The sequence below is a fragment of the Comamonas sp. FG99 genome, from assembly GCF_057808605.1.
Genome location: NZ_JBMDII010000014.1, coordinates 1 through 112753 on the forward strand (window position 1 = coordinate 1; position 112753 = coordinate 112753).

At 67.5% G+C, this 112753-nt stretch carries 98 protein-coding genes; 56 read left to right on the forward strand and 42 right to left on the reverse strand.

From position 1 onward, the window contains the following. Positions 1 to 165: 165 nt before the first annotated feature. On the reverse strand, positions 166 to 366 hold the full coding sequence (thiS, locus tag ACODRX_RS11250) for a sulfur carrier protein ThiS (RefSeq protein ID WP_488871585.1): 201 nt from the start codon (positions 364 to 366) through the stop codon (positions 166 to 168). A 10-nt stretch (positions 367 to 376) separates the two neighbouring features. Continuing rightward, the gene (gene thiO / locus ACODRX_RS11255) at positions 377 to 1498 is read right to left on the reverse strand and encodes a glycine oxidase ThiO (protein ID WP_488871586.1); all 1122 of its coding nucleotides are present in this window, start codon (positions 1496 to 1498) and stop codon (positions 377 to 379) included. A 264-nt stretch (positions 1499 to 1762) separates the two neighbouring features. Between thiO and thiD the strand changes: the two genes are divergently transcribed. Beyond that, entirely contained in the window at positions 1763 to 2620 is an 858-nt protein-coding gene (gene thiD / locus ACODRX_RS11260) for a bifunctional hydroxymethylpyrimidine kinase/phosphomethylpyrimidine kinase (RefSeq protein WP_488871587.1), read from the forward strand. Further along, on the forward strand, positions 2610 to 3389 hold the full coding sequence (locus ACODRX_RS11265; RefSeq protein WP_488871588.1) for an ankyrin repeat domain-containing protein: 780 nt from the start codon (positions 2610 to 2612) through the stop codon (positions 3387 to 3389). The genes thiD and ACODRX_RS11265 overlap by 11 nt, the downstream gene beginning before the upstream one ends. Before the next feature lie 411 nt (positions 3390 to 3800). Here ACODRX_RS11265 and ACODRX_RS11270 read toward each other — a convergent pair whose 3' ends face one another. Next, on the reverse strand, positions 3801 to 4406 hold the full coding sequence (locus ACODRX_RS11270; protein ID WP_488871589.1) for a gamma-glutamylcyclotransferase: 606 nt from the start codon (positions 4404 to 4406) through the stop codon (positions 3801 to 3803). A 301-nt stretch (positions 4407 to 4707) separates the two neighbouring features. On the opposite strand from ACODRX_RS11270, the gene ACODRX_RS11275 reads away from it, so the two are divergent. Then, entirely contained in the window at positions 4708 to 5715 is a 1008-nt protein-coding gene (locus ACODRX_RS11275; protein WP_488871590.1) for a D-2-hydroxyacid dehydrogenase family protein, read from the forward strand. On the opposite strand, the gene ACODRX_RS11280 is transcribed toward ACODRX_RS11275, so the two are convergent. Both ACODRX_RS11280 and ACODRX_RS11285 read right to left on the reverse strand, forming a co-directional pair. After that, positions 5684 to 6355 (reverse strand): DsbA family protein, encoded by a 672-nt coding sequence (locus ACODRX_RS11280; RefSeq protein WP_488871591.1) that lies wholly within the window; start codon positions 6353 to 6355, stop codon positions 5684 to 5686. The genes ACODRX_RS11275 and ACODRX_RS11280 overlap by 32 nt on opposite strands. Continuing rightward, positions 6343 to 7236 (reverse strand): MBL fold metallo-hydrolase, encoded by an 894-nt coding sequence (locus ACODRX_RS11285; RefSeq protein ID WP_488871592.1) that lies wholly within the window; start codon positions 7234 to 7236, stop codon positions 6343 to 6345. The genes ACODRX_RS11280 and ACODRX_RS11285 overlap by 13 nt, the downstream gene beginning before the upstream one ends. Before the next feature lie 115 nt (positions 7237 to 7351). On the opposite strand from ACODRX_RS11285, the gene ACODRX_RS11290 reads away from it, so the two are divergent. Beyond that, the gene (locus ACODRX_RS11290; RefSeq protein WP_488871593.1) at positions 7352 to 8287 is read left to right on the forward strand and encodes a LysR family transcriptional regulator; all 936 of its coding nucleotides are present in this window, start codon (positions 7352 to 7354) and stop codon (positions 8285 to 8287) included. On the opposite strand, the gene ACODRX_RS11295 is transcribed toward ACODRX_RS11290, so the two are convergent. The 4 genes from ACODRX_RS11295 to ACODRX_RS11310 form a co-directional block, all read right to left on the reverse strand. After that, positions 8288 to 8707, reverse strand: a complete 420-nt coding sequence (locus tag ACODRX_RS11295; protein WP_488871594.1) for a hypothetical protein — start codon at positions 8705 to 8707, stop codon at positions 8288 to 8290. A 61-nt stretch (positions 8708 to 8768) separates the two neighbouring features. Then, the gene (gene upp / locus ACODRX_RS11300; RefSeq protein WP_488871595.1) at positions 8769 to 9398 is read right to left on the reverse strand and encodes a uracil phosphoribosyltransferase; all 630 of its coding nucleotides are present in this window, start codon (positions 9396 to 9398) and stop codon (positions 8769 to 8771) included. Between the two features lie 78 nt (positions 9399 to 9476). Then, complete coding sequence (locus tag ACODRX_RS11305; protein WP_488871596.1) at positions 9477 to 10451, reverse strand: threo-3-hydroxy-L-aspartate ammonia-lyase; 975 nt, start codon at positions 10449 to 10451, stop codon at positions 9477 to 9479. 121 nt (positions 10452 to 10572) lie between these two features. Next, positions 10573 to 12078 (reverse strand): helicase HerA-like domain-containing protein, encoded by a 1506-nt coding sequence (locus ACODRX_RS11310; RefSeq protein WP_488871597.1) that lies wholly within the window; start codon positions 12076 to 12078, stop codon positions 10573 to 10575. 78 nt (positions 12079 to 12156) lie between these two features. Between ACODRX_RS11310 and ACODRX_RS11315 the strand changes: the two genes are divergently transcribed. The 9 genes from ACODRX_RS11315 to ACODRX_RS11355 all read left to right on the forward strand — a co-directional run bounded on the left by ACODRX_RS11315 (position 12157) and on the right by ACODRX_RS11355 (position 23205). Then, entirely contained in the window at positions 12157 to 12876 is a 720-nt protein-coding gene (locus ACODRX_RS11315) for a YebC/PmpR family DNA-binding transcriptional regulator (RefSeq protein ID WP_488871598.1), read from the forward strand. Next, positions 12873 to 14156 carry a phosphoribosylamine--glycine ligase gene (purD, locus tag ACODRX_RS11320; RefSeq protein WP_488871599.1) on the forward strand — a complete coding sequence of 428 codons (1284 nt, stop codon included), beginning with the start codon at positions 12873 to 12875 and terminating at the stop codon, positions 14154 to 14156. Before ACODRX_RS11315 ends, purD begins: the two co-directional genes overlap by 4 nt. Continuing rightward, complete coding sequence (gene hemF / locus ACODRX_RS11325) at positions 14156 to 15115, forward strand: oxygen-dependent coproporphyrinogen oxidase (protein ID WP_488871600.1); 960 nt, start codon at positions 14156 to 14158, stop codon at positions 15113 to 15115. Before purD ends, hemF begins: the two co-directional genes overlap by 1 nt. A gap of 66 nt (positions 15116 to 15181) precedes the next feature. Further along, positions 15182 to 15853, forward strand: coding sequence for a ribosome silencing factor (rsfS, locus tag ACODRX_RS11330; protein ID WP_488871601.1), 672 nt, complete (start codon positions 15182 to 15184; stop codon positions 15851 to 15853). A 12-nt stretch (positions 15854 to 15865) separates the two neighbouring features. After that, positions 15866 to 16333, forward strand: coding sequence for a 23S rRNA (pseudouridine(1915)-N(3))-methyltransferase RlmH (gene rlmH / locus ACODRX_RS11335; protein WP_488871602.1), 468 nt, complete (start codon positions 15866 to 15868; stop codon positions 16331 to 16333). A 12-nt stretch (positions 16334 to 16345) separates the two neighbouring features. Next, positions 16346 to 16960: a Maf family protein gene (locus ACODRX_RS11340; RefSeq protein WP_488871603.1), complete on the forward strand. Its 615-nt coding sequence runs from the start codon at positions 16346 to 16348 to the stop codon at positions 16958 to 16960. A 60-nt stretch (positions 16961 to 17020) separates the two neighbouring features. After that, the gene (gene rng / locus ACODRX_RS11345; RefSeq protein WP_488871604.1) at positions 17021 to 18511 is read left to right on the forward strand and encodes a ribonuclease G; all 1491 of its coding nucleotides are present in this window, start codon (positions 17021 to 17023) and stop codon (positions 18509 to 18511) included. A gap of 377 nt (positions 18512 to 18888) precedes the next feature. Continuing rightward, complete coding sequence (locus tag ACODRX_RS11350) at positions 18889 to 22809, forward strand: IPTL-CTERM sorting domain-containing protein (protein WP_488871605.1); 3921 nt, start codon at positions 18889 to 18891, stop codon at positions 22807 to 22809. A gap of 138 nt (positions 22810 to 22947) precedes the next feature. Next, positions 22948 to 23205, forward strand: coding sequence for a hypothetical protein (locus ACODRX_RS11355; protein WP_488871606.1), 258 nt, complete (start codon positions 22948 to 22950; stop codon positions 23203 to 23205). 3 nt (positions 23206 to 23208) lie between these two features. Here ACODRX_RS11355 and ACODRX_RS11360 read toward each other — a convergent pair whose 3' ends face one another. From ACODRX_RS11360 to ACODRX_RS11390, 7 genes are all read right to left on the reverse strand, one after another. Next, positions 23209 to 23460: a hypothetical protein gene (locus ACODRX_RS11360; RefSeq protein ID WP_488871607.1), complete on the reverse strand. Its 252-nt coding sequence runs from the start codon at positions 23458 to 23460 to the stop codon at positions 23209 to 23211. A 175-nt stretch (positions 23461 to 23635) separates the two neighbouring features. Further along, the gene (locus tag ACODRX_RS11365) at positions 23636 to 24166 is read right to left on the reverse strand and encodes a hypothetical protein (protein ID WP_488871608.1); all 531 of its coding nucleotides are present in this window, start codon (positions 24164 to 24166) and stop codon (positions 23636 to 23638) included. Positions 24167 to 24346: 180 nt separating this feature from the next. Further along, positions 24347 to 25168: a LytR/AlgR family response regulator transcription factor gene (locus tag ACODRX_RS11370; protein WP_488871609.1), complete on the reverse strand. Its 822-nt coding sequence runs from the start codon at positions 25166 to 25168 to the stop codon at positions 24347 to 24349. Next, on the reverse strand, positions 25137 to 26210 hold the full coding sequence (locus tag ACODRX_RS11375; RefSeq protein ID WP_488871610.1) for a sensor histidine kinase: 1074 nt from the start codon (positions 26208 to 26210) through the stop codon (positions 25137 to 25139). The genes ACODRX_RS11370 and ACODRX_RS11375 overlap by 32 nt, the downstream gene beginning before the upstream one ends. 4 nt (positions 26211 to 26214) lie before the next feature. Further along, complete coding sequence (locus ACODRX_RS11380; RefSeq protein ID WP_488871611.1) at positions 26215 to 26538, reverse strand: 2TM domain-containing protein; 324 nt, start codon at positions 26536 to 26538, stop codon at positions 26215 to 26217. A gap of 6 nt (positions 26539 to 26544) precedes the next feature. Continuing rightward, a complete protein-coding gene (locus ACODRX_RS11385) occupies positions 26545 to 26832 on the reverse strand; it encodes a 2TM domain-containing protein (RefSeq protein ID WP_488871612.1) in 288 nt (95 codons plus the stop codon). A 23-nt stretch (positions 26833 to 26855) separates the two neighbouring features. After that, positions 26856 to 27425 carry a DUF6622 family protein gene (locus tag ACODRX_RS11390; RefSeq protein WP_488871613.1) on the reverse strand — a complete coding sequence of 190 codons (570 nt, stop codon included), beginning with the start codon at positions 27423 to 27425 and terminating at the stop codon, positions 26856 to 26858. A 211-nt stretch (positions 27426 to 27636) separates the two neighbouring features. On the opposite strand from ACODRX_RS11390, the gene ACODRX_RS11395 reads away from it, so the two are divergent. Beyond that, entirely contained in the window at positions 27637 to 28626 is a 990-nt protein-coding gene (locus ACODRX_RS11395) for a patatin-like phospholipase family protein (RefSeq protein WP_488871614.1), read from the forward strand. Between the two features lie 432 nt (positions 28627 to 29058). On the opposite strand, the gene ACODRX_RS11400 is transcribed toward ACODRX_RS11395, so the two are convergent. Beyond that, positions 29059 to 29526 carry a transposase gene (locus ACODRX_RS11400; protein WP_488871615.1) on the reverse strand — a complete coding sequence of 156 codons (468 nt, stop codon included), beginning with the start codon at positions 29524 to 29526 and terminating at the stop codon, positions 29059 to 29061. 303 nt (positions 29527 to 29829) lie between these two features. On the opposite strand from ACODRX_RS11400, the gene ACODRX_RS11405 reads away from it, so the two are divergent. From ACODRX_RS11405 to ACODRX_RS11490, 18 genes are all read left to right on the forward strand, one after another. Further along, the gene (locus ACODRX_RS11405; RefSeq protein WP_488871616.1) at positions 29830 to 30354 is read left to right on the forward strand and encodes a transcriptional activator RfaH; all 525 of its coding nucleotides are present in this window, start codon (positions 29830 to 29832) and stop codon (positions 30352 to 30354) included. A 211-nt stretch (positions 30355 to 30565) separates the two neighbouring features. Then, a complete protein-coding gene (locus ACODRX_RS11410; RefSeq protein WP_488871617.1) occupies positions 30566 to 31744 on the forward strand; it encodes a polysaccharide biosynthesis/export family protein in 1179 nt (392 codons plus the stop codon). A gap of 11 nt (positions 31745 to 31755) precedes the next feature. Continuing rightward, positions 31756 to 32190 (forward strand): low molecular weight protein-tyrosine-phosphatase, encoded by a 435-nt coding sequence (locus ACODRX_RS11415; protein WP_488871618.1) that lies wholly within the window; start codon positions 31756 to 31758, stop codon positions 32188 to 32190. 78 nt (positions 32191 to 32268) lie between these two features. Continuing rightward, positions 32269 to 34524: a polysaccharide biosynthesis tyrosine autokinase gene (locus tag ACODRX_RS11420; protein WP_488871619.1), complete on the forward strand. Its 2256-nt coding sequence runs from the start codon at positions 32269 to 32271 to the stop codon at positions 34522 to 34524. 201 nt (positions 34525 to 34725) lie between these two features. Then, positions 34726 to 35877 (forward strand): non-hydrolyzing UDP-N-acetylglucosamine 2-epimerase, encoded by a 1152-nt coding sequence (wecB, locus tag ACODRX_RS11425; RefSeq protein ID WP_488871620.1) that lies wholly within the window; start codon positions 34726 to 34728, stop codon positions 35875 to 35877. Then, complete coding sequence (wecC, locus tag ACODRX_RS11430) at positions 35874 to 37166, forward strand: UDP-N-acetyl-D-mannosamine dehydrogenase (protein WP_488871621.1); 1293 nt, start codon at positions 35874 to 35876, stop codon at positions 37164 to 37166. The genes wecB and wecC overlap by 4 nt, the downstream gene beginning before the upstream one ends. Further along, positions 37163 to 38407, forward strand: coding sequence for a lipopolysaccharide biosynthesis protein (locus ACODRX_RS11435; RefSeq protein WP_488871622.1), 1245 nt, complete (start codon positions 37163 to 37165; stop codon positions 38405 to 38407). Before wecC ends, ACODRX_RS11435 begins: the two co-directional genes overlap by 4 nt. After that, positions 38388 to 39545, forward strand: coding sequence for a glycosyltransferase family protein (locus ACODRX_RS11440; RefSeq protein ID WP_488871623.1), 1158 nt, complete (start codon positions 38388 to 38390; stop codon positions 39543 to 39545). Before ACODRX_RS11435 ends, ACODRX_RS11440 begins: the two co-directional genes overlap by 20 nt. Next, entirely contained in the window at positions 39542 to 40825 is a 1284-nt protein-coding gene (locus ACODRX_RS11445; RefSeq protein WP_488871624.1) for a hypothetical protein, read from the forward strand. Before ACODRX_RS11440 ends, ACODRX_RS11445 begins: the two co-directional genes overlap by 4 nt. 156 nt (positions 40826 to 40981) lie before the next feature. Beyond that, on the forward strand, positions 40982 to 42370 hold the full coding sequence (locus ACODRX_RS11450) for a hypothetical protein (protein WP_488871625.1): 1389 nt from the start codon (positions 40982 to 40984) through the stop codon (positions 42368 to 42370). Positions 42371 to 42401: 31 nt separating this feature from the next. Continuing rightward, positions 42402 to 43679: a glycosyltransferase family 4 protein gene (locus ACODRX_RS11455; RefSeq protein WP_488871626.1), complete on the forward strand. Its 1278-nt coding sequence runs from the start codon at positions 42402 to 42404 to the stop codon at positions 43677 to 43679. Beyond that, positions 43676 to 44269, forward strand: coding sequence for a sugar transferase (locus ACODRX_RS11460; protein WP_488871627.1), 594 nt, complete (start codon positions 43676 to 43678; stop codon positions 44267 to 44269). Before ACODRX_RS11455 ends, ACODRX_RS11460 begins: the two co-directional genes overlap by 4 nt. A 103-nt stretch (positions 44270 to 44372) precedes the next feature. Continuing rightward, positions 44373 to 45035 carry an acetyltransferase gene (locus tag ACODRX_RS11465; RefSeq protein ID WP_488871628.1) on the forward strand — a complete coding sequence of 221 codons (663 nt, stop codon included), beginning with the start codon at positions 44373 to 44375 and terminating at the stop codon, positions 45033 to 45035. A gap of 33 nt (positions 45036 to 45068) precedes the next feature. Continuing rightward, positions 45069 to 46295, forward strand: coding sequence for a DegT/DnrJ/EryC1/StrS family aminotransferase (locus ACODRX_RS11470; protein ID WP_488871629.1), 1227 nt, complete (start codon positions 45069 to 45071; stop codon positions 46293 to 46295). A gap of 271 nt (positions 46296 to 46566) precedes the next feature. Then, positions 46567 to 48594, forward strand: a complete 2028-nt coding sequence (locus ACODRX_RS11475) for a polysaccharide biosynthesis protein (protein ID WP_488871630.1) — start codon at positions 46567 to 46569, stop codon at positions 48592 to 48594. A 122-nt stretch (positions 48595 to 48716) separates the two neighbouring features. Continuing rightward, the gene (locus ACODRX_RS11480) at positions 48717 to 49025 is read left to right on the forward strand and encodes a hypothetical protein (RefSeq protein WP_488871631.1); all 309 of its coding nucleotides are present in this window, start codon (positions 48717 to 48719) and stop codon (positions 49023 to 49025) included. 37 nt (positions 49026 to 49062) lie between these two features. Then, positions 49063 to 50751 (forward strand): VRR-NUC domain-containing protein, encoded by a 1689-nt coding sequence (locus tag ACODRX_RS11485; protein WP_488871632.1) that lies wholly within the window; start codon positions 49063 to 49065, stop codon positions 50749 to 50751. Then, positions 50748 to 53057: an ATP-dependent DNA helicase gene (locus tag ACODRX_RS11490; protein ID WP_488871633.1), complete on the forward strand. Its 2310-nt coding sequence runs from the start codon at positions 50748 to 50750 to the stop codon at positions 53055 to 53057. The genes ACODRX_RS11485 and ACODRX_RS11490 overlap by 4 nt, the downstream gene beginning before the upstream one ends. 118 nt (positions 53058 to 53175) lie before the next feature. Here ACODRX_RS11490 and ACODRX_RS11495 read toward each other — a convergent pair whose 3' ends face one another. From ACODRX_RS11495 to ACODRX_RS11505, 3 genes are all read right to left on the reverse strand, one after another. Beyond that, entirely contained in the window at positions 53176 to 54384 is a 1209-nt protein-coding gene (locus ACODRX_RS11495; protein WP_488871634.1) for a CaiB/BaiF CoA transferase family protein, read from the reverse strand. After that, complete coding sequence (locus ACODRX_RS11500) at positions 54384 to 55352, reverse strand: Bug family tripartite tricarboxylate transporter substrate binding protein (RefSeq protein ID WP_488871635.1); 969 nt, start codon at positions 55350 to 55352, stop codon at positions 54384 to 54386. The genes ACODRX_RS11495 and ACODRX_RS11500 overlap by 1 nt, the downstream gene beginning before the upstream one ends. A gap of 64 nt (positions 55353 to 55416) precedes the next feature. Further along, positions 55417 to 56574, reverse strand: a complete 1158-nt coding sequence (locus ACODRX_RS11505) for an acyl-CoA dehydrogenase family protein (RefSeq protein ID WP_488871636.1) — start codon at positions 56572 to 56574, stop codon at positions 55417 to 55419. A 99-nt stretch (positions 56575 to 56673) separates the two neighbouring features. Here ACODRX_RS11505 and ACODRX_RS11510 point away from each other — a divergent pair, with 99 nt between their 5' ends. The 4 genes from ACODRX_RS11510 to ACODRX_RS11525 all read left to right on the forward strand — a co-directional run bounded on the left by ACODRX_RS11510 (position 56674) and on the right by ACODRX_RS11525 (position 63990). Then, the gene (locus ACODRX_RS11510) at positions 56674 to 57498 is read left to right on the forward strand and encodes an IclR family transcriptional regulator (RefSeq protein WP_488871637.1); all 825 of its coding nucleotides are present in this window, start codon (positions 56674 to 56676) and stop codon (positions 57496 to 57498) included. Positions 57499 to 57541: 43 nt separating this feature from the next. Then, positions 57542 to 58105, forward strand: coding sequence for a nucleotidyltransferase family protein (locus ACODRX_RS11515; protein ID WP_488871638.1), 564 nt, complete (start codon positions 57542 to 57544; stop codon positions 58103 to 58105). 204 nt (positions 58106 to 58309) lie between these two features. Further along, on the forward strand, positions 58310 to 63082 hold the full coding sequence (locus tag ACODRX_RS11520; protein WP_488871639.1) for a PAS domain S-box protein: 4773 nt from the start codon (positions 58310 to 58312) through the stop codon (positions 63080 to 63082). After that, complete coding sequence (locus ACODRX_RS11525; RefSeq protein ID WP_488871640.1) at positions 63082 to 63990, forward strand: GGDEF domain-containing response regulator; 909 nt, start codon at positions 63082 to 63084, stop codon at positions 63988 to 63990. Before ACODRX_RS11520 ends, ACODRX_RS11525 begins: the two co-directional genes overlap by 1 nt. Here ACODRX_RS11525 and mltB read toward each other — a convergent pair. Genes mltB through ACODRX_RS11545 form a run of 4 tightly spaced genes read right to left on the reverse strand, consistent with a single transcriptional unit; the run spans position 63983 to position 69165 of the window. After that, positions 63983 to 65173, reverse strand: coding sequence for a lytic murein transglycosylase B (gene mltB / locus ACODRX_RS11530; protein ID WP_488871641.1), 1191 nt, complete (start codon positions 65171 to 65173; stop codon positions 63983 to 63985). The genes ACODRX_RS11525 and mltB overlap by 8 nt on opposite strands. 6 nt (positions 65174 to 65179) lie before the next feature. Continuing rightward, positions 65180 to 67249 carry a transglutaminase TgpA family protein gene (locus ACODRX_RS11535; protein WP_488871642.1) on the reverse strand — a complete coding sequence of 690 codons (2070 nt, stop codon included), beginning with the start codon at positions 67247 to 67249 and terminating at the stop codon, positions 65180 to 65182. Positions 67250 to 67252: 3 nt separating this feature from the next. Next, a complete protein-coding gene (locus ACODRX_RS11540) occupies positions 67253 to 68233 on the reverse strand; it encodes a DUF58 domain-containing protein (protein ID WP_488871643.1) in 981 nt (326 codons plus the stop codon). Between the two features lie 2 nt (positions 68234 to 68235). Continuing rightward, positions 68236 to 69165, reverse strand: coding sequence for an AAA family ATPase (locus ACODRX_RS11545; RefSeq protein ID WP_488871644.1), 930 nt, complete (start codon positions 69163 to 69165; stop codon positions 68236 to 68238). Positions 69166 to 69202: 37 nt separating this feature from the next. Here ACODRX_RS11545 and ACODRX_RS11550 point away from each other — a divergent pair, with 37 nt between their 5' ends. Both ACODRX_RS11550 and ACODRX_RS11555 read left to right on the forward strand, forming a co-directional pair. Next, positions 69203 to 70162, forward strand: coding sequence for a histone deacetylase family protein (locus ACODRX_RS11550; RefSeq protein WP_488871698.1), 960 nt, complete (start codon positions 69203 to 69205; stop codon positions 70160 to 70162). Between the two features lie 170 nt (positions 70163 to 70332). After that, complete coding sequence (locus tag ACODRX_RS11555; RefSeq protein ID WP_488871645.1) at positions 70333 to 71118, forward strand: enoyl-CoA hydratase; 786 nt, start codon at positions 70333 to 70335, stop codon at positions 71116 to 71118. On the opposite strand, the gene ACODRX_RS11560 is transcribed toward ACODRX_RS11555, so the two are convergent. Then, on the reverse strand, positions 71104 to 71997 hold the full coding sequence (locus ACODRX_RS11560; RefSeq protein ID WP_488871646.1) for a LysR family transcriptional regulator: 894 nt from the start codon (positions 71995 to 71997) through the stop codon (positions 71104 to 71106). The genes ACODRX_RS11555 and ACODRX_RS11560 overlap by 15 nt on opposite strands. Before the next feature lie 102 nt (positions 71998 to 72099). On the opposite strand from ACODRX_RS11560, the gene ACODRX_RS11565 reads away from it, so the two are divergent. From ACODRX_RS11565 to ACODRX_RS11605, 9 genes are all read left to right on the forward strand, one after another. Further along, positions 72100 to 73098 carry an NAD-dependent epimerase/dehydratase family protein gene (locus ACODRX_RS11565; RefSeq protein WP_488871647.1) on the forward strand — a complete coding sequence of 333 codons (999 nt, stop codon included), beginning with the start codon at positions 72100 to 72102 and terminating at the stop codon, positions 73096 to 73098. Between the two features lie 280 nt (positions 73099 to 73378). Beyond that, entirely contained in the window at positions 73379 to 77947 is a 4569-nt protein-coding gene (locus ACODRX_RS11570; RefSeq protein WP_488871648.1) for an IPTL-CTERM sorting domain-containing protein, read from the forward strand. A gap of 160 nt (positions 77948 to 78107) precedes the next feature. Next, complete coding sequence (locus ACODRX_RS11575; RefSeq protein WP_488871649.1) at positions 78108 to 79370, forward strand: mechanosensitive ion channel family protein; 1263 nt, start codon at positions 78108 to 78110, stop codon at positions 79368 to 79370. Positions 79371 to 79544: 174 nt separating this feature from the next. Next, positions 79545 to 80294, forward strand: coding sequence for an electron transfer flavoprotein subunit beta/FixA family protein (locus tag ACODRX_RS11580; RefSeq protein WP_488871650.1), 750 nt, complete (start codon positions 79545 to 79547; stop codon positions 80292 to 80294). A gap of 24 nt (positions 80295 to 80318) precedes the next feature. After that, a complete protein-coding gene (locus tag ACODRX_RS11585) occupies positions 80319 to 81251 on the forward strand; it encodes an electron transfer flavoprotein subunit alpha/FixB family protein (protein WP_488871651.1) in 933 nt (310 codons plus the stop codon). Between the two features lie 98 nt (positions 81252 to 81349). After that, on the forward strand, positions 81350 to 83134 hold the full coding sequence (locus tag ACODRX_RS11590) for an acyl-CoA dehydrogenase (RefSeq protein WP_488871652.1): 1785 nt from the start codon (positions 81350 to 81352) through the stop codon (positions 83132 to 83134). A gap of 68 nt (positions 83135 to 83202) precedes the next feature. Beyond that, positions 83203 to 84153, forward strand: a complete 951-nt coding sequence (locus ACODRX_RS11595) for an NAD(P)H-dependent flavin oxidoreductase (protein ID WP_488871653.1) — start codon at positions 83203 to 83205, stop codon at positions 84151 to 84153. Next, positions 84153 to 84722: a hypothetical protein gene (locus tag ACODRX_RS11600; RefSeq protein WP_488871654.1), complete on the forward strand. Its 570-nt coding sequence runs from the start codon at positions 84153 to 84155 to the stop codon at positions 84720 to 84722. Before ACODRX_RS11595 ends, ACODRX_RS11600 begins: the two co-directional genes overlap by 1 nt. 99 nt (positions 84723 to 84821) lie before the next feature. Beyond that, positions 84822 to 85988, forward strand: coding sequence for an acyltransferase family protein (locus ACODRX_RS11605; RefSeq protein ID WP_488871655.1), 1167 nt, complete (start codon positions 84822 to 84824; stop codon positions 85986 to 85988). Positions 85989 to 86010: 22 nt separating this feature from the next. Here ACODRX_RS11605 and ACODRX_RS11610 read toward each other — a convergent pair whose 3' ends face one another. Continuing rightward, positions 86011 to 86355 carry a zinc ribbon domain-containing protein YjdM gene (locus ACODRX_RS11610; protein ID WP_488871656.1) on the reverse strand — a complete coding sequence of 115 codons (345 nt, stop codon included), beginning with the start codon at positions 86353 to 86355 and terminating at the stop codon, positions 86011 to 86013. 56 nt (positions 86356 to 86411) lie between these two features. After that, on the reverse strand, positions 86412 to 86825 hold the full coding sequence (gene rnk, locus ACODRX_RS11615; protein ID WP_488871657.1) for a nucleoside diphosphate kinase regulator: 414 nt from the start codon (positions 86823 to 86825) through the stop codon (positions 86412 to 86414). 146 nt (positions 86826 to 86971) lie between these two features. Here rnk and ACODRX_RS11620 point away from each other — a divergent pair, with 146 nt between their 5' ends. The 3 genes from ACODRX_RS11620 to tsaD all read left to right on the forward strand — a co-directional run bounded on the left by ACODRX_RS11620 (position 86972) and on the right by tsaD (position 90061). Then, entirely contained in the window at positions 86972 to 88180 is a 1209-nt protein-coding gene (locus ACODRX_RS11620) for a PA0069 family radical SAM protein (protein WP_488871658.1), read from the forward strand. A gap of 118 nt (positions 88181 to 88298) precedes the next feature. Beyond that, entirely contained in the window at positions 88299 to 88946 is a 648-nt protein-coding gene (locus ACODRX_RS11625; protein WP_488871659.1) for a DUF937 domain-containing protein, read from the forward strand. Positions 88947 to 89008: 62 nt separating this feature from the next. After that, a complete protein-coding gene (gene tsaD / locus ACODRX_RS11630) occupies positions 89009 to 90061 on the forward strand; it encodes a tRNA (adenosine(37)-N6)-threonylcarbamoyltransferase complex transferase subunit TsaD (protein ID WP_488871660.1) in 1053 nt (350 codons plus the stop codon). 95 nt (positions 90062 to 90156) lie between these two features. Here tsaD and ACODRX_RS11635 read toward each other — a convergent pair whose 3' ends face one another. Then, on the reverse strand, positions 90157 to 90939 hold the full coding sequence (locus ACODRX_RS11635) for an enoyl-CoA hydratase/isomerase family protein (RefSeq protein ID WP_488871661.1): 783 nt from the start codon (positions 90937 to 90939) through the stop codon (positions 90157 to 90159). Between the two features lie 241 nt (positions 90940 to 91180). Here ACODRX_RS11635 and ACODRX_RS11640 point away from each other — a divergent pair, with 241 nt between their 5' ends. Further along, on the forward strand, positions 91181 to 91975 hold the full coding sequence (locus ACODRX_RS11640) for a crotonase/enoyl-CoA hydratase family protein (RefSeq protein ID WP_488871662.1): 795 nt from the start codon (positions 91181 to 91183) through the stop codon (positions 91973 to 91975). 7 nt (positions 91976 to 91982) lie between these two features. Here the strand turns inward: ACODRX_RS11640 and ACODRX_RS11645 are convergent, their stop codons facing one another. Together ACODRX_RS11645 and lexA are read right to left on the reverse strand one after the other, a co-directional pair. Then, positions 91983 to 92480 carry a hypothetical protein gene (locus ACODRX_RS11645; protein WP_488871663.1) on the reverse strand — a complete coding sequence of 166 codons (498 nt, stop codon included), beginning with the start codon at positions 92478 to 92480 and terminating at the stop codon, positions 91983 to 91985. 115 nt (positions 92481 to 92595) lie between these two features. Beyond that, the gene (gene lexA / locus ACODRX_RS11650) at positions 92596 to 93309 is read right to left on the reverse strand and encodes a transcriptional repressor LexA (protein WP_488871664.1); all 714 of its coding nucleotides are present in this window, start codon (positions 93307 to 93309) and stop codon (positions 92596 to 92598) included. Between the two features lie 126 nt (positions 93310 to 93435). Here lexA and ACODRX_RS11655 point away from each other — a divergent pair, with 126 nt between their 5' ends. Beyond that, a complete protein-coding gene (locus ACODRX_RS11655) occupies positions 93436 to 94473 on the forward strand; it encodes an asparaginase (protein ID WP_488871665.1) in 1038 nt (345 codons plus the stop codon). Between the two features lie 228 nt (positions 94474 to 94701). Next, positions 94702 to 96342, forward strand: coding sequence for an MFS transporter (locus ACODRX_RS11660; RefSeq protein WP_488871699.1), 1641 nt, complete (start codon positions 94702 to 94704; stop codon positions 96340 to 96342). On the opposite strand, the gene ACODRX_RS11665 is transcribed toward ACODRX_RS11660, so the two are convergent. The 4 genes from ACODRX_RS11665 to ACODRX_RS11680 are packed head-to-tail and all read right to left on the reverse strand — an operon-like array spanning position 96324 to position 101130. Beyond that, positions 96324 to 97412 (reverse strand): alpha/beta hydrolase family protein, encoded by a 1089-nt coding sequence (locus ACODRX_RS11665; RefSeq protein WP_488871666.1) that lies wholly within the window; start codon positions 97410 to 97412, stop codon positions 96324 to 96326. The genes ACODRX_RS11660 and ACODRX_RS11665 overlap by 19 nt on opposite strands. Beyond that, positions 97409 to 99064 (reverse strand): bifunctional 3-(3-hydroxy-phenyl)propionate/3-hydroxycinnamic acid hydroxylase MhpA, encoded by a 1656-nt coding sequence (gene mhpA, locus ACODRX_RS11670; RefSeq protein WP_488871667.1) that lies wholly within the window; start codon positions 99062 to 99064, stop codon positions 97409 to 97411. The genes ACODRX_RS11665 and mhpA overlap by 4 nt, the downstream gene beginning before the upstream one ends. Positions 99065 to 99119: 55 nt before the next feature. Then, positions 99120 to 100184, reverse strand: a complete 1065-nt coding sequence (locus tag ACODRX_RS11675) for a maleylacetate reductase (RefSeq protein WP_488871668.1) — start codon at positions 100182 to 100184, stop codon at positions 99120 to 99122. A gap of 13 nt (positions 100185 to 100197) precedes the next feature. Beyond that, positions 100198 to 101130 carry an intradiol ring-cleavage dioxygenase gene (locus tag ACODRX_RS11680; protein WP_488871669.1) on the reverse strand — a complete coding sequence of 311 codons (933 nt, stop codon included), beginning with the start codon at positions 101128 to 101130 and terminating at the stop codon, positions 100198 to 100200. 119 nt (positions 101131 to 101249) lie between these two features. Here ACODRX_RS11680 and ACODRX_RS11685 point away from each other — a divergent pair, with 119 nt between their 5' ends. Next, a complete protein-coding gene (locus ACODRX_RS11685) occupies positions 101250 to 102164 on the forward strand; it encodes a LysR family transcriptional regulator (protein WP_488871700.1) in 915 nt (304 codons plus the stop codon). 104 nt (positions 102165 to 102268) lie between these two features. Here the strand turns inward: ACODRX_RS11685 and ACODRX_RS11690 are convergent, their stop codons facing one another. The 5 genes from ACODRX_RS11690 to ACODRX_RS11710 form a co-directional block, all read right to left on the reverse strand. Further along, positions 102269 to 103249: a tripartite tricarboxylate transporter substrate binding protein gene (locus ACODRX_RS11690; protein WP_488871670.1), complete on the reverse strand. Its 981-nt coding sequence runs from the start codon at positions 103247 to 103249 to the stop codon at positions 102269 to 102271. A gap of 61 nt (positions 103250 to 103310) precedes the next feature. Then, entirely contained in the window at positions 103311 to 104093 is a 783-nt protein-coding gene (gene budC, locus ACODRX_RS11695) for a meso-2,3-butanediol dehydrogenase (RefSeq protein ID WP_488871671.1), read from the reverse strand. Between the two features lie 14 nt (positions 104094 to 104107). Next, the gene (locus tag ACODRX_RS11700) at positions 104108 to 105157 is read right to left on the reverse strand and encodes a zinc-dependent alcohol dehydrogenase (protein ID WP_488871672.1); all 1050 of its coding nucleotides are present in this window, start codon (positions 105155 to 105157) and stop codon (positions 104108 to 104110) included. A gap of 13 nt (positions 105158 to 105170) precedes the next feature. Further along, positions 105171 to 106904: a thiamine pyrophosphate-binding protein gene (locus ACODRX_RS11705; RefSeq protein ID WP_488871673.1), complete on the reverse strand. Its 1734-nt coding sequence runs from the start codon at positions 106902 to 106904 to the stop codon at positions 105171 to 105173. 2 nt (positions 106905 to 106906) lie between these two features. Then, positions 106907 to 108193, reverse strand: coding sequence for an MFS transporter (locus ACODRX_RS11710; protein WP_488871674.1), 1287 nt, complete (start codon positions 108191 to 108193; stop codon positions 106907 to 106909). Between the two features lie 143 nt (positions 108194 to 108336). Between ACODRX_RS11710 and ACODRX_RS11715 the strand changes: the two genes are divergently transcribed. Next, positions 108337 to 109143: an IclR family transcriptional regulator gene (locus ACODRX_RS11715; RefSeq protein ID WP_488871675.1), complete on the forward strand. Its 807-nt coding sequence runs from the start codon at positions 108337 to 108339 to the stop codon at positions 109141 to 109143. 120 nt (positions 109144 to 109263) lie between these two features. Here ACODRX_RS11715 and adk read toward each other — a convergent pair whose 3' ends face one another. Continuing rightward, positions 109264 to 109920: an adenylate kinase gene (gene adk, locus ACODRX_RS11720; RefSeq protein WP_488871676.1), complete on the reverse strand. Its 657-nt coding sequence runs from the start codon at positions 109918 to 109920 to the stop codon at positions 109264 to 109266. 260 nt (positions 109921 to 110180) lie between these two features. On the opposite strand from adk, the gene ACODRX_RS11725 reads away from it, so the two are divergent. Then, a complete protein-coding gene (locus ACODRX_RS11725; RefSeq protein ID WP_488871677.1) occupies positions 110181 to 110570 on the forward strand; it encodes an acyl-CoA thioesterase in 390 nt (129 codons plus the stop codon). 8 nt (positions 110571 to 110578) lie between these two features. Here ACODRX_RS11725 and ACODRX_RS11730 read toward each other — a convergent pair whose 3' ends face one another. Together ACODRX_RS11730 and ACODRX_RS11735 are read right to left on the reverse strand one after the other, a co-directional pair. Then, a complete protein-coding gene (locus ACODRX_RS11730) occupies positions 110579 to 111736 on the reverse strand; it encodes a pyridoxal phosphate-dependent aminotransferase (RefSeq protein ID WP_488871678.1) in 1158 nt (385 codons plus the stop codon). A gap of 73 nt (positions 111737 to 111809) precedes the next feature. Continuing rightward, positions 111810 to 112751 (reverse strand): CysB family HTH-type transcriptional regulator, encoded by a 942-nt coding sequence (locus ACODRX_RS11735; protein WP_488871679.1) that lies wholly within the window; start codon positions 112749 to 112751, stop codon positions 111810 to 111812. Positions 112752 to 112753: the final 2 nt, after the last annotated feature.

The following is a 112753-nucleotide window of genomic DNA, read 5'->3' on the forward strand; positions in this document are numbered from 1 at the left end:
CCCCCCCCCCCCCCCCCCACGGCCGCCTCGAGCACCGCCGGCGAGGGGTAGCGCGAGGTGCCCAGCAGCAGGCGGCTGGCGAAGCTCTGGCCATAGAGCGTCAGGCGGTCGGAGGTGGGGGGTGTGGTGCTCATGTCGGTAGGTTTTCGATAGTCCATGCAGGCCTCAGCCGCCGGTCACCGGCGCGATGATCTCCAGCTTGTCGCCAGGCTGCAGCACCTGGGCGGCGTAGCGGCCCTTGGGCACGAACAGGGTGTTCACCGCCACTGCGAACGGCGGGCGCGGCTGCCACTGCGCGATCGCCTCGGCCACGGTGGCGCCGGGTGGCAGCTCGGCGGGCTGATTGTTGATCAGGATCTGGATCATGCTTGTCTCTTTAGTTTTGCAGGGTGGCGGGTGCGCTCAGCCCCAGGCGGGCGGCCAGCGGCGAGCTGCCCTGGGCGAGCAGCTCCAGCGTCGCATCGAGCATGGCCGGCGCGATCATGAAGCCGTGGCGGTACAGGCCGTTGACCTCCAGCACCCGCGGCGCCGTCTGGCGCACCGCGGGCAGGTTGTCGGGCAGGGCGGGGCGGCACTGCACATTGATTTCGAGGATGCGCGCCTCGGCAAAGCCGCTGTGCACGGTGTAGGCGGCGCTCATCAGCTCCATGGCCGAGCGCAGGCTGGCGGGCGACATGTCGTCGCTTTCGATTTCGGTGGCGCCGATCACGAAATGGTGGTCCTGCTTGGGGGCGATGTAGATCGGGTAGCGCGGATGCATCAGCCGCGTGGGGCGGGTGAGCGGCACCTCGGGCGCATGCACGCGCAGCACCTCGCCGCGCACGCCGCGCAGCTCGCGCCATTGCGGGCGTGCGCCCAGGCCGCGGCAGTCGATCACCCAGTCGGGCTGGCCCGGGCTGCCGGGCTGGAAGTCGGCGATCTCGCGCTCGGCGCCCCAGTGCAGCTGCACGCCGCGCGCGGCCAGCGTGGCGGCCAGCGCCTGCAGCAGCTGGCGGTTGTCGAGCTGGCCTTCGCCCGGCAGGTAGTAGCCCTGGAAGAAACGCTCGGCCAGCGCCGGCTCGGTCTGCGCCAGGCCGCCGCGGTCCAGCGCCTGCAGCGGCGGCAGCTCGGGGATGGCCGCTTGCGTGCGCTCCAGCATGCCGCGAAAGCGCTGGGCCTCGGCGGCGTCCTGGCGGTGCCAGACCACCATCGTGCCCTCGCGCTGCAGGAAGACCGGTTGCTGCAACTGCGCCAGCAGCTGCGGCCAGCGGGTGAGGGCATAGTGGCCCATGCGCACCACGCCGGGCTCGGTCACGGCCGATTCGGCCAGCGGCGCCAGCATCGCGGCGGCCACGCGGGCGGCGGCATGTTCGGCGTCCGGCCCGCCGCGGTCGTACAGCGCCACGGCATGGCCGGCGCGCGAAAGCTCCAGCGCCAGCAGGCGGCCCATCAGGCCGCCGCCGACGATGGCTATCGAGGCATGTTCAGGTAGCAAGGCAAGCGATCCCATATTTGTCATCACGCCGCAAGGCAAAGCAAAGCCGGGACAAAACGGGTGCGGTCTGCGAAAACTCCCCACGCCAGCATGATCTGGATCGGGTAACGGAGCGGCCTTGTGGCTGGGCCATGCTCCAGGGTGTGATCTCAGTCGCACAGCGCCATGGCGGGCATGAATGCTGCGGACACCCCTGTTTCGTCCTCAGCCCGCATTACAGCATAGGCGGCGGGCCATCGGGGGGCGATCATGTCAAATCGCAGCAACATCATGGATAATTTTGCGCTTATGCCTATCGATTCCATCACCTTGGCCCCACGGGCGCGCTATGCACGCGTGCTGTCCATCGCCGGCTCCGACAGCGGCGGGGGCGCGGGCATCCAGGCCGATCTCAAGACCATGAGCGCCCTGGGCTGCTACGGGATGACGGCCATCACCGCGCTTACCGCGCAGAACACCCGGGGCGTGCGCGGCATCCACGGCGTGCCGCCGGCCTTCCTGCGCCAGCAGCTCGATGCGGTGCTGGAGGATATTGGCGCCGATGCGGTCAAGATCGGCATGCTGCATGCGCCCGAGATCGTGCAGGAGGTGGCCGGCGCGATCGACCGCCATGCGCTGCGCAACGTGGTGCTGGACCCGGTCATGGTCGCCACCAGCGGCGACCGCCTGATCGCCGAAGCCACCGTGGGCGAGCTGGTGCGCGAGCTGTTCCCGCGTGCCGCGCTGGTCACGCCGAACCTGGACGAAGCCGGCCTGCTGCTGGGCCGCGCGATTGGCGGCGCCGACGAACTCGAAGGCGCGGCCCGGGCGCTGCTGGCCATGGGTGCGCCGGCGGTGCTGATCAAGGGCGGGCACCTGCCGGGCAACGAGGTGGTCGACCTGCTGGCGCTGGCCGATGGCAGCTGCCTGCGCATGGCGGCTGCCCGCATCCAAACCCACAACGGCCATGGCACGGGCTGTACGCTGTCGTCGGCGATTGCCTCGCACCTGGCCCTGGGGCTGCCGCTGGCGCAGGCGGTGCAGCAGGCGCGCGCCTACATCCTTGGCGCCATCGCGGCCGGGGCCCGGGTGCATACCGGCCATGGCCACGGGCCGTTGAACCATGGTTATGCGCCAGTGCCGCAGGTCGTGATCGATGCGGCCTGAATCCCGGCAGCCGCCGCCAGCGCGGCGGCCGCGGCAGTGCTCGGGGCTGGCGCTCACGGTTGCGCTATCGCTGGGCTGCCTGGTCGCGGCGGCGCTGCTGGATGCGAATATCCAGCCGTCGCTGGCGCAGGACCCGCCACAGGCCAGGACGGTGCCCGTTGCAAAAGAAGCCTCCCAGGCGGAGCTGTCCTTGTGGACGGCGGCCGCTCAGGGCGATGTGGCCGGGGTGCAAAGGCAGCTCGATGCCGGCGTGCCGGTGGATGCGGCCGACGCGCGCGGCAACACCGCCTTGCTGCTGGCCACCGCCCACGACCGGGTGGATGTGGCGCGGCTGCTGGTGGCCCGCGGCGCCAATGTCAACCGCCAGAACGACATGCGCGACAGCGCTTACCTGCTGGCCGGCGCGCAGGGGCGGCTGCGGATTCTCCGGCTCGCGCTGGCGCACGGGGCCGACCTGCGCAGCACCAACCGCTATGGCGGCACCGCGCTGATTCCGGCCTGCGAGCGTGGCCATGTGGAGGTGGTGCGCGAGCTGATCGCCGCAGGCGTTCAGGTGGACCATGTCAACCGGCTGGGCTGGACCTGCCTGCTCGAAGCGGTCATCCTCGGCGACGGCGGCGTGCGCCACCAGGATATCGTGCGCCAGCTGCTGGCCGCGGGCGCCAGTCCCAACCTGGCCGACAAGGACGGGGTGACGCCGCTGGCCCATGCCCGCAGCAAGGGCCAGGCCGCGATTGCGCAGCTGCTGCAGGCCGCCGGAGGGCGCTGAGCGCCGCACTTTGTTTTAATCGGGGTAAATTTTAATTTCTTAAATTATCGAAAATATCGGGTTTTTGCGGGGCTGGTGTCAACGGCTGCGGGAGCGTCCACGTTGTAGGTACATCGTATGGAGGTTTTTGTTATGAACACCACTGCAATTTTTTCGATCTGGCCTGAAGACGAACGTGATCGCAAGCGCGCTCCCGCCGCTGTCTGATCGCTTTTTTCCCCATTCACCCCTCTGAGAGACCCATCTTCCGAATCGATGCAAGCCTAGGCTAGCCATCCATTCCCTGATGCCGCCGGACACCGCTTCTGGCCCGCCTTAGGTCTCAACCCTCCGAAACTCCGCCAGTACCGGCCCTTCCGCCAGGATGGATGCTGCGTGCGGCGGAGTTTTGCGTTCCGGCCGATTTCCGGCTCAGGCCGCGTCTGCCGTCGAATACTGCAGCAGCCGCTCCAGTGCTCGGTCGTGTATGCCTTGCTCCAGCAGTGCCGAGTAGGTGGTGCGCGCATAGTCCAGCGTGCTGCCGTAGATGCCGTGGGCGACTGCGAAGATGCGGCGGTAGTCGTCTTCCGAGAGCAGGCCGGTGTGGCGCGGGCTGTCTTTGGGTAGCGTGAAGGCCAGCGCCTTCACCGGCCCCTGCGTGGTCTGGCAGTCGAGCCAGCGCGGCTCGTACTCGGCGGTGGCCATCTCGCGCTGCCACAGCTGCGGCATCATCTCCGGCACATGGCTGCGGGCAATGCGAAAAGCCATGCCGCGGCAGCTGCCGCCCGAGAACATGCCGAACACCAGCCCCGGGCATTCGGGTGTGCCCCGGTTGATATGGCTCCACATCTTCAGTGCGCGGTGCCAGCCGTAGACCCGTGCGTGGCGCTGCTCCTGGTACTGGAATTCGGGCCGCCAGATCAGCGAGCCGTATGCGAAGACCCACATGTCCTGCTCCCCGCCCCATTCGTGCAGCGTGCGCTGCAGCAGCTGCTGGGGGTCCGGGGTGCGATGCGGGGCGGAAATCTTGTGTGCCATGACTGCAGATGCGTGCTTGTCTTGCCAGTGTCAATAGGTATAGCACTGCAGCGGCGGCAATGCTAGCGCTTTGCTTTTGTTTGCCAGGATTGTCCGGGGAAAGCAACACCGGCCTGCGGTGCCAGGCCCCGGTACCGGTCCGGGTACCGCATTCTTACAGATAGAGAGAAAATATCTCGTGCGAACGCTATGATGTTAGGAGTAAACGCATGCGGCCGGCGCCGCGGCGGCTTATCATCGGGAATGTTAGCCATTCCGGAGTGATGGATTCCATTGGCGTTCGAGGAAAGAGTCCCGCAGTATGAATATCGTGATCTTGGACGATTACCAGGATGCCGTGCGCAAGCTACGGTGCGCCGAGCGCTTGGACCCATACTCGGCCAAGGTATATACCAATACCATCAAGGGGCTGGGGCAGCTGTCGGTGCGCCTGCGCGATGCCGACATCATCGTGCTGATCCGCGAGCGCACCCATATCGGCAAGCTGCTGCTGGAGAAGCTGCCGCGCCTGAAGATGATTGCGCAGACCGGCCGCGTCGGCGCGCATGTCGACCTCACCGCCTGCACCGAGCGCGGCGTGGCCGTTGCCGAGGGCGTGGGCTCGCCGGTGGCGCCCGCCGAGCTGACCTGGGCGCTGATCATGGCGGCCGCGCGGCGCCTGCCGCAGTATGTGGCCAACCTCAAGCATGGCGCCTGGCAGCAGTCGGGTTTCAAGGCCGCTTCGATGCCGCCCAATTTCGGGCTGGGCACGGTGCTGCGCGGGCGCACGCTGGGCATCTGGGGCTACGGCAAGATCGGCCAACTGGTCGCGGGCTATGGCAAGGCCTTCGGCATGGAGGTGTGCGTCTGGGGCAGCGACGCCTCGCGCGCCAAGGCCTTGTCGGATGGCTTGCGGATTGCGCCCAGCAAGGATGCGTTCTTCTCGCAGTGCGATGTGCTGTCGGTGCATCTGCGGCTCACGCCGCAGACGCTGGGCATCATCTCGTTCGAGGACCTGTCGCTGATGAAGCCCACCGCGCTGTTCGTGAACACCTCGCGCGCCGAGCTGGTGCAGCCCGATGCGCTGCTCGCCGCGCTCAACCGCTGCCGCCCGGGGCTGGCTGCGGTCGATGTGTTCGAGAGCGAGCCCATCCTGCAAGGCCATGCGCTGCTGCGCCTGGAGAATTGCATCTGCACGCCGCATATCGGCTATGTGGAGCAGGACAGCTATGAGCTGTACTTCGGCGCCGCCTTCGACAACGTGGTGAACTTCATCAAGGGGCGGCCGAGCAATATCGTCAATCCGGGTGCGCTGCAGGTAAGGCGCTAGCCACCGCCTGGGCAAATGCCTCGGGCTGGCCCAGCCAGCTGCTCGGCTCGATGCGCTGCAGCGGCTGATCAGGCGCGGTTTGCAGCGCCAGCGTGGGAAAGCCCTGGCCGCCAGCCGTGGCCAGCAGGCGGCGGCTGTGCGCGAAATGGGCCTCGGTGGCCGTGCCCTCCAGTGCCGCATAGGCCTGGGCAAACTCCTCGCGCGGCAGTCCCAGCTCCAGCGCCAGCGCTTGCAGCACCGCCGGCTCGGCGATGCGCAGGCCTTGCGCATAGTGCGCCTGCTGCAGGCGCTGCAGCATGGCCAGGCCCTTGCCCGCCAGCTGCTCGGCAGCGAGGATGGCGGTGGTGGGCGGGGCGGAATCCAGCAGCGCGCCGGTGTCGTTCAGCAGGCCGTCGGTATAGCCCGGGCCGAAGACCTGGCCGCTCATCTGCGCGATGCGCCGGTCGTGCGGCAGCACGTAGTCGCGCCAGTCGGGCGTGATGTGGCGGCGGCGCTCGCCGCTCAGCATGCCGCCGCCGTGCAGTGCGATTTCGAGGCCGGGCAGATGCTGGGCGGCGGCGATCAGCGGCGCGGCCGCATAGCACCAGCCGCACAGCGGATCGAAGATGTAGTGCAGCGTGCTGCCTGTCATTGCGGCCATTTCATTTCACCCTTGATGACTTTCGCGCCCAGCTCCAGCCCGCCCTCGCCGGGCAGGCCAGGATAGCGCTGTTTCATGGCCGCAACCAGCTCCTGCGAGTTCCTGGCCTGGGCGGCGGCCCGCTCGAACTGCGACAGGTAGTCGGCGGTGAAGCGCACCGACTCCAGGCCTTGCGGCGCCTTGCCGTCCTTGAGCCGGTAGTGGCCGGGCACCACGGTGCGGGGCCGCAGCGCGACGATGTCGGCCAGCGTCTGCTGCCACTGCGCGCGCGACTCGGGGGTCTGCGAATCGGCCATCCAGACATGGGAGTTGGCATTCACGACCACGCCGCCCACCACCGCGCGCAGGCTGGGAATCCAGACATAGCTGCGCTCGGGTTGCGGGCCCTGGAGGCCCTTGATCTCCAGGCGCCGGCCTTCGAGCAGCAGGTGATCGGTGTGCAGCGCCTGCGGCACCACGACTTTGCGCGGCGCGTTGTCCTTGAGCTGGGGGCCCCAGAAGGCGAGCTTGCCGTCCTTGGAGGCCTCGATCGCAGCCACGGTCTGCGAGGTGGCCACGATGCGGGCCTGCGGGAAGGCGGCCTGCAGCGTGTCCAGGCCGAAGTAGTAGTCGGGGTCGCTGTGGCTGATGTAGATCGTGGTGAGCTTCTTGCCGCTGGCCTTGACCATGTCCACCAGCTTTTGCGCATCGTTCTTCTGGAACTGGGCGTCGATCAGCACGGCTTCGCGCGCGCCGGTGACCAGCTCGGACGAGACCGCGAACATCGAACGGCTGTCGGGGTTGTAGACCTGCAGGTGCAGCGGCGTCGCGGCATGGGCGGAGCCCCAGGCGGCGAGCAGGCCCAGCAGGGCACAGGCGTGGGTGAAGCTACGGCGTTGCATGGATTTCTTCCTTGTCTGAATGGATCAAGGCGCTATCTTAGGTTGCATGATCTAAATAAAATAGCCAAGATAACGCAATGGATTGTTGCGTGTATCGATCATATAAGGAGGCCGGATGGACCGGATACGGGCTGCCGAGGTGTTCGTTACCGTGGTGGAGCGGGGCTCCATGGCGGCGGCGGCCGAGGCGCTGGACATGTCGCGCGCCATGGTCACCCGCTATCTGGCGGAGATGGAGGCCTGGGCCGGCGCCCGGCTGCTGCATCGCACCACGCGGCGCCTGAGCCTGACCGCCGCGGGCGAGGCGACGCTGGCGCGCAGCCAGCAGCTGTTGATGGTGTCGGCGCAGATGCGCGGCGCGGCCGAGCTGGAGAGCGCCGAGCCGCGCGGCAGCCTGCGCATGGCCTGTGCGCCGTCGCTGGCCCAGGCCAGCGTGGCGGCGGCCGCGGCGCAGTACCTGCAGCGCTATCCGCACACCACGGTGGACTTGCAGCTGAGCTACCGCTCGGTCAACCTGGTGGAGGAGCGGATCGACCTGGCGCTGCGCATCACCGGCGAGCTGGAGACTTCGCTGATCGCGCGGCCGCTGGCCAGCTGCCAGTCGGTGGTCTGCGCGGCGCCGGCCTATCTGCAGCGCCATGGCACGCCGCGCAGCGTGGCCGAGCTGTCGCGGCACAACTGCCTGGCGTATTCCTACCACGGGCGCAACTGGTGGCGCTTCGAGGCCGGGGCCGGCGGCGGGCAGCCGCCGCAGGCGGTGGCGGTTTCGGGCAATCTGGTGGCGGACGATTCCGTGGCACTGCTGCAGGCGGCGCTGCATGGCGCGGGCATCAGCCTGCAGCCGCGCTACAGCGCCGCGCCCCACCTGCGCAGCGGCGAGCTGGTGGAGCTGCTGGCGCAGCATGTGCCGCAGGACCTGGGGGTGTATGGCGTCTACCTGTCGCGCGACCGGCAGCCAGCCACCTTGCGCAGCATGCTGGACTTCCTGGTGCGCTGGTTCGAGACCGATGCCGCCTGGCTGGCCGCGCAGCGCCCGGCTGGCGGGCCTTGATCAGCCGCAGCGGAAGGCGGGTGCGAGGCCGTTGTCGCCGTCTGGCAGCCACACGGTGGGGGGCTGGGCGCCGAGGTCGAAAAAGCCCACGCAGTGCCGGGCCGCCAGCGCGAACATGTGCTGGCGCGCGCGCTCGGCCTGGCGGTTGGCGAAGGCGGCGTAGATCAGGTTGCGGCCGATGCTGTAGTCGGTGAGCACGCTGTCGTCATCGGGTTTTTCGTCCTCGGCGAACGGGCCGTTGAGCGCCGGGTACTGGCCGATCATGTCGAGGAACCAGGCCTTGAGCGAAGGGGAGGTGACGGCGGGGTCTTCGTAGTCGTGGTTTTCGGGCCATTCGGTCTGCGCGGCGAACCACTGCGCGAAGGCCTGCGGCTCCTTGGGCGCGGCGGTGGGCGAAAACACCATCAAGTCGTAGCTCATGCGCGTCAAACTCCCCGAAAACTGATGCTCGCGGGGCGCTCGCCGCGCTCCGCGCGAGGCTTTATTTGGTGCCGAAGATGCGGTCGCCAGCATCGCCCAGGCCCGGCAGGATGTAGCCGTGGTCGTTGAGCTCGCGGTCGATGGCGGCGGTGTAGATATCCACGTCGGGATGCGCCTTTTGCAGCGTGGCAATGCCTTCGGGCGCGGCCAGCAGGCACATGAACTTGATCGAGCGCGGCTGAAGCTGCTTGAGCCGGTCGATGGCGGCCGCGGCCGAGTTGCCGGTGGCCAGCATGGGGTCGACCACGATGATGTCGCGCTCGTTCATCGCGTCGGGCATCTTGAAGTAGTACTCCACCGGCTGCAGCGTCTCGGGGTCGCGGTACAGGCCGATGTGGCCGATGCGCGCGCCGGGCACCAGGCTGAGCATGCCGTCGAGAAAGCCGTTGCCCGCGCGCAGTATCGACACCAGCACCAGCTTCTTGCCGTCGATGACCTTGCCGGTCATGGTCTCCAGCGGGGTCTCGATCTCGATGTCCGACAGCGGCATGTCGCGGGTGATCTCGTAGGCCATCAGGCTGGCCAGCTCGCCCAGCAGGCGGCGGAAGCTGTTGGTGCTGGCTTCCTTGCGGCGCATCAGCGTCAGCTTGTGCTGTACCAGCGGGTGATCGATCAGGTGGACTTGGCTCATGGTGGGCGGAAAACTTGAAAAACGCCTGCATGGTAGCAGGCCGCAGGCGGGTTATGCGGACTGGTTGCGCGGTAGTTTTCAGCTGGCGCCGTGGGCCAGCAGCTGCGCGTAGCGCGCCAGGTCGACATTGCCGCCGCTGATGAGAATGCCGACCCGGGCGCCGCGCAGGTTAAGCCCGCTGTGGCGCGCGCCGGCCAGGCTGAGCGCGCCGGTGGGCTCGACCACCAGCTTCATGCGCTCGGCATAAAAGCGCATGCAGTCCACCAGCTCAGCGTCGCTGGCGGTGACGATGTCGGTGACATCGCTGCGGATGATGGCGAAGGTGAGCTCGCCCAGCGCCTGCGTCTGCGCGCCGTCGGCAATCGTGGCCGGCGTGGCGATCTTCACGATTTCGCCGCGGCGCAGCGATTGCTGGGCGTCGTTGCCGGCCTGCGGCTCCACGCCGTAGACCTGGCATTGCGGCGCCAGCGCCTTGGCCGCGAGCAGGCTGCCCGAGAGCAGGCCGCCGCCGCCCAGGCAGACGAAAAGGCAGTCCAGATCCGGCACGTCCTGCAGCAGCTCGAGCGCGGCCGTGCCCTGGCCGGCGATGACGTGCGGGTGGTTGTAGGGCGGGATCAGCGTCATGCCGCGTTCGGCGGCGATGCGCTGGCTGATGGCCTCGCGGTCTTCGCTGAAGCGGTCGTAGGTGATGACCTCGGCGCCATAGCCGCGCGTGGCGGCGATCTTGGCCGCCGGCGCATCGCTGGGCATCACGATGGCCGCCGGTATGCCCAGCAGCTGGGCCGACAGCGCGATGGCCTGCGCGTGGTTGCCCGATGAAAAAGCCAGCACGCCGCGCCGGCGCTGCTCGGGCGTGAACTGCGCCAGGCTGTTGTAGCCGCCGCGGAACTTGAAGGCGCCCATGCGCTGCAGGTTCTCGCATTTGAAGAACCATTGCGTGCCGGTGGCGGCATCGAGCTGGCGCGAACGCATCACGGGCGTGCGGTGGGCCACGCCTTGCAGGCGGGTGGCGGCGGCCTCGACGTCCTGGAAGCCGGGAAGTGCCTGGGTCATGGATGGACTTTCAAAAAGATGAGCTGCTGGCGCTTGAGTTCACTTGATTTCAGATGGTTTTTACATTGAAAATAAGTAAATTCATACGCTGATAGCTATTGTTTTTAATTGATGCCGGTTTTCAGCGCTTGCCGCCGAAGATGCCGCCCAGCACGCCGCGCAGGATCTGCTTGCCCAGGTTGGTGCCAATGGTGCGGGCCGAGGACTTGACCACCGTCTGCACGATGCCGTCGCGCTTGCCGCCGCGCGGGCCGGTGCTGCCGAACAGCACTTCGTTCACCGTGTTCATCAGGTCGCTGCCGTGGCCGCCGTCCTGCGTGCCGGCGCCGGCGGGCGCGCCCTGCGCCGTGGCGGCCGCGCGGCCCTTGAGGATCTCGTAGGCCGATTCGCGGTCCACCGCCTGCTCGTACACGCCGGCCACCAGCGATTTGCGCAGCAGCTGCTGGCGCTGCTCGGGCGTGATCGGGCCGATCTGGCTGCCAGGCGGCACCACGAACACCCGCTCGGTAATGCCGGGGCGGCCCTTGTCGTCCAGCAGGCTCACCAGCGCCTCGCCCACCGCCAGTTCGGTGATCGCGGCCTCCACGTTGAGGCCGGGATTGGCGCGCATGGTGGTGGCGGTGGCCTTCACCGCCTTCTGGTCGCGCGGCGTGAAGGCGCGCAGCGCGTGCTGCACCCGGTTGCCGAGCTGGGCCAGCACGGTGTCGGGCACGTCCAGCGGGTTCTGCGTGGCGAAGTACACGCCCACGCCCTTGGAGCGCACCAGGCGCACCACCAGCTCGATGCGCTCCAGCAGGACCTTGGGCGCGTCGTTGAACAGCAGGTGCGCCTCGTCGAAGAAGAACACCAGCTTGGGCTTGTCGGGATCGCCGATCTCGGGCAGCTTCTCGTACAGGTCCGACAGCATCCACAGCAGGAAGGTGGAGTACAGGCGCGGCGACTGCATCAGCTTGTCGGCCGCGAGGATGTTGACCACGCCCCGGTTGCCGACGGTCTGCATCAAATCGTCGATGTTGAGCATGGGCTCGCCGAAGAACTTGTCGCCGCCCTGTTGCTCGATCTGCATCAGCCCGCGCTGGATCGCGCCGATGCTGGCCGCGCTGACGTTGCCGTACTCGGTGGTGAACTGCTTGGCGTTGTCGCCCACATGCTGCAGCATGGCGCGCAAATCCTTCAGGTCGAGCAGCAGCAGGCCGTTGTCGTCGGCGATCTTGAAGACCAGGTTCAACACGCCGGCCTGGGTGTCGTTCAGATCCAGCATGCGCGCCAGCAGCAGCGGCCCCATGTCGGAGACGGTGGCGCGCACCGGGTGGCCCTGCTCGCCGAACACGTCCCACAGCGTGGTGGGGCAGGCCATCGGGGCCGGGGGCTCGATGCCGCGCTCGGCCAGAATGGCGGCCATCTTGGGGCTGATGCTGCCGGCCTGGCTGATGCCGGTGAGGTCGCCCTTGATGTCGGCCATGAACACCGGCACGCCGATGCGCGAGAAGCCTTCGGCCAGGGTCTGCAGCGTTACCGTCTTGCCGGTGCCGGTGGCGCCGGTGATCAGGCCGTGCCGGTTGGCCAGCGCGGGCAGCAGCAGGCATTCGGTGGCGCCATGTTTCGCAACCAGTATTGGGTCAGCCATTTGGGGTTTCCTCGCAAGCGTGGAGAAGTCAAAAGTAAAATCTTCGTCTGATCGACAAACGATACCAAAGGAATTCCTGTGGCAGGACACAGCAAGTGGGCCAACATCCAGCACCGCAAGGGGCGCCAGGATGAAAAACGTGGCCGTATCTGGACCCGTATTATTCGGGAAATCATGGTGGCCGCGCGCCAGGGCGGCGGCGACCTGAGCGCCAACCCCCGCCTGCGCCTGGCGGTGGACAAGGCCAAGGCCGCCAACATGCCGGCCGACAACATCAAGCGCAACATCGACAAGGCCACCGGTAACCTCGAAGGCGTATCGTACGAGGAAATCCGCTACGAGGGCTACGGCCTCGCCGGGGCCGCCATCATTGTTGACACCATGACCGACAACCGCGTGCGCACCGTGGCCGAGGTGCGCCACGCCTTCAGCAAGCACGGTGGCAACATGGGCACCGAAGGCTCGGTGGCCTTCCAGTTCAAGCACTGCGGCCAGCTGGTGTTCGCGCCCGGCGCCGACGAGGACAAGGTGATGGATGTGGCGCTGGAGGCCGGCGCCGAGGACGTGATCGCCGACGACGACGGCGCGATCGAGGTGCTGACCGCGCCGGGCGACTTCGAGGCGGTGAAGAACGCGCTCGAGGCCGCCGGCTTCAAGGCCGAGATCGCCGAGGTCACCATGCGTGCCGAGAACACCATCGAGCTGGATGAGGAGAGCGCCGCCAAGATGCAGAAGCTGCTGGACGTGCTCGAAGATCTGGATGATGTGCAAGAGGTTTACCACAACGCAGCGCTATGAAGGTTCTTGTGATTGGCGGCGGCGGCCGGGAACACGCAATGGCATGGCGGCTCGCGCAGTCGCCCAAGGTGCACAAGGTCTACGTGGCGCCCGGCAATGCCGGCACCGCGCTCGACAAGCGCCTGGAAAACCTGCCCATCACCGATGTGCAGGAGCTGCGCGCCTGGGCGCAGCAAGAAGGCATACAGCTGACCGTGGTCGGCCCCGAGGCGCCGCTGGCGGCGGGCGTGGTCGATGAGTTCCGCAACCACGGCCTGCGCATCTTCGGCCCGACCCGTGCCGCCGCGCAGCTCGAAAGCTCCAAGGCCTTCTCCAAGGACTTCATGGCGCGCCACGGCATTCCCACCGCGCGCTACCAGACCTTCACCGACCCGGTGGCGGCCCATGCCTATGTGGAGCGGCTCGGCGCGCCCATCGTCATCAAGGCCGACGGCCTGGCCGCCGGCAAGGGCGTGGTGGTGGCCGCCAGCCTGCAGGAGGCCCACGAGGCGGTGGACTTCATGCTGGTCGACAACAAGTACGGCGTGGCGCACAACGAAGGCGGCGCGCGCGTGGTGATCGAGGAATTCCTCGAGGGCGAGGAGGCCAGCTTCATCGTGCTGTGCGACGGGCAGAACGTGCTGGCCCTGGCCACCAGCCAGGACCACAAGCGCCTGAAGGACGGCGACACCGGCCCCAACACCGGCGGCATGGGCGCGTACTCGCCCGCGCCGGTGGTCACCGCCGATGTGCACGCCCGCGCGATGCGCGAGGTGATCATGCCCACGGTGCGCGGCATGGAAAAGGACGGCATCCCCTACACCGGCTTCCTCTACGCCGGGCTGATGATCGACAAGAGCGGCCATCCGAAGACGCTGGAGTTCAACTGCCGCATGGGCGACCCCGAGACGCAGCCGATCCTGATGCGCCTCAAGAGCGACCTGGTGGACGTGCTCGGCGCCGCGGTCGACGGCAAGCTCGACCAGGTCGAGCTGCAGTGGGACCGCCGCACCGCGCTGGGCGTGGTGATGGCTGCCCACGGCTATCCCGAGAACCCGCGCAAGGGCGATGCGATCACCGGCCTGCCGGCCGATGCCGAGGACGCGGTGGTCTTCCATGCCGGCACCGCCATGCAGGACGGCGCGCCGGTGACCAGCGGCGGCCGCGTGCTGTGCGTGACCGCGCTGGCCGACAACGTCAAGCAGGCGCAGCAGCGTGCCTATGCCGTGGCCGGGCGCATCCATTTCGATGGTGCGCAGTACCGCCACGACATCGGCTTTCGCGCGGTGAAGCACAGCTGATGGGCGCGACAGGCAGCCAGGCCGGCGTGGTGCTTGACGGCGACCGCGTGCAGGCCGCATCCCGCTACCTGCAGGGCCTGCAGCAGCGCATTGCCGATGCCGTCGAGGCCGTTGAAGGCCAGGAGGGCGCGCGCTTTCTGAGCGACGCCTGGCGCAAGCCGCCCGGCGAGAAGCTGCAGGGCGAGGGCATCACCAAGATCCTGGAGGGCGGCCGCGTGTTCGAGCGCGCGGGCTGCGGCTTCTCGCATGTGCGCGGGCCGCAGCTGCCGCCATCGGCCACGCAGCACCGGCCCGAGCTTTCGGGCGCGCCGTTCGAGGCCATGGGCGTGTCGCTGGTGTTCCACCCGCGCAACCCGCATGTGCCCACGGTGCACATGAATGTGCGCATGATTGCCGCAGGCCACGCCGGGCAGCTGCCCACCTGCTGGTTCGGCGGCGGCATGGACCTGACGCCGTTCTACCCGGTGCAAGAGGACGCGCAGCATTTCCACCGCAGCTGCCGCGATGCGCTCAATCCGTTCGGCGCCGGGCTGTACCCGCGTTTCAAGCGCTGGTGCGACGAATACTTCTACCTGAAGCACCGCGACGAGCAGCGCGGCATCGGCGGCATCTTCTTCGACGACTTTGCCGAGCTGGGCTTCGAGCGCAGCTTGGCGATGCTGCAGTCGGTGGGCGATGCCTTCCTGCCCGCCTACCTGCCGATCGTGGAGCGCCGCCAGGCCACGGCCTACGGCGAGCGCGAGCGCGCGTTCCAGCTCTACCGCCGTGGACGCTACGTGGAGTTCAACCTGGTGTGGGACCGCGGCACGCACTTCGGCCTGCAGTCGGGGGGGCGCACCGAATCCATCCTGCTGTCCATGCCGCCGCTGGCGAGCTGGAGCTACCAGCGCGAGGACCCCGAGGGCTCGCCCGAGGCCGAGTTGCTGCGCAGCTACCTGGTGCGCCGCGAGTGGCTATAGGCCCGCATAGGCTCGCATAGGCCCGTAAATCTATAATCCCCCGAATTCCCTAACTCTCCTTCACTGATGAGCACCACCAAGAAATCCGAATCCGCGGCCAAGAAGGACGTCACCAAGCTGCAGCGCGCCATTGTCGACGGGCTTGAGGATGTGAAGGCGCAAGACATCCAGGTCTTCAATACCGAGCATCTGTCGCCCCTGTTCGAGCGCGTGATCGTGGCCTCGGGCACGTCCAACCGCCAGACCAAGGCCCTGGCCGGCAGCGTGAAGGATGCGGTCAAGGAGGCCGGCTTCGACAAGCCCCGCGTCGAGGGCGAAGACAACGGCGAGTGGATCATCGTGGACTGCGGCCCGGTGGTGGCACACATCATGCAGCCGGTGATCCGCCAGTACTACCGCCTGGAGGAAATCTGGGGTGAGGTGCCGGTGCGCGTCAAGCTCGGCAGCGCCAAGCCCAAGCTGCGCGCCGCCGAAGATGGCGATGCCCCGGCCGCCAGGAAGCCCGCCGCGCGCAAGCGCCCCGCCGCCGAGCCGGCCGCGGCGCCTGCCGCCAAGGCGGCGCCGAAGAAGAGCGCTGCCAAGCCGGCCGCCAAGAAGACCGCGGCCAAGCCGGCTGCGAAACCCGTAGCCAAGAAGCCTGCGAGCAAGGCCGTGGTGAAGACCGTGGTCGTCAACAAGCCCGCGGCCAAGAAGGCTCCGGCCAAGAAGGCGCCCGCGCGCAAGACGGCTGCCAAGTAGGCCCGGCCAGCGGTGAAGATACTGATCGTTGCGGTCGGCCAGCGTGTGCCCGATTGGGCGCAGACCGCGTACGACGACTATGCCAAGCGCTTCCCGCACGAGATCAGGGTCGAGCTCAAGGCCGTCAAGACCGAGCCGCGCGGCTCCAAGACGCTGGAGACCCTGTACGCGGCCGAGCGCGAACGCATCGAGGCCGCGATACCCAAGGGCACGCGCATCGTGGTGCTCGACGAGCGCGGCACCAGCCTGAGCACCAAGGCGCTGGCGCAGCGACTCAAGGACTGGCAGCTCGGTGGCGACGACGTGGCGCTGGTGATCGGCGGGCCCGACGGCATCGAGCCGGCGTTCCGCCAGTCGGCCCATGAGCGCATCCGCCTGTCCGACCTGACGCTGCCGCATGCGATGGTGCGGGTGCTGCTGATCGAGCAGCTGTACCGTGCCTGGTCGGTCAACGCCGGCCATCCGTACCACCGCGAATAGGCGCTGCCTGCCATGCAAGCCTCCTACATCTACCTTGCCTCCCAATCGCCGCGCCGCAGCCAGTTGCTGGAGCAGATGGGCATCGCCCATCGCCTGCTGGTGGTGCAGGGCGACGATCCGGAGCCCGACCCCGAAGCGCTCGAGGCCGCATGGCCGCGCGAGGCGGCCACCGGCTACGTGCAGCGGGTGACCGGCCTCAAGCTCGACGCGGCCGTGGCCCGGCTGCGGCGGCGCGGGCTCGCTGCCGCGCCCATCCTGTGCTCCGACACCACGGTGGCACTGGGCGGCCGCATCCTCGGCAAGCCCGAATCGCCGGCGCAGGCCTGCGAGATGCTGGCCAGGCTCAGCGGCCGCACGCACCGGGTGCTGACGGCGGTGGCCGTCCAGGCGGGTGCCAGGCGCCTGTCGGCGCTGTCGGTGTCGCAGGTGCGGTTTGCGGCGATGAGCGAGGCGCAGATCGCGGCCTACGTGGCCAGCGGCGAACCCATGGGCAAGGCGGGTGCCTACGGCATCCAGGGCCGGGCCGCGGCCTATGTCGAGCGGCTGGCGGGCAGCTACTCGGGCATCATGGGCCTGCCCCTGTTCGAGACCGCGAACCTGCTGCGCGCGGCGGGCTGCGAAATTTGATCTAGGGAGAACCCGCGCCCGCTACACTCGACGGCAATCCATGGAAAAAACGGAATTGCCGTGCACAACGATATCTTGATCAACTGGTCGCCGCAGGAGACGCGGGTCGCCGTCATCGAAGCCGGGGCGGTGCAGGAGCTGCACCACGAGCGCACGCTGGAGCGCGGCCTGGTCGGCAACATCTACCTGGGCAAGGTGTCGCGCGTGCTGCCGGGCATGCAGTCGGCCTTCATCGACATCGGCCTGGAGCGCGCCGCCTTCCTGCATGTGGCCGACGTGTGGCAGCGCCAGGAAAACGGCGAGGCGCCGATGTTCGCGCGCAAGAACAACGAGCCGCCGGTGCCGATAGAGCGCCAGGTGTTCGAGGGCCAGTCGATCATGGTGCAGGTCATCAAGGATCCGATAGGCACCAAGGGCGCGCGGCTGTCCACGCAGATCAGCGTCGCGGGGCGGCTGCTGGTGTTCCTGCCGCAGGACGACCATGTCGGCGTGTCGCAGAAGATCCCGCAGCAAGAGCGCGACGCGCTGCGCGGCCGGCTGCAGGCGCTGGTGGGCACCAAGGAGAGCGGCGGTGGCGGCGGCTTCATCCTGCGCACCAATGGCGAGGACTCCAGCGACGCCGAGCTGTCCGACGACATCGCCTACCTGCGCAAGGTGTGGAAGCGTATCAAGGAGTCATCGCTCAAGCTGCCGCCGCGCACCCTGCTGCACCAGGACCTGAACCTGATGCAGCGCGTGCTGCGCGACATGGTGAGCGACGAGACCACCTCGATCCGCATCGATTCGCGCGAGCAGTACGAGCTGCTGCTGCACTTCGGGCAGGAGTTCATGCCCGCCGCCGTGCCCAAGCTGCAGCACTACAAGGGCGAGCGGCCCATCTTCGACCTGTACGCGGTGGACGAGGAGATCGCCCGCGCGCTGGGGCGGCGGGTCGACCTGAAGTCGGGCGGCTACCTGATCGTCGACCAGACCGAGGCGCTGACCACGGTGGACGTGAACACCGGCGGCTACGTGGGCGCGCGCAACTTCGACGAAACCATCTTCAAGACCAACCTCGAGGCCGCGCACGCGATCGCGCGCCAGCTGCGCCTGCGCAACCTGGGCGGCATCATCATCGTCGACTTCATCGACATGCTGCGCGACGACCACCAGGCCTCGGTGCTGCAGGAGCTGCGCAAGCAGCTCGAGCGCGACCGAGTCAAGACCATGTGCGGCGGCTTCTCGCAGCTGGGCCTGGTGGAGATGACGCGCAAGCGCACCCGCGAATCGCTGGCCCACATGCTGTGCACGCCGTGCCCACTGTGCCAGGGCGTGGGCCAGGTCAAGACGGTGCGCACCGTGTGCTACGACATCCTGCGCGAGATCCTGCGCGAGGCGCGCCAGTTCAATCCCAAGGAGTTCCGCGTGGTGGCCTGCGCCAAGGTGGTGGAGATGTTCCTCGACGAGGAAAGCCAGCACCTGGCCGGGCTGTCGGACTTCGTCGGCAAGCCGATCTCGCTGCAGGCGGACAACGCGCTGGGGCAGGACCAGTACGACATCGTGTTGCTGTGATGTTCGAGGCGCCTCGGGGGGGCTAGCCGTGTGCGTGGACAAGCGGCTGTGCGTTGTGCGGCTTTCACGCTCAAGGCCAAACGCTCAACTTTCACCAGCACCATGGGCGCTTGCAACCGGTGCAGTGCCTTGAAAGGGGTAGGCATAAGGCCCTCCCGGCATCTTCCTTCGGTTTGTTGAGGCAACTCAAGCAGCCGCCGATCCGCGGGCTGCATGCATCCTGTTTTGCGCATGGGGCCGCCATGTAGGACCTGTATTCATATTTTAAAAGTATGCAGAACAGGTGTTTCAGATATTTGATTTTATGAGGAAGCGCACCTAGGATCGCCGTCGGCCGTGCTCAACCGGCATGAATCCAATCCAACCAAGAGACAAACATGCGAGCAAAATTCTCATGGCGAGCGCTTCTTTCCCTGTCCCTGGCCGCCGTGCCCGGCCTGTGGAGCAGCCCGGCGGCCGCGGCGGCGTTCACGCCCGGCAATGTGGTGGTCTTTCGCGTGGGCGACGGCAGCAAGGCGCTGGTGTCCACCGGCAACCCGGTGTTTCTCGACGAGTTCCAGCCAAACGGCACGCTGGTGCAATCGATCGCCATGCCCACGGCCGCCCAGGGCTCCCAGCTGCCGTTCGCGGGTGGCGGCACCGCCGGCTCGGAAGGCTGGCTGACGCGCTCGCAGGACAAGCGCTGCCTGCTGGTGCCCGGCTATGGGCGCGATCCGGCGGTGACCAGCGGCAACCTCGTGAGCGCAGCCGGCATCGCGCGTGTGGTGGGCATCGTCTCGCGCGCCGGCGCGGTTGATACCTCCACCGCGCTCACCGATCTGAGCAGCGCCAGCGCCAACAATTTCCGCGGCGCCGCGAGCACCGATTGCACCAATCTCTGGGTGAGCAGCAGCCTGGATGGGATACGCGCCGCGCTTGCCGGCGCGGGCAGCTCGACCCCGGTGGCCGCGGCACCGGCGAGCGCCCGCGCGGTGATGCTGATCGATGGCCAGCTCTACAACAGCGCGAACACCGGCACCAACAGCTACAAGGGGGTGAATCGCATCGGCAGCGGCACGCCGACCACCGCCGCGACGGCTACGCGACTGCCCGGCCTGAGCGATGCGCTGACGCCAAGCCCCTATGGGTTCGCCTTGCTCGATCTCGACGGCGCCCCCGGCGTGGACACGCTCTACGTGGCCGATGACAGCAAGGGCATCACCAAGTTCTCGCTCGAATCCGGCAGCTGGGTGGCCAAGGGCACGGTGGGCGATGCGGCCAGTGCCTACCAGGGCCTGGCGGCTGCCGTATCGGGCGGCACCGTGACCCTGTACGCAACCCGGGGCGCCAGTACGCTGGAGTCCATTGTCGATGCGAGCGGTTTTGGCGGCGCCTTCACCGGCACGCCTGTCGTCATCGCCACCGCGGGCGCCTCGCAGGCGTTTCGCGGCGTGGCGCTGGCCCCCGAGGTGAGCGTGACCGCGACAGCCTCGGCCGGCGCGCACGGCAGCATCAGCCCGGCGAGCAAGACCGTGTTCCAGGGCGAGACGGCCAGCTTCGCGGTCGCTGCCGATTCCGGCTACGTGCCGGTGGTGGCCGGCAGCTGCGGCGGCAGCCTGAGCGCCGGGGTCTACACCACCCAGGCGCTTGCCGCGGATTGCACGGTCAGCGTCAGCTTCACGCAGCAGGCCACCTATACCGTGACCCCTTCGGCCAGCGCGGGCGGCACGATCCAGCCGGCGCTGCCGGCCACGGTGATCGGCGGCGATACGGCTGGTTTCACCGTCAGCCCGCAGCCAGGCTATGCCGCGCAGGTTGGCGGCAGCTGCGGCGGCACGCTGAACGGCACGAGCTACACCACCTTCGCCATCGGCAGCGACTGCACGGTCGAGGCCACATTCTCGCTGCAGCGCTTCACCGTCACACCCAGTGCCGGCGCCCATGGCTCCATCAGCCCGGCGAGCGCGCAGGCCTGGGACTATGGCAGCACGGCCGAGTTCACGGTCACGCCGCAAAGCGGCTATTCGGCCTCGGTGGGAGGCACCTGCGGGGGCACGCTTTCGGGCTCGACCTATACCACCAACCCGATCACCGCCAACTGCTCGGTCAGCGCAACGTTTGCGGCATTGCCGGTCTTCAGCGTCACGCCCACCAGCAAGGGCCACGGAAGCATTTCCAGCAGTGCGCCGCAGAACGTGGTGCAGGGTAGTTCGGCCAGCTTCAGCGTGGTGCCCGACGAAGGCTACGCTGTCGCGGTGCGCGGCAGCTGCGGCGGCCAGCTGCAGGGCACGACCTACACCACCAACCCGGTGACCGAGGCCTGCACCGTGGATGTGAGCTTCGCCAAGAAGGTGATCCTGTTTCTTGGCAACAGCTATACCTTCGGCCGCGTCGATCCGGTGATGAGCTACAACACCGGCCATGTGACCGACCTCACGCTGGCGATGTGGCAGCGCGACGCGACCGGCTCCAATGCCGACGAGCCACACCCCTGGGGCGGCATTCCCGGCGTGTTCAAGAAGCTCAGCGATCAGGCGGGGCTGGACTACGATGTGTCGATCTCCGCGCGCAACGCCGCCTCGCTGCGCGGGCATCTCCTGAACTCCAACCCGGCCGGCTGGGATCTGCGCGGCAATGCCGCGTCGCAGAAATGGACCACCGTCGTGCTGCAGGATCTGAGCGACGAGCCCCTGCCGGCGGGCCGCAGCCACAATGCCAACCTGCCATACTTCAACGCCTATGCCGACAAGTTCCAGCAGTGGATCCAGAACGGCGCGGGCGGCTCGTTCACCGAAACGCAGATCTTCGGCGCGAACTGCCCGGCGATCACCGGCGCGTCGCAGAACACCTGCGATGCGGTGCGCACCGTGCCCGGCTCCAATCCGAACGCCGACCCCAAGACCGACATCTATCTCTACCAGACCTGGGCGCGCCCGGACCTGGTCGGGCCGAACGGCTCGAACGCCAACGGCACCACCTATACCGCCGCCGAGGGGCTGGAGGCGATGACCGCCGACTTCCATGCGAGCTACTTCGGCCGGGCCGCTGCAAACCCGGGCTTCAAGGGCGTGTCTCCGGTGGGCGATGCCTTCCTGCGCGCGGTGACCTCCGGCGTGGCGATGCGCGACCCGTATGTGCCCGAGGCGGGCAAGATCAACCTGTGGCATACCGACTATTTCCATCCGAGCAAGTACGGCTCCTACCTGAGCGCGCTGGTGCATTTCGGCCGCATCTCGGGCATCGACCCGACGACGCTGGGCGCCGCAGAGCTGGCGGCGGCCGACCTCGGCATCGCGCCCGCGGATGCGGTGGCGCTGCAGCAGGTGGCCAAGGCGGCGCTGATCCCGGCGGCGCCGGCCGTCACCGGCGTGACCGCCGGCGATGGCCAGGTGCGGGTGGACTTCACGCCCGCAGACAATGGCGGCAATCTCGAGCTGCTCGGATTCACCGCGACCTGCGGCACGCAAAGCGCCAGCGCCACGGCAGCGCCGATCACGGTCCCGGGCCTGGCCAACGGCACTCCCGTCAGCTGCACCGTTGCTGCGCGCAACAGCATTGGCACGGGCGAGGCATCGGCCGCATCGGCGCAGGTCACGCCCGCCGGGGCGCCGTCCGCGCAGTGCGGCAGTGCGAATGGCATTGCCAGCGTGGTGGCGCCGCGCGCGAATCTCTGCGCCATCGGCAATGCTTCGGCCGTGGCGTCTGCGGACGGCTCGTACCAGTGGAGCTGCGAGGCTGCCGGCGCGCAGCCCGCCGCATGTTCGGCTCCATGGGCGCAGACGGCCACTTCCTCCGGCGCGGCGTCGGCCGATGTGGGCGCGGGCTGGACTTTCCGCTCCGCCGCCTTCATCGCCGCATCGGCCGTGGGCTCGTCGCCCGCCAACGTGGCTTTCCCGCACGGCCTGTTCGATTTCGTGCTCGAAGGCGGTACGCCGGGCAGCACCGCCGAGCTGCAGCTGAGCTATCCGGCGGCATTGCCGGCGGGCGCGGTCTACTGGAAGTACGGCCCGACCCCGCTGGGCCATGGATGCGGCGACGCGGCCGCCTGTGCCGCGCCGCACTGGTATGTGCTGCCCGGCGCGGTCATCAGCGGCCGCACGGTGCGGCTGAGCATCGTGGATGGCGGGCTGGGTGACGATGACCTCAGCGCCAACGGCGTGATCGCCGATGCAGGCGGCCCCGGCGTGGTGGCTACGGTGACCGGAGCCGGCGCGGTCGCGGTGCCCGCGCTGTCGCACTGGGCGCTGTCCATCATGGTGGCGCTGCTGGCATTGGCTGGCGCCGCGGTGATGCGCCAGCGGCGTTCGAGCCGGGGCTGACCGCGCTGCCGAACCAGGGCCTCGGGCTTGCGGGCGGCAGGCTGCTCCGGCATGGCAATGCAGTCTTCTCCGACAGGGCGCGGCGGCCAGGTGGCGCAGCATGGGGCATGTGATTGCAGCGCCGAAAGGAGTCCTGACATGCCATGTGGTGACCGATCTGCCGATATCGACAGCTATGCCGACAGCTATGCCGACAGCTACACCGACAAGCCAAGGCGCCAGGCGCAGGCTGAGGGCGTCGCGGTGAAGCCTGCAGCCCATACGCCGCAACCCATTGCGGATGATGGCGGCCCGCCCGCTGCGCCGCCTGGCGAGCCCGCCAGGCCGCAGCCCATCGATCCGCCGGGCGATGCGCCGCCGCTGGAGCTGCCGCCGGCGCAGCAAGCACCGGCCTGACGCTCAGGGCGCCGGCTTCTTCTGGCCGAGCGGCCGGCCATCCTTGCCACGGGCATCGGTGTCGGCCAGGCCCCGCTTCACATCCCGGTAGGCCTGTTGCATTTCCGGATGCTTGGCGCCATCGGTCATGGCGGTGGATTGGTCTCGCTCGTGCGGCAGCTTGGCGTTCTCGCCCGGATCGCCAGGGTGCTGCCTGGTGGTGGTGCTCACCCGTGTCTCGGGCGTATGGGATGGGGGTTGGCGGGTCTTGCTCATGAAGCCTCCTTGAGAGCGGTGGTATTGCGCCCCGTGGGGCAGGCGCTATTGCGGCCGGTTCAATGGAAGAACAGGGCAATCAGGATGATGATGGGAATGGGCACGCCCAGCAGCCACAGAAGTATCGATCGCATGTTGTTTCCTTGGGTTAATGGATGGGTAGGGGTAGGAGAGCTCAGAACTTGTCGCGCTGGCGGCCGCCAAAGGTGGCGCACAGGCTGCCCACGAAGGCGCCTACCAGCAGCACCACGACGCCGTGCCGGGCCACCAGCTGGGCAACATAGTCGGCGTCTTCATCGGACAGCTTGCCCGCCTGCAGCGAGTGGGCAAATATCACGCCGACCTCCTTGGCGTCGTCGGCGGCGGAGCGAGCCTTGCGGGCGGCCTGCTGCACATCGTTTTGGGCCTGCTGCTTTTGTTGTTCGCTGGGGCCGCCATTGCGCAGCAAGCCGCCGATCCAGTACTGCAGGTCGCCGCCTTCGCCCCTGGCATTGCTGGATACGGCCGCACCCACGGCGGCAGATGCCGCACCGGCGGCTACATTGCCTGCCGCACCCGCGGCGCTGCCAATGGCCTGGGCCCCGCCCGAGGCGACGGTGGCCGTATTGCGCGGCGGGTGACTTCCATATTCGCCGGCGCGGGCAGCGCCCAGATTTTGCATCGACGGCGTGCGGGTGGCGCACGGGTGCCGTGAGGCGGCCGGCACATCCTGTTTCCTGCACATTGGCGGCCACCACCATCCGGTATTTCGCGCGCGCTCCTGGCACAAGGCCTTGCCCGCGATAGTGCATGACGGGCAGCGGCTGGTATTGCCGGCGTTTGCCGAATTGGCGTTGGGCGCGCGGGCCTGGTGGTGCGGGTGCGGTAGGACGGTGCCGCTATAGGATCACATGGCCTTGAAGCGCTGCGCATAGACGCGGCTCACCGCCAGCCGCTCGGGGCGGCCGCGCAGCTGCAGGTGCAGCCGGCCGGCCTCGTCGCGCGTGGCGGTGGCGATGGCGCTGGCGCGCACCACGGTGCCGCGGTGCACCTGCCAGAACGCGGCGGGGTCGAGCTGGGCGATCAGCTCCTTGAGCGGCATGCGGATCAGGTATTCCTGCGCGGCGGTGAGCACGCGCAGGTACTTGTCGGCCGCTTCCACATAGATCACTTCGGCCACCGGCACCAGGTGGATCTGCGCGCCCTGGCTGGCCTGGATCACCTCGAGCCGCGGCGGGGCTGCGACTGCCGCTGCCGCGCCCAGGCCCGGCGCGGCGAGCAGCGCGCGCAGCTGCTCCAGCGTGGCATCGAGCTGGGCGCCAGGCCTGGCGGCTTCAGGCGCCTGCTGGGAGAGCGCCGCGCGCAGCTTCTGCACGGTCTTGTCCAGGCGGGCAGGCTGCACTGGCTTGAGCAGGTAGTCCACCGCCTGTGCTTCGAAGGCCTGCACGGCGTACTGGTCGTAGGCGGTGACGAAGACCAGGGCCGGAAACGGCTCCTGCGCCGGCCAGGCATCGGCCAGCTCGGCGGCTGCATCGAGGCCGCTTTGGCCCGGCATGCGGATGTCGAAGAACAGCACGTCGGGCCGCAGCGCCAGGGCCTGCCGCACCGCGCTGAGCCCGTCGCCAACCGTGGCGGCGATGGCCAGCTCGGGCCAGGCGCGGGCCAGCTCCTGCCGCAGTGCGGCGGCGAGCAGGGGTTCATCCTCGGCTATCAGGGCGCTTGCTTGCATATTGCAATGGAAAGGTAATGGTGGCGCAGGTTCCGCCTGCGTTGGCGGCGCTCAGCTCAAGCGTGCCGGCGCTGCCATACAGCGTGGCCAGGCGTTCGCGCACCTGCTGCAGGCCAAAGCCTGCGTCCACGCCCAGGTCCACAATGGCGGCCGCGCCGTCCAGTCCGGCGCCGCTGTCGTGCACGCTCAGCAACACCCTGGCACCGTGGTCCAGCAGCCGTGCCTGCACATCGATGCGCCCGCCGGCCAGCTGCGGCTCCAGCCCATGGCGGATCGCATTTTCCACCAGCGGCTGCAGCAGCAGCGGCGGCACGAGGGCGCCGTGCAGCGCCTCGGGCAGGTCGAAGGAATAGGCCAGGCGCGGGCCCATGCGCACCGCCATCAGCTCCAGGTAGTCGCCAAGCCGCGCGAACTCGTCGGCCAGCGGATGCTGGATGCTGCGCGATGCCGCAAGCGTGGCGCGCAGGTAGGAGATCAGGCGGTCCAGCATGTGCTGGGCGCGCGCCGGATCGGTGGCAATGAGCGCGCGCAGGTTGGCCAGGGTGTTGAACAGCATGTGCGGCTCAAGCTGGGTCTCCAGCAGCCGCAGCCGCGCCTCGGTGGCCTGGCCGTGCGCCTCGGCCATGCGAGCCTCCAGCCAGGCGCTCTTGCCGCGGGTATGGAACCAGTAGGTGGCGGCGGTGCCTGCCAGCAGCGTGATGGCGATGGAGATGCGCAGCTGGCCGCCGCCCGCATGCCAGGTGGAGTATCCGGTCCATAGGTCGCCCAGCAGCGTGCCCAGCAGGAAACCCAAGGCGATGCCGCATGCGCAAAGCGCAATGCCGCGCCAGCCCGAAGGCCAGCCGGTCTCAGCGGCAGAGGGCAGCAAGTCGCGGCCGAAGTCGATGAATGCCCAGCACAGCACGCCGATGCACAGCGAGTACTTGAGCGCCACCTCGTACGGCCGCTCGGGCTGAAAGGCGTACTGGATGGCCGGAATCACCAGGCAGAAAGCCAGGGTCTGCAGCAGGTAGCGCAGCTTGTCGAGCCAATCGATGCGCATGGCCTCAGCGCCTTTCGTTGCCGTGGCCGCGCTCGCGCCGCAGCTTCTCGCGCTCGCGCTGCACCATGCGCTCGCGCAGGCCGCTGCCGCTGCCCAGCACGAACACCGACACGCCATGCAGCGCCAGCCCCAGGCCCCAGCCCAGCAGTGGGAACACCGACCAGGGCCGCTGGCCCCAGCCATGGCGCGAGAAGGCCAGCAGCGCCAGGTTGACGAGCACATAGACCAGCGCATGCAGGTACCAGCCGAGCTTGGCGCCGGCGCGCTTGCGCGCCAGGCGGTCGATGTCGTCGTCGGAGATCATGGCGGTTATTGTAGGGATCGCCATTGGGTTTCAGGGGCGCTGCCTGGGCTCGATCCGTTCCCGCTCGGCGTTCACCATGCGCTCGAACCAGTCGCCGCCGCAGCGGGCATACACGACAAAGCCGTGCACCGCCAGCCCCAGGCCCCAGCCCAGGGCGGGGAAGATCGCCCAGTGGTGGCCGCTGGCGGCAGACAGCACGGCCAGCAGCAGGTTGACGCACAGGTATACGCAGGCATGGATATACCAGCCGAGCTTGGCGCCGGCGCGCCTGCGCGCGAGGCGGTCGAGGGTGTCTTCGGGCAACGGATGTGCATGCATGGCAATTTCTCCTGGTGGATGGATCAGAGCGGGGCGGCCATGGAGCGCGCCGGGCTGGCGCCGTGTGCCAGCCGCCACAGCCGGGCGGCGCGCGCCGCGAAGAGACCGTTGCACAGGCCGTAGAGCGCGGCGATCTCCAAAGCGAAGGCGGTGTCGCGTGCCAGCGCGGGCTGCAGCGCCAGTTCGACCCCGACCAGGTACTTGGTGAGGAAGATGCCGAGGATGAGCGCGAGCGGCACCATGCTGCCGGGCAGCTTGAAGCTGCGCGAGGCCGCGTCGTAGCTGGCGCCCGATGGCGGCCGGGGCCACAGCGCCAGGCTGGCCACGGCGAGCAGCGCCGCCGCGGCCAGCCAGATGGCGAAGACGCTGGCGGCCGAGCCCGCGGCGCCGAATGCGGACACCAGCCCGTAGGCCGACAGCCCGGCCATGGCCACGGGCATGAGCAGCACCCGCCCCGCGCTGGCTTGGCGCTGCGCGAGCTGGCTGAGGCCCAGCCACAGCAGGGCCGCCAGCAGGCACCAGACCCACAGAGGCGTCTTCTGGACGATGGCCGCCAGCATCTGGGGCTGGTGGAGGATGAGTGTGAGCAGCATGGCGGGTTCCTTGTGGTGAGGGGTTGCGCAGCTGAGGGCTTCTGGAGCTGGCCGGGCTTCGCTGCGGGCATGTAGGCACTGTGCCCGGGGCGCCGGGCACGGGCCAGTGCCTTGCGATGAACGGCGACTGGCGTGGCGTGAAATGCCGGCCGGGCGGGATGAATGGCACGCCGCTATACTGCTTGCCCCGATGACAGCAGGATCTCCCGGCATGCGCTTGACCGCCTTATTGCGCCCACTGGCCTATGTGGGCTGCCTTGGCCTGGCTGGCTGCGGCGGCAATCCTCCGGCCGCGCCCGTGGCGGTGGCCGGGCCCGCGGCCGCCGCGCCGGTGAAGATCGGCGTCGCGCTGGGTGGCGGGGCGGCCAAGGGCTTTGCGCACATCGGCGTGATCAAGATGCTGGAGGCCAATGGCTTCGCGCCCGCGGTGGTGGCGGGCACCAGTGCCGGCAGCGTGGTGGGGGCGCTGTATGCCAGCGGCATGAATGCCTTCGAGCTGCAGGAAAAGGCGGTTGCGCTGGACGAGGCCAAGATCCGCGACCTGCAGCTGTCCTCCGGCGGACTGGTGCTGGGCCAGAAGCTGGAAGACTATGTGAACGAGCAGGTCCACCGCAAGCCGCTGGAGCAGTTGGCCAAGCCCTTCGTCGCGGTGGCCACGCGGCTGGAGGACGGCGAGCGCACCGTGTTCGCCCGCGGCAACACGGGCCAGGCGGTGCGCGCGTCCAGCAGCGTTCCCGGCGTGTTCCAGCCGGTGGCCATCGGCAAATACCATTTCGTGGACGGCGGCATCGTCAGCCCGGTGCCGGTGGATGCGGCGCGCCAGCTGGGCGCCGATGTGGTGGTGGCGGTGGATATCTCCAACAAGGCGCAGGGCCAGACGCCGAGCAGCGCGCTGGGCACGCTCAGCCAGTCGATTGCCATCATGGGCCAGAAGCTGGGGCAGGCGGAGCTGGCGCGCGCGGACGTCATCGTGCGCCCCCAGGTGCTTGATATCGGCCCGGCCGACTTCGGCCAGCGCGCGAATGCCATCTTGCAGGGGGAAAAAGCGGCCCTGGCCGCCATGCCGCAGATCCGCGAACGGGTTGCGCAATGGCAGGCGCAGCGCGCGCAAGCCCGGCACCAGGCCTGCCTGGAGCAGCGCAGCCGCCTGCAAAGGCTGGCCGGCATGGCCGGCCTGGGCGACGCCTGCACGGCACCCTGAGCCTCCCTTTTGGGCACTGAGCACCATCCCTTTCATGGTGTTGTGCCGTTGCGAGTACCCATGGCGCTGGTGAAAGTTGTGCGTTGAGGGTTTGGCGTTGAGCGTGAAACCCGCAAAATCCAAAACGCAAAACGCAAAACGCAAAACGCAAAACGCAAAACGCACAACCTCTTCACTGCGTACAGGGCGCCTATTCAACTCAAGACCTTGAAAAGGGGGCATTGGGCATGCCTCGCCTCGTCGGGCGAGGTGCGTCTTGCGCAGTCTGGAACGTTGCGTAGAACGCACTGTGAGTAATAAGAATATTGAGAGTATTTTGTGTAAATTTGTGTGATTTTGTAGATTGTTGAATTTCCATTTCATAAAAAAATAATTACCTGCAGCCAAATCTGGTAGCAAGCGGCTGGGCAAGGCCGGGCTTGCGGCAGGCTTTCATGTCATGCCGCTGCTTGGGCAGCGGCGTTGGCCGCGGGCGGGCCGGCGCCAGCCGTGGCGGCGCAGCAGGCTGTACACCGTGGACAGCGCGATGGGCTTGCCCAGCATGGCTTGCAGTTCGGCCCTGAGTTCGGCGACGACCAGCGTGCCTCCCATGCGCTCGCGCTCCAGGTGTGGCGCCAGGGCCTGGCGTTCCTGCTCTTCGCTCATGTGCTGATTGCGGCGCCCGCCACGGGCGGCTGGTGCTCTGTCGGCGATGGACTGCCCGGCCAGGAAGCTGCTGCGCGCCCGGCAGGTCCAGGCCAGCGAGCGGCCTATGGCCTGTGCGGTTTCCCGCAGGCTCAGGCCATGGGCCAGCGGCAGTACCACCGCCTGGGCCTGGCGCAGTTCCTCCGCGGTTCGCGCCTGCGCCAGCGCTTCGCGGGCCCGGGCCAGGTGGTCCGCGCCTCTTGCGGTTCTTGCCATGTCAAGCTCTCCGGTGGATCGATATCGTAATTATTGATATTTTGATTTGAAAATCAGATGAATCACCCGTATTCAACCCTGGGAAATTCCACATAAATGTGTCGAAGCTATGTGGTTGCGGTTGCAATCATGGATACATATGGAAGCGTTGGCGCCTGCCTGCCCCGTGATTTCTCACTAATATGAAAAAAGACCGAAGGGATCGGTGTTTATTCATATTTTTCAACGTGTTATGTCTTTTCCGGTGTTTGCGCGCAGTTCGCAGTTGGCAGGCACTGGAGCGGGCATCGGTGAGGGAGGGCTGTGACCGATAGCGAAGCTGATGCAGAGTTGCCAGCCTGGTTCGTGGCCTACGCGCGCCCCAAGCAGGAGGCGGTCGCGGTCCACAACCTTGAAGCGCAGGGCTTTGCTGCCTACCTGCCGCTGTACAAGCGCCTGAAGCGGGCGGAGGGCGGCGCCAGGGTGGTTTTCGAGCCGATGTTTCCCCGGTATGTGTTTTTCCGCCCCGCGTGCGTGGAGCAATCCATTGCGCCGGTGAGCGCCACCCGGGGCGTGTCGCATGTGATCCGTTTCGGCACCCAGATCGCGACCGTCCGCCCGGAAATCCTGGCGGCGCTCCGGCGTTTCGAGGCCGAGCGCAATGCGATCGACGAGGCCGGGCTTGCTGCCTTGCGCCCCGGCAACCGGGTGCGCTTCAGCGACCCGGCGTTCCAGGGCCTTGAAGGCCTGGTCCAGTCGGCTTCCAGCCGCCGTGTGTCGGTGCTGCTGGAGCTCATGGGCCGCCCGCAGCTTGTCAGCGTCGAGCCGCACCGGTTGGAGGCGGTCTGACGGCTTCGTGAAAAGGCCCTGCCGGCGTTGCCGGTCAGGTTCGAACAACAGCAGAAAAGTCCCGTGCCTCACCGCCAAAACGGTGCAGACATTGCGGTAGCCTGCGCGCCCGTTTGCCGCGTGGGGCCGGCCGGGCCCCGGGGTTCCGTATTTCCCCGCCCATGGCGGCCTTGGCCAGGTGCCGCGGCCATGGCCTTATTGCTTAATTTCCATGCAGAAAAAGAAACTTGCCTTCGCATCCTGTTCGACATCCATCCGCTGGCCGCTGCTGGCGCTGGCGCTGGCTGGCCTGGGTGGCTGCGCCTACGCGCCCGGTGTGTCCATGCACAAAGGCCTGGAGGCCCGGCAGGCTGTATCCGAGCCGCAGCCCGGCGGCTCGGATGCAGCTGAGGCGGCGCCGGCCGGCGCGCTGCTCTCGATCACGCCGGATCTCATCCGCCAGCAGCGGGCGGCGCAGGCCACCGATGTGAGCGCCGAGGTGCGCCGCCTGTTCGGCGTGGCCAAGCCCTACCAGATCGGGCCCGGCGATGTGCTCAACATCGTGGTCTGGGACCATCCCGAGCTGGCGCTGGCGCCGGCCGGCTCCTCGCTGGCCACGGATGCGTCCAGCCTGTCGCCGGTGGGCAATGGCTACAACGTCAGCTCGGCCGGGTACATCCAGTTTCCCTATGTGGGCGGCGTCAAGCTTGGCGGGCTGACGGAGTTCGAGGCCCGCGACCAGCTGGCGCAGCAGCTGTCCAAGTACGTCAAGCAGCCGCGCATCACGCTGCGCATCCAGTCCTACCGCAGCGGCCGGGTCTATGTCGATGGCGAGGTGCGCAGCCCCGGGCTGCAGGCCATCAACGATATTCCGATGACCCTGCCCGAGGCCATCAACCGCGCCGGCGGCTTCACCGCGCTGGCCGACCGCTCCAGCGTGACGGTTTCGCGCAGCGGCAAGACCACGCGCATCGACCTGCAGCAGCTGAGCGAGCTGGGCATCAACCCCTCGCGCATTCTGCTGGGCAAGGGCGACATGGTGCGGGTGCTGAGCAAGGAGGATTCCAAGGTCTACGTGCTGGGCGAGGTCACCCGCCCGCTGGCGCAGCCGCTGCGCAATGGCCGCTTGAGCCTGAACGAGGCGCTGGGCGAGGCAGGCGGCATCAGCACCACCACGGGCGACCCCAAGCAGGTTTACGTGGTGCGCGCGGTGCCCGACGCGCAGGCGCAGATATTCCACCTCGATGCCAGCTCGCCCATGGCCTATGCGCTGTCCGAAGGCTTTGCGCTGCAGCCGCGCGACGTGGTGTACGTGGATCCGGTGCCCGTGGTGCAGTGGAACCGGGTGATCAGCCAGATCCTGCCGAGCGCGCTGGCGATCAACAACACCTCTGCCGCGGCGAGTCGATGAGCGGGCCCGCCATGCAGCACATCCTGGTTTTGTGCGTAGGCAATATCTGCCGCAGCCCCATGGCCGAGGCGCTGCTGCGCCGGCATTTGCCCGGCAGGGCCGTCTGGTCCGCCGGCCTGGATGCCCTGGTGGGCAAGCCCGCGGATGCCGAGTCGGTGGCGGTGGCGGCCCGGCATGGCTTGGACCTTTCCGCGCACCGCGCCCAGCAGCTGGCCTCGTGGATGTGCCAGAAGGCGGATCTGCTCCTGGTCATGGAGCAGGGCCAGAAGGCGGGGCTGGAGCAGCGCTATCCCTGGGTGCGCGGCAAGGTCTTTCGCCTGGGCGAGTGGGGGGCATTCGATATCGCCGACCCCTACCGCCATCCCCGCGAGGCCTTCGAGGCCGCCTATGCCGGCATCGCCCGGGGCGTTGCCGATTGGGTGCCCCGCATCCAGCAGCTGGGCTAGCGGGCTGCGGCCCTGAGTTGCGCGCCGCGGTCTTGAGCTGCGCGCCCATCCACACACGGATCAGAAGACATCGAACGTATGAATTTTCCTCCTTCCCGCCAGAACGCCACGCAGCCTGCGCAAGCCATGCCGTCCAACGCTCCATCGCCGGACGACGGCGACGACATCCACCTGCTGGACCTGCTTGACGTCGTGCTGGACAACCGCTGGCTGGTGCTCGGCATCACCGCACTGGTTCTCGCCGTCGGCGTGGGCTATGCGCTGCTGAGCACGCCGATATACCGGGCCGATACCTTGATCCAGGTCGAGGACACCAAGGTGGGCGGCGCCAACGGCCTGCTGAGCGACGTGAGCGGCATGTTCGACATCAAGTCGCCCGCCACCGCCGAAATCGAAATCCTGCGCTCGCGCCTGGTGGTCGGCCAGGCGGTGGCCAATCTGCAGCTCGATCTGGATATCGAGCCCAAGTACATCCCCGTGGTGGGCAGCTGGCTGGCGCGCCGCGCCAGCGGGCTGTCCAATCCGGGCTTCCTGGGCATGGACGGCTATGTCAGCGGCACCGAGGCACTGCGGCTCGCCCACTTCAACGTGCCCAAGGCGCTGGAGGGCGGCCGCTGCACGGTGGTGCTCGGCGCCGAGGGCTATGCCCTGATGTCGCCCGACGGCGAGGTGCTGGGCGAGGGCCGCATCGGCCAGCCCTTGACATTCAAGTACCAGGGAGCGGAGGGCGAGCTGCTGGTGTCCGGCGCGCAGGGCAAGCCGGGGGCGGCCTTCTATGTCACGCGCTACTCCAGGCTCGATGTCACCGGGCGGCTGCAAGACAAGCTGAGCATCGGCGAGCAGGGCAAGCAGTCGGGCATGATCCGCAGCACGCTGGAGGGCAGCGACCCCGCGTTGATCGCCCGCACGCTCAATGAAATCGGCACGCTGTATGTGCGCCAGAACATCCAGCGCAAGGCGGCCGAGGCCGAGAAGTCGCTGGCCTTCCTCGACACCCAGCTGCCCCAGCTGCGCAAGGAGCTGGAGGCGTCGGAGAAGAAGTTCAACCAGTTCCGTGGCCAGAACCATGTCTTCGACCTGGACGGCGAGGCCAAGGTGATGCTGGAGCAGGGCGTGAAGCTGCAGACCAGCCTGATCGAGCTGCAGCAAAAGCGCAAGGAGCTGGAAGCCCGCTTCACCAACGCCCACCCCAGCGTGCAGGCGGTCGATGCGCAGATCAAGACCATCAACGGCGAGCTGGCCAAGCTCAACACCCGCGCCAAGACCTTCCCCACGGTGGAGCAGGATCTGCTGCGCCTGACCCGCGACGTCAAGGTCAACAACGAGCTCTACACCACCTTGCTCAACAGCGTGCAGCAGCTGCGCCTGGTCAAGGAAGGCCGGGTCGGCAACGTGCGCATGGTCGACGAGGCCGCGGTGCCCGAGCTGCCCGTCAAGCCGCGCCGCGCGCTGGTGGTGGCGCTGGCCGGCGTGCTGGGCCTGCTGGCCGGGCTGGCGCTGGCCTTTGTGCGCAACAGCCTGCGCCCCGGCATCAAGGACCCGTCCGAGATCGAGCAGCACAGCGGCCTGCATGTGTTTGCCACCGTGCCGCACTCCGACGTGCAGGTGCAGCAGGCCAAGGCCATCAAGGACAAGGTGGGGGGCACCCATGTGCTGGCGGTGCTGGCGCCCGCCGATCCGGTGGTCGAAAGCCTGCGCAGCCTGCGCACCGCGCTGCAGTTCGCGATGCTCGATGCCGGCAGCAACCTGGTGTTGTTCACCGGCCCTACGCCGGGCATCGGCAAATCGTTCACCAGCGTCAACTTTGCCGCGGTCGTGGGCGCGGCCAACAAGAAGGTGCTGCTGATCGATGCCGACATGCGCAAGGGCCACCTCAACAACTACTTCGGCCAGGGCCGCGAATGCGGGCTGAGCGAGGTGGTCAGCGGCAGCGTGCCGCTGGCCAGGGCCTTGCGCCCGGATGTGGTGCCGAACGTGGATTTCCTGTCCACCGGCATCCTGCCGCCCAATCCGGCCGAGGTGCTCATGACCCCGGCCACCCAGGCCCTGCTGCAGCAGGTCTCCAGCCAGTACGACCTCGTCGTCATCGACGCGCCGCCGGTGCTGGCCGCCTCCGATGCCGGCATCCTGGCGCCGCTGGTTGGCGCGGTGTTCATGCTGGCGCGCGCCGAGGTCACCAGCCTGGGCGAGCTGCAGGAGGCCTCCAAGCGCCTGCTGCAGACCGGCGTGCAGGTGCGCGGCGTGGTCTTCAACGACCTCGACATGGCCAAGCGCCGCTATGGCTATGGCCTGGGCTACAAGTACAAGTACCGCTACACCCAGTACCAGTACTGAGCCTGCACCGGCGTCCGGACCGAGGCGATCCACACCGTTCTTTCTGCCATCGGCGGCTGGCATGCCAGCCCGCGTTTTCTTCAATATCAAAAAACATAGCTTGCTGCGCTTTCATATCAACGAATTCAGATTGTTTTATATCTGAATCTATTGATAGTTAAGTGCCAATAGCTATGGTTTTAATAACTTGCGAAACCTTCCATGAAGATACTCCTGGTATTCGGTACCCGGCCCGAGGCCATCAAGATGGCGCCGCTGGTCAAGCAGCTGCAGGCACTGCCGGGCTTCGACGCCCGGGTCTGCGTCACCGCGCAGCACCGGCAGATGCTCGACCAGGTGCTCGGCCTGTTCGGAATCGAGCCCGAGTTCGACCTCAACCTGATGAAGCCCGGGCAGGACCTGAGCGACATCACCACCGGCGTGCTCGCCGGCATGCGCACCATACTCGCGCAGTGGCGGCCCGACGCGGTGCTGGTGCACGGCGATACCTCCACCACGTTGGCGGCATCGCTGGCGGCTTTCTACCAGCGCATTGCGGTGGGCCATGTCGAGGCCGGCCTGCGCACCGGCAACCTGTATTCGCCCTGGCCCGAAGAGGCCAACCGCAAGCTCACCGGTGCCCTGGCGCGCTGGCATTTCGCACCTACCGCCGCGGCGCGCGGCAACTTGCTGGCCGAGGGCGTCGCGCCCGAGGCCATCCATGTCACCGGCAACACGGTGATCGATGCGCTGCTGCAGGTGCAGGGGCGCATCCGCGGCGACGCGCAGCTGCGCCAGGGCTTGGCTGAGCGCTTCGGCTTTCTCGACCCGGCCCGGCGCATGGTGCTGGTGACCGGGCACCGGCGCGAGAACTTCGGCGCCGGCTTCGAGCGCATCTGCGCCGCGCTGGCACGCATTGCCGGCCAGCATCCGGAGCTGGACGTGGTCTACCCGGTGCACCTGAATCCGCAGGTGCAGGAGCCGGTGCGCCGCCTGCTGGGCCAGGTCGGCAACGTCCACCTGATCGAGCCGCAGGACTACCTGCCTTTCGTCTACCTGATGGACCGCAGCAGCCTGATCCTGACCGATTCCGGCGGCATCCAGGAGGAGGCCCCCTCGCTGGGCAAGCCGGTGCTGGTGATGCGCGACACCACCGAGCGCCCCGAGGCGGTGGCCGCGGGCACGGTCAAGCTCGTCGGCACCGATGCCGACCGCATCGTGGCGCAGGCGCACGAGCTGCTGAGCGATGCCGGCGCCTACCGCGCCATGGCCCGCGCGCACAACCCCTACGGCGACGGCCAGGCGTGCCAGCGCATCGCCGCGGCACTGCAATCCGCTTCGTCCCTTTCTCCGCTCTCATCCGTCAACGCATGAACTTCAAGCACATCTCCGTCATCGGCCTCGGCTACATCGGCCTGCCCACTGCCACCGTATTTGCGTCGCACAAGATCAAGGTGATTGGCATCGACGTCAACCAGAAGGCGGTGGACACCATCAACCAAGGCCGGATCCACATCGTGGAGCCCGACCTGGATACCGCCGTGCGGGCCGCGGTCACCGAGGGCTACCTGCGCGCATCGACCCGGCCCGAGCCCGCCGATGCCTTCCTGATCGCGGTGCCCACGCCGTTCAAGAGCGGCGCCGGCGGCGACCATGAGCCGGACATGGGCTACATCGAGTCCGCCTGCCGCTCGATCGCGCCGGTGCTCAAGCGCGGCGACCTGGTCGTGCTGGAGTCCACTTCGCCGGTGGGCGCCACCGAGCAGATGGCCGCCTGGCTGGCCCAGCAGCGGCCCGAGCTGAGTTTCCCGCAGACGCATGGCGAGGAGTCCGACATCCGCGTGGCCTACTGCCCCGAGCGCGTGCTGCCCGGCCATGTGCTGCGCGAGCTGGTGCACAACGACCGCGTGATCGGCGGCATGACGCCGCGCTGCTCCGCCGCCGCCGCCGCGCTCTACCGCATCTTCGTGCAGGGCGAATGCGTCATCACCAATGCGCGCACCGCAGAGATGTGCAAGCTCACCGAGAACAGCTTCCGCGATGTGAACATCGCCTTCGCCAACGAGCTGTCGGTGATCTGCGACAAGCTCGGCGGCATCGATGTCTGGGAGCTGATCCGGCTGGCCAACCGGCACCCGCGGGTCAACATCCTGCAGCCCGGCCCCGGCGTGGGCGGCCACTGCATCGCGGTCGATCCGTGGTTCATCGTCAGCGCCGCGCCCGGGCAGGCCCGGCTCATCCGCAGCTCGCGCGAGGTCAACGACGGCAAGCCCGAATGGGTGATCGCCAAGGTCAGGCAGGCGGTGCAAGAGCACCTGCGCAGCCGCACCGGCCAGCGCGCCCAGGACGTCACCATCGCCTGCTACGGACTGGCCTTCAAGCCCGACATCGACGACCTGCGCGAAAGCCCGGCGCTGGAGATCGCGCGCCGGCTTGCCGCCCTGTACCCGGGGCAGGTGCTGGCGGTCGAGCCGCATGTCCAGAGCCTGCCCGAAAAGGCCGGCGCGCTGAAAAAGGCCACGGCCGAAGCCGCCTATGCGAAGGCCGACATCCATGTGCTGCTGGTGGACCATACCGCCTTCAAGGCCGCGCGCCCGGACGCGGGCCGCATCGTCGACACGCGCGGCGCCTGGACCAGGCCCCAACCCTGGGTGACCGCTTGAGCCTGCTCGCTGCCGCATCGAAGGTCGCCGGGGGCGTGGTTGGCGCGCAGCTGCTGAGCGCGCTTGCGGTACCGGTGCTGACGCGCCTGTATGCGCCCGAGGCCTTTTCCCTCTTTGCCTACTATTTCTCGCTGTCCTCCATCCTGTCCGCCGTCTGCTACCTGCGCCTGGACGTGCTGGTGTCGCGATACGGCGAAGAGGCGTGCACCCGCCGGATACTGCCGGCCCTGGCGCAGATGCTCAAGCTCACCGTGCCGCTGCTGCTGGCGCTGGCATGCCTGGCGCAACTGCTCTTTCCCCCGCCCGCGGGGGCGGCGGCGATGCCGCTGGGGGCGCTGCTGATCGGCATCGCGGCCACCAGCTTCGCCAGCTTCAACGTATATGCCATCCTGCTGTCGAAGCAGCGCAAATTCTCGGCCATGGCCGGCGCGCGCATGCTGCGGGCCAGCGTGGCGATCGCCGCGCAGCTGGCCCTGGTCTTTTGCGGCAAGGCGGTTTTGCTGTTCGTCGGTGAAGTTGTCGGCCGGGTGCTGGGCTGCCTGCGCATACGCCGCAGCACCGGTGGCTGGCGCAAGGGCAGCTGGCAAGGCTTCGTGCAGGTGTTCAAGGAGCACCTGGAGCTGGTCAAGTACGGCTTTCCGGCGCTGCTGCTGAACTCCGCGGCGCTGAACCTGTACCCCATCCTCCTGTCGGCCAGCTACCCCCCCAGGCTGGTCGGTGTGTACTTTCTGGTGCACAAGATGCTTGCCACGCCGATCACCCTGGTTGCGCAGTCGATCTCGGTGGCCCTGCTGGGCGATATCGGCCGGCACCTGCCGCACAACAAGCAGGCCCTGCGGGCCGAAGTGCTGCGGGTATTTTTGCTGCTGCTGCCGCTCGGGCTGCTGTTCTTCGGCCTGCTGTGGCTGGGCATGGACAGGTTCTCGCACTTGCTGTTCGGCCCGGGCTGGGATGGCGCCGGCGACATCGTGCTGCTGCTGGTTCCGCTGCTGGCGCTGCAGGTGTCGACGACGCCGTTTTCCCAGCTGCTGAACGTGCTGGCCCGCTCCGGCCGGCAGCTGGCCTGGGATGCGGCCCGCCTGGCGCTGGTGCTCGCCTCGGTCGCGGGCCCGCTGGCACTGCGGCCGGAGCAGGCACCGGAGCAGGCGTTCCGCCTCACGCTCGCCATTTACTCCTTCGGCTCGGCGGCCCTTTATCTCGTCCACATGCTTTTGATCAGAAATGCGCTCTCCGACAAATAGCCAGCCCAGGTACCAGAAAGTCGTTCTCTACCTGAAGACGATTTCCTTTGCCCGCGACAACCGGGCAAAAAAGGAAATCGAATCGCTGGTGAAGACCGGTGTCGAGGTCGAGGCCGTGATCTTTTGCGACGACGAGGCACCGGCGCATTACGCCGGCGCCCGCATCATCCAGTACCGGGGGCTGGAAAAATCCGCGCCTGCCAATCTCGCCTTGCGCGCCGCAGCCGCCTTGCGCTTCAGCCTGTTTGCGCTGCGGCATGCTCGGCGCGCAGCCGCCACTGCCGCAGGCACAACCCTGTACTGGGTGGCCGACCCGATTCTCTTTCCCCTGGTGATAGGGCTGAAGAAATGCGGCTGCGGCGATGTGCTGTGGGACCACCACGAGCTGCCGCCCAGCTGGATTCTGCGCGGCGGCGCGATGGCCAGCCTGTTCGTGAAGGCATACCAGGCCGCCGATATCGTGGTGCATGCCAACCAGAGCCGCTGGCATTACCTGGAAGAAAAGACCGGCGCCAAGGCAAGGCGCGTGGAAATCATCAACAACTACCCCAAGGCGAGCGATCTTTCGAGCGAGCGACAAATCGATGCGCTGGCCAGGCTGGCCGAAAGCGAAAGATTCGTTTTCCTGCAAAACAGCCTGACCGAGAATCGCTGTGGCCCATCGATTTTCGCGGCCATCAAAAAGGCTGGCCTGAAAATCATCCACGCAGGCAATGTCAGCGCACAGCAAAAGGCAGAGCTCGAAGCCAGGGTCGGAGATGTCGACCAATTCTGCGTTTTCGCCGGCTCGCTGAGCCTGCCGGAAATCAGCTGGCTGCTCAGGCGCGCATTCTGCACCGTCATCTGCTACAAGAAGACCTCGGCCAATCAAATCTATTGCGAGCCCAATCGTCTCTACCACGCCATGGGCATGGGGGCAAGGATTATTGCGGGAAATAACCCGACCATGGCGGAGGAAATGGCTGACTATCCACGAGGCATTGTCCTGGGAGACGATGGCGCGGCCGCCGATGGAATATTTTTCGCACTGCAGGCAATCGTGGATTGCCCGGTGTTTGACGATGCGTCGATCAATGCCATAAAAACCTGGATGGATTGTGAGCGGGTTGTGCTTTCCATCGTCTGCGAGGGTGAATGAATAAAGTAAAAACAATTGCCCTGTGTATTGTTTTCATGCTTCTTTTGAGTCTGGTTTTCAATAATTATGTGGCTGTTTACTATGATTATTGGTTCAGGTCGCATGAATCCAGTTTTTTTGCCTATATTCCAGCAGTGGTTGCGGTGTTTTTGCCGCTCTGGTTTAACTATTATTTAAATAATCCTTCGGATTTTTTGTGCTGGGTATATTACGTTCTGGTGGTGTTGCCTACTGCCGTGCTGACGCCTCAGTTGGGCCTTCCTCTTGATGCTGTTTACACTGCCGGATTGATTGTGATCGTGGCAAATATATTTGTTTTGTTGGCGGGGAAGATTAATATTGTATACGCTGAAAGAGGCATGCGGCTGTTGAGTTGGCGCTGGTTCTCAATCATTTTCATGGCTTTGGGCTTTGGGGCTGTGATTTTGATAATGGGCTCATACAAGCTGAATATCGATGAGTTGATGAGCCTGAAGATTTTTGTCGATACCTATGAGATTAGATCTGATTTCAGGGATGCAAAAGCCGATGGTTTGGTGGTTTATGCCGTTTTTTGGGCTGCAAAGATCATTTTTCCGGGAATTATTGCCTATGGTCTTTGCTATCGGAAGCGATGGTATGTCTGGATAGGAGTAACGTTCCAGTTGGTACTGTTTTCAGTGTCGGCGCATAAAAGTTTCTTGTTCAGCATAATTTTGATATTTTTTGTATATTTCTTGGTTGGTAAAAATATAACGTTCAAGGCGTGGATGGCATGCGCGGCATCGTTTGTGGGATTTTCATTGTTCGCATTCCATGTCTTTTCTTTGAATTTTTTTGTTGACGTGTTTGTGCGTCGGGCCTTTGCGGTTCCAGGGATTCTCTCTGGTTGGTGGGTGCAATTTTTTTCTGACAACCCGTATGCCTGGTTCGCGGGCGGGGCGCTTGGAGGATTGTTTGGCGGAAAAGATCAAGTGCCTGCAGCCTTCAGGATTGGCGACTTCTATCTGGATAACTCATGGACATCAGCGAATGTGAATTTCGCGATTGATGCATTCGGGAATGGTGGAATGGTTTTTGTGCTGCTGGCATGTGCAATTGTCTTTGTGTCGCTGACTATCATCAATAGCGCGGCCAGGCTGGGGAGACGTGAGCGTATTTTCTTTATCTGCATTTCCGTTCCGCTGTTCTGGACTCTTGTGGAAACCTCCTTGATAACTGCCATGATTACACATGGATTATTTATTCTGTTGGCATTGGCACTTGCCTGGAGAGCGCCGCGCCCGGAGCGTCTGGCCTAGTTTCTGCTTGGAATGATCTGATTTTTGGCTTATGGGTGTTGCTGTATGAAATTGAAAAAATCTCTTCTTCATATCGGTTTTCTTCTGCTCCCGCTTGGGGTGCTGGCCCAGGATAAGCCGGCTGATTTTTCCTGTGGCGGCGACCTGCATCAGCGTGTGAAAGCGCAGTGGGCCAATGCCGTAAAGAAGGAGATCAGCCAAAACCAGATCAAGCGATTGATGCTGGGCGAGGGGGATGTCTACCCCCTGTATGACATGCAGGCCTATCTGTACAACTTCGTGGCCATGAGCCAGCGCTGCAAGGATGGAAAAACCCTGTCCGACATCGCGCAGACGCTGCTGCCCGCATTTGATGCGCTGAGCAGCAGCCCCGACGGCCGTGGTCAACGATGGATTTGCAAGGGCGGCCCGCGTTGCAATGCCAAGAACAAGCTGCTTGGAAAAGAAGTGGATTTGAACAGCCTGCAGTTCCTGGGCATGTCGACCGCAATTGCCGCAGCCCTGGCCAGCGACACGGCCAGCCCGCCATCCGGCCCGGTGAAGGCTTTCATTGCCAAGAGCACGAAGACCGCTTTCGACAAGCTTGGCGACTACAGCAAAAACCAGGGCTACATGGCCCGGCTTGGAAAGAACATCCGGATCGACAGCCGCGATGCCGGCGCCAATCCCAACAGCCATATCCTGCGCGACCATGAGGTCTGGATGCTTGCGATGCTGGCCAATCTGGCCGGCACCCGCTCCAAAGAGGTGGATACCGCGCCGTATGTGGATTCGGACATGCAGCAGCTGGCACGCAATCTCAATGCCTTGTTCAAGAGCCGGACCTTCCTGGGCGAGGACGCGAAGACAGGCAGGAAGACCGCAGAAATCGACCGCGGCTTCTGGCGCTTGCGAGACGACACCCGCTACGCGGGCTATGAAGCAAGCGCACCGCCTTCGGGCCCATGCAGCGATTCGCGCCTGCCCAGCATCTCGCCGCAAAGCAAGCTGGCCCGCGCGGCTGCGGACCAGGACCAGGACGCCCCGCCGGTGAAGCCGAGCCCGGTGGACAGCGTGGGCTGGGACATCAGCCATGCCCGGCGCCTGGTGCCGCTGTTCGATGCGCTGCGCAACTACGGCGATCGCTTCGCGGCCGCCTACCGCGTGCCGGCGCCGGAAGTGGTTGGCGGCGAGATCGCCAAGGCCTATGCCCACCAGCTGACGGCGAAGCTGTGGAACCAGGACCGGCAAAAGCCCCTGTTCCGCAACTTCTGGAGTGGCGCGAACGGCTGGTACCGCGTCGGCTACCAGGACGGCGTGAAGTGCAACACCGGCTATCCGCCCTATGGCCTGTCGATTTCGGTGCCGGTGGGCGGCTATCTCACCTGGGCGGGCATGGAAGGCGAGCTCGCCGGCATCGGCCAGGCGCTGTACGCCCGGGTCAACAGCGCGGATGCGCAAAGCAAGGCCTTTGTCGAGCGGTACTACGAAGGGCTGTCGCCGGCCGCCACGCCGCGCACGCGCGACCTGAACCAGTTCATGTTCTACGCGAGCCTGGTTCGCTGAGCGGCCGTCCGCCACATTTTTGAAGGAGCGTATGAGGGTTCTTTATTTTCACCAGCATTTTTCGACGCCCAAGGGCGCGGCTGGAATTCGCTCGTACGAGATGGCCCGCCATCTGGTCGCGCGCGGGCATCGGGTCACCATGGTGTGCGGCAGCTACGGCGGGGGCGAGACCGGTTTGTCGAGGCCGTTCCGGCGCGGCCGGCGGCAAGGGCAGGTCGATGGCATCGATATCGTGGAATTCGATCTGGCCTATTCCAATCGCGCCGGCTTGGCCGCGCGCACGCTGCTGTTCGCCAGGTTCGCGCTGCGCAGCGTCGGCCTGGCCCTGAGCGCACCGTGCGATCTGGTGTTCGCCACCACGACGCCGTTGACCGCGGGCATTCCCGGCATCGTGGCGCGCTGGCTGCGGCGCAAGCCCTTCGTGTTCGAGGTGCGCGACCTGTGGCCCGAATTGCCCAGGGCCATGGGCGTGGTCCGCAATCCGCTGGTGCTGGGCGCCATGTCGCTGCTTGAATGGGCCAGCTACCGCTCTGCCCACAGGCTGGTAGGCTTGTCGCCCGGAATCGTGGAGGGGATTGCGCGGCGAGGCGTGCCGCGCAGCCGCATCGCGCTGGTGCCCAATGGCTGCGACCTGGGCATCTTCGGCCAGCAGTCTTCGCAGGCCTCCTTGCCATGGAGCCCCCCAGGCATCGGCGAGAGGGATCTGCTGGCGGTGTTCGCCGGCACGCATGGCATGGCCAACGGGCTGGATGCCGTGCTCGACGCGGCGCTGGAGCTCAAGCGCCGCGGGCGCAGCGACATCAAGCTGCTGCTGATCGGCCAGGGCAAGCTCAAGCCGGCGCTGCAGCGGCGCGCCGCGCGCGACGGTCTGGAGCAAGTGATCTTCCACGAACCCGTGGGCAAGGCGCGCCTGGCAGGCCTGATGGCGCGTGCCGACATCGGGCTGCAGGTGCTGGCGAATGTGCCCGCGTTCTACTACGGCACCTCGCCCAACAAGTTCTTCGACTACATTGCCGCCGGGCTGCCGGTGTTGAACAACTACCCGGGCTGGCTGGCCGACATGATTGCCGAGAACGGCTGCGGCTTTGCCGTGCCGCCCGAGGATCCCGGGGCTTTCGCCGATGCGCTGGAGCAGGCCGCGGCCGACCGCGCGGCGCTGAAAGCCATGGGCGAGCGCGGCCGCGCCCTGGCGCAAAGCGAGTTCGAGCGCAGCCGGCTGGCCGCGCAGTGGGCCGACTGGGTGCTGGCGGCAGCGCCGGTGCCGCCAGTGCTGGTGGAGCAGGGCAGCAAGAGGGCGGATGTGCAATGAAGCGGCTTGTCGACATGCTCGTATCCGCGGCGGCGCTGCTGGTGCTGGCCGTGCCGCTGCTGGTGCTGGCCCTGCTGGTGGGCGCGAAGCTGGGCCATCCGGTGCTTTTTCGGCAACGGCGCCCGGGCCTGCATGGCAGGCCCTTCGAGATGCTCAAGTTCCGCACCATGACCGATGCGCGCGGCCCCGATGGCCAGCTGCTGCCCGATGCCGAACGGCTCACGTCCTTTGGCCGGCTGCTGCGCGCCACCAGCCTGGATGAGCTGCCCGAGCTGTGGAATGTGCTCAAGGGCGACATGAGCCTGGTGGGCCCGCGCCCGCTGCTGATGGAGTACCTGCCGCTGTATTCGCCCGAGCAGGCGCGCCGCCACGAGGTGCGCCCCGGCATCACCGGCTGGGCGCAGGTCAATGGCCGCAATGCGCTGGGCTGGGATGCCAAGTTCCAGCTCGACGTGTGGTACGTGGAGCACCGCTCGCTGTGGCTGGACCTCAGGATCCTGTGGCTGACGCTGCGCAAGGTGCTGGTGCGCGAGGGCATCAGCGCCGCGGGCGAGGCGACCATGGCCCGTTTTACCGGCAGCAAACGATAGCAGCTTGCGCTGATGTGGCAATGATATCCATGCAAAAAGTATTTGAAACCATTGCGTATGCTGTGCTTGAAGCTATTGAAATTGATTCTCCAGGAGGTTGCCCATGCAACAGCATGAGCTGTATGGCGTCTATGGCGCCAGCGGCTGCGGCCGCGGCGTGATGCCGCTGGCGCGCGCGCAGCTTGCGCGCGCCGGCGTGCCTGGCGAGCGGCTGGTCTTCATCGACGACACGCCGGGGCCCGAGCGGGTCAACGGCCAGCGGCTGCTGAGCTATGCCAGCTTCCTGGCCGAGCCCGCCGCTGCGCGCCGCGCGGTGCTGGCGATCGCCAACGGAGCGGTGCGCGAGATGCTGGCGCGGCGCTGCGAGCAGGACGGCGTGCGCCCCTGGAGCGTGGCTGCTGCCAATGTGGTGCGGATGGACGACGTGCAGCTGGGCGAGGGCGCCGCGCTCAGCCCCTTCGTCACGCTGACCAGCAACATCCGCATTGGCCGGCACTTCCACGCCAACCTCTACAGCTATGTCGAGCACGACTGCGTGGTGGGCGATTTCGTTACCTTCGCGCCGGGCGTGCACTGCAACGGCAATGTGGTGATCGAAGACCACGCCTACATCGGCGCCGGCGCCATCCTCAGGCAGGGCCGGCCGGGCCAGCCCCTGGTGATCGGCCGGGGCGCGGTGGTGGGCATGGGCGCGGTGGTCACCAAGAGCGTCGCGCCGGGCGCCACCGTGGCCGGCAATCCGGCGCGGCTGCTGCGCAAAGTCTGAATGGTTCTTACCCGTTTTCATCGAGGCAATCCTATGCTGAACACTCCGCTTTCCCCCTGGCCCAGCTTCACCGCCGAAGAGGCCGATGCCGTGCAGCGCGTGCTGCTGTCCAACCGGGTGAACTACTGGACCGGCACCGAGTGCCGCGAGTTCGAAAAGGAGTTCGCCGCCTGGGTGGGCGTGCCGCATGCGGTGGCGCTGGCCAATGGCACGCTGGCGCTCGACGTGGCGCTCAAGGCGCTGGGCATCGGCCCGGGCGACGAGGTCATCGTGACGCCGCGCACCTTCATCGCCAGCATTTCCTGCGTGGTCAACGCCGGCGCCACGCCGGTGTTCGCCGATGTGGAGCCGGACAGCGGCAACCTGTCGGCGGCCACCATCGCGCGGGTCCTCACGCCGCGCACGCGGGCCGTGGTCTGTGTGCACCTGGCGGGCTGGCCCTGCGACATGGACCCGATCATGGCGCTGGCCCAGGCCCATGGCTTCAAGGTGATCGAGGACTGCGCCCAGGCGCACGGTGCCCGCTACAAGGGCCGCTCGGTCGGCGCCATCGGCCATGTGGGCGCCTGGTCGTTCTGCCAGGACAAGATCATGAGCACCGGCGGCGAGGGCGGCATGGTCACCACGCAGGACGAAGCCCTGTGGCGCGCGATGTGGGAGTACAAGGACCACGGCAAGAGCCACGAGGCGGTATACCAGCGCCAGCATCCGCCGGGCTTTCGCTGGCTGCATGAGAGCTTTGGCACCAACTGGCGCATGCTGGAGATGCAGGCCGCCATCGGCCGCATCCAGCTGCGCCGCATGCTCGAGTGGACGGTGCGGCGCACCAGCAACGCCAAGGCGCTGTGGGCAGTCTGCAGGCCGCATGCGGCGGTGCGCGTGCCCGATTTCTGCACCATGCCCGTGGGCAGCATGCATGCGCACTACAAGTGCTACCTCTATGTGCGGCCCGAGTGCCTTGCGCCAGGCTGGAGCCGCGACCGTATCGTCGAGGCCGTGCAGGCCGAGGGCGTGCCCTGCTACCAGGGCAGCTGCTCCGAGGTGTACCTGGAAAAGGCGTTCGACGGCACCGGCTGGCGCCCCGCCGAGCGCCTGCCCGTGGCGCGCGAGCTGGGCGACACCAGCCTGATGCTGCTGGTGCACCCCACGCTCGGCGCCGACGAGATCCACCACAGCTGCCGCGCGCTGGACAAGGTGCTCGCGCAGGCATCGGCCCCGGCGCAGGCGGCGCTGCTGGCGCCAGCCTGCGACTGCGTTTAAGCACTCACCGGTGCCTGCATAGGCCCCTGTAGGCCCTTGTAAGCCCTGTAGGCGCCGCTAGGCATCCCCGGTTTCTTTCTGCTGCCGCCCGTTCGCGCGCGGCAGGCGGTCTGGCGCGCGGTCGCAGCGCGCGGGCCGCAGGCACCCAAGTCTTGGCAGTCCCGAGCTCCGTGGCCGATGGCGGGCCAGGAGGGCTGCCGCATGGCGGGCACCACCCCTTGGAAGGTGGCGGCCGCCCGCAATCGCTTTGGCCATGGCGCAAGGAAAAGCAATGTTGGAAAACAACTCGGTAGTCAATTACCTGGTGCGCATGCCGCGCCCGATCAAACGGCTGTTGGCACTGGCCGTCGATTCGCTGACCTGCCTGGCCGCGGTGTGGCTGGCGCTGTGCCTGCGGCTCGAAGGCTGGGTTGCGCTGCAGCCCGCGCACTGGGAGGCGGTCATGGTCGCGATTGCGCTGTCGGTGCCCATCTTCCATTGGTACGGGCTGTATGCCAGCGTCTTTCGCTACGCCGGCTGGCAAGCCATGCTGGCGCTGATCCGCGCCATGGTGGCCTACAGCCTGCCCTACGTCATCATCTTCACCTGGCAGGGGGTGGCTGGCGTGCCGCGCGCCATCGGCATACTGCAGCCGCTGCTGCTGTTCGTGGGGGTGAGCATCAGCCGGGTGGTGGTGCGCTTCACCCTCGGCGGCCTGTACCGCAGCATCGTCAACAAGCGCAAGGCCTCGGGGGTCATGATCTTTGGCGCGGGCTCGGCCGGCCGGCAGCTGGCATCGGCCCTGCGCCACTCGCCCGAGCACCGGCTGCTGGGCTTCATCGACGACGACCCCGACCTGCAGGGGCGCCAGCTCGACATGGTGCCGGTGCATGCGCCGGCCGACCTGGCGGAGCTGCTGCAGGACGATGCGGTCTCGGACGTGCTGCTGGCCATTCCCTCGCTGGGCCGCAAGCGCCGGCGCGAGATCGTGGACTCGCTGCGTCCCTTCCCGGTGCATGTGCGCACGCTGCCGGGGTTGGCCGACCTGGCGAACGGCCGGGTGGACCTGAACGACCTGCACGAGATCGATGTCGAGGAACTGCTCGGGCGCGACGCGGTGGAGCCCGATGCGCAGCTGATGAACCGCCATGTATGGGGCAAGGTGGTCATGGTCACCGGCGCCGGCGGCTCGATCGGCCAGGAGCTGTGCCGCCAGATCGTGCAGTGCGCGCCCCGCTGCCTGCTGCTGGTGGAGCAAAGCGAATACTCGCTGTACCAGGTGCGCCAGGACCTGCAGGCACTGCTGCAGGCACAGGCCGGTGCGCCGGTGGAGCTGATACCCCTGCTGGCATCCGTCGCGGACGAAAGCCGCATGACCGAGATCGTCGCCACCTGGCGCCCGCACACGGTCTACCACGCGGCCGCCTACAAGCATGTGCCGCTGGTGGAGCACAACATGTTCGCGGGCGTGCGCAACAACGTCTGGGGCACCTGGATATGCGCCCGCGTGGCCGCGGCCCACGCGGTGGAGAATTTCGTGCTCGTCAGCACCGACAAGGCCGTGCGGCCCACCAATGTGATGGGCGCCAGCAAGCGCCTGGCGGAAATGGTGCTGCAGGCCATGGCGCACCGCGGCCGCAGCGGCAGCAACGGCGGGGCAGGCCGGGGCACCTGCTTTACGATGGTGCGCTTCGGCAACGTGCTGGGCTCGTCGGGCTCGGTGGTGCCGCTGTTCAGAAAGCAGATCGCCCACAACGGCCCCATCACCCTGACCCACACCGGCATCACCCGGTATTTCATGACCATCCCCGAAGCCTCGCAGCTGGTCATGCAGGCCGGGGCCATGGCCAATGGCGGGGACGTCTTCGTGCTCGACATGGGCGAGCCGGTGCGCATCTACGACCTGGCCTGCCGCATGGTCGAGCTGTCGGGCCTGCGGGTGCGCGACCACAGGCATCCGGAAGGGGACATCGAGATCCGCATCACGGGCCTGCGCCCCGGCGAAAAGCTCTACGAAGAGCTGCTGATCGGCGATGGCGCGCAGCCCACCAGCCATCCCCGCATCATGAAGGCGCATGAATCCTTCCTGCCGTGGCCGCAGCTCGAGCGCGAGCTGCAGGCGCTGGAGTCGGCCATGGCAAGATTCGACATGCAGGCCACCCGCGAGCTGCTGCTCAAGCTGGTGTCGGGCTACCAGCCGGCCAATGGCCTGGTCGACTGGGTCTACCTCGAAAGCCAACGCCAGCAGGGCAGGGGCCTCGCGGTCCATGGCGGCTACCCGCAGCGCTACGTGGCCCAGCCGGGCGGCGCGGGCCGGTAGCCGGGGCATAGTGGCGGCGTAGTGGCGGCGGCGCCACGCCGGCGGCAGGCTGATGTGGCGGGAATCGCGCGCAGTGCAGAAATACTGTATATTTCAACAGTATTCCCACTTCAGAGACCGCCATGGAAGTCATCGACACCCTGTTCACCGTCGTGCTGCACGACTACCCCGAAGACCTGCCGGCCAAGGAACGCGCCGCCGCCGAGGCGCGCTACACCCGCGAGCTCACGCGCCAGTTCGGCTCGCCCGAGCAGGTGGCCGCGGCCCTCGACACCCTGCACGGCCTGGAAGAAGCCGCGCCCGACGCGGTATCGCCCGGTGAGCTCGCCCTGGTCAAGCAATGGGGCAAGGCCACCAACGCGGCGCGCCAGGCCGGCTTTCGCGACCTGGGCGACGCACAGGAGGCGTACTTCGAGGTGCGGCTGGTCTGAAATCGGCAACACGTTCTGATATCTGGGCGGCAGGCCGATGCTCGCACCCCACCGCTTCTACTACCTGCACAACTTCCAGCGCGCGCTGGACTGGATCGCCGAGCGCTACGGCGACCTGCTCGACGCCGCCGAGCAATCGTTCCTGGCCGGCTTCGCGCAGCTGCCCCAGCCCTCGCAGGCGCTCATGGTGCGCCTGCTGATGCGGCGCGGCCCCTGGTTCCGCGCAGACAAGCTGGCCTACGACGAGATCGCCGCCAGCGCCAGCATCGACGCCGCGGCCGCGCGGCTGCTGGCGCTGGGCTGGCTCGATGCGGACCAGCCCATGGCGCTGCAGGAGCTGTTCGCGCTGTACACCAAGCCCGAGCTGCTGCAGCTGTTCGCCGGCGAGCCGGTGCATGCCGGCATGCGCAAGCCCGAAATGCTGCTCGCGCTGCAGGCCGCGCACGGCGCGGCGCAAACCCCGGCCGAGTGGTTTCAGCGCCGGCAAGCGCCGGCGCGCGGCGCCGCCTGGCGCGTGATGGTCGGCGAATGCTGCGAGCGCCTGCGGCTGATGTTCTTCGGCAACCTGCACCAGGGCTGGTCGGAGTTCGTGCTCGCCGATCTCGGTGTGTTCCGCTACGAGCATGTGGCTTTCGATGCCGCTTCGCGCGCCTTCCAGTCGCGCGCCGATGTGGACTGCTATCTCGCGCTGCATGCCTGCCGCACCGCGCTCGATGACGGCGCCGACCTTGCCGCGCTGCTGCAGGCCGCGCAGCGCTGTGCACCGGCCCAGGCCTGGCTGCAGCAGCGCCGCGCCAAGCTGCTGCTGCGCATCGGCCAGGCCGGCGAGCGCGCGCAAGACTGGGCGCTGGCGGCGCAGGCCTATGCGCAATGCAGCTATCCGGGCGCGCGCCACCGGCGCATGCGGGTCTACGAGCGCATGCAGCGCTTTGCCGATGCGATGGCGCTGGCCCGGCAGGCGCTGGCCCAGCCCGAGAGCGACGAGGAAAGCCAGCGCGTGGCGCGCATGCTGCCGCGGCTGCTGCGCGGCCTGGGGCAGGGCGGTGGCCCGCGGCCCGCGGGCCTGGCGCCTGATGTGGCGCAGATGCGCATCGACCTGGAGCTGGACTTGCCGGCAGAGGCAGCATCGGTCGAGCACGTGCTGCGCGACCACTGGCACAGCGCGGCCGCGCCCGTGTTCTATGTCGAGAACGCGCTGCTCAACTCGCTGTTCGGCCTGCTGTGCTGGCCGGCGATCTTCGCGCCGCTGCCCGGCGCGTTCTTCCACCCTTTCCAGAGTGGGCCCGCCGACCTTGGCGCGCCCGGCTTCGTGCAGCGCCGCGCCGCGCTGTTCGATGCCTGCCTGGCGCGGCTCGACGATGGCAGCTGGCGCGAAGCCATCCTGCAGTGCTTTGCCGACAAGCAGGGCCTGCAGTCGCCCTTCGTGTTCTGGGGCGTGCTCAGCGAGCCGCTGCTGGCGCTGGCGCTGCACTGCATTCCGGCGGCGCACCTGAAGCTGCTCTTTGCGCGCCTGCTGCGCGACGTGAAGGCCAACCGCAGCGGCTTTCCCGACCTGGTGCGCTTTTGGCCCGCCGAGCGCCGCTACGAACTCGTCGAAGCCAAGGCGCCCGGCGACAAGCTGCAGGACAACCAGATCCGCTGGCTGCAATACTGCGCCGCGCATGGCATACCGGTGCGCGTGTGCCATGTGCGCTGGCGCGCGCGGCCGGCCGGGGCCGCGGCATGAACTACACCGTGGCGGTGCGGGCGCTGTGCGAGTTCACCGCGCGCGCCGGCGATCTCGACCTGCGTTTCACGCCCGCGCCCAGCGCGCTCGAAGGCATGGCCGGCCACAGCCTCGTGCAGGCGCGCCGCGGCGCCGGCTACGAGGCCGAAGTCGCGCTCGCCGGGCAGTACCAGGAGCTGCGGGTGCGCGGCCGCGCCGACGGCTTCGACGCGCAGGCCGGCCAGCTCGAAGAGATCAAGACCTACCGCGGCGCGCTCGACGGCGTGCGTGCCCACCACCGCGCGCTGCACTGGGCCCAGGCCCGCATCTACGGCCACCTGCTGTGCGAGGCGCGCGGGCTCGCGCGCCTGAAGCTGGCGCTGGTGTACTTCAACCTGGGCACCGAGGAAGAGAGCGTGCTGGTCGAGCCGCACGAGGCCGATGCGCTGCGCGCCTTCTTCGAGCAGCAGTGCACCCGCTTTCTGGCGTGGGCGCGTGCCGAGGCCGCCCACCGCGCGGCGCGCGACGCGGCGCTGGCGGCCCTGGTGTTTCCGCTGGAGCGCTTTCGCGCCGGCCAGCGCGAGCTGGCCGTCGCCGTCTACCGCTGCGTGCGGTCGGAGCCGGGCGGCCAATGCCTGATGGCGCAGGCGCCGACCGGCATCGGCAAGACGCTGGGCACCATCTTCCCCATGCTCAAGGCCGCTGCGTCGCCCGGCCTCGACAAGCTCTTCTTCCTGACCGCCAAGGGCACCGGCCACGGCCTGGCGCTGCAGGCGCTGGCCAGCGTGAACAGCCGGCTCCAGCCCTTGCAGCTGCGCGTGCTCGACGTGCTGGCGCGCGACAAGGCCTGCGAGCACCCCGACAAGGCCTGCCACGGCGAGTCCTGCCCGTTGGCGCAGGGCTTCTACGACCGGCTGCCGGCCGCGCGCGCCGCTGCGCTGCGCCAGCCCCAGCCCTGGGACGCGCCGGCCGTGCGCAGCCTGGCGCTGGCGCACCGGGTCTGCCCGTACTACCTGGCGCAGGAGCTGGTGCGCTGGAGCGACGTGGTGGTGGCCGACTACCACTATTTCTACGATGGCGCGGCCATGCTCCATGCGCTGGCCCAGGCCCAGCAGTGGAAGGTCGGCGTGCTGGTGGACGAGGCCCACAACCTGCCCGAGCGCGCGCGCCGCATGTACAGCGCCGAGCTCTCGCAGTTCGCGCTCGCCGATGCCCGCCAGGCAGCCGCGGGCACCGCGGCGATGGGCGCGGTGGGCAAGGCGCTGGATCGGCTGCAGCGCAGCTGGAATGCCTTCAACAAGGCGCAGGCCGGCCAGGCCTACCAGGCCTACGAGGCCGTGCCCGCCGCGCTGCTTGGGGCGCTGCAGCGCGCGGTGGGCGCGATCGCCGACGCGCAGGCCGAGCGGCCCCTGCTGCCCGGCGATCCGGTGCTGGCCTTCTACTGGGCGGCGCTGCATTTCATGGCGCTGGCCGAGCAGTTCGGCAGCCATGCGCTGTTCGATGCCAGCCTGGCGCCGGCGCGGGCCGGCGCGCGCCGTGCGCCTTGCTCCACGCTGTGCATCCGCAACGTGGTGCCGGCGCCGCACCTGGCACAGCGCCATGCGGCGGCCCATGCCACGGTGCTGTTCTCGGGCACGCTGAGCCCGCCGCATTTCTACCGCGACATGCTGGGCCTGCCCGAAGGCACGGGCTGGATCGAGGCCGATTCGCCGTTCCTGGCCGAGCAGCTGTGCGTGCAGGTGGCCGGCCATGTCTCCACGCGCTTTCGCGACCGCGAGCGCTCGCTGCAGCCCATCGCCGATCTGGTGGCCGCGCAGTATGCGCGCCAGCCCGGCAACTACCTGTGCTTTTTCAGCAGCTTCGACTACCTGCAGCGCGCGGCCGAATGCCTGCAGCGCAGCCACCCGCAGCTGCCGCTGTGGCTGCAGGCGCCGGCCATGGACGACGCGGGCCGCGCCGCCTTTCTCGCGCGCTTCACCGAGCAGGGCCGGGGCATAGGCCTGGCCGTGCTCGGCGGCGCCTTCGCCGAGGGCGTGGACCTGCCGGGCCGGCGCCTGATCGGCGCCTTCGTGGCCACGCTGGGCCTGCCCCAGGTCAATCCCGTCAACGAACAGATGAGGCGCGCCATGGACGCGCATTTCGGTGCCGGCAAGGGCTATGACTACACCTACCTCTACCCCGGGCTGCGCAAGGTGGTGCAGGCCGCGGGCCGCGTGATCCGCGGCGAGCACGACCGGGGCGTGGTGGTGCTGATCGACGACCGCTACCGGCGCCGCGAGGTGCGCGCGCTGCTGCCGCGCTGGTGGCGGCTGGACGCGCGGGATTGAAGCCGCTTGGCATTCGCAGCCGGAACCAGGCACGAAGCCGCAGACCGTATTGGCATGCGGCAAGGCGAAGCAGCGCAGTTATCGCCTTGAAGGCGAATCGGCATGCAGCGCTGGCGCATCAAATCACCCGCGCCTGGCGCAGCTGTTCGAGCTGGGCCTCGTCCAGTCCCAGGGCCTGGTAGATGCGGGCATTGTCCTGGCCGGTCTCGGGGCCCACGCACGGCTGCGGAGGGGTGCGGCCGCTGAAGCGCGGCACCGTTGCCGGCGCCTTGATCGGGCCGAGCGCCGGGTCCTGCAGCGCGATGAAGCTGCCGCGCGCCGCGAAATGCGGGTCTTGCAGCGTGTCGGCGGCCGAATAGATCTTGCTGAACGGAATGGCGTGCAGCGACAGCGCCTGCTGCACCGCCTCGAAACCGCGGCTGCGGCACCATTGCGCCACGGTGCCGTCCAGGGCCTGCAGGTTGCGCATGCGCGCGGCATTGTCGGCAAAGCGCGGGTCGGCGGCCAGCTCGCCGCGGCCCATGGCCGCGCACAGGCGCGCGAACATCGCATCGCCGGTCGCCACCACGGTGATCCAGGCGCCGTCCCGGGTCTGGTAGACATTGGACGGCGCGGTGTAGGTGGCGCAGGAGCCGGCGCGCTGGCGCGCCTGGCCGCTGAACTGGAATTCCGCCGCCAGCGGGTCGAGCAGGCGCAGCAGGGCCTCGGTGGCGGACAGGTCGATTTCCACGCCGCGCTGCTCGCTGCGCGGCCGGGCATTGCGCTCGGCCAGCGCGGCCGCGATCGCGAATGCGCCGAAGAGCCCGGCCACCACGTCGCCCATGGGGTAGTTCATGTGCTGCGGCGGGCCGCCGGCCTCGCCGCTCAGGTGGGCAAAGCCGCTCATGGCCTCGAAGATGCGGGCGAAGCCGGGCCGCTGGGCATAGGGGCCGGTCTGGCCGAAACCGGTCACGCGCAGCACGATCAGGCGCGGGTTGTGCGCATGCAGCGTGGCCAGGTCCAGCCCCCAGCGGTCCATGGTGCCGGTGCGGAAGTTCTCCACCAGCACGTCGAAGCCGCCGATCAGCCGCAGCAGCAGCTCCCGGCCCCGCGGCTTGCGCACGTCCAGCGAGATGCCCTGCTTGCCGCGGTTCGCGGTTTTCCAGAACAGCGAATGGCCCTCGTGCACCGGCGCCAGGCTGCGCAGGGTGTCGCCGCCCTGCGGCAGCTCCAGCTTCACCACCTCGGCGCCCAGGTCGCCGCACAGCGTGGCCGAGAAGGGGCCGGCCAGCACCGTGGCCATGTCCAGGATGCGCACGCCTTGCAGCGGATAGCCTTGCGCGTCCATCAGTTGCCTTTCAGGTCGGCATGCTGGAGCACCGGCTCCCAGGCCTTGCGGTCATCCCGGATGCGCTGCTGGAATGCGGCCGGCGTGCTGGGCAGCGGCGTGGCGCCCAGCCGGGCCAGCTTGTCCCGGGTGTCGGCCTGGGCCATTACCTTGGCCAGGGCCTGGTTGACGGCTGCGACCACCTGGGCCGGCGTGCCCTTGGGCGCGACGATGCCCATCCACAGGCCGGCATCCAGGCCGGGCACACCCAGCTCGCCGAAGGTGGGGATGTCCGGCGCCGCGGCGGAGCGGGCCTTGCCCGTCTGCGCGAGGATGCGGATCTGCCCGCCTTGCATATAGGGCAGGGTGCCGCCCAGGTTGTTGCACATCACCGGTATATGGCCGGCCATCAGGTCGTTCACCGCCGGCGCATTGCCCTTGTAGGGCAGGTGCTGCATATGGAGCTTGAGCTGGTGGTTCACCATCTCGCACACCAGGTGCGAGGGTGTGGCCACGCCGGCCGAGCCGAAGGACAGCGAGCCCGGCCTGGCCTTCTCGGCCGCCGCCAGCTCGGCCAGCGTCTTGTACGGCGTCTGGGCATTGACCGCGATCACATTGGGCAGGTCCGCCACCAGGCCGATGTACTCGTAGTCGGTGAGCGGGTTCCACTTCAGCTGCTGGTGCACATAGGGCAGGAACACATTGCTCAGGCCGGCCATCAGCAGGGTGTAGCCGTCCGGCGCGGCCCGCGCCACCATCTCCGAGCCCACCAGGCTGCCGGCGCCCGGCTTGTTCTCCACCACCACGGGCTGGCCCAGGGCCTGGCCCAGCCCCACCGAAATGGCGCGGGTGACCAGGTCGGTGCTGCCCCCGGCGGGGAAGGGGACGATCAGGCGGATCGGCCGATCGGGGTAGCCGGCCTGGGCGGCCGCGCTGGCGGCGCACAGCAGGGCCAGCACGGCAAGGCGTGGGGCGGTCGGGTGTGGCATAGGGTTTGTCTCCTTCTGGGGGGTACGGGGAATCGGCGCCGCGGCATTCAGGCGGCACTGGTGCTCAGGCGGCGCCGTGCTCGCGCAGCGCCAGCTTGGCGATGTTCAGCTGGTGGATCTGGCTGGTGCCTTCGTACAGGCGGAACAGCCGCACATCGCGGAAATAGCGCTCGATGGGGCTGAAGTCGGCCACATAGCCCGCGCCGCCGAACATCTGCACCGCGCGGTCCGCCACGCGCCCGCACATCTCCGAGGCGAAGTACTTGCACATCGAGGCCGTGAGCGCCACTTCCTCGCCGCGGTCGCGGGCGCGGGCGGCCTCCAGGATCATCGATTGCGCGGCGAAGATCTCGGTGCGGCTGTCGGCGATCATGGCCTGCACCAGCTGAAAGCTGGCGACCGGCTGGCCGAACTGCTCGCGCCGGCCCACATGCTCCATCGCCAGCTCCAGCATGCGTATCGCCGGCCCGGTGCACAGCGCGGCCAGGTGCAGCCGCTGCTTGTTCAGCACCTTCATCACGGTCTTGAAGCCCTGGCCCTCGCGGCCGCCGATGATCTGCTCGGCATGGACGCGGCAGTTCTCGAAATGGATGTCCGACACCGGCGAGCCGGCCTGGCCCATCTTGCGGTAGGGCCGGCCGGTGGAGAGGCCCGCGCCGCGCTCCACCAGGAAGGCGGTGAGCCCGTCGCTGCCCGAGCTGCCGCCGGCGGTGCGGGCGATCACGGTGAAGACGTCGGCCAGCGGCGCGTTGGTGATGAAGCGCTTGGTGCCGTTCAGCACATAGTGATCGCCTTCGCGGCGCGCGCTGGTGTGGATGTTGGAGGCCTCCGAGCCCGCATCCGGCTCGGTCAGCGCCAGGCAGCCGGTCAGCTCGCCGCGCGCCATGCGCGGCAGCCAGCGCTGCTTTTGCTCCTCGGTGCCGTCGGCCACCAGGGCTTCGGAGCCGATGCCGGTGTTGGTGCCCACGCGGGCGCGCAGCGCCACCGAGGCCTGCGACAGCTCGAACGCGCAGCGCACCAGCTCCTCCGTGCTCAGGCCCAGGCCGCCGTAGGCCTCGGGAATGCTCCAGCCGAAATAGCCCTTGTCGCGCAGTTCCTGGACCACGGCGGCTGGAATATCGTCTTCGAGGTCGATCTGGTTTTCGAGCGGATGCCAGCGTTCGCGCACGAAGCTGCGGATGTCGGCTACCAGGGCTTGCAGGCGGTTGGGGTCTTTGATCATGTCCCGCACTGTAAAAAGCCCGGCGGGCAAAGCTGAAACATGGTTTCAAATATTGAAATACAGATTCAAATCCATCGTGCCCGCCGTCACAATCGCCGCATGAGCCCCGCCTTGCCCGCCTACCAGTTCAGGGACGAGCGCGACGTGCGCCGCGTGCGCGCCGACGATCCCTATTTTTCCGGCACCCTGGCCAAGGGGCTGATGATCCTGCAGTGCTTCGTCAGCGATCCGCGCCCCCATGCCAACAGCGAGCTGGCCCGGCGGCTGGGCCTGCCCCGGCCCACGGTGTCGCGGCTGTGCCGCAGCCTGCAGACCATGGGCTACCTGGACCACGACGAGCGCCTGGACCGCTATTTCGTCGGCCCCGCCGCGGTGGCGCTGGGCTACCCCTATGTCATCAACACGCCGCTGCTGGGGCAGCTGCGGCTGCCCATGCAGGCGCTGGCGGACCAGGTGCAGGGGGCGGTGTCGGTCGGCGTCGTCATGGACATGGACGTGGTCTATGTGGAAACCTGCACCTACCAGGACGGCACGCTCAAGCGCCCCGGCGTGGGCGCGGTGCGCAGCGTGCTGGAGACGGCCATGGGCCGCGCCGGCCTGGCGCAGCTCAAGGCTGCCGAGCAGGGCCAGTTCCTGCGCCGTGCGCGCCGCGACCGGCCGCAGGAATACGCGCGTTGCATCGATGCCGCCCGGGAGAGCCTGGAGCATTACGGCAGCCGCGGCTTTGCGGTCAATCTGGGCGACAGCGGCTTTGGCGTGCTGGCGGTGGGCGTGGCATCCCGGATCGCCTACGGGCCTCGGCGCCTGCTGTTCAACTGCGCCGTACCCGGCCTGCAGGTGCGCGGCAAGGATTTGCTGCAGAAGATCGGCCCCGGCCTGGTGCAGCTGGTGGGGCTGGCCGACAGGCTCTCCGTGAGCCGGTAGGCGGCGGCTACACTCGGAGACCCCAGCCACACCTGCGTTTTCCATGCCCTTCGAATCCATCGTGGTGATCGTTCTTGCCGCCGGCCGCGGCGAGCGTTTCCGTGCATCGGGCGGTAGCGTGCACAAGCTCGATGCCCTGCTGGGCGGTGCCACGGTGCTGCAGCATGTGCTGGGCGCGGTGCAGGCCGCCGGGCTGGCCGCCCATCTGGTGCGCCCGCGAGAGGGCAGCCCCGGCATGGGGGATTCGATCGCCATGGGCGTGCGGGCCAGCGCGCAGGCCGCGGGCTGGCTGGTGCTGCCTGGCGACCTGCCGCTGGTGCGGCCTGAAAGCCTGCGGCGGGTTGCCCAGGCGCTCGCCGCGCAGCCCGTGGTGGTGCCATGGTGGCAAGGGCGCCAGGGTCACCCGGTGGGGTTCGGCGCGCAATGCTTCGAGGCGCTGGCCGCACTGAGCGGGGATACCGGCGCATCCGCGATCGTGCGGGCCAGCCGGGCTGCGCACAAGGTCGCCGATATCGAGCTGGACGACCCAGGCATCCAGATGGATATCGACACCGTGGCCGATCTGGAGCGGGCCGAGGCGTGGCTTCGGCGCCGCATGGCGGGGTGATGCCCGTGCCGCCGCCATGGGTGGCCTGCAGGGGCGACGATGCAAAAACCAAATTTCTTTGCCTTCACGGAGAATTGATTAGCCAATAGCGTGCATGTATGAATCAGCTTAGGCTATAAATCCGTTTGTTCGATTTGCAGAGTTTTCGGGAGCCTTGCGCCGCAGCCTGTGCGCGGCTTCCATCGGTACCCAGGAGTTGGATGCATGCATGAAGATTTTCCGGAAATCCATTCCGGCTTGTTGGACCGCTGGCAGGGTTTGTTGCGCAACTATGCCGATCTGTTGCAGCTGTCGGCGGCGCGGGTGCTGCGGCTGCAGGACGGTGCCTGGAGCCTGATGGCGGCTGCCGGGCCGGCGGCCGACAGGCTGGAGGCCGGCCCGGTGGCCACGCAGCCGCCGCCATTCGCGCAAGAGCTGGTGGCGGCCCAGAAGCTGGTATGCAAGGATGCTTGTGGTGACGTTGGTTTCTTTTTGAAGCATAAAGATGCCAACTATGGCGTGCAGAGCTATATCGGCATTCCGGTGTACTGGCCCAGCGGCAGCCTGTTTGGCGTGCTGGACGCGCTGAACGACCGGCCCAGGGCGTTCAGCGATGCCGAGCAGCGCCTGCTGGTGCAGATCCGCGACGATATCGAGGACCACCTGGTGCTGCTGCATGGCAACCGGGCCGACCTGGTGACCAACCATGTGACCCGTGCGCGGCTGCAGGCCAGCGAAGAGCGCTTTCGCTTGCTGGTGGAGAACGCGGGCGACGACTATTTCCTGCACGACGATCAGGCGCGCTTCATCGATGTGAACGACCGCGCATGCCACAGCCTGGGCTATTCGCGGGCGGAACTGCTGGCCCTGCATGTGCACGATGTCTCCATCGGCATGACGGCGCAGCAGAAGCTGCAGTTGTTCAGGGATTTCCAGCCCGGCAGCTCGATGGTGGTGAAAAGCCGGCATCGCCGCAAGGACGGCAGCCTGTTTCCGGTCGAGGTGGTGGTCACCTGCGTGGAGGTGGGCGGGCGCAAGCTCTTCATGGGGCTGGCGCGCGACATCACCGAGCGCGAGCGGGCGGAGCAGGCGATACGCGAGCTCAACGCCGACCTGGAGCAGCGCGTGGCCGCGCGCACCGCGCAGCTGCAGGATCTGTCGAGCACGCTGCAAGGGGTGCTGAACAGCGCGGCGGACGTGATCTATGTGAAAGACCCCGAGGGCCGCTACCTGCTGTTCAACCGGGCCGGCGAGCGGTTTCTGGGGCGCGGCGCCGACGAGGTGATCGGGCGCAGCGATTTCGAGCTGTTCCCCGATGGGGTCGCGGCCGGCTTCGTCAGCGGCACCCTGCAGGTGCTGCAGTCCGGCGACAGCCTGACCGTCGAGGAAGTGGTGCCGTCCGTGCGCGGCATGCGCACCTTGCTGACCACCCGCAGTCCGCTGCGCGACGAGCAGGGGCGCGTGCATGCGGTGATGGGCGTGGCGCACGATATCACCGAGCGCAAGCAGGCCGAGCTGGAGCTGCAGCTGCAGCGCGAGCGCATGGCCCTGGCGATCGACGTGGGTGCGCTGGGCGTGCTGGACGTCAACCTGGACACGCAGGCCGTGCTCTGCAATGCCCAGGGCCTGGAGATCCTTGGCCTGCAGGCCGGCGCCGCCCTGGGCTGGGACGCGGTACTCGGGCAGGTGCACCCGCAGGACCGGGCGGCCTGGGATGCCCATGTGCGCGATATCCGCCGCGGCAGCGGCGCGCAGCGGGTGCAGCTGCGCATCGTGCGGCCGGATGGTGGCATGCGTTGGGTGTCGGCCGCGGCCCGCTATGTGGCCGGGCTGGGGCAGGCGCCGGACCGGCTGATCTGCGTCATGGTGGACGAAACCGAGAGCCACCGCGCCGAGCGGCAGCTGCAAAGCAGCTTCGACAGCCTGCAGCAGGCCGAGCGCCTGGCGCGCATGGGCTCGTGGACGCTGGATATCCAGCGCCAGGTTTTCTCCGTATCCGACATGCTGCGCGAGATCGTGGGCTTCGCGCCGGATGAGGAGGTAACGCTTGCTCGCCTGACCTCGGTGATGTCGGAGGACAGCTACCGCAAGGTCAAGGCCGGGCTGGAGGACTGCGCCACCCAGGGCGGCGAGTTCGCGATAGCGTTCGAGCACTACCGCACCGACGCCAGCACCTTCGCCGCCGAAGTGCGGGCCAAGGGCATCCGCGACGACAGCGGCCAGGTGACGAGCGTGACCGGCACGGTGCAGGACGTGAGCGAGCGCGAGGAGGCCCGTGCGCAGCTGGCTTCGCTGGCCGACCGCCTGCCCAGCGGCGCGCTGTACCAGCTGAGCTATGTCAACCCCGAGATCGGGCGGGGCGGCCTGGTGCGCAGCCAGGACCTGCGCGTGCACTACATCAGCGGCGGCATCGAGGCGCTGGTGGGCATAGCGGCGCAGCAGCTGCAGGACGATCCGGCGCTGCTGTTCAAGGCGGTGCACGAGGAAGACCTGCCGGCCTTGCTGGGCGCATCGCGCGAGGCCACTGCGGCGCAGAGGCTGCTCGAATGCGACTTCCGGCTGCGCCGCCCCGATGGCTCGCTGATCTGGCTGCGCATCCGCTCGGCGCCGCGCAGGGTCAAGAGCGGGCTGATCTGGGACGGCATCATCTTCGACATCACCCGCCAGCACGAGGTGGAGTCGGCGCTGCGCCAGGCCAAGGAGGCCGCGGAGCTGGCCGAGCGGGCCAAGGCCGACTTCCTGGCCAACATGAGCCACGAGATACGCACGCCGATGAACTCGGTGCTGGGCATGACGCGGCTGGCGCTGCAGACCGACCTGTCGCCGCGGCAGAAGAACTACCTCGAAAAGATCGATGTCTCCACCCGCGCGCTGCTGTCCATCATCAACGACATCCTGGACTTCTCGAAGATCGAGGCCGGCGGCTTCGACCTGGACGACACCGACTTCGAGCTCGAACAGGTGCTCGAAGCCGTCTCCAACGCCACCTCGCTGCGGGCCGACGAAAAGGGGCTGGAGGTCGTGTACGCGATCGCGCCGGACGTGCCGCGGGCCTTGCGCGGCGACCCGCTGCGCCTGTCGCAGGTGCTGATCAACCTGGTGGGCAATGCGGTCAAGTTCACCGACGCCGGCGAGGTGGTGGTGTCCGCCAACCTGCTGGCCGAGCGCGCGGACGGCGCCTGGCAGATCCAGTTCAGCGTGCGCGATACCGGCATCGGCCTGAGCCAGCAGCAGATGGACCGCCTGTTCGTGCCCTTCCACCAGGCGGATGGCGGCACCTCGCGCCGCTACGGGGGCACGGGCCTGGGCCTGACCATCTGCAAGCAGCTGGTGGAGAAGATGGGCGGCGGCATCCGCGTCGAGAGCGAGAGCGGCCGTGGCAGCCTGTTCTCGTTCACCGTGGAGCTGGGCCAGCCGTCAAGCGACATGGCGCTGAAGATCCGGTCGCTGCACGGCTACCGTGTGCTGGTGGTGGACGACAACGCCACCTCGCGCGAAAGCCTGTCCGACATGATCAGCAGCTTCGGCATGCAGGCCGACTGCGTGGATTCGGGGCGGCATGCGCTGGCGCAGATCGAGGCCGTGGCGCAGGGGGGCGAATCCTACGACCTGGTCCTGATGGACTGGCAGATGCCGGAGATGGACGGCATCGAGGCCACCCGCCGCATCCGCCAGGACAGCCGCCAGGAGCGTGTGCCCGCGGTGCTGATGGTCACCGCCTACGGCCGCGACGAAATCCTGAGCCAGGTCGCCTCGGCGGGGCTGCAGGGCATCCTGGTCAAGCCGGTGACCGAATCGGTGATGTTCGATACGGTGCAAGACGTGCTGGCGGGCCCGCGCACGCATGCCAGGCATTTCAAGACCTCGGGCCAGGTGCGCAGCGTGCTCACGCCCAGCATGCGCCGCATGCTGGGCGGCAAGCAGGTGCTGGTGGTGGACGACAATGCGCTCAACCTGGAGGTGGCCAGCGATTTCCTGGTGCTGGCGGGCGTCAAGGTCGACACGGCGGTCAACGGCCGCCAGGCCATCCGCTGCCTGGAGATGAAGGACTACGACGCCGTGCTGATGGACATGCACATGCCCGAGATGGATGGCGTGACGGCCACGCGCGAAATCCGCCGCAACCCGGCCTGGCAGGATCTGCCCATCATCGCGTTGACGGCCCAGGCCCGCGCCGAGGACCGCGAGGCGACCATCCGCGCCGGCATGACCTCGCACCTGTCCAAGCCGATCGAGGAGCACCTGCTGTACCAGACGCTGATCGACATCTTCGCGGGCGATGCCGCCCAGGGCCGCAGGCCGGGCCCGGCCGCGGCCTGCGCCGCGGCGGATGCATCCGCCCGCCCCGCGCCGCACCAGCAGGGGCCGGTGGACTTCGATGCCGCGCTGCACCGCATGGGCGGCAACCGCGAGCGCATGCAGCGCCTGCTGCATGGCTTCGTGCGCGACTTTGCCGACGTGCCGCAGCGCTTGGATGCGGCGGTGGCGGCGCAGGACGGCAAGAACGTCGAGGCGCTGGCCCATCTCGTCAAGGGCGCGGCCGGCTATGTGCAGGCCAAGGCGCTGACCCATTCGGCCGACGCGCTGGAGCGCCAGGCCAACCGGGGCGATGCGGCCGCGATCGAGCGCCTGGCCTTCACCTTCCGCGCCGACCTGACCGCGGTGCTCGAAGCCATCAGCGACCGCCTCAAACGCCAGGCCAGCGCGGCCGCCAAGCAACTGCCGGCACAGGCCTGCCAGCCGGTGGCCGGCGCGGACACCGCGAGGGCGCTGTCCCTGATCGCCAGGGCCGAGCCGCTGATGCAAAAGGGCGACTATGCCGCGACTTCACTGCTCGCCGACCTGGCCCATGAACTGAAGGACCACCCCGCATCCGGGCAGCTCGAAGAGGTGCGGGTGCTGTATGAGGATATCGAATTGCCCCAGGCATTGAAGGCGCTGGACCAGCTGCGCCAATCGTTGGAATCGGCGGCCGCTGCCGCTGCGAGGGAGCAGTGATGGTGGTTGCCGATCTGCCCACGGTATTGATCGTGGATGACGAGCGCATCAACCGCACCGCGCTTGCGGAGCTGCTCAAGGACGAATGCCGGGTGGTGCTGGCCAAGGACGGCGCCTCGGCGCTGCAGCGCGTGGCCGAAGAGAAGATCAGCCTGATCCTGCTCGACGCCTCCATGCCCGATATGGATGGCTACGAGGTGCTGCGCCGCCTCAAGTCGAGCGAGAAGACGGCCAACATCGGCGTGATCTTCGTCACCGGCCAGATCGAGGAGGCGCACGAGGAGCGCGGCCTGCTGCTGGGCGCGGTGGACTATATCGCCAAGCCGGTGCGCCCGCTGCTGGTCAAGGCGCGCGTGCGCAACCACCTGGAGCTGGCCCGCCAGCGCGAGGAGCTGGAGCGCCTGTCGATGCAGGATGCGCTGACCGGCATCAGCAACCGCCGCGCCTTCAACCAGGCCTTCGTGCGGGCCTGCGGCCACACGGTGCGCACAGGCATGCCGCTGGGCCTGGCGATGATCGACGTGGACTACTTCAAGAGCTTCAACGACTTCTACGGCCATGGCGCCGGCGACGACGTGTTGCGCCGCGTGGCCCAGACCCTGGTCAAGGCGGCCCAGCGGCCCTACGACATGATTGCCCGCTACGGCGGCGAGGAATTCGTGCTGATGCTGCCTTCGGGCATCGCGCTGCAGACGGTGCTCGGCCGCCTGTGCGAAGCCGTGCATGCACTCGGCATACCGCACGAGAAGTCGGAGGTGAGCGCCATGCTCACCATCAGCTGCGGCGGCGTGGTGGCCGGCTACGACAGCGCCAAGCGGCCCGAGTGGCTGCTTGAGCGCTGCGACGAAATCCTCTACCAGGCCAAGAACGCCGGGCGCAACCGCGCCATCGTGCAAGACCTCAATTAGCCGGCATGATCGGCGCTGCGGCTGGCGCGGCGCCGGCTGCCTTGCTGCGCCGCCAGGCCTGTGCATAGCCGGCGGCAACCGCATTGCTGGGGTCCACCTCGGTGGCGGGCTGCGGCTCGGCGCCGGGCAGCACGCCGCTGCTGCGTGCCTGGCGAATGGCCTGGCCCAGCTCGATCACCGACATGGCGTAGAAGCTCGACCAGTTGTAGCGCGTGACCACATAGAAGTTCTGCGTGCCCGCCACATAGCTGGCGGCATCGCTGCCGTTCTTCAGCTCGATCAGCGCCAGCGGGCCGGCGCTGGCGCTGCCCTCGCCCTGCACGGCAGCGCCGTTGGCCAGCATCTCGGCGGCGCTGAAGCTGGGGTTGATATCGGGCGCCAGCAGCGTTGCCAGCTGCTGCGGGCTGCTGTCCACCTGCACGCGGTAGTAGGTGGGCAGGCCGCGCTTCCAGCCATGGCTGACGAAATAGTTCGCCACCGAGCCGATCGCATCCACCGGGCTGTTGAAAAGATCGATGCGGCCGTCGCCGTCGTAGTCCACCGCATAGGCGGCCCAGCTTGACGGCATGAACTGCGGTATGCCCATGGCGCCGGCATAGCTGCCCTTGGCCTCGAAGGGATCGACCCGCGTGAGGTAGGCATTGGTCAGGAACTGCTCCAGCTCGCGGCGGAAATAGGCGGCCCGCTCGGCCGCCTTCGGGTGGCTGGCCGGAAAATCGAAGGCCAGCGTGGCCAGCGCATCGGCCACGGTGAAGCCGCCCATCTGCTGGCCGTAGATGGTTTCCACGCCGATGATGCCGACGATGATTTCCGCCGGCACGCCGAATTCCCTTTCGGCCCGCTCCAGCGTGGCCGCGTTGTCCTGCCAGAAGCGCAGGCCGGCGCGGATGCGGATCGGCTCGACGAAGCGGCCGCGGTAGGCGCGCCAGTTCCTCACGCCGGCCGGGCCGGTGCGCGGCGTCATCAGGCTTTGCACGCGGGAATTGAATTGGGCCTGGTTGATGGCCGCCTGCAGCCAGCCGCGGTCGATGCGCTCGCGCGCGGCAACCTCGTTGACGAAGGCCTGGGCTTCGTCGCGCTGCGCGTAGCTGCTGGCGGCATTCGGGTTTTTCTGCGCGCTGGCCAAGGTGCAGCAAGCGCTGGCAGCTATAAAAACAAGAGTTTTCTTCAAAAGGGCATGCATACCGCTTTATACCTTGCGGCCGGGGCCCGGCAGCGTGTTCCAGGGCAGGGCATTGAACTGTTTTTGCAATTCGCGCAGCCCGCCGGGGCCATGCGGCTGGCCCGCATAGCGAAAGCGCTCCATGGCCTGCAGCCAGGCCGCGAAGGGCTGCGCCCGCTCGCCGTGCAGCGCCTGCAGCCGCTGGGCCAGGGCGCGCGGCGTGGCGCTGGCCGGCAGCTCGACCTGCCGCCGGGCCAGCTCGACGCGGGCGCGCTGCAGCAGGGCCAGCCAGGGGTCCGCCGGGCGGCGGCGCCACAGCACGCTGGCGCAGGCGATCAGCGCCGCGGTTGCGAGCAGCCCCGCCAGCAGGCGCACCAGGTCCTGCCAGCCGGGCGCCTGCATGCCCCAGGCGCGCAGCAGGTTCATCTGCTCGCGCTGGGCGTAGTTCAGCACCCACTGGTTCCAGCCATTGTTGGCCGCCTCCCACAACGCGCGCAGCTGCTGCCGCAGGCCGAGCGCGACCGGGTTGGTGACGCTAATGCCGAAAACCCCCTGCGGCAGCGCCAGGCGCTGCGCCGAGCCGAGGCGGCCGGGCGCCACCGCGCCGGTGGGATCCACCCGCAGCCAGCCGCGCTCGCTGCCCATCCACACCTCGGCCCAGGCGTGGGCATCGGCCTGGCGCACCGTCCAGTAGCCATCCACCGGATTGCTGCTGCCGCCCTGGTAGCCGGTCACGATGCGCGCCGGCACGCCTGCGGCGCGCAGCGCGATCACGAAGGCCGAGGCAATGTGCTCGCAAAAGCCCTGCTTGCGGTCGAACCAGAATTCATCCGCCGCCTGCGGGCCGTAGCGGCCCGGCTCCAGCGTGTAGCGGTAGCCCTGGCTGCGCAGCTGCGCCAGCAGCCGCTCGACCAGCGCCTGCGTGGGCTCGAGCCCGGACTCGGGAGATAAGGCCAGCTCGGCCTGCAGCTGCCGCACCCAGGCCCGGGTGCGGGGGCTCGAGCCCGCCGGCAGCTGGCGGTTGCGCGCCAGCTCTTGCGCGCTGGCCTGCATGCCGAAGCGGTAGCCGGTGTGGCTGTGCATGCGGATGCGGGTCACTTCGTTGAACGGCTGGCTGCTGAGCCACTGCATGTCGGCGCCAGCCAGGCTGCGGCCGCGGGGCAGGGCGGGCGGCTCGGTCATCAGCTCCAGCGGCAACAGCCAGCGGCGTTTGCTGGCTTCGAGCGTCATCTCGTAGGCGATGGGCTCGCCCTGCAGCTGCAGATTGCCGGCGTTGGGCGGCGCCTCGGCGCGTTGCGTGATCGCGGCGCTCCATTTGCGGCCATCGAAATGGCTCAGCACCGGGCCGCGAAAATACAGCACGCCCAGCGGCGGCGGCTGCTTGCCCGGCGTGAGAAAGCGCACACGCAAGGCGATCGCATCGTCCATGGCCAGCGCCGCCAGGCTGCCCACCTCCATCTCCTCGGACAGGCCGGTCTTGCCCGCGCCGTCGCCCCACTGCATGCCCCACAGCGGCGCCATGCGCGGAAACAGCAGGAACAGCGCCACGGTGAGCGGCGCGCCGATCAGCATCATCTTCAGCGCCAGGCCCGCCGCCTGCGCCAGCGCGGGCCGGCCCACCGGCATGTGGGCCAGGATCAGCGCGGTGAGCAGGCCCAGCATCCCCGGCAGCATGGCCAGCGCGGTCAAGAGCGACTGCGAATGCAGGAAGTTGCCGAGCATGGTGAAGAAGCCAAGGAAGAAGATCACCATCGCATCGCGCCGGCTGCGCAGCTCCAGCGTCTTGAGCGCCAGCAGCATCACCACCAGCGTGACGCCCGCCGCCGGAGCCATGACGGTCTTGAAGGTGGCCAGCACCAGGCCAAGCACCAGGGCCAGCAGCGCAAGCCGCAGCCAGCGGCCGGGCAGGCGCCAACCCCGTACCGCGATAGCGCCGCGCCCGAGCAGCATGGCCAGCGCCAGCACGCCGGCCCAGCCGGGCAGGCTGCCCAGCTGCGGCAGGATGATCCAGGCCAGCACGCACAGCAGGAACACCGTATCGCGCACATCGCGCGGCAGCTTGGCGATGGGCGGGGCGAAAGCGCGGGCCTGCGGCATCGCTCAGGCCAGCGCCAGGGCCCGCAGACAGGCCTGGGCGTGTAGGGCGCCCTGGCCGGGCGGAATGACTTGCGCGGCCAGGCGCAGGCCGAAGCGGCAGCCGCCGGCCTCGGCCTGCAGCACCCAGGCGGCCAGGCGCGACAAGCGGGCCTCGCGCTCGGCCAAGCCGCAATCGCGCTCGTCCAGCCACAGCTGCTGTGGCAGCAGCTGCTGGTTGTCGCGCACCGGCAGTGCATCCGAGCCGCTGGCCAGCGCGGTGGCCGCTTTCTTCCACAGCACCAGCTTGCGCGGATCGCCGCGCCGGTAGCTGCGCACGCCGTCCAAGTCGCCGGCTGGCGCGTGGCGGGCGGCATGCGCCTCACCCGACGGCAGGGCGGCTGGCAGGGGCGGCGGGCGCAATTCCGGGGCCGGGTAGATCAGCACCTCGCCGGCCGGCCGCCATACGCTCCACAGCCGGAAGACACCGAGCGGAAAGCGCGTTTCCACCACCAGCGCCGGCAGCGGGTGCAGGCCGCGTTGCGCCGGGGGCGTTGCCAGCTGCAGGCTGGCCTGGCCGTATGCAGCCAGGTCCGCCAGGTGCCACTCGCCGCTGCCGCGCATGGCGCAGGCAACGGCATGGCGGCTGCGGGCGGCGGCATTGTGCAATTGCAGCGCGAAATGTACCGGTTGCCCGGCGAACTGCGCTGCGGGCGGCGGGGCGCGGAGCGACAGGCCGAGCAGCGTGCGGTAGCCTACGGCGACCGAGGCCAGCGCGCAGCCGGCCAGCACAAAGCTCAGCAGGTAGCCGAGATTGAGCTGGAAGTTGATGCTCGCCACCAGCAACACCAGCAAGGTGAGCGCCAGCATCCAGCCGGCGCCGGTGGGCAGCAGGTAGAGGTTGCCGCGGTCGATGTGGTGCTGGTCGCTGCGCGGCAGCCGTGCCAGCCACCAACCGCGCCAATGGCGCCAGCGCGAGCAAGAGGTGGTAGCGAAGGCAGCGGCCATGCCTATTGCAGCGGCACGCTGTCCAGCATGGCGCGCACCTGCTGCGGCGCACTGCGCCCGGCGTGGCCCACCGGCACCAGGCGGTGCGCCGCCACCTGCGGCAAGATGGCCTGCACGTCGTCCGGCGCCACATAGTCGCGCCCGGCGACCAGTGCCTGCGCCTTGGCCGCGCGCACCAGGGCGATGCCGGCGCGCGGCGACAGCCCCTGTGCGAACCACTGGCCCGAGCGGGTCGCGGCGATCAGCGCCTGCACGTAGCGGATCAGCGCATCGCTGGTACGCACCGCCAGTACCTGCTGCTGCAGCCGCTGCAGCTCGGCCTGCGGCAGCAGCGCCGGCAGCCGGTCCACCAGATCGCGGTGGCTCTGGCCGCCATGGCCGGTCAGCAGCTGGAATTCGGCCGCCTCGTCGGGGTAGCCCAGCGAGATGCGCATCAGAAAGCGGTCGAGCTGGCTTTCGGGCAGCGCATGGGTGCCGAGCTGGCCCTGCGGGTTCTGCGTGGCGATCACGAAGAAGGGCTGCGGCAGCAGGTGGGTGGCGCCTTCCACCGTCACCTGCCTTTCCTCCATGGCCTCCAGCAGGGCGCTTTGCGTCTTGGGGCTGGCGCGGTTGATCTCGTCGGCCAGCAGCAGCTGCGTGAACACCGGGCCGGGGTGGAACACGAAGCCTTCGCGCCCGCGCTCGTAGACCGACACGCCGCTCAGGTCGCTGGGCATCAGGTCGGCGGTGAACTGTACGCGGGCGAACTGCAGGCCCAGGGTGCGCGCCAGCGCATGCGCCAGCGTGGTCTTGCCCACGCCGGGCACGTCCTCGATGAGCAGGTGGCCGCCGGCCAACAGGCAAGTCACGCAGTCCTGCACTTGAGCCGGCTTGCCGACGATAGCCGTGTTAAGCTGGTCCAGTAGTCGGGTGATGGTTTGCATCGCTTGCATGGCGCAACCATAAACGACAAATAAAACAACGGAGATGATGACGGTGAGCAGGACAGGTTATTTCACCCACCGCGACTGCTGGAAGCACGACATGGGGCCCGGCCACCCCGAGTGCCCGGGCCGGCTCGATGCCATCGAGGACCGCTTGCTGATGACCGGCGTGGGCGATGCGCTGGACCGCCGCGACGCGCCCCGGGCCACGGTGTCCGACCTTGAGCTGGCGCACGAGCGGCTGCATATCGCGGCCATGCGCGGCATGTCGCAGCTGGCGGCCGACAACAAGGCGGTGGGCGGTCCGACGACGCTGATGCTCGACACCGACACCTCGGTCAACGAGTTCACCTGGGATGCGGCGCTGCGCGCGGCCGGCTCGGCGCTTGCCGCCACCGATGCGGTGATGAGCGGCGAGCTGGAGAACGCCTTCTGCGCGGTGCGCCCGCCCGGGCACCACGCCACGCGCAACCAGGCGATGGGCTTTTGCTTCTTCAACAACGTGGCGCTGGCCGCCAAGTACGCGCTGATGCGGCACCAGCTCAAGCGCGTGGCCATCGTGGATTTCGACGTGCACCACGGCAATGGCACCGAGGATATCTGCGCGGGCGATCCGCACATCCTGATGGTGAGCATCTTCCAGCACCCGTTCTACCCGTTCAGTGGCGACAAGCACCCGGCCGCGAACATGGTGAACGTTCCAGTGCCGGCCTATACCAAGGGCATGGAGATCCGCGAGATCGTCGAGATGCACTGGATACCGCGGCTGGAGGATTTCCGCCCCGAGATGATCTTCATCAGCGCGGGCTTCGATGCGCACCGCGACGACGACATGGGCCAGCTCGGCATGACGGAGAGCGACTACGCCTGGATCACCCACCGCATCAAGGATGTGGCGCGGCGCTTTTGCATGGGGCGCATAGTCTCGTGCCTGGAGGGCGGCTACGTCATGGGGCCGCTGGCCGCCAGCGTGGAGGCCCATGTGCGGGTACTGGCGGATTTGTAAGACACCCCCTGTGTCGCGGCGCTCCTTCCCCCTCGCTGGCGCTTCGCGCCGGAGGGGGACGACGCCCTCGCTGCGGGGCGGCCCTTGCTCGGCGTCCGCTGATGGGACGGTGCCAGTTTCTCCCCTTGAAGGGCGTGCGCATGGACTTGGATAACCGAAGGAGTGATGCGATGGATGCCATCTTGAGAGAGCAGCGCGACGAGCGCGGCGTGGTCACGCTGACGATGAACGATCCCCAGCGCTTCAATGCGCTGGGCGACGAGATGCTGCGGGCGCTGCAGGGCGCGCTCGATGCGCTGGCGCGCGACGAGGGCGTGCGCGTGGTGGTGCTGGCCGCCGAAGGCAAGGCCTTTTGCGCCGGGCACAACCTCAAGGAGATGGCGGCCCATCCCGACCAGGCCTGGTACCAGCGGCTGTTCGAGCGCTGCAGCAAGATGATGCTGTCCATCCGCAGGCTGCCGGTGCCGGTGATCGCCCGGGTGCAAGGCATGGCGACGGCCGCCGGCTGCCAGCTGGTGGCGCAGTGCGACCTGGCCGTGGCGAGCAGCAACGCCAGCTTTGCCACCAGCGGCATCCAGTACGGTCTGTTCTGCGCCACGCCCAGCGTGCCGCTGGTGCGCAACATGCCTTTCAAGCCCGCGATGGAGATGCTGCTGACCGGCGAGTTCATCGATGCCCACGAGGCCCGGGCGCAAGGCCTGCTCAACCGCGTGGCGGAGCCCGGGCAGCTCGATGCCGAGCTGCAGCGGCTGGTGAGCGCCATCGTCGCCAAGCCCCGTGCCGCGGTGCAGATGGGCAAGGCCCTGGTCTACCAGCAGCGCGAGCTGGGCCTGGAGGCCGCCTACCAGCTGGCGGGCCAATGCATGGCCGCGAACATGATGGATGCCGATGCGCAGGAGGGCGCGCAGGCCTTTGCCGCAAAGCGCCCGCCGCGCTGGCGCTCAGGCTTGGGCTAGCAGCGTTGCCAGGCCGCTGGCCAGGGCCTCGAACGCGGCCTGGCAGCGGGGGCTGCGGCGCAGGTCCTCATGCATGGAGACCCAGGTTTCCAGCCGCATGCTCCAGCCGGGCAAGACCCGCACCAGCACGGGATCGCGGCGTGCCAGATGGGCCTGGCAGACGCCGATGCCGCAGCCGGCCCGCAGCAGCGCGAGCTGGGCCAGGTCGCTGTCGGCGCGCAGGCTGAAGGCCTTGCGCTGCCACAGCGGCAGCTGGCCGCGCGCGGTGCGCAGGTAGGGGGTCTCGGTGTCGAAGCCGATCAGTGCATGGCCCGCCAGTTGATCCAGGCTGGCAGGAGTGCCATGGGCGGCGAGGTAGTCGGCATGCGCATGCATTCCCACTTCGATGGCGCCGATGCGGCGGGCGATCAGCGCGTCCTGCCCGGGCGGCGCCATGCGCACCGCGATGTCGGCCTCGCGCTGCAGCAGGTCCTGAACCCGGTTGGTGGCTGCCAGCTCGATCTTCAGTCCGGGGTGGGCATGCCGCAGGCGCGCCAGTATCGGCGGCAAGACCTCGACCGCCATCACCTCGCTGGCCGAGATGCGCACGGTGCCCGCGATGCCGCCGCCGGGGCTGGCGGCGGCGCGCTCCAGGGCCATCGCCGCGTGGCGCATGGCCTCGGCATGGGGGCGCAGCTCCAGTGCGGCCTCGGTGGGCAGCAGCCCGGCCGGTGAGCGGGTGAAGAGCGGCTGGCCCAAGGCGGCCTCCAGCGCGGCGATGTGCCGCCCCGCGGTGGGTTGGGTGATATCCAGTGCCCGCGCCGCGCCCGAGAGCGAGCCTTCCGTGAGTACGGCCAGGAAGCTCCGGTACAGCTCCCAGCCTATGCGGTTTGAGGTCATGCATAAATGTATGGACATTGGGTTGCTTTAGGTAATTTCTTTTTTGCTCGCTGCTTCCCAGAATACGTGCCATGCATCACTTTCAGCGAACAGGGGCAGGCGATGATTCAACGGCAGGATCGAACGGACGAGGGCAGGACGGCGCTGGTGCTGGGCGCCACCGGCGGCATCGGCGGCGAAATCGCGCGGCAGTTGCGCGATGCGGGCTGGTCGGTACGGGCGCTGCGGCGAGGGCTTGCCGGGCCGCCGGTGCTGCAGGACGGAATCCGCTGGCTGGGCGGCGACGCGCTGGACCCAGGTGCCGTGCTGGCGGCGGCACGCGGCTGCGGCGTCATCGTGCATGCGGTCAATCCGCCCGGCTACCGGCGCTGGGCCGAGCTGGTGCTGCCGATGGTGGACAACACCATTGCCGCCGCCATTGCCGGCAAGGCCACCATCGTGCTGCCGGGCACGGTATACAACTATGGGCCCGATGCCTTCCCCTTGCTGCAGGAAGATGCGCCCCAGCGGCCGCTGACCCGCAAGGGCGCGATCCGTGTGGCGCTGGAGCAGCGCCTGCAGCAGGCGAGCGCGCGCGGCGCGCGCGCCATCATCGTGCGGGCCGGGGATTTTTTCGGCCCGCGGGCCGGCAACAGCTGGTTCTCGCAGGGCTTGCTGCAGCCGGGCAGGCCATTGCGCACCGTGCGCCTGCCGGGGCGGCGGGGCGTAGGCCACCAATGGTCGTACCTGCCCGATGTGGCGCGCACCATGCGCCTGCTGCTGGAGCGGCGCAACGCGCTGCCGCACTTTGCGCGCTTTCACATGGCCGGGCACTGGGATGCGGATGGCACCGAGATGGCGGCTGCGATCTGCCGGGTGGCCCGGCGCCACGGCATGGCGCCGCGTACGCTGGCCTTTCCGTGGTGGCAGCTGCGCCTGGCGGCCCCTTTCATGCCGACATTGCGCGAACTGCTGGAGATGCGCTACCTGTGGAATGAGCCGCTGCGCCTGGATGGCGGCGGCCTGCAGGCGCTGCTGGGCCAGGAGCCGCATACGCCGCTCGATGCCGCGGTGGAGGCCAGCCTGCGGGGCCTGGGGTGTTTGCCGGCGCCACTTCCATAGCCAACAGAAAGTTGCTAATTCCAATGGAAAGCATGTGATTTGTGAATGAATCCATGGAAATTGACAATAGATGAAGATTGTGTTTCGCAATGTTATTTTCTTTGTTGATAGCCAGGGATAATCTTGGCGCGGCTAGGACAGATGTGATGCAAGTGCGCTAAAGCTGAGGCAGGCCCGGGTCTGCCCGCGATCCGCCGGTTTGCCGCCGCCATCAGCGCACTTCCAAAGAAGCACCTGTTTGCTAAGAACTACTTTACAAATAACTTCTGAGGAACTTGCGATGAAACCGGAACAAGGGCGGTACTTGCCCGCCTCTTGGCCGTCCAGGGGCGGCTCGCGGCCTTCTTTGGGTGGGCGATGGCTGCGTGGAGCCCTGTTCGCGGCGGCTGTCTTGCCGTTGAGCGCATTGGCTGCCGTGGTGGATTTGACGGATACGGTGACATTCAGCCCCGTGTCGTTCAATCCCGGCGCAACGACGCAAATGACGGTGCTGCTGATCAACAACAATACCGATGCGTCGACGGGTACGGCAATTGCGAACACGCCTTTGCCGGCGGGATTCAGCATTGTGGGTACCTCTACCACCTGTGGCGGCTCACCCAGCTTTCCGATGGCGGGTGCTACTTCGTTCTCGGTGTCGGGCTTGACCGTTCCCGGTGTGACCGGCGGCACGAGCGGCAATTGCGCGCTGGTCTATACCTTGACCTCGCAGACACCCGGCAACTACAACGCCACGGTGGCTTCGGGCTCGATCAGCGGCACCGTTGGCGGCGTGGCGGTGACCAACCAGTCCACCAGCGATGTTTCCGCCTCGGTGGTCGTCAATACGCCGAGCCGTATGGGGCTCAGCAAGGGTTTCAATCCTGCAACGGTGACGATCGGCGGCGAATCGACGTTGACCTTCAGTGTCGGAAACCCGAACAATTTCGATATCGCTGGGGTATCGGTGCCCGATACGCTGGATGCCAATTTGTCGTTGGTGGGCACGCCTACGTATGCTTGCAACAACGGGGGCCCATCTGGCAATGCCACCGTATCGGGGCAGACGGTGTCGCTGCCAGCCTTGACGCTGACCGCTGGCAGCACTTGCACGGTGACCGCGGGAGTCCAGGCAGCCGCGGGCTTTCAGGGGACGATCCCCAACACGATCAAGGCCGCGGAGGTCACCAATACCTCGGCTGGGCCTTCGGTCACGCCTGGGGCGGATGTGAGTGCCAGGCTTAGTGTGCAGAATGCGCTCGAATTGGCCAAGGGCTTCAATGCAGGCACGGTCTATGCCCCGGGGCCACCCATCACGTTCACGCTGACCTTGTACAACAATCTGCAGACCCCGCAGACCGGTGCGCAGATCACGGACATCTTTCCTGTGGAGGGCGGCGTACCGTTGTTCAGCCTGGTCGCAGTCAATGGCAGCCCGGTGCAGCAAAATACCTGTGGATTCGCCAGCAGCAGCCTTCCTTTGGACGGCGATACGCAGTTGGCCGTCACCGGCGGCACGGTGCCAGCCTTGGGCTCATGCCAGATCACGCTGTGGATCAGCATGAATGCCGTTCCTTCGGGTGGCGTGCTGACCAATACGGTCTATGGTACTGCCCCGAATGGTCCGCAGGCGAAAACCGATCAAACCGCGGTTGACCATGACGTCTCGGCAAGCGTCACGGTCTCTGGGGCCACGCCAGCAGCGCTGTCGCTACCGGTCGACAAACTATTCTGTCCCGCGACCGATCGCAATTGCTGGTCCCACAATGGGGGCTCGTACAACCTGACGGTGTTGGCTCCGACAACGCCGGGTGCAGTGGTGGCCTATGTCAACACCTATGTGGCCAACCAGTACTCCTATACGGGCTTGACGCAATGGCGCGTGCAGGACGACCTGAACGAAACGGGCGATGCCAACAACAGCGGCAAGATCTTGAGCTTGCCGGCCGGATTCAGCGCCAGCGATATCCAGGTTTTTTCGTACAACGGAAATTCGAAGTGCGATCTCTCGGCCATGAATATCCAATTGGGGCCGAATATCTCGCCTACGCATTTCGATGCCACTTTTGGCGGGGCGGTGAATGGGGCTGTCAACCCGGGCACCATCAGCTACTGCATGATTTCGTTCCCTGTGGTGCTGGATGCCAGCGCCACGCCCCCGGAATCGGTCTATGGCACATACCGCAACAGCATTCTCCAGCCAAGCGATTCGTCCAATCCTTATGGGGCCAGCAATAACAAAGGCATTGTGGCCACTGCCACCTCGCCGCAAAACGGACCCAGCCTGGCCTTGGGCGAGGCGGTGACGAACCGCTCCCTTACGGTCTTGGGTCCGCTGCAGGTGAGCAAGAGCTTCCAGACGCCGCAAATCGGGTCTGGCGGCGTGTCGCGCATGGTGATCACGCTGCTGAACTACAGCGCCCAGCAGATCGATGGCGTGAGCTTTCAGGATATCTTGCCGGCCGGATCCGCCGGCGGCCAGATGCAGGTGGCGCCGGGCGGCGGCAACCCCAGCTTCAGCTCATGCAGCGGCCCTGCTGCGGGCCCCGCCAGCAACCCGGGCGTGACGGGTGGCACCACGCTGGCTTTCAGCGGCATCACATTGCTGGCCGGATCGCCGGCCACTCCGAGTCAGTGCGTGGTGAGCATCGATGTCACTGGCGACATCAACGGCAGCTATCCCAATACGATTGCGGCGAATGCGGTCAGTGGAACCGCTGCGGGCAAGACCATCACCAATTTCGCTGCATCCAACACCGCCACGCTGACGGTGACAGATCTGGCCTTGACGCTGACCAAGCAGTTTGACCGGACGACGGTCAAGACGGGTGAGTACGCGGTGATGACGTTGACACTGATCAACAACCAGTCGGCACGCGGAGAGCAACTGAACAATGTGTCGCTGACCGATACCTTCCCTGCAGGCATGTTCCTTTCTGCCAATCCGGCGCTGACTGCCAGCTGCACGGCCCCAGGGGCGGCAACCAACGCCAACGTGGTGGCAAACGGCACGGCAGGCATTCAGGTCAGTGGCATGACCATGGCGCCCGGCGGCACCTGCACGATCACGGCGCGGGTGGAGACCACCAGCACGGTGACCTTGAACAACGTGATACCCAAGGGCACCGTGACCACGGTGGAAAAAGTGACCAACCCGAGCGATGTGAGCGCACCGCTGGCCACTCTTGCCGGTACGGTGGTCACCAAGAGCATTGCTCCGGCTGCAGTGGCCGTGGGCCAGCCTGCGACGGTCACTTTACGGCTGACCAATGCGACCAATGGCACGGTGACCGGCATCAATGTGTTTGACCAGATCAACCCGGCAGGTGGCTATGGCGATGTGGTTGGTGCAAATACCTATCCGATCGCGGTTCCGGCCGGCGATTTCGTGCCGCCGAACGCGCCGTGGCAAGTCGTGCCCGGCAGTGTCAAGCTGCTTCCCAAGGCGGGGTGCAGCCTGACTGGAACGCCCGCGGTGGTCGCAGGCACCAGCAATGATTCGGTTCAGGTAAGCGGAATTTCTGCGGCACCGGCCACCTTCTGCGATGTGACTTTCCAGGTGGTGGTGCCTGCCGGCACGAGCAATGTGATCGGCACGTATTTCAACGCGGTGCCGCAGAGCAATGTGGCAGGTGGTGCGAATGCTTGTGCAGACCCGGCCAACACCCACGCTGGCAGCCAGGCTTGCTATACGTCGGCGGAATTGAGCGTGATGGCCTCCGGCAAGCTGCAGATCACCAAGTCGGTCAAGCCTTCGGGGACGCTTGATGGATTCACCTTCACCATTGCCTCGACGAATGGCTGTGATCTGAGCAATCTGACGTTGACGGGCACGACCGATGCAACTGGCGTGCTCGCTTTCAACCTGCCGGTCTTTACCGATAGCACCAAGGCCGCGAAATGCCAGTACAGCGTGACCGAAACGCCGAAAGCAGGCTATGCGCTGGATACGGCGGCATCGACCAACCCGCTGACGGGCATTACGCTGAACGACGATGGCAGCAATGCCGCGGTGACGGCGATCAGCGTGGTCAACAATAAGCTGCCGCCGCCCACTTTCAGCCTGAGCAAGAGCATCGCTCGTCGCAACATGCCCGCGGACCAGTTTGTCTTGACGATCTCGGGCACGCCCAAGGCCGGTGAGACCAGCACCCCCAGTGTGACGACCACGGGAGCCAGCACGGGCGTGCAGGCAGTGCAGGCCAGTGTTGTCGGTGACATCGGCACCAGCTATGGCGGCAGCGAAAGCATGGCGGCGGGCTCGGGCACCACTCTGGCCCGCTATACGCAGTCGGTGGCATGTACCAATACCGGCCCCACGGATGTCTCGGCGATCACCAGCGCCGCGGCATTGGCAACGGGGGTCAAGCTGCAGCAAGGCGATGCCATTGCCTGTACTATCACCAACACGCCTGCGCCGCTCAGCATGACCACGCTGACGGTGACCAAGACCCTCAGCGGCGGCCCTTCGGGCTATAGCGGCAGCTTCCCGATCGCCGTGGCCTGCACCATGGATGGCAACCCCGTGACCGGCATCACCCCGGCCTCTACGGCCAAGGTGACGGCCAGCAGCAGCGCCAGTGGGCAAGTCGTGTTCGGCAATATCCCCGAGGGCGCGTTCTGCACGGTCAGCGAAGATCAGGCTTCCCTGCCAAAGCTGTATGGCTATAGCTGGGCGGCGCCTGAGATTACGCAGTGGACGCAGCCGATCGCCGCTAGCGGCAGCCAGGCTACCGTGGCCAACAAGCTGACGGGAACGGGGACGACCCAGGCGGTCCCGGCACTGAATGCATGGATGCTCGCATTGCTCGGCATGTTGGTGGCTGTGTTCGGGGTGCGCATGCAGGCGCGCCGCGGCCAGCCGGGATGATGCATGCGCGGGGCGCGAGCCCCGCGCATCCGTGGAATTGCAAACGGGCCGCTGTGCGGCCCGTTTGCATTGGCGCCGCAGGCCGCCGAGGCCCGGCGAAGGCGGTGGGAGCGAGACGTTCTATGATTTCACTTTGGACTCATAGCGCTTCAATCATCCGATGGATTTTCTCGACAAGCTGATTCACGACTTTCGCAGCACCAATACGCTGCTGGAGCTGGCCATTTTGGCGGCCAGCCTGCTGCTGGCCTATGGGGTGGCCCGCGCCGTGCAGCCGCGCCACGATGCGGCCAAGCCCTCGGTCTGGCTGGGACGCAGCGTGCTGGAAGGGGCGCTGTTTCCACTGCTGGCGCTGTGGTTCACCGTGATCGCCCGCGCGGTTGCCGAGCACTACACCAGCGTCTTCGTGCTGCGCCTGGCGGTGCAGATCCTGCTGTCGCTGGCCGTGATCCGCCTGGTGGCGCGGGTGCTGGCCAAGACCTTTCCGCGCTCCACGGCGGCGCGGCTGATCGAGCGCATCTTCTCGTGGCTGGCCTGGGCCGTGGCGGTGCTGGGCAGCCTGGGCGTGCTGCCCGAGGTGATGGCCGAGATGAACGCCATCCAGTTCGCCTTCGGCAAGACCAATATGAGCCTGCTGGGCGTGGTCGAGGGCCTGCTGGCGGTAGGCCTGGTGATCATTGCCGTGCTATGGCTGTCGGCCACCTTCGAGGAGCGGGTCATCGACGAGACCATCGCCGATCTGTCGATGCGCAAGATGGCGATGAACCTCACGCGCATCGTGCTGCTCACGGTGGGCCTGTTGTTCGCGCTGTCGGCGGTGGGGGTGGACCTGACCGCGCTGTCGGTGCTGGGCGGCGCGCTGGGCGTGGGCCTGGGCTTTGGCATGCAGAAGATCGCGTCCAACTATGTCAGCGGCTTTCTGGTGCTGCTGGAGCGCGCGCTGCGCATCGGCGACAACGTGCGGGTCGATGGCTTCGAGGGGCGCATCACCGACATCCGCACGCGCTACACCATCATCCGTGCGGGCAACGGCCGCGAGTCCATCGTGCCCAACGAATCGCTGATCACCCAGCGGGTGGAGAACCTGTCGGCCGCCGATCTCAAGTTCGGCCTCAGCACCAATATCGTGGTCGGCGCGGACAGCGACGTGGCCACGGTGCAGCGCGTGTTGATCGAGGCCGCGCTGTCGCAGCCGCGGGTGCTGCGCACGCCGGAGCCGGCTGCCTACCTGGTCGATTTCGCGCCCGACGGGCTGCAGTTCAGCCTGAACTTCTCCATCAGTGACCCTGCCAATGGTCAGGTTAACGTACGTTCGGCAGTCAACATAGCGGTATTGGAAGGGCTGCGCCGGCAGGGAATAGACATCCCGTTTCCGCAGCGAGTAGTGCATTTCCAGGGGGCGGAACTGTCCAAAAATATCTAACAGGCGTTTCAAGAATTTTGAGCGGGCGGTTAACGAATTTGGAAAGAACTCCGCTTCCGGTTGTGCGATGATGCGGGCCAGCAATATGGTGGTGGGTGGTTTTTTCACGCTTGCCTGCGGGCAGCTGAAGCCACCCATGGTTTCGTTTTCGGACAAAAACTGAGGAGTCACTTCATGAAAGTATTGGTACCGGTGAAGCGGGTGGTGGACTACAACGTCAAGGTGCGTGTGAAGTCCGACGGTAGCGGCGTGGACATCGCCAACGTCAAGATGAGCATGAACCCCTTCGACGAGATCGCCGTGGAAGAGGCCGTGCGCCTGAAGGAAAAGGGCGTGGTCACCGAAGTGATCGCCGTCTCCTGCGGCGTGGCCCAGTGCCAGGAAACGCTGCGCACCGCCATGGCCATCGGCGCCGACCGCGGCATCCTGGTCGAGACCAATGAAGAGCTGCAGCCGCTGGCCGTGGCCAAGCTGCTGAAGGCGCTGATCGACAAGGAACAGCCCGGCCTGGTGATCCTGGGCAAGCAGGCCATCGACGACGATGCCAACCAGACCGGCCAGATGCTGGCCGCGCTGGCCGACCTGCCGCAAGCCACCTTCGCCTCCAAGGTCGAAGTCGCCGGCGACAAAGTGAACGTGACCCGTGAAGTGGACGGCGGCCTGGAAACCCTGAGCCTGAGCGTGCCCGCGGTCATCACCACCGACCTGCGCCTGAACGAGCCGCGCTACGTGACGCTGCCCAACATCATGAAGGCCAAGAAGAAGCAGCTCGACACCTTCAAGCCCGAAGACCTGGGCGTGGATGTTGCTCCCCGCCTCAAGACCCTGAAGGTCTCCGAGCCGCCCAAGCGCGGCGCCGGCGTCAAGGTGCCCGACGTGGCCACCCTGATCGACAAGCTCAAGAACGAAGCCAAGGTCATCTAAGGCCGCAGTACAGGAGAAAAGAACATGACCGCACTCGTTATTGCAGAACACGACAACGCCAGCATCAAGAGCGCCACGCTGAACACCGTGACGGCCGCCAAGGCCTGCGGCGGTGACGTGCACGTGCTCGTCGCCGGCGAAAACGCCGCCGCCGCTGCCGCCGCCGCTGCCCAGATCGCCGGCGTCGCCAAGGTCATCCACGCCGACGGCGCGAGCCTGAAGAACGGTCTGGCCGAGAACCTCGCCGCGCAAGTATTGGCCATCGCCGGCAACTACAGCCACATCCTGTTCCCGGCCACCGCTGGCGGCAAGAACGTGGCACCGCGCGTGGCTGCCAAGCTCGACGTCGCCCAGATCAGCGACATCACCAAGGTCGACAGCGCCGACACCTTCGAGCGCCCCATCTACGCCGGCAACGCCATCGCCACCGTGCAGTCGGCCGATGCCACCAAGGTCATCACCGTGCGTGGCACGGGCTTTGACGCCGCAGCCGCCACCGGCGGCAGCGCTGCCGTGGAGACCGTTGCTGCCGTGGCCGATTCGGGCAAGAGCAGCTTCGTCGGCTCCGAGATCGTCAAGAGCGACCGTCCCGAGCTGACCGCCGCCAAGATCATCGTCTCGGGCGGCCGGGCGCTGGGCAGCGAAGAGAAGTTCAAGGAAGTCATCACCCCGCTGGCCGACAAGCTGGGCGCCGCCATCGGTGCCAGCCGCGCCGCGGTGGACGCGGGCTACGCCCCCAACGACCTGCAGGTCGGCCAGACCGGCAAGATCGTGGCGCCGCAGCTGTACATCGCCTGCGGCATCTCGGGCGCCATCCAGCACCTGGCCGGCATGAAGGACTCCAAGGTCATCGTGGCGATCAACAAGGACCCGGAGGCGCCGATCTTCTCGGTGGCCGACTACGGCCTGGAGGCCGACCTGTTCGCCGCTGTGCCGGAGATGGTGAGCAAGCTGTAAGATACGCCGCGAGGCGAATCACACGACAAGGGGCATCCGCTGGATGCCTCTTTTTTTTGCCAGAACTCCGGATGGCTTGAACTTTTGGGAGACGAACGATGAGCTACAAGGCCCCCGTGCGGGACATGCTGTTTGCGATGGAACACCTGGCGCGGATCGACCAGGTAGCCCAGATACCGGGCTTCGAGGAAGCGGGGCTCGATACCGCGCAGGCCGTGCTCGAGGAGTGCGCCAAGTTCAACGAGGAAGTCCTCGCGCCGCTGAACGTCGCTGGCGACACCCAGCCCTCGTCGTGGAAGGATGGCGCCGTCACCACCACCCCCGGCTTCAAGCAGGCCTACCGCCAGTACATCGAAGCCGGCTGGCAGGGCCTGCAGCATTCCAGCGACTTTGGCGGCCAGGGCCTGCCCAAGACCATCGGCGCGGCCTGCGTGGAAATGCTCAACAGCGCCAACCTCAGCTTCGCGCTGTGCCCGCTGCTGACCGATGGCGCGATCGAGGCGCTGCTCACCGCCGGCAGCGACGAGCTCAAGTCCCGCTACCTGGAAAAGCTGGTCACCGGCGAGTGGACCGGCACCATGAACCTCACCGAGCCCCAGGCCGGCTCCGACCTGGCGCTGGTACGTACCCGGGCCGAGCCCCAGCCCGACGGCAGCTACAAGCTCTTCGGCACCAAGATCTTCATCACCTACGGCGAGCACGACATGGCGGACAACATCGTCCACCTGGTGCTGGCCCGCGTGGCCGGCGCGCCCGAAGGCGTCAAGGGCATCAGCCTGTTCGTCTGCCCCAAGTTGCTGGTCAACGCCGACGGCTCGCCGGGCGCGCGCAACGATGTGCACTGCGTCAGCATCGAGCACAAGCTCGGCATCAAGGCCAGCCCCACGGCCGTGCTGCAGTACGGCGACAACGGGGGGGCCATTGCTTACCTGGTGGGCGAGGAAAACCGTGGCCTGGAGTACATGTTCATCATGATGAACGCCGCGCGCTATGCCGTCGGCGTGCAGGGCATTGCGGTGGCCGAGCGCGCCTACCAGCACGCCGCGGCCTATGCCAAGGAGCGGGTGCAGTCGCGCCCGGTGGATGGCAGCGTGGCCGGCAGCGCCACCATCATCCACCACCCGGACGTGCGCCGCATGCTCATGACCATGCGCGCGCTCACCGAGGGCTGCCGGGCCATGGCCATCACGGCGGCGGCCGCGTTCGACGCGGCCCACCACCACCCCGATGCCGACACCCGTAGCCAGAACCAGGCCTTCTACGAATTCCTGGTGCCGCTGATCAAGGGCTACAGCACCGAGATGAGCCAGGAGGTGGCCAGCCTGGGCGTGCAGGTGCATGGCGGCATGGGTTTCATCGAGGAGACCGGCGCGGCCCAGTACTACCGCGATGCCAAGATCCTCACCATCTACGAAGGCACCACGGCCATCCAGGCCAACGACCTGGTGGGCCGCAAGACCGTGCGCGACGGCGGCCAGCTGGCCCGGGGCATTGCCGCGCAGATCGAGCAGACCGAGGCCGAGCTGCGCGCATCCGAAGGCAACGTCGCCTATGCGGACCAGTTGAAGGCCGCGCGCCAAGCCTATCTGGCCGTGGTGGACTTCATGGCCGCGCAGGGCAAGGGCGAGCCGAACGCCGCCTATGCGGGCAGCGTGCCGTACCTGATGCTGGCCGGCAACCTGGTGGCGGGTTGGCAGATGGGGCGTGCGCTGCTGGCGGCCGAGCGGCTGTTGCAGGCGGGACAGGATGCGGGCTTCATGCGCGCGAAGATCGCGACGGCTCGTTTCTACGGCGACCATATCCTGGTGCGCACCCAGGCGCTGCGCGATGCGGTGCTGCACGGTGGGGACTCGGTGATGGCGCTGGCGATCGACGATTTCTGATTGCCCTACCCAACAGGAGCTGCCGGTGCCTTGGTGCAAGGCGCCGCAGCCGTTTTTGAAGGATACCTATGTCTCGACTCCCCGCGGTGCTGCAGCGCGTGCCTTTCCCGGTGATCTGCTCGCCGATGTTCATCGTCAGCACACCGGCGCTGGTGATCGCGCAGTGCAAGGCCGGCATGGTCGGCTCGATGCCGGCGCTCAATGCCCGCCCGGCCGAGCAGCTGGACGACTGGCTCGCCGAGATCACCGAAGCGCTGGATGCGCACAACCGCGCGCATCCCGAGCGCCCGGCCGCGCCGTTCGCGATCAACCAGATCGTGCACAAGAGCAATGACCGCCTGGAGCACGACATGCAGGTCTGCGCCAAGTACAAGGTGCCGGTCATCATCACCTCGCTGGGCGCGCGCGAGGACGTGAACCATGCGGTGCACGACTGGGGCGGCGTGGTGCTGCACGACATCATCAACAACAAGTTCGCGCGCAAGGCCATCGAGAAGGGCGCCGACGGCCTGATCGCGGTGGCTGCCGGCGCCGGCGGCCATGCGGGCGTGAAGAGCCCGTTCGCGTTGGTGCAGGAGATCCGCGAATGGTTCGATGGCCCGCTGGCGCTGTCGGGCAGCATAGCCAACGGCCGCGCGGTGCTGGCGGCGCAGGCCATGGGCGCGGATTTCGCGTACATCGGCTCGGCCTTCATCGCCACCGAGGAGGCGCGCGCGGCGGATGCCTACAAGCAGATGATCGTGGCGTCCAGCTCCGACGACATCATCTACAGCAACCTGTTCACCGGCGTGCACGGCAACTACCTGATTCCGTCGATCCGCGCCGCCGGCATGGACCCGGAGAGCCTGCCCGAGTCCGACCCGAGCAAGATGAGCTTCGGCAGCGGCCGCAAGGCCTGGAAGGACATCTGGGGCAGCGGCCAGGGCATTGGCGCGGTGAAGTCGGTGCTGCCCGCGGCCCAGTTCGCCGAGCGCCTGAAGAAGGAATACGCCCAGGCCCGGGCGCAGCTGCTGGGGTGATGATGGTCCGCCGCCAAGCCCTGGGCGCATTGCTGGTCCTGGCCTGCCTGCCCGCGGCCGGCCCGGTGCAGGCCGCATCGCGGCAGGCGGAGCGCAGCATCTCGATCTCGCGCCAGCAGCTGCAGGAGGCGGTCAGCAGCCGCTTTCCACTGGCGCGCTCATGGCAGGGGCTGGTGGTGCTGCAGCTGGAGCGCGCGCAGGTGCAGCTGCAGCCCCAGGCCAACCGGCTGCAGACCGTGGTGGACCTGACGCTGACCGAAAAGCTCTGGGGCACACGCTACCTGGGGCGCATGCAACTGGATTTCGGGCTGCGCTTCGACGGGCCCGGAGCGGCCATACGCATGCACCCGGTAACGGTGCAGCAGCTGCAGCTCGACGGCGTGCCGGCCGAATACCAGCCGCTGTTCCAGGCCCAGGCGCCACGGCTGGCCGCGCAGGTGCTCGACAACCTGGTGCTGTACCAGCTGTCCGAATCGCAAAAGATGCTGCTCGACGGCCTGGGCTATGGCGTGCAGCGCTTCGAGGTGCTGGCCGACCGGCTGCGCGTGATTCTCGCCCCCAGGAGCTGAGAGCCGGCCCCGGCCTGTCAACCGGCGCGGGGCCGGCTGCGTTACAAAAGGATTGTTTGTTCCGCTGGAAGGCGCAATGCCCTCCGGCGCAAGACCGCAGTGACCGTTTCCGCACCCCATCCCAACCGCAGTTTCTGGATCGATGCGCTCAAGGGCCTGGCCTGCCTGGCCATCGTCTGGCACCACCTGGCCTTCTATGGTCCGATGTCGGACGTGGCCGCGCAGCTGACGCCGAGGCTGATCGCCTGGCTGTCCGAATATGGCCGCATCGCGGTACAGGTGTTTCTGGTGATGGGCGGCTACCTCGCCGCCGCCAGCCTCGCGCCGCAGGGTCTGGCGCGTGCAGGCGGGAGCCTGGAGCGCATAGGCAAGCGCGCGCTGCGCCTGATGGCGCCGTATTCGGTGGCGCTGCTGCTGGCGGTGCTGGCGGCGGCGCTGGTGCGGCCCTGGTTCGAGCACGATTCGGTACCCGGCCAGCCCTCGTGGCACCAGCTGATCGCCAATGTGCTGATGCTGCAGGACCTGACCCACGAAGAGGCGCTGTCCGCCGGTGTCTGGTACGTGGCCATCGACTTCCAGCTGTTCGCCGCGGTGGTGCTGCTGCTGGCGGCCGTGCGCCGCTGGGCGCCGGCAGCGCAGTCCTGGGCCGGCCTGCACGGCCTGACGCTGGCGCAGGGCCTGGTGATCCTGGCCACCGCGCTGTCGCTGCTGTATTTCAACCGGCACGGCGAATGGGACATGTGGTTCTTCTACTTCATGGGCTCCTACGGCCTGGGCATGCTGGCGTACTGGGGCCAGCGCAGCGCCCGGCCCTGGGCCTGGAGCGCGCTGCTGCTGGCGCTGGGCCTGGCTGCGCTGGAGCTGGAGTTCCGCCTGCGCATCGCGGTGGCACTGGCCGCCGCGCTGGGCCTGCTATGGGCGATGCGCGCGGAAGGCGCCGGGGCCGGGCAGGCCGGCGGCATGCGCTGGCGCCAGTGGAGGCCGGTGCGCGGCCTGCTGGCGCTGGGGCAGATGTCCTACTCGGTCTTTCTGGTGCACTTCTCGGTGATCCTGCTGGCCAACGCGGCCATGTCGCACTGGCTGCCGACCCAGCCCGGGTGGAACTGGCTGGGCATGCTGGCCACCTGCGCGGCCTCGATTGCGGTCGGCAGCCTGCTGTACCGGGTGGTGGAGCGCCATGCGCCGAACTGGCGCTACCTGGTGCGCCTGGGCCTGGGCTTTGTGAGCACCGGCCTGGTGGTCAGCCTGGTGAGCAGCCGGCTTTAAGGTGTAGCTTTGAAAGGCCTGGTCAGGCCTTTTTGACGTAAGCCGACTTGAGCTGCATGCTGCCTATGCCGTCGATGCGGCAGTCGATGTCATGGTCGCCGCCCACCAGGCGGATGTTGCGCACCTTGGTGCCCACCTTCACCACCTGCGACGAGCCCTTGATCTTCAGGTCCTTGATGACGGTGACCGAGTCGCCGTCCTGCAGCACGTTGCCCACCGCATCCTTGACGACCGGCTCGCTCTCCTCGGCCTGCGGCGCCGCATCCGCGGACCACTCATGCGCGCATTCGGGGCAGACCAGCAGCACGCCATCGGCATAGACGAATTCGGAATTGCACTGGGGGCAAGGGGGCAGGGAGGCGGACATAAGGCTTGAAAGCTGGGGAAGGGGCCCGGCACGGTGCCGGGGAAATACGGGCGTGCTCAGCGATGCCAGTCGCCGGCACGCTCAGGCTGGTAGCTGATGCCGGTGACCTTCACGGTCATCGCCTGGCCTCCCACGGTGGGCCAGGCCAGCTCGTCGCCGACCGACAGCCCGAGCAGGGCGCTGCCCACGGGCGCGAATACCGAGACCTTGTCGGTGCTGCCGTCCACATCCTTGGGGTAGACCAGGGTGAGCTGGAAGGCCTTGCCGGTCTCGGCGATGTCGAAGCTCACCGTGGAATTCATGGTCACCACGTTGTCGGGAATCTCCCGCGGCTCCACGATGTCCGCCCGCTCGATCTCCGCCTCCAGCGCCGCCCGGCCGGGGAAGGCCTGCGTCGACGGATGGCTGAGCAAGGCCTCCAGGCGATCGACATCGAGCGACGAAAGAATGAGATGGGGTTTGGTCGACATGGTGGTGAACGATTCCAGAGGGCGAAAAATCGTTAACTCTACCCGATCCGAATATCGCACGGCCCCAGTGCGATAAGCCCACAGCCCCGGTATGGCCTGGCACTGGACCCTCTTGAATACTGTATATAAAAACAGTATCATGGCGCATGCCTGTTCCACCCAAGCCATCCGAGCCTTCTCGCGCACCGCCCGTGGCCATCAAGGGCCGTGGCGCGGTGAGCCGGCCGCAGCACCGCTTTGCCAGCGATACCCGCGAGCGGGCGGACGACGGCTGGGCGCCGCTGCGGCGCATTGGTGGCCCGGCTGCAAGCGCTGCTGAACACGGCGCGCCCGCAGACGATGGCGACGCCGCATGGTGGGCCGGGCCGCAGGCCTGGGAGACCGAGGTACGCACCGAGCAGGTGCGCAGCGCGGTGCAGAAAAATGATTCGCCGGACATCTACTTCGACTACTCGGTCAACCCGTACCGGGGCTGCGAGCATGGCTGCATCTATTGCTATGCGCGGCCCTACCACAGCTACCTGAACCTCTCGCCCGGCCTGGACTTCGAGACCCGCCTGGTCGCCAAGGCCAATATCGCCGAGGTGCTGGCGGCGGAGATCGCCAGGCGCTCGTACCGGCCCGCATCGCTCAACATCGGCTCGGCCACCGACTGCTACCAGCCGATCGAGCGCGACTGGCGGCTCACGCGGCGCATCATCGAGGTGCTGCACGAGGCTGCGCACCCCTTCTCGCTGATCACCAAGAGCAGCGCGGTGGAGCGCGACATCGACCTGATCGCCCAGGCCGCGCGCGAGCGGCGCGCGGCGGTCTACATCACCATCACCAGCCTGGATGCGCGGCTGGTGCGGCTGCTGGAGCCGCGCGCCGCCGCCCCGCACCGGCGGCTGCGCACCATCCGCACGCTGGTGCAGGCCGGCATTCCGGTGGGCGTGAGCGTGGCGCCGCAGATCCCGTTCATCACCGAAGACATGGAGCAGGTGCTGGAGGCCGCGCGCGACGCCGGCGCCACCAGCGCGTTCTACACCATGCTGCGCCTGCCCTGGGAGCTCAACGCCTTGTTCCAGCAGTGGCTGCAGGCGCATTTCCCGGACCGGGCGGTGCGCGTGATGCAGCGCGTGCGCGACGCGCATGGCGTGAGCGATGCCGACCGGCTGCGCGGCAAGAGCTACGACAGCGGCTTTGCCCACCGCATGAAGGGCCAGGGCCTGTGGGCCGACCTGGTGCGCCAGCGCTTCGAGAAGGCCTGCCGGCGGCTGGGCCTGAACCGCGAGCGCACGCTGCTGGACTGGAGCGGCTTCGACGCCTGGCGGCAAGGCCTGGGCGCGGACAGCCGCCAACAATCGCTGTTCTGAGCGGGTAGCCAGCGGGGTTGACGAATTTTTGCCTTGGAGGGCGCAGGGGTGTCACCGAATGGGGCTACCATGCGCCGATGCCTCCGGAGGTCCGGAGCTTCACTCGAAAGGAAACACCATGTCTGCCAATCCGTCGCTCGTGGATGAACTCATGTCCCAGCTTCAGGGCGCGCCGTTGCAACAGATTGCGCAAGGCCTGGGCACCAATACCGCGCAGGCCGAGTCCGCCGTGTCGGCGGCGCTGCCCATGATGCTGGGCGCCCTGGGCAACAACACCCAGAGCGGCCAGGGGGCGGATGCCCTGTTCGGCGCGCTGCAGCGCGACCATTCCGGCGGCGGCTTCGACCTGGGCGGCCTGCTCGGGGCGGTGCTGGGCGGCGGTGGCGCCGCAGCCAGTGCTGCGCCGCAGGCTGCGCAGACCGATTCGGACGGCATCCTGGGCCATATCTTCGGCGGCCAGCACGACCAGGCCGCGGGCCAGCTGGGCCAGGCCACCGGGCTGGGCGACAACGCCGGCCGGCTGCTGCAGATGCTGGCGCCGATCGTGATGTCGTTCCTGGCGCAGCGCGTCATGTCCGGCGGCATGAACTCGTCCGACCTGGGCAGCGCGCTGGGCCAAGAGCAAAACCGCGTGCAGCAGCAAGGCGGCGTGGTGGGCGATATCCTCGGCTCGCTGCTGGGCCAGGGCAGTGGCGGCGCGCAGGGCGGCGGCGGGCTGGCCGATCTGATCAAGATCGGCGGCAGCCTGCTGGGCGGCCGGCGCTAGCCGCGCGCCTTCCGATCCCCAATGCCCACGCCCGGGCATTGGGGATTTTTTACACTGGCGGCATGAGTTTGCTGATTTTGGGAATCGAGTCTTCCTGCGACGAGACAGGCGTGGCCCTGGTGCAGGCAGAGCAGGGCGTCGCCGTGCCGCGGCTGCTGGGGCATGCGCTGTTCAGCCAGATCGACATGCACCGTGCCTATGGCGGCGTGGTGCCCGAGCTGGCCAGCCGCGACCATATCCGGCGCGTGCTGCCGCTGACCCGGCAGGTGCTGGAGTCCTGCGGCCGCGCGCTGCCCGAGGTGGACGTGGTGGCCTTCACCCGCGGCCCGGGCCTGGCGGGCGCGCTGCTGGTGGGCGCGGGTACGGCCTGCGCGCTGGCCGCGGCGCTGGACCGGCCGGTGCTGGGCGTGCACCACCTGGAGGGGCACCTGCTGTCGCCTTTCCTCAGCAGCGATCCGCCGGAATTTCCCTTCGTTGCGCTGCTGGTGTCGGGCGGGCATACACAGCTGATGCGGGTGGACGGCGTGGGGCGCTACGAGATCCTGGGCGAGACCATCGATGACGCTGCGGGCGAGGCCTTCGACAAATCCGCCAAGGTGCTGGGCCTGCCGTATCCGGGCGGGCCGGAGCTGTCGCGGCTGGCGCAACAGGGGCGCGCCGATGCCTTCAAGCTGCCGCGGCCGCTGCTGCACAGCGGCGATCTGGATTTCTCCTTCGCCGGGCTGAAGACCGCGGTGCTCACCCAGGCCAAGAAGCTGGGCGCCGCGCTCGATGCCAGCAAGGCCGATCTGGCCGCAGCCACGCAGGCGGCGATTGTCGAGGTGCTGGTGAAGAAGACGCTGGCGGCGCTGGCGCAGACCGGCATGCGCCGCGTGGTGGTGGCGGGCGGCGTGGGCGCGAACCGGCTGCTGCGCGCGCAGCTCGATGCGGCCTGCGCCGCGCGCCAGATCCGCGTGCACTATCCGGAGCTGCAACTGTGCACCGACAATGGTGCGATGATCGCCATGGCCGCCGCGATGCGCCTGCAGGCCGGCCAGCAGCAGGCGAGCAAGACCTATGCCTTCGACGTGAAGCCGCGCTGGCCGCTGGATGCGATCAGCCCGGCAGTGGCTTGATTTCAGAAACAATAGCTGCTAGCGCTTGTCTGTCAACGATTTCAATATGAAAAGTATTTGAAATCATTGACGGATAAGCGCTAAAAGCTATCTTTTTACCACTGGAACAGCGGCGGCTGCTTGGCGATGAAGCGCTTGATCGCCTCCTGGTGGAATTCGCTTTCGCGGCACAGGGTCTGGGCGATGGCTTCCTGCTGGTAGACCGAGTCGCGGGCGGTCTCGAAGGCGCGGTTCATCACCACCTTGGTCATGCCGATGGCCTCGGTCGGCGCGCTGGCGAAGCGCTCGGCGAAGGCCAGGGCGCGCTCCAGCACGCTCGACTCGCTCACTTCGTAGACCATGCCCAGCGACAGGGCTTCCTGCGCGTCGACGACGCGGGCGGTGAAGGCCAGTTCCTTGGCCTTTTGCAGGCCGATCAGGCGCGGCAGGAGGTACATGGCGCCGAGGTCGGGGATGAAGCCGATCTTGCTGAACACCACGCAGAACTTGGCGCTGGGCGCTGCGAAAACAAAGTCGGCGCTGAGCGCGAGCGACAGGCCGGCGCCGAAGACGCTGCCTTCGACGGCGCTGATCACGGGTTTTTCCATGTCCAGCAGCTCATCGAACCATTTGTGCAGCGCCAGCATGCGGTTGCGGCTGTCGAACACGTCCTGCTTGCCGGAGACGGTCTGGGCCATCGACTTGATGTCGCCGCCGGCGCAGAAGTGCCCGCCGGCGCCGGCCAGCACGATGGCCTTGACGCTGCGGTCGTCGCGCAGCTGCGGCACCAGGCGCGCGAACTCCTCGCGCATGGACTGGTCCAGCGCGTTGCGCGCTTCGGGGCGGTTCAGGGTCAGCAAGGCGGTGGCGCCGTGCATGGTGAGTGTCAGGGATGTCATGGTCGTCGGTCCGGAAAATGTGGGGGCGCGTGGCCGTATGCCCGTGCGCCCAGGCATGCATGCTAAGAATAGCCGCGCGGCAGGCCTGTCCCCCACACGTCAGACTTCGGCAATGCTGAACCGGTGCTTACGCACAGGCGAGGGAGCCATACGCAATCGGTGTCAGCTGATAGCGCGGCAAACGCGGTGTTTGCGCGTATGCTCCGGCGCAAACCCCTTGCAGGACCCTAAGGAGCACATCGTGAATGCATTCTTGAAGTACGAGCAGCGCGGCCATGTGGTGACGCTGACCATGTCGCAGCCCGAGCAGCGCAATCCCCTGACCGGCAACACCGCGGTCGAGGAATTCCTGGCGGCGGCAGACCGCATCAGCGCCGACCGCAGCGTGCGCGCGGTGATCCTGACGGGCGAGGGGCCGGCCTTCTCGGCCGGCGGCGATATCCGCAAGATGAAGGAGCAGTCTTTCGGCGAGGTGGACGGCATGCGCATCCGCGACGACTACCGCCAGGGCATTCAGCGATTGCCGCTGGCGCTGTTCAACCTGGAGGTGCCGCTGATCGCCGCGGTCAACGGCCCCGCCGTGGGCGCCGGGCTGGACCTGGCCTGCATGTGCGACCTGCGCATCGCCTCCGACAAGGCGCGCTTTGCCGAGAGCTTCATCAAGATGGGCATCATCCCCGGCGACGGCGGCGCCTGGCTGCTGCCGCGGGTGATCGGTTTGTCGCGCGCGGCCGAGCTGTCGCTCACCGGTCGCATGATCGACGCCGCCACCGCGCTGCAATGGAACCTGGTGTCGCAGGTGGTGCCGCACGAGGAGCTGCTGGCGGCCGCCAACCGGCTGGCCGACGAGATTGCCGCCAACCCGCCGCAGGTCACGCGCATGACCAAGAAGCTGATCCGCGAAGGCATGCACATGAGCCTGGCTTCGCTGTTGGAGCTGTCGGCCGCCTACCAGTCGCTGGCCCACCAGACTGCCGACCACCGCGAGGCGGTATCGGCCTTTCTGGAAAAGCGCACGCCGCAGTTCGGCGGCTGAGCCTCCTTCAGCTCACGCGCTCCAGCCGCTCCAGCCGCTCCAACTCTGCGCAGACATCGGCCATGCGGCCGGCGATGGCCCAGCCGCTTGGCCGGCCGGCGCGGGGGCTGCCATGGCCCCAGAACATCTTGATCGAGGCATCGTTGGCCGCCGCGGCGCTGTGCTGCTGCACCGGGCTGGCCAGGTGCGACACCGCGGCCTCGATGCGGGCACCACGCAGCAGCTGGCTCCGTGGGCGCTGGCTGGCGGGGCGGGGGCGGCGGATCAACTCCAGCGGGCGTGCCGCTGCGCCAGGGTGAACGGGCGCGGGGGCATCCAGCAGGCTTAGCTGCTCGCCGGCGGGCTGCCGGTGCACAACCGCGCTGCGGTGCCAGGTGGCATGGGCGGGCGCCTGCCGTTCATCGTTGGCACAGGGCAAGGCACTGGATAGCGCGCCGGATGCGCTAAAGGCAGTGAAAGGGCGGGCGAGCGGCACCAGCGCGCGCAAGGCGTCGGCAATCAGCATGTGAATCTCCTAGTGTGGTCAAAACACAGGCAGGATTGCAAAAGCATGGCTGCCGCAGGGTTGGGGGTGCTTGCGCACCGCCACAACGCCCGCCACCTGCGGCGGCCTGGCGGGGCTACATCAGCATGGTGTTGCGGATCAGCCCCACCGCGATGCCCTCGATCTCGAAGGGTTCGCCGGGGTGGACGACGATGGGCAGGTAGTCGGGGTTTTCGGCCAGCAGCTCGATGCCTTCCTTGGTTCGGTGCAGGCGCTTGACGGTGACGTCATCTCCCAGCCGCGCCACGATGATCTGGCCGTTGCGGGCCTCATGCGTGGCTTTGACGGCGAGCAGGTCGCCGTCCATGATGCCGGCGTCGCGCATCGACATGCCGCGCACCTTGAGCAGGTAGTCGGGCTGCTGCGCGAACAGGCCGCCTTCGACGGAATAGGTGCGGTCCACATGCTCCTGCGCCAGGATGGGCGAGCCGGCCGATACGCGGCCAACCAGCGGCAGCAGCAGGCTGCCCAGGCGCTGCACGATCTCGTTGCCCATGTCGGCCAGCGCAGCCCGCGCGGGGGCCATGCCGTTGCGCGCCTGCTGTGCTTCCTGGATGGTGCGCAGTGCCTCGGCCTTGAGCCGGATGCCGCGCGAGGTGCCGCTGACCAGCTCGATCGCTCCCTTGCGCGCCAGCGCCTTGAGGTGCTCTTCCGCCGCGTTGGCGGATTTGTAGCCGAGCGCGGTGGCGATCTCGGCCCGGGTCGGCGGGGCGCCGGTGCGCGCGATGGCGTCCTGAACCAGCTCCAGGATTTGCTGTTGGCGCGCCGTGAGCTTGAGGTGGTCTCGCATAAGATCTCCGGTTCATTGGCAGATGGCCGATACAGACGGCCGATACAAGGCGGATCGGGCCGCGGTGTTTACTGTGAATTAATCCAGTACCTGTATTTTTAACCAGTTTTTTGTCGGAGGCAAGAGATGCCATCAAAAATTGTGCTGATCGGCACCGGCGGCACCATTGCCGGGCTGGCGCCGGATGCGGCGAATGCGGGGCATTACCAGGCCGCCCAGCTGTCGGTGCAGGCGCTGCTGCAGGGCCTGCCTGGCTGGGGCGGGGAGGGCGGCGCGGCGCCGGTCGAGGCGCTACAGCTCGCGCAGATCGACAGCAAGGACATGGATGATGCGGTGTGGCGCGCGCTGTTGCAGGCCTGCCACAGCGCGCTGCTGGATGCGCAGGTGCGCGCGGTGGTCATCACCCACGGCACCGACACCATCGAGGAGACCGCATGGTTTCTGCAGGAGTGCCTGGGCCGGCTGCCCAAGCCGGTGGTGCTGACCTGCGCGATGCGGCCGGCCAATGCCTTGATGCCCGACGGGCCGCAGAACCTGCGCGATGCGCTGGCGGTGGCCACAGCCGCGGCATGGCTGCCCGAGGTGGTGGTGGTGGCCGAGGGCGAGGTGCATGCGGCACGCTGGGTGCAGAAGATGCATCCGCACCGGCTGCGGGCCTTTGGCTCGGGCGAGCAGGGGCCGGCCGGCTGGGTGGAGAACGGCGGCGTGCGCTGGGCCGGCGGCAGGTGCGCGGATACACCGGTGGGCATGCCGCCGGGCTACCGGGGCGCCCAGGCGGCGCAGCGGCTGGCGCAGGCCGATGTGCCCTGGCCCTGGGTCGAGGTGGTGGGCAGCCATGCGGGCGCCCGCCCCGAGCTGCTCACCGCTTTGCTGCAGGCGGGGGTGCAGGGCCTGGTGCTGGCCTGCACCGGCAACGGCACGCTGCACCAGGCCTTGCTGGCTGGCGCCCAGCAGGCGCGCCGGCAAGGCGTGCCGGTGTGGCGCAGCTCGCGCTGTGCGCTGGGGCAGATCCTGGAGCCCGGGGTGGCGCTGCGGCCGCCGCTGCAGTGGGAGCCGGGCGCCGAGGCGCCCCCTGCAAGCAGCCTCAGCGCGGTGAAGGCGCGGGTGTCGCTGCAGCTGGGGCTGCTGGGCCTGTTCGGCAAAAATGGCTTGGCCAGCGGGTAGTGGGATGGATCGGTCAAGGGCCGAGGGCGGCAAAGTCGCCATCGGCCTGTCTTTTTGCCCGCAAAATGCGGGTTCATGGCCGACGATCATCTTTCCCAGTCCATATCGCCGCAGGCCGGTGATCAGAACCACAGCGCTCGCCCCCCGATTTCACCCGTGTCAACGCCCGAGCCCGCCGAAAGGCCCACTGGCCGCGAGCCCGGTGCCTTGCTGGAGGACCCTGCCGGCATGAGCGCCGAGGACGTGGCCGGCGCGGCCCAGACCGCAAGGCAGGCGCAGGAGCAAAAGGCGTCTGGCGCGGTATGGGCCCCGCTGTCGGCGCCCACCTTCCGCATGCTGTGGCTGATCTGGATGGCGGCCAATACCTGCATGTGGATGAACGATGTGGCGGCCGCCTGGCTGATGACCTCGCTCACCACCTCGCCGGTGCTCGTGGCCCTGGTGCAGTCGGCCTCCACGCTGCCGGTGTTCCTGCTCAGCCTGCCCAGCGGCGCGCTGGCCGACATCCTGGACCGGCGCCGCTATTTCATCGTCACCCAGTTCTGGGTTGCGGCCGTGGCGCTGGTGCTGTGCCTGGTGGTGCTGTCCGGCCGCATGACCGCGCCGCTGCTGCTGGCGCTCACTTTTGCCAACGGCATCGGGCTGGCCATGCGCTGGCCGGTGTTCTCGGCCCTGATTCCGGAGCTGGTGCCCAAGCACCACCTGCCTTCGGCGCTGGCGCTCAATGCGGTGGCGATGAATGCCTCGCGCATCGTCGGCCCGCTGGTGGCCGGCGCCATCATCGCCAGCCTGGGCAGTGCCTGGGTGTTCGTGCTCAATGCGGTGCTGTCCGTCGTCTCGGGCCTGGTGCTGATCCGCTGGAAGCGCAAGCACCAGGAAAGCCCGCTGGGCCGCGAACGCCTGCCCTCGGCCATGCGCGTGGGCCTGCAGTTCGTCAAGGAGTCGCCGCGCATGCATGCGGTGCTGGCCCGTACGGTGAGCTTTTTCCTGCAGTCCACCGCGGTGATGGCGCTGCTGCCGCTGACCGCGCAGCGCCTGCACGGCAGCAGCGATGGCGGCGGTGGCGCCAATACCTTCACGCTGCTGCTGGCCTCGATGGGCGCGGGCGCCATCATCGGCGCCACATTCTTGCCGCGGCTGCGCCAGGCCCTGCCCAAGGAGCGGCTGGTGCTGCTGGGCACCATCGTGCAGGGGCTGTCCACGCTGGTGGTGGCGTTTGCACCCCATGCCTACGTGGCGGTGCCGGCCATGATGCTGGCCGGCATGGCGCTGATCTCCACGGCCAACACCTTGAGCGTGGCGGTCCAGATGTCGCTGCCCAACTGGGTGCGGGCCCGCGGCATGTCGATCTATCTGATGTTCATCATGGGCAGCACCGCGGCGGGCGCCGCGCTCTGGGGGCAGGTGGCCAGTGTGCTCAGCGTGCGCGACAGCCTGGCGCTGGCGGCCGCGTCCGGCCTGCTGTCGATGCTGGTGGTGCAGCGCTGGGTGGTGGACCGGCAGATCGAGGAGGACATGAGTCCGTCCAAGGCCTTCAAGCGGCCGGTGGTCGACATACCGCCCGAGGCCGGGCGCGTGGTGGTGACCATCGAGTACCTGATCGATCCGGCGCAGGCGGCCGAATTCAGGGAGCTGATGCAGGAGAGCCGCCGCAGCCGCATGCGCCAGGGCGCGCTGACCTGGCATCTGCTGCACAGCCTGAGCCAGCCGGAACGCTATCTCGAACAGATCGTCGACGAATCCTGGACCGAGCACCTGCGCCGCTTCGACCGCGTGACGGCGGCCGATGTGGCGCTGCGCGACCGCAAGCTGGCCTTTCACAAGGGCAAGGAGCCGCCGCTGGTGCAGCGTTATTTCGCTGCAAGCTGACCGGCGCGGTCGAGCCGCCGGGCAAACCAGTCCGCCACGAAGGCGGTGCGCTCGGCCGCATGGTTGTAGAGCGTGTGCTCGCCGTCAGCCCACACGCGCAAGCTGGTGTCGGCATGGTCCGCGCCATCCAGAAAGGGCTGCAGGTCTTGCGGCTTCACCAGGGGATCGGCGCCGCCGTGCAGCACCAGCAGCGGGCAGGCGATGCGGTCGCGCCCGGGCCGAAAGCTCATGCGCCTGAAGTTGCCGGCGATGGCTGCCTCGTCACCGGTGCCCAGCATGGCGCCGGCCTGCTCAATGAAGGTTCGGAAGGGCAATAGCGTCGGGGCTGCCAGGCCGCCGTTGATGCAGCAGGCGCGGATGCGCGCATCGGCCGCCGCGGTGCGGGCCGCCCACAGCCCGCCCACGCTGTTGCCCCATATGCCTGGCGCGCCAAGCGTTGCGTCGCTCAGGATGACGCTGATGAACTGGCTGTAGGCGGCTTCCATGTCGACATCGACCAGGATGCCCTGGCGCATGCGTGTCTCGCCTTGGCCCGGCCCTTCGGCCAGCAGCGTTGCCAGGCCCCGCCGGGCCAGCGCGCGGGCGATGGGCAGGTAAGCTACGCCCCAGCCGCTCTGGCCGCCAAATACCAGTACCGTGCCGCGCGCCTGCGCGGCGCGGGGCCGTACCAGCCAGCCTATGAGCCGGCCTGGGCCAAATGGCACTTCGATGCGCGCCATGCGGCCATCCGACCATTCGCACAGCCTTTGCGTGGCCGCGACCAACTGGCCGTAGAGCGCGCGCTTGCGCGGGTTGTCCTGGTTGAAGGCCATCTGCGCGAACAGCAGGTCGGCCAGCGCGGCGGCCTGCGCCTCGGTCGCCGTCACGCGGCAGCCGGCGGACGCGGCCTCGGCGGCGCGGTCGAGCTGCGCCAGCGCCAGCGCCTCGGCTACCTGGTCCCAGGCCTCGCCGGCGCTGCTGCGCCGCAACAGCGCCTGGGCGTCGGCGAAGTCCATGCCGCAGTCCAGCAGCCGGCTCATCGGCATGGCGCGCTGCAAGGCCAGCGTGGCGGAAGAAATCGTGCCGCTCATGCCGTCTGCTCCATGGCTGGGGCATGCGGTGCCTGGCCGTCATGCGCGCCATCGATCCAATGCAGCTTCAGGCGCAGCTCGTCAACCAGGGCCGCCAGCTCGGCCATGCGCTGTACCGCGCCGAAGACGATGAAGTCCGGGCGGCCGATATAGGCCTGGATACCGTGCTCGGCCATGAAGCCGGATATCTCGCCATCGAGCTCGGTGACGGCGCCGGCGGTGCGTTCGAGCACCACGGTGCGGCAGCCGAGCCGTTCCAGAAAGGCCCGCTGGCCGGGGCCCAGCACCCGCATCGGGTCTTCGCGCGCCACCAGCAAAAAGCCACGGCCGATCACATCGTCCAGCCGGCCCTCGCTGGTGCCGCACCGCACCCGCGCCTGTGGCCCGGGCATGCCGGTGCAGGCCTTCAGGCTGCCGTCCGCCTCGCGGTGCAGCACGCCGTCTTCCAGCTTCGGGAAGGGCGGCATGGGCGGCATGCTGCGGGTGCGGAAGGCCTCGTCGCGCGCTGCCGCTTTCTGTGGATCTTCCTCATTGGTGACTTGGCCGAGGAACAGCGACATCTCCATGATTTTCTGGGCATGCGGGCGGCGCTCTGCCTCGTAGCTGTCCAGCAGCGCGGGCGATGCGCGGCCGCTGAGCACCAGGTCGAGCTTCCAGGCCAGATTGATGCCGTCGCGAATGCCGGAACAGGCGCCTTGGCCCATGTAGGGCATCATCGCGTGGGCCGCATCGCCGCCCAGCAGCACGTTGCCTTCGCGCCAGCGCTCGGCCATGCGGGTCTGGAAGGTGTAGACCACATGGCGCAGGAACTTGAAATCCTGGGGGCCGACACCGTACTTTTCCTGCAGCCAGTGCCAGCCCCGGGCCGGGTCTTCCCAGTCCTCGATGCTTTCGCCATCCAGCAGCCGCACCTCAAAGCGGGTGCGGCTGCGGCCGATGGGCATGTACATGTGGCCGCGTTCGGGGTCGCAGAAGATGGTCAGCAGCTTGAAGCGTTCGGCGGCTTGCGACAGGTTTTCCGAATCGAGGTTCAGCCAGCGGTGCTTGTGGCCATAGTCGTTGCGCCCTATGCCTAGCGCAGTGCGTACAAAGCTGTTGGCGCCATCGGCGCCCAGCAGGTAGCGCGCCGCCAGCCGGCGCGGCGGCTCGGCCGCCTGGGCGCTGTTCCTCGCGCTCTGGATGGGCTGGATTGTGAAGCTGACGCGGCCCGCGCCTTGCTCCAGCGCCACCGCCTCCCAGCCGCGAAACAGCTGGACGTTGGGCAGCGTGGCGACATGGGCGTGGATCGCGTCTTCGATGTCGGGCTGGTAGATGGAGTTGTGCGCGGTGTAGCCGCACTGCTTGCCCTTCCATTCCAGCTCCAGCAGCAGATCGCCCTCGGCATTCACATAGTGGTAGGTGTGCAGCGGCAGCGAATCGCGCATCGCCTGGTCGACATCGCCGCAGGCCTGGACGATGCGGGCGGTCTCGCCGTCGATGTGGGTCAGCCGCGGCAATCCGTACATGGTAGGCCAGCGTTCGACCACCACTACCTTGTAGCCGGCCTGGCCCAGCAGCGAGGCGGCCACCAGGCCGGTGGGGCCGTAGCCGATCACGGCGACGTCATGGCAGGCCTGCTGGCCTGGTGGCGGGATGTCTTGATGGTTTGGCATCGTCTTGTCTCCTTGTGGTGTGGCGGGTGCAGTGGGCTGCACGTGGATATGAGCCTCAGGCAGGGCGGGCGCCATCGAAGGCCGCTTGCAGCACGGTGCGCACGGCAGCCCGATCCACCGGCCGCGGGTTCCAGTACGGCCGCGCGGTGGCGATGGCCGCGGCGCGGTCGAGCTCGGACTGCTCCATGCCCAGGGCGCGCAGCGAGGTTGGTGCGCCGTTGTCGCGGGCCAGATCCCACACGCCGGCGGCCGCGCTGCCCCGGGTGCCCAGGGCCTCGGCCATGCGGCGCATGGCGTCGCCGGCATGGCTGGCGTTGAAGTCCAGCACATAGGGCAGCACGACGGCATGGGTCTGCGCATGCGGCAGATTGAAGCTGCCGCCCAGCGTATGGCACAGCTTGTGGTGCAGTGCCATGCCACCATGGGCCAGCACCGTGCCGCACAGCCAGGCGCCATACAGGGCCGAGCTGCGGGCCCCGGCATCCGCCGGGTTGGCGCGAATGCCCGGCAACCCGGCGGCGAGCGCGCGGATGCCTTCCTGCGCCATCAGGCGCGTGACCGGGTTGGCGTTGGCCGCATAGAGGCCCTCGGCGGCGTGCGCGATCGCGTTGATGCCGCTGGTCACCGACATGTCCGCGGGCAGCGTGAACGTGAGTTCGGGGTCGTAGATCACGGTGCGGGGCAGGACCCGGGCATCGGTGCCGGTGCGTTTTTCGCCATCCTGCGTGATGCCGTAGATGGGGGTCATCTCGCTGCCGGCATAGGTGGTGGGCACCGCCAGGATCGGCAGGCCGCTGTCCAGCGCAATCGCCTTGCCCAGGCCGATGGTGGAGCCGCCGCCCAGGGCGATGGCGCAATCGGCATCGCGTTCGCGCGCCACTTCACGGGCTTCGCGGGCGGTCTCCAGCGGCACGTGCATCACGGCACGGTCGAAGATACCGGCCGAGCGCGCACCCAGCCGTTGGGCAATGGCTTCGGCGCCTGCCCGCTGCTCCGGGGTGGACAGTACCAGGGCCCGTCGGGCGCCGAGTGCGTCCAGTTCGGCTTCGAGCTGCTGCAGGGCGCCGGCGCCGAATACGACCCGGCCCGGAAGCGCTTGATAGACAAAGGATTGAGGCATGGAAGCTCCGCTTTCAGGATTGCTGGCAATCGACCTGGTGGCGCGCGGTGCGCGGCGGGGCCAGCTCCTGCGCAGCAGTGGCGGGGTTGAGCACGAAGTCGTACTGCAGCGTGTAGAAGGGCTGTTCTGAATGCGAGCCGTCCGGCGCAATGCCGGGCCCATGGCGCACCCAGTCGGCCACCAGGGTCGAGCGCACGCCGAACACGGCATCCGAATCGAGGTAGGCGCCGCCATCGCGAAAGACATGGGTGATCAGCCGCTCGTAGCCGGGCGCCGCGATCATGAAGTGCAGGTGCGCCGGCCGCCAGGGGTGGCGCCCCAGCGCCGCCAGCATGCGGCCCACCGGGCCATCGTGCGGAATGGGGTAGGGCACGGCCAGGATGGAGCGAAAGCGAAAGCGCCCCTGGGCATCGGTGCGCAGGCGCGCCCGAGCCCGGTGTTCGTGCGCGCTGCCGGCGGCGGGCAGCTGCACGTCGTAGTGGCCGTCCTCGTCCGACTGCCAGACGTCCATGAGCGCGCCCGCCACCGGCCGGCCATCGAGGCCCCGCACCTGGCCGCTCACATAGCAGGGCTCGCCGCAGGCGCCGTTGGCGATGTCGGCACCCAAGTCCAGCTGCGGAGCGCCATCGACAAAGAAAGGGCCGAACACGGTGGATTCGGTGCAGGCCGGCGGTTTGGCATTGTTCTGGGCCGTCACCAGGGTGGACAGCCCAAGGGTGTCCGACAGCAGGATGAATTCCTGGCGCTTGTCGTCGCTGATGTGGCCCACGGCAGTCAGGAAGCCGACCGCTTGCTCCCACTCGGCCTCGGTGAGCTTGACTTCACGGGCGAAGGAGTGCAGGTGCTGCACCAAGCTGGTCATGATGGTCAGCAGCCGGGGGTTGCCGCAGTCGACCATGGCCGCAATCACGGCCTGGGTGATGGTGTCTTCATTGATGTTGCGCATGCCCTTGTCTCCTGGTGCCGGGCTTGAAACCCGAATGGAGCAATGATGCAAGCTTGGAAATGGAAGAAAAATACCTAGAATACAAATCTTATTTCCATCTAGTGGAAGAATTGCCGGGCATGGACCGCTGGACGCAAATCGAACTATTCGTGCAGGTGGTGGAACTGGGCAGCCTGTCCAAGGCCGCGGAAAAGCTGGGCCTGTCGAATGCGGCGGCCAGCCGCTATCTGAGCGGCCTGGAGGAACGCCTGGGCGCCCGGCTGGTGGAGCGCACGACGCGCAGGCTGTGGCTGACCGATGCCGGGCGCAGCTACCACCAGGCTTGCAGTTCCATGCTGGCCGAGATGGCCGATGCCGAGGCTGAGGTCAACTCAGTGACATCCAACCCGAGCGGGGTGCTGCGCATCACGAGCTCGGTTTCGTTCGCCATGATCCACATCGCGCCAGCGCTGCCGGAACTGCGGCGGCGCTACCCCAAGCTGGCAATTCAGGTCACGACGGCAAACCGCTATCCGGGCTTTATTGAAGCGGGTATCGATGTGGCCATCCGCACGCGCGAACACGAGGGTGATTCGGGCATCACGGTGCGCCGCCTGGCGCAGATGCGGCGCGTGCTGGCGGCATCGCCCGCCTACCTGGCCGCGCAGGGGCGGCCCAGGCAGCCGCAAGACCTGGCTCGGCACCAGATGCTGGTCTACAACCTTGCCAATGATCCCTATGTGCTGCACCTCAAGCGCCGCAAGGACGCCTGTGCGATAGACATCCTGCCCGCGCTGGATGCCAATGAAGGGCAGGTGATAAGGGCTGCGGCACTGGCCGGTCTGGGCATCCTGATCCAGCCTCAGTACATCATCCACGACGACATCGTCGCCGGCCGCCTGATCCCGGTGCTGCCCGAATGGGAGCTACCACCCCTGACGATCAATATCGCCTACCAGAGCCGCCGCCACCAGCCGGCGAAGATCAAGGTCTTCACCGAATTCCTGGTCGAGCGCTTCGCCAGGCTCGACCTTGAGCGGAAATGGGCGTCATAGCAGGGTCTCCACGGTCTGCGCCACCAGGGCGGCAGCGGCGGCGCTGCCGGGGCCCTACCGGCGTAGCCGCATGCATTGGCGCGGGGGAGGCGCTGTCATGCGTGTCACTTGGCGTTGATCAAGCCTAGCATCTCCAGATTTTGGCGCTCGCTGATCCACAGGCGCTCAGCCGTCTTGCGGTAGTCTTCGCTGCTCAAATAGTTATCGGTCAGGTCGAAGGTCGCCATGGCCTTCTTTAGATTGGCGTCACCCATTGCGGCCTTGATGGCATTCTGAATTTTCTTTACCACCTTGGGGTCCATGCCCTTGGGACCAACCAGGCCAATGGGGCTTTCCAGCACCAGGTCGATGCCTACCTCGCGTGCTGTGGGTACATGGGCTTGCATGCGTTTGTCAGTGAAGGTGACGAGTGCTCGGCCATCCGCCTGCCGTACTGCGGCGGCCCAGCCGCCGTCAAGCACGCTTTGCACATGGCCACCCTTGAAGGCGGGCACCATCTCGGCGCCGCCCTTGTAAGGAACGGCCTCCAGCTTCAGGCCCATTTTCCGCTCCAGCAGCACCGTGGCGGCATGGCCCGGGCTACCTGCGCCGCTGTTGGCGACGGTGATCGGCTGCGGCGCTGCCTTGGCTGCGGCCACGAAGTCGTCTAGCGTCTTCCAAGGTGATTGGGATGGCACGACCAGCCCATAGGTATAAGCCGCAAAGCCGACGACATAGGTCAGATCATTCATGGGATCGTACGGCACCTTCTGCATGTGCGGCACCATGAATAGGGTGATGGGGGCTACGGCCAGCTGGTAGCCGTCGTTTTGCTTGGACTGCGCCATAAAGGCGGCAGCCAGGGTGCCACCGGCACCGGAGCGATTGTCCACGACGACGTGCTGGCCTAGCGTTTGGCTTAACACCGGGGCCATGGCGCGCATCATCGAGTCGGTGGCGCTTCCAGGAGGGAACGGGACGTAGAGCGTGATGGGCTTGTGCGGGTAGTCTGTATTGGCCTGCGCTTGCGTGGTTGCGCCGAGCGCGGCTAGCGACACTGCGGCGCAGAAGGCGCGGCGGGTGCGGAGCGAAAGAATGCGGTTCATGTTTGTCTCCTCAGTGGAATGGTTCGTTGATGGGGGATGGGGGGAATGCGTTGCGTTGCGACTAGAGGAAGTCGCTGAAACGGGGTTGGCCGGTCCAGGCCGTAAGCCCGCCGTCGACCGCCAGGTTGATGCCGGTGATGTACGAGGCGTCGGGTGAGCACAGAAAGGCAATGGCGCCCGCGATCTCCTCGGGCTGGGCCGGCCGCGCCATGGGGATATGGCGTTCATAGGCTGCCATCAGTGCGGGCCGCTCGAAGAATTTCTGCGTCAGCGGCGTGTTCACCAGGCCCGGGCAGACCGCGTTGATGCGCACGCCATCGCGGGCATGGTCCAGCGCAAGCGTGCGCGTCAGATTGACTACGCCGCCCTTGGCAGCCGCATAGGCCGCAAAGCCATAGTCGCCCGCCAGGCCCGAGATGGAGGCCGTGTTCACCATGCAGCCGCGCGATGCCCGCAGGTGCGGCATAGCCGCCTTGGCCGCATGGAAGACCGAGCTCAGGCTCACGTCGAGCACGCGCTGCCAGCGCTCCTCGGTAAGCTCGGTCACACCGCAGTAGGCGCCGATGCCGGCATTATTTACGAGTGTGTCCAACCCGCCCAGGGTCTGCACGGCCTGCCCCACCAGGGCGGCAACGGCGGCGGCGTCGCCCGCGTCGGCCACCTGGCCGGCAGCGCTGCCGGGGCCATGCCGGCGCAGCTCCTGCACCAAGGCGTCGAGCCGCCCGGCATCGATATCGGACAGCAGCACATTCGCGCCTTCCTGCACGAAGCGCCGCGCGGTGGCGGCGCCAATGCCCGAGGCTGCGGCGGTAATGAGCACGCGGGTGTTCTTGAAGCGTTGCATGGAGATCTCGCGGTTCAGGGGTTTTCGGGGAACACCAGCACCTTGGATGCGGCTTTGGAGCGCGCGAGCGCAAAACCCTCTTCGATGCGTGAGAGTGGCAGCCGATGCGTCACCATGGGCGCCAGCCGCGGGCCGTGCTTGGCCAGCAGGCGTACCACGGCCTCCCAGTCGCGCGGGCCGGAGCCATAGGCGCCACGGATCTGCAAACGCTTGCGTACCAGATGGCTCACGTCCAGGCTGGCGTTCTGGAAATGGATGCCGCTGCATGTGAGCACGCCGCCCACGGCCAGCGCCTGCAACGCATCGGCCAGGCTTTGCGGGTGCCCGGTGGCTTCGAATACACGGTCCACCATGCTATTTCCGCCCGTGCAGCGGGCAACGGCATCCGCCAGGGTTTCATGGGCCAGATCGGCAAGGTTTTCCAGGCCCAGCGCCTGGCATTGGCGCAAGCGTTCGGTGTCGTTCAGGCCCGCAACGATGACGGTGCCGGCTCCGGCAAGCATGGCTTGCACGGCGATACCCTGGCCGATGGTGCCGGGCCCCAACACCAGCACCGTGGCGCCGGGCGGCACCTGCCCCGTACGCAGGGCGTTGTGGGCCACGGCCAGCGGCTCAGCCAACGCAGCCAGTGCCAAATCGACGTGCGGCGCCAGCGTATAGCAGTTTGCCGCCGGCACCTTGGCCTGGCAGCAGAAGGCGCCCTCGCGCGTGACGCCTAGAAAACCCACGGCCGAGCAGCGCTCTGCATCGCCTGCCTGGCAGGCGGCGCAGCGGCCGCAGCACAACGTGGGTTGCACGGTCACGCGGTCGCCGGGGCGCAGGTTGCTCACTTCGGCGCCCACGGCTGTCACGGTACCTGCGAACTCGTGGCCCATGGTCACCGGCAGCCGCTCGGCCAGCCAGGCGAACGTGGAGTCATGCCAGTCGGCGATGTGCAGGTCGCTGCCGCAGATGCCGGTGGCATGCACCTGCACCAGCACCTCATCGGGACCGCAGGGAGTTGGTTCGGGAATATGCTGCAGCGTCAGCCCTGGGGCCGGGCCGGTCTTGCGCAAGGCCAGCATCGATAGTCCTTTCTCAGGCAGCGCGGAACTGCGGAATGTTCTCGTAGTAGGGAATCATCACGTCACCGCTGCCCTCGGGCACCACGCCCAGCGCGGCTGCGGTGACGGGGTGCGCCACATCGGGGTCGGTGATGATCTCGATGCAGGCCGGCTTGCCGCTGGCGATCGCGCGTTGCACTGCCGGCGCCACCTGGTCGATGTCGGTCACGCGTTCGCCATGGCAGCCGAAGGCCGCCGCGATGTTGGCGTAGTGCGTGTCGCCGAGCCGGGAGATGGCGTCGTAGTCCTGCCCGTACAGGATCTGCTGGCCGTGCAGCGACATGCCCCAGACCTTGTTGTTCAGGATCACGGTGATGATGGGCAGCCCGCGCCGGGCCATGATGTCGAACTCGCCGATATGAAAGCCCATGGCGCCATCGCCAGTGACCTGCACCACCCGCCGCCCGGGCGCCGCGATTTGCGCGCCTATGGCATGGCCGGGCCCGGTCCCCAGGCAGCCGAGGTAGCCTTGGCCGATCATGTGGCCGGGCTCGCTGACACGGACATGGTGCGCCGCCCAGCTGGAAGATTCGCCGCCGTCGAGCACGAAAATGGCATCCGGCCCGGCGGCTTCGATCGCAGCCTTGGCGCCGTGGTAGGGGTGGATGCCCTGGCTGGTCTGCTGCTGCGGATATTGCTGCTCCACCAGCCATTGCGCGCCCACGGCCTGGCGTACCCAGGCCGAGCGCTCGGGCCAGTCCAGCACAGTCGCAGCCGCGGCGAGCTGCTGGCAGACCGCATCGCAATCGGCGCTTATGGCGAGATCGATGGGACGGATGCGGCCGATCTCGGCGGCGTCGCTGTGCACCTGGATCAGCCGCGCGTCCTTGGCCAGGATGCTGTTGCCACGCCCGCCCATACGCAGTCCCAGGCGCTGGCCGAGCAGCAGGATCACATCCGGCTTGTGCTCGCCCAGCAGCGCGATATTGCCGGCCTGGTGGCCATTGAGCGGGTGGCTGGCGGGCAGCACGCCCATGCCGCGGGCGGCCATGAACACCGGGATCTGCGCGGTCTGCGCGAATGCCGCCAGGCTGTCGCCGCAGCGTGCCTGGGCGGCCTCGACGCCGCAGATGATGGCCGGGCGCTTTGCCTGCCGCAGCATGGCAAGCGCTGCCTCGATCTCCTGCGGTGCCGCCTGGGGCTGCGGGCGGTTGGCAGCGTCGGAAAACGGGGTGGCGAATCCGGCGGGCACGGGAAGGTGCATCACGTCGATGGGCACCTCCAGCAGCACGGCACCCTTGCGCCCGGTGGTGGCCTTGCGGATGGCCATGGCGGTGATGTCGGGAATGCGCTCGGGGTTGGTGATGCGGTGTGCCCATTTCGCGCTCGGCAGTGCCATCGCGATCTGGTCGATGCCGCCTTGCAGCTCGTTCGTCAGCGTCTCGCGCAGCGGTGGTGCGCCCACGATGAACAGCACCGGGATGCTGTCCAGCTGGGCGTTGGCGATGGCCGAGATCGCGTTGGTGAAGCCGGGCCCCGATGTGACCACGCACACGCCGATGCGGCCGGTGATCCGCGCATAGGCGTCGGCAGCATGGCCGGCGGAAGATTCGTGGCGGAAGTCGATCAGCTCGATTTCCTGCTGCCGGCAGCCGTGGAAGAAGGCGTCGAGGTGCCCGCCGTGCAGGGCGAATACTTTGTCGACGCTGGCGCTGCGCAGCGCCTGGGCGAGCAGGGCGCCGCCGTTCGAAAAATGCTGGGATTGCATGGTCAGGCCTTCTGGAGATGGTTGGTTTCGGGAGAATGGGAGCGGGCAAACAGCGTGACGATGAGCGCGCCCGCCGCGACCAGCGCTCCCGCCAGATGGAAGGCCGGCGCAAAACCGCCGGACTCCCGTACGATGAAACCGGTGATCAGCGGCGAAAGCATGCCGCCCAGGTTGGCGACCAGCACCATGAAGCCGCCGACCGTACCCATGCTTTCAGCGCGCACCGCCTGCATGGCAATCGCGAAATAGGTCGGCCCGGTCAGATACATGAAGCCCACGCCAAATGCCATGCAGACCACGGCCGTGAACGCGCTGCTGGCCGAGCCCGCCTGGAATACGGCGGCCGCGGCCAGCAGCAGTCCAGGCACCAGCACCAGCTTGCGTGCCCGAAGTGGATCGCCGGTCTTGCGCACCGCCCAATCGCAGATATAGCCGCCCGCGACCAGCCCGATCACGCCCAGCAGCCAGGGCACCGCGCTGGCCCAGCTCATGTCACTGAGCTTCATCTGGAAGGCCTGTGTGAGATAGCTGGGAAACCATGCCAGGAAGAAATACAGCATGTAGGTGTAGGCGAAGAAGCAGACCGTGACCGCCAGCACCGTGGGCTGGGCCAGGGCGCGCCACAAGCCTCCCTGGGCCTGCTGGCTGTGTTCCTGCGCGGCCTGGGCGGCGGCCTCTTGCTCCACGAGGCGGTGCGAGGCCTGGTCCAGCCAGCGGTTGGCGGCTGGATGATCGCTGGCCAGGAAGATCCAGCACAGCACCCACAGCAGCCCGATGCAGGCGATCAGCACCAGCGAGCCCCGCCAGCCGATGAAGACCGCCAGCATGCCCACCAGCGGGCCGGCGATCACGCCGCCCAGTGGTTGGCCGGCGCTGGCCAGGCCGAAGGCGCTGGTGTAGCGGTCCTGCGGAAACCAGCGCACCAGCACCTTGTTGGCCGAGGCGATCCAGGGCGACTCGCCAATGCCGAACAGGGTGCGGATCGCCAGCAGCGAGACGAGGTTGAAAGCGGCGCCGGTCAGCGCGCAGAACAGCGACCACAGCGTCATCGAGACAATCAGGGTCCTGCGGGCGCCGAAGCGGTCCGCGGCCCAGCCGCCGACGAAGCAGAAGGCGGTATAGCCAAACGAAAAGAAGCTGAACGTCAGGCCCATCTGCACCGCGTCCAGGCCGAGGTCTTTGGCGATCTGCGGCGCCAGCACCGAGAACACGGCGCGGTCCATGTAGTTGATCAGGCCGCCGCAGAACAGGAGCGCCAGAATCACGCCCCGCAGTGTGGAGAGCTTCATGCGCCCTCCCATGTAGATGTCAGAATTGCCATGGTGTCTCCTGTCCCCCGCAAGGGGGCCGATGTTGAAATTTCTGAAGCGCGCCTTGGTCTGAAGACGCGCATGCATCGTATCGAGAAGTTGGCGGAAATTCAACCTATTGAATGGAATTCAGTATTGTGAATAAAAAATCGATCGGCGGCATACCTGGAGATGCGTCCGCTGCCCCGAAAACCGAAGTGGGCGCGGTCGTCAATGCGATCCGGATCCTCAAATACCTGGCGTCGCTGAACGGCCCGGAGGGCGTGACCGCTATCGCGCGGGCGACAGGCATCAGCCCCAGCACGAGCTTCAACATCTTGCGCACCCTGCATGCGCAGGACATCGTGTCGCTTGACCCGGGCGCCAAGACTTACCAACTGGGCATCGGCCTGGCGGAGATCATGGGCGGGGTCATCGCGATGTCGCCCTTCCAGCTCATCCAGCCGGAGCTGGACCGGATCTCCGACGCATCGGGGGGCCAGGCCGTGCTGTGGCGGCGCAGCGGCGAGGAGTGGACGGCGGTGGCCAGCGGCCGGATGAGCACGCCGGTGCGCATCGAAACCGGGCTAGGGGTGCGCCTGCCGCTGCATGCGGGGGCGGTGGGCCGGATGACGGCCGCTGTTGAGGGGCTGGACCGCAAGGCGCTTGGCAAGATCCACGCCGAACTGGAATTTGAGGATGCGCCGGAGTTGGAGGATTTCTTGCTGCAGATAGCCCGAGCCAAGGAGGCCGGCTGGGCATTGGATGACAGCCAGACCTACTACGGCGTGACTGGCGTGGCCTCGGTGATCGTTGATCGCCAGGGGCAGCCGCAGTTTGGCATCAGCGCTGTTTTTCTGACCTATCGGCGCCAATTGGAACTGCTGGAGCAGGTGGGGCAGGATCTGCGCCAGACCTGCGCGCGCATCTCCTCGGTTCTCTACCGTTGAAGCAGGATTGGCGCCTATGGGTGCCTTGGAGCTCGGCAGCGCCGCTGTGGCCGCTTCTCACCATGACCCTTGCAGATCATTGGTGGAGCGGCAGGGGATGGGTGATGAGCTCGCTGCGGCTCAGGATTCCAGCGCGCCTAGGGCGCGGGCGGTGATTTCCTCCACGCTGCCCATGCCGCTGATGGCACGGTACTTGGGGGCGCTGGCCGCATCGCGTTGGGCCCAGGCGCTGTAGTAGTCGACCAGCGGGCGGGTTTGCTGGCTGTAGACGTCGAGACGCTTCTTGACGGTTTCTTCCTTGTCGTCCTCGCGCTGGATCAGCGCCTCGCCGGTCACGTCGTCCTGGCCTTCGACCTTGGGCGGGTTGAACTTGACGTGGTAGGTGCGGCCCGAGGCCGGGTGCGAGCGGCGGCCGCTCATGCGCTCGATGATGGCGTCGAAGGGCACGTCGATCTCCAGCACGTAGTCGAGCTTCACGCCGGCATCCTTCATCGCGTCGGCCTGCGGGATGGTGCGGGGAAAACCATCGAACAGGAAGCCGTTGGCGCAGTCGGCCTGGGCGATGCGTTCCTTGACGAGGTTGATGATGAGGTCGTCGCTCACCAACTGGCCGGCATCCATCACGGCCTTGGCCTGCAGGCCCAGTGGCGTGCCGGCCTTGACGGCCGCACGCAGCATGTCGCCGGTGGAGATTTGGGGGATGCCGTATTTCTGGCAGATGAATGTCGCCTGCGTGCCTTTGCCGGCACCAGGCGCTCCCAGTAGGATCAGCTTCATACTCTTCCTCGAATGGTTATATCTTTATGGCAGCAGAAACGGGCCTGCAAAGCCCGTCACTGTGTGGAAACTGAGTTGAGCATATCACGGCGCGGATGAATGTCACCTAATTGAAATCGTGGGTTTTACCGAGGTGTTCCGGTCTGGAACAAGCGGCTGCTCAGAGGCGCATGGGCCGCGGACATGGGCAAAGGCCGCTAGACTGCCGTGAGAATTAGGAAGGATTTATGAGAATTTCGCTGCCGGAACAAAAAAAGTGGGTGCACGACTCCCTGATGGACGTGCGCTGGGGCGATATGGACAGGCTCGGGCATGTCAACAACACGGTGTATTTCCGCTACATGGAGACGGCCCGGGTCGAGTGGCTGCATGGCCTGCCCCAGTCACCCTACAGCCAGGGGCGCGGCGCGGTGGTGGTGAATGCGTTTTGCAATTTCGTGCGCCAGATCGAATACCCGGCGCGGTTGCTGGTGAAGATGTATGTCAGCGATCCCACGCGCACCGCGTTCGAGACCTGGTACGAGATCGAGCAGGAGGGCGAACCCGGTGTGCTCTATGCCAGCGGCGGCGCCACCATAGTCTGGGTCGACCAGGTGCAGCGCAAGGCGGTGGATCTGCCGCAGTCCCTGCGCGCCATGGTTCAAGCCTGAGGGCGCGGTCAGAGCCTGCGCAGCTGCGCCAGCGCCGCGCGCAGCGTCTCGTCCTTCTTGGCAAAGCAAAAGCGGATCACCTTCTGGTCGAAGCCGTCGCCATAGAAGGCCGACAGCGGGATCGCCGCCACGCCGTGCTCCTTGACCAGCTGCTGGCAGTAGTCGGCCTCCGGCAGGTCGGTGACGGCGGAGATGTCCGCGCACTGGAAGTAGGTGCCGGTACAGGGCAGCAGCTTGAAACGTGAGCCGGCCAGGCCTTCGCGGAACAGGTCGCGCTTGGCGCTGTAGAAGGCCGGCAGCTCGCGGTAGGGCGCCGGGTTCTTCAGGTAGTCGGCCAGGCCGACCTGCATCGGCGTGTTGACGGTGAAAACGTTGAACTGGTGCACCTTGCGGAATTCGGCGCTCAGCGCGGCGGGGGCGGCCACGGTGCCGACCTTCCAGCCGGTCACATGGAAGGTCTTGCCGAAGCTCGATACCACGAAGGCCCGCGCCGCCAGCCCGGCAAAGCGCGATGCGCTCTGGTGCTGGGCGCCGTCGAACACCATGTGCTCGTAGACCTCGTCGCTGAGCAGCAGCACATTGGTGGGCGCGAGCAAATCCTGCAGCTGTTGCATCTCTTGCGCGGTCCAGGTGCTGCCGCTGGGGTTGTGCGGGCTGTTGATGATGAGCAGGCGCGTCTTGCCGGTGATGGCGGCGGCGATCTTGCCGAAGTCGGGCCGAAAGCTGATCGGCGTGAGCGGCACGCGCACCGCGGTGCCGCCGGCCAGCACGATGTTGGGCGCATAGCTGTCGTAGCAAGGGTCGAGCACGATGACTTCGTCGCCCGGGCCCACGCAGCACAGGATGGCCGTCAGGATCGCCTGGGTGGCGCCGGCGGTGACGGTGATCTCGCTGGTCGCGTCGTAGCGGCGGCCGTACAGCGCCTCGATCTTCTGCGACACGGCTTCGCGCAGCACCGGCACGCCGGGCATGGGCGGGTACTGGTTGTGGCCGGCCTGCATGGCGCGGGTGACGGCGTCGACCAGGGCCGGGTCGCAGTCGAAATCCGGAAAGCCCTGGCCCAGGTTGACGGCCCGGTGCTCGGTGGCCAGCGCCGACATCACGGTGAAGATGGTGGTGCCCACGGCGGGCAGGCGGCTTTCGAAGGCGGGGGTGGTCGCTTGCATGGTGCGGAAATAATAGTGAAATATGCCAGTATCTATTGAATGGCAGGCGTTTGCAGCTATCAATAAAGGATCTTCACAGCTCGTAGTCGGCCACATGGCCGACCATGGCACGGTCGATCAGGTCGCGGCTCAGCCGGTCGCTCAGCAGTTCGGCGAACTTGTAGACGAAATTGCGCATGTAGGCGCCGCGCTTGAAGGCTACGCGCGCCACGTTCTGGCCGAAAAGGTGGCCCATGGGGCGCACGGCCAGGTCCTTGAGCGGGTCGTCGCGCATCGCCATCTCGGCCACGATGCCCAGGCCCAGGCCCAGGCGCACATAGGTCTTGATCACGTCGGAGTCGATGGCTTCCAGCACGATCCTGGGCGTGAGATGGCGCTGCGCCATTGCATGGTCGATCTTGCCGCGGCCGGTGAACGAGGGGTGGTAGGTGACCAGCGGCTCCGCCGCGATGTCCTCCAGCGTGATGCGCTCCTTCTGCGCCAGCGGATGCTGGTGGGGCAGCACCAGCACGTGCTGCCACTCGTAGCAGGGTAGCGTGACCAGGTCGGGGTAGTCCGACAGCGACTCGGTGGCCATGCCGATTTCCGCCTGCTCATCTATCACCATGCGGGCCACTTCGTGCGGCGTGGCCTGGTGCAGACTGACGGTGACCTTGGGGTAGTGCTCGCGCAGCTTGGCCACGGGCACGGGCAGCACGTAGCGCGCCTGGGTGTGGGTGGTGGCAATCGCCAGCGTACCGCTGTCCTGGGCGCTGTACTGGTCGCCGATGCGCTTCAAGTTGCCCACCTCGCGCATGATGATCTCTATGCTCTTGAGCACCTGCAGGCCAGGCTCGGTAATGCGCTTGAGGCGCTTGCCGTGGCGCGCGAAGATATCGATCCCGAGCTCTTCCTCCAGCTCGATGATGGCCTTGGAGACGCCGGGTTGCGAGGTGTGCAAGGCCTTGGCGGCCTCGGTCAGGTTGAGGTTGCGGCGCGCGGCCTCTTGCACGAAACGGAACTGATGCAGGTTCATAC

What these genes read in the sequence shown, in the direction of transcription:
- ACODRX_RS11690 (WP_488871670.1), bottom strand. Translation starts at nt 103,249, where the DNA reads ATGAACCGCATTCTTTCGCTCCGCACCCGCCGCGCCTTCTGCGCCGCA.
- ACODRX_RS11560 (WP_488871646.1), bottom strand. Translation starts at nt 71,997, where the DNA reads ATGACCTCAAACCGCATAGGCTGGGAGCTGTACCGGAGCTTCCTGGCC.
- ACODRX_RS11535 (WP_488871642.1), bottom strand. Translation starts at nt 67,249, where the DNA reads ATGCCGCAGGCCCGCGCTTTCGCCCCGCCCATCGCCAAGCTGCCGCGC.
- ACODRX_RS11355 (WP_488871606.1), top strand. Translation starts at nt 22,948, where the DNA reads ATGCCATGTGGTGACCGATCTGCCGATATCGACAGCTATGCCGACAGC.
- ACODRX_RS11705 (WP_488871673.1), bottom strand. Translation starts at nt 106,904, where the DNA reads ATGCAATCCCAGCATTTTTCGAACGGCGGCGCCCTGCTCGCCCAGGCG.
- ACODRX_RS11620 (WP_488871658.1), top strand. Translation starts at nt 86,972, where the DNA reads ATGCCTGTTCCACCCAAGCCATCCGAGCCTTCTCGCGCACCGCCCGTG.
- hemF (WP_488871600.1), top strand. Translation starts at nt 14,156, where the DNA reads ATGGGCGCGACAGGCAGCCAGGCCGGCGTGGTGCTTGACGGCGACCGC.
- ACODRX_RS11415 (WP_488871618.1), top strand. Translation starts at nt 31,756, where the DNA reads ATGCAGCACATCCTGGTTTTGTGCGTAGGCAATATCTGCCGCAGCCCC.
- ACODRX_RS11500 (WP_488871635.1), bottom strand. Translation starts at nt 55,352, where the DNA reads ATGCCACACCCGACCGCCCCACGCCTTGCCGTGCTGGCCCTGCTGTGC.
- ACODRX_RS11305 (WP_488871596.1), bottom strand. Translation starts at nt 10,451, where the DNA reads ATGACCCAGGCACTTCCCGGCTTCCAGGACGTCGAGGCCGCCGCCACC.
- ACODRX_RS11580 (WP_488871650.1), top strand. Translation starts at nt 79,545, where the DNA reads ATGAAAGTATTGGTACCGGTGAAGCGGGTGGTGGACTACAACGTCAAG.
- ACODRX_RS11375 (WP_488871610.1), bottom strand. Translation starts at nt 26,210, where the DNA reads ATGCGCATCGATTGGCTCGACAAGCTGCGCTACCTGCTGCAGACCCTG.
- ACODRX_RS11515 (WP_488871638.1), top strand. Translation starts at nt 57,542, where the DNA reads ATGCCCTTCGAATCCATCGTGGTGATCGTTCTTGCCGCCGGCCGCGGC.
- wecC (WP_488871621.1), top strand. Translation starts at nt 35,874, where the DNA reads ATGAACTTCAAGCACATCTCCGTCATCGGCCTCGGCTACATCGGCCTG.
- ACODRX_RS11645 (WP_488871663.1), bottom strand. Translation starts at nt 92,480, where the DNA reads ATGCTGATTGCCGACGCCTTGCGCGCGCTGGTGCCGCTCGCCCGCCCT.
- ACODRX_RS11655 (WP_488871665.1), top strand. Translation starts at nt 93,436, where the DNA reads ATGCCATCAAAAATTGTGCTGATCGGCACCGGCGGCACCATTGCCGGG.
- ACODRX_RS11400 (WP_488871615.1), bottom strand. Translation starts at nt 29,526, where the DNA reads ATGGCAAGAACCGCAAGAGGCGCGGACCACCTGGCCCGGGCCCGCGAA.
- mhpA (WP_488871667.1), bottom strand. Translation starts at nt 99,064, where the DNA reads ATGCCAAACCATCAAGACATCCCGCCACCAGGCCAGCAGGCCTGCCAT.
- ACODRX_RS11520 (WP_488871639.1), top strand. Translation starts at nt 58,310, where the DNA reads ATGCATGAAGATTTTCCGGAAATCCATTCCGGCTTGTTGGACCGCTGG.
- ACODRX_RS11455 (WP_488871626.1), top strand. Translation starts at nt 42,402, where the DNA reads ATGAGGGTTCTTTATTTTCACCAGCATTTTTCGACGCCCAAGGGCGCG.
- ACODRX_RS11730 (WP_488871678.1), bottom strand. Translation starts at nt 111,736, where the DNA reads ATGCAAGCGACCACCCCCGCCTTCGAAAGCCGCCTGCCCGCCGTGGGC.
- ACODRX_RS11555 (WP_488871645.1), top strand. Translation starts at nt 70,333, where the DNA reads ATGGATGCCATCTTGAGAGAGCAGCGCGACGAGCGCGGCGTGGTCACG.
- ACODRX_RS11395 (WP_488871614.1), top strand. Translation starts at nt 27,637, where the DNA reads ATGCGCTTGACCGCCTTATTGCGCCCACTGGCCTATGTGGGCTGCCTT.
- ACODRX_RS11700 (WP_488871672.1), bottom strand. Translation starts at nt 105,157, where the DNA reads ATGCTGGCCTTGCGCAAGACCGGCCCGGCCCCAGGGCTGACGCTGCAG.
- ACODRX_RS11390 (WP_488871613.1), bottom strand. Translation starts at nt 27,425, where the DNA reads ATGCTGCTCACACTCATCCTCCACCAGCCCCAGATGCTGGCGGCCATC.
- ACODRX_RS11675 (WP_488871668.1), bottom strand. Translation starts at nt 100,184, where the DNA reads ATGCCTCAATCCTTTGTCTATCAAGCGCTTCCGGGCCGGGTCGTATTC.
- ACODRX_RS11285 (WP_488871592.1), bottom strand. Translation starts at nt 7,236, where the DNA reads ATGCAACGCCGTAGCTTCACCCACGCCTGTGCCCTGCTGGGCCTGCTC.
- ACODRX_RS11295 (WP_488871594.1), bottom strand. Translation starts at nt 8,707, where the DNA reads ATGAGCTACGACTTGATGGTGTTTTCGCCCACCGCCGCGCCCAAGGAG.
- ACODRX_RS11600 (WP_488871654.1), top strand. Translation starts at nt 84,153, where the DNA reads ATGATGGTCCGCCGCCAAGCCCTGGGCGCATTGCTGGTCCTGGCCTGC.
- ACODRX_RS11385 (WP_488871612.1), bottom strand. Translation starts at nt 26,832, where the DNA reads ATGCATGCACATCCGTTGCCCGAAGACACCCTCGACCGCCTCGCGCGC.
- ACODRX_RS11490 (WP_488871633.1), top strand. Translation starts at nt 50,748, where the DNA reads ATGAACTACACCGTGGCGGTGCGGGCGCTGTGCGAGTTCACCGCGCGC.
- wecB (WP_488871620.1), top strand. Translation starts at nt 34,726, where the DNA reads ATGAAGATACTCCTGGTATTCGGTACCCGGCCCGAGGCCATCAAGATG.
- mltB (WP_488871641.1), bottom strand. Translation starts at nt 65,173, where the DNA reads ATGCATGCCCTTTTGAAGAAAACTCTTGTTTTTATAGCTGCCAGCGCT.
- ACODRX_RS11310 (WP_488871597.1), bottom strand. Translation starts at nt 12,078, where the DNA reads ATGGCTGACCCAATACTGGTTGCGAAACATGGCGCCACCGAATGCCTG.
- ACODRX_RS11595 (WP_488871653.1), top strand. Translation starts at nt 83,203, where the DNA reads ATGTCTCGACTCCCCGCGGTGCTGCAGCGCGTGCCTTTCCCGGTGATC.
- ACODRX_RS11610 (WP_488871656.1), bottom strand. Translation starts at nt 86,355, where the DNA reads ATGTCCGCCTCCCTGCCCCCTTGCCCCCAGTGCAATTCCGAATTCGTC.
- ACODRX_RS11575 (WP_488871649.1), top strand. Translation starts at nt 78,108, where the DNA reads ATGGATTTTCTCGACAAGCTGATTCACGACTTTCGCAGCACCAATACG.
- ACODRX_RS11660 (WP_488871699.1), top strand. Translation starts at nt 94,702, where the DNA reads ATGAGCGCCGAGGACGTGGCCGGCGCGGCCCAGACCGCAAGGCAGGCG.
- ACODRX_RS11420 (WP_488871619.1), top strand. Translation starts at nt 32,269, where the DNA reads ATGAATTTTCCTCCTTCCCGCCAGAACGCCACGCAGCCTGCGCAAGCC.
- ACODRX_RS11680 (WP_488871669.1), bottom strand. Translation starts at nt 101,130, where the DNA reads ATGCGCAACATCAATGAAGACACCATCACCCAGGCCGTGATTGCGGCC.
- ACODRX_RS11410 (WP_488871617.1), top strand. Translation starts at nt 30,566, where the DNA reads ATGCAGAAAAAGAAACTTGCCTTCGCATCCTGTTCGACATCCATCCGC.
- ACODRX_RS11585 (WP_488871651.1), top strand. Translation starts at nt 80,319, where the DNA reads ATGACCGCACTCGTTATTGCAGAACACGACAACGCCAGCATCAAGAGC.
- ACODRX_RS11440 (WP_488871623.1), top strand. Translation starts at nt 38,388, where the DNA reads ATGCGCTCTCCGACAAATAGCCAGCCCAGGTACCAGAAAGTCGTTCTC.
- tsaD (WP_488871660.1), top strand. Translation starts at nt 89,009, where the DNA reads ATGAGTTTGCTGATTTTGGGAATCGAGTCTTCCTGCGACGAGACAGGC.
- ACODRX_RS11290 (WP_488871593.1), top strand. Translation starts at nt 7,352, where the DNA reads ATGGACCGGATACGGGCTGCCGAGGTGTTCGTTACCGTGGTGGAGCGG.
- ACODRX_RS11525 (WP_488871640.1), top strand. Translation starts at nt 63,082, where the DNA reads ATGGTGGTTGCCGATCTGCCCACGGTATTGATCGTGGATGACGAGCGC.
- ACODRX_RS11550 (WP_488871698.1), top strand. Translation starts at nt 69,203, where the DNA reads ATGACGGTGAGCAGGACAGGTTATTTCACCCACCGCGACTGCTGGAAG.
- lexA (WP_488871664.1), bottom strand. Translation starts at nt 93,309, where the DNA reads ATGCGAGACCACCTCAAGCTCACGGCGCGCCAACAGCAAATCCTGGAG.
- ACODRX_RS11265 (WP_488871588.1), top strand. Translation starts at nt 2,610, where the DNA reads ATGCGGCCTGAATCCCGGCAGCCGCCGCCAGCGCGGCGGCCGCGGCAG.
- ACODRX_RS11735 (WP_488871679.1), bottom strand. Translation starts at nt 112,751, where the DNA reads ATGAACCTGCATCAGTTCCGTTTCGTGCAAGAGGCCGCGCGCCGCAAC.
- thiD (WP_488871587.1), top strand. Translation starts at nt 1,763, where the DNA reads ATGCCTATCGATTCCATCACCTTGGCCCCACGGGCGCGCTATGCACGC.
- ACODRX_RS11350 (WP_488871605.1), top strand. Translation starts at nt 18,889, where the DNA reads ATGCGAGCAAAATTCTCATGGCGAGCGCTTCTTTCCCTGTCCCTGGCC.
- ACODRX_RS11485 (WP_488871632.1), top strand. Translation starts at nt 49,063, where the DNA reads ATGCTCGCACCCCACCGCTTCTACTACCTGCACAACTTCCAGCGCGCG.
- ACODRX_RS11370 (WP_488871609.1), bottom strand. Translation starts at nt 25,168, where the DNA reads ATGCAAGCAAGCGCCCTGATAGCCGAGGATGAACCCCTGCTCGCCGCC.
- upp (WP_488871595.1), bottom strand. Translation starts at nt 9,398, where the DNA reads ATGAGCCAAGTCCACCTGATCGATCACCCGCTGGTACAGCACAAGCTG.
- ACODRX_RS11635 (WP_488871661.1), bottom strand. Translation starts at nt 90,939, where the DNA reads ATGACATCCCTGACACTCACCATGCACGGCGCCACCGCCTTGCTGACC.
- thiS (WP_488871585.1), bottom strand. Translation starts at nt 366, where the DNA reads ATGATCCAGATCCTGATCAACAATCAGCCCGCCGAGCTGCCACCCGGC.
- rsfS (WP_488871601.1), top strand. Translation starts at nt 15,182, where the DNA reads ATGAGCACCACCAAGAAATCCGAATCCGCGGCCAAGAAGGACGTCACC.
- ACODRX_RS11475 (WP_488871630.1), top strand. Translation starts at nt 46,567, where the DNA reads ATGTTGGAAAACAACTCGGTAGTCAATTACCTGGTGCGCATGCCGCGC.
- ACODRX_RS11465 (WP_488871628.1), top strand. Translation starts at nt 44,373, where the DNA reads ATGCAACAGCATGAGCTGTATGGCGTCTATGGCGCCAGCGGCTGCGGC.
- ACODRX_RS11460 (WP_488871627.1), top strand. Translation starts at nt 43,676, where the DNA reads ATGAAGCGGCTTGTCGACATGCTCGTATCCGCGGCGGCGCTGCTGGTG.
- ACODRX_RS11445 (WP_488871624.1), top strand. Translation starts at nt 39,542, where the DNA reads ATGAATAAAGTAAAAACAATTGCCCTGTGTATTGTTTTCATGCTTCTT.
- budC (WP_488871671.1), bottom strand. Translation starts at nt 104,093, where the DNA reads ATGCAACGCTTCAAGAACACCCGCGTGCTCATTACCGCCGCAGCCTCG.
- ACODRX_RS11715 (WP_488871675.1), top strand. Translation starts at nt 108,337, where the DNA reads ATGGAATTCAGTATTGTGAATAAAAAATCGATCGGCGGCATACCTGGA.
- adk (WP_488871676.1), bottom strand. Translation starts at nt 109,920, where the DNA reads ATGAAGCTGATCCTACTGGGAGCGCCTGGTGCCGGCAAAGGCACGCAG.
- purD (WP_488871599.1), top strand. Translation starts at nt 12,873, where the DNA reads ATGAAGGTTCTTGTGATTGGCGGCGGCGGCCGGGAACACGCAATGGCA.
- ACODRX_RS11625 (WP_488871659.1), top strand. Translation starts at nt 88,299, where the DNA reads ATGTCTGCCAATCCGTCGCTCGTGGATGAACTCATGTCCCAGCTTCAG.
- ACODRX_RS11495 (WP_488871634.1), bottom strand. Translation starts at nt 54,384, where the DNA reads ATGGACGCGCAAGGCTATCCGCTGCAAGGCGTGCGCATCCTGGACATG.
- ACODRX_RS11360 (WP_488871607.1), bottom strand. Translation starts at nt 23,460, where the DNA reads ATGAGCAAGACCCGCCAACCCCCATCCCATACGCCCGAGACACGGGTG.
- ACODRX_RS11685 (WP_488871700.1), top strand. Translation starts at nt 101,250, where the DNA reads ATGGACCGCTGGACGCAAATCGAACTATTCGTGCAGGTGGTGGAACTG.
- ACODRX_RS11665 (WP_488871666.1), bottom strand. Translation starts at nt 97,412, where the DNA reads ATGAGCGGCACGATTTCTTCCGCCACGCTGGCCTTGCAGCGCGCCATG.
- thiO (WP_488871586.1), bottom strand. Translation starts at nt 1,498, where the DNA reads ATGACAAATATGGGATCGCTTGCCTTGCTACCTGAACATGCCTCGATA.
- ACODRX_RS11275 (WP_488871590.1), top strand. Translation starts at nt 4,708, where the DNA reads ATGAATATCGTGATCTTGGACGATTACCAGGATGCCGTGCGCAAGCTA.
- ACODRX_RS11510 (WP_488871637.1), top strand. Translation starts at nt 56,674, where the DNA reads ATGAGCCCCGCCTTGCCCGCCTACCAGTTCAGGGACGAGCGCGACGTG.
- ACODRX_RS11270 (WP_488871589.1), bottom strand. Translation starts at nt 4,406, where the DNA reads ATGGCACACAAGATTTCCGCCCCGCATCGCACCCCGGACCCCCAGCAG.
- rnk (WP_488871657.1), bottom strand. Translation starts at nt 86,825, where the DNA reads ATGTCGACCAAACCCCATCTCATTCTTTCGTCGCTCGATGTCGATCGC.
- ACODRX_RS11540 (WP_488871643.1), bottom strand. Translation starts at nt 68,233, where the DNA reads ATGGCCGCTGCCTTCGCTACCACCTCTTGCTCGCGCTGGCGCCATTGG.
- ACODRX_RS11545 (WP_488871644.1), bottom strand. Translation starts at nt 69,165, where the DNA reads ATGCAAGCGATGCAAACCATCACCCGACTACTGGACCAGCTTAACACG.
- ACODRX_RS11380 (WP_488871611.1), bottom strand. Translation starts at nt 26,538, where the DNA reads ATGGCGATCCCTACAATAACCGCCATGATCTCCGACGACGACATCGAC.
- ACODRX_RS11480 (WP_488871631.1), top strand. Translation starts at nt 48,717, where the DNA reads ATGGAAGTCATCGACACCCTGTTCACCGTCGTGCTGCACGACTACCCC.
- ACODRX_RS11505 (WP_488871636.1), bottom strand. Translation starts at nt 56,574, where the DNA reads ATGATCAAAGACCCCAACCGCCTGCAAGCCCTGGTAGCCGACATCCGC.
- ACODRX_RS11280 (WP_488871591.1), bottom strand. Translation starts at nt 6,355, where the DNA reads ATGGCCGCAATGACAGGCAGCACGCTGCACTACATCTTCGATCCGCTG.
- ACODRX_RS11590 (WP_488871652.1), top strand. Translation starts at nt 81,350, where the DNA reads ATGAGCTACAAGGCCCCCGTGCGGGACATGCTGTTTGCGATGGAACAC.
- ACODRX_RS11710 (WP_488871674.1), bottom strand. Translation starts at nt 108,193, where the DNA reads ATGAAGCTCTCCACACTGCGGGGCGTGATTCTGGCGCTCCTGTTCTGC.
- ACODRX_RS11340 (WP_488871603.1), top strand. Translation starts at nt 16,346, where the DNA reads ATGCAAGCCTCCTACATCTACCTTGCCTCCCAATCGCCGCGCCGCAGC.
- ACODRX_RS11565 (WP_488871647.1), top strand. Translation starts at nt 72,100, where the DNA reads ATGATTCAACGGCAGGATCGAACGGACGAGGGCAGGACGGCGCTGGTG.
- ACODRX_RS11570 (WP_488871648.1), top strand. Translation starts at nt 73,379, where the DNA reads ATGAAACCGGAACAAGGGCGGTACTTGCCCGCCTCTTGGCCGTCCAGG.
- ACODRX_RS11470 (WP_488871629.1), top strand. Translation starts at nt 45,069, where the DNA reads ATGCTGAACACTCCGCTTTCCCCCTGGCCCAGCTTCACCGCCGAAGAG.